We start from the raw sequence: 115,343 nt of genomic DNA on the forward strand, positions 1-115,343 counted from the left end.
AACACAGACGGCACCATCCGCCACGAGAACACCGGACCAGCCATGCGACACACCCATCAGGAGCAGGATGTTGCACTCACCGATGTGACCCACCTAGTGAAACCGGCACATCGCTGCCTAGAGCCCAGCCACCCGCACGCCGGACCGCACCTTGTACTTCTTGTTGATCGAGATGAGTACGGCGGTGAGGGGCTCGAGCTGGCGAGCGAGGCGCAGCGCGCCGGCGTCGACGCCGGGGCGGCCGACGACGGCCTCGGCGAGCGTGATGGCCACGGCCTTCGCGTCCGCGGAGTCGCCGCAGACCAGCACGTCCTCATGGTCCAGGTACTCGGCGTCCGACCACAGCGACACCGCGGAGACATGGTGGAAGGCACCCACCACGGCCGCCTCGGGAGCCAGCGCGGCCGCCGACTCCGCCGCCGAGGTCTCGCCGAGCACCAGCCCATAGGGACCGCCCTTGTCGAAGCCGAGCGGGTTCACACAGGAGATGACGGTCTTCCCAGCCAAAGACAGCGTTGCCACGAGCGAGTCGTGACCGTCCCACGGCACCACCAGCGCGACCACGTCCGCAGCAGCCGCGGCGTCGGCGTTCGCCAGACCGCTGACTGCGCCGGCCCCACCCTCGGCGGCCACTCGCTCGGCTACCTCCGAGGCCACTCCGGCAGCCTTCTCCGCGGCCCGCGACCCGATCACGACGGTGTGGCCGTGCTTGGCCCACCGGTAGGCCAGGCCCTTGCCCTGTGGGCCTGTGCCGCCGATCACAGCGATGGTGTACGTCGTCATGACAGCGATACTGTCAGAGTCGTCGACGTCCTGAACGAGAGGTCCACCCATGAAGCTGTCCATGCCGCTGATGTACGCCGGCAACCCGCGCGACGCGGCCGACCAGGTGGCCGCACTCGAGAAGGCCGGTCTCGACACGGTCTGGATCGCGGAGGTCTACAGCTTCGACGCCCCCACGCTGATGGGCTACCTCGCGGCCAAGACCGAGACCATCGAGATCGGTTCGGCGATCCTCAACGTCTACTCTCGCACCCCCGGCCTGCTCGCCCAGACCGCGGCCGGCCTCGACAACGTCAGCGGTGGCCGCGCGATCCTCGGCCTTGGCGCCTCCGGACCGCAGGTCATCGAGGGCTGGCACGGCATGCCCTACGACAAGCCGATCGCGCGCACCAGCGAGATCATCGACATCGTCCGGATGGCGCTGCGCCGTGAGCCGCTGCAGGCCGACGGCATCTTCAAGCTGCCGCTCCCGAAGGACCAGGGCACCGGCCTCGGCAAGCCGCTGAAGCTGCTTAACCACCCCGAGCGCTCCGCCGTACCCATCTATCTGGCCGCCTTCGGTGCCAAGAACGTCGAGCTCACCGCCGAGAAGGCGGACGGCTGGCTGCCGATCTTCTTCTACCCCGAGAAGGCCGCGGACACCTGGGGCGCGGCGCTGGACGCCGGCCATGCGAAGCGCTCCGCCGACCTGGCCCCGCTGGAGGTGTCGGCCGGCGGCATGTGCGCCATCGGTGAAGGCGCCGAGACCAAGGCGCTGCTGGACTTCGCCCGGCCGTTCGCGGCGCTCTACATCGGCGGCATGGGCGCCCGCGGCAAGAACTTCTACAACCGGCTGGTCACCGAGTACGGCTTCGGCGACGCCGCCCGCGAGATCCAGGACCTCTACCTCGACGGCAAGAAGGAGGAGGCGGCGGCCAAGGTCCCGACCGAGCTGCTCGAGATGACCAACCTGGTCGGTCCCGAGTCGTACGTGAAGGAGCGGATCGAGGCCTTCCGCGAGGCCGGCGTCACCAACCTGCAGATCCAGCCGGCCGCCGCGGACCCGGCCGCGCTGGTCAGCCGGATGAAGGAGCTGATCGGCTAACTTGCCCGTGTGGGCACCCGGCTGACCGAGGCGTTCGACCTCCAGGCGCATCGCGGCGGCGCCGGGCTGTACGTCGAGAACACGCTCGCCGCCTTCGGCCACGCGCTCGACCTCGGCGTGACCACGCTGGAGTGCGACGTACACGTGACCGCCGACGGCGTCGCGGCCGTCACCCACGACCGGAAGCTCGACCCAGCCAAGCTGCGCGGCGCGTACGTCGGCCAGTACCTCACCCGGCTGACCTGGGCCCAGGTCTCGACCCTCGACGCCGGCTCGCTGACCCAGGATGCCTTCCCCGGGCAGCGGTCGGTGCCGGGCGCCCGGATGCCGCGGCTGGAGGAGGTCTTCGCGCTGCTCGCCGCGCGCGGTGCGGACGGCGTGCAGGTCAACGTGGAGACCAAGTACGAGGTGCTCGCGCCCACCGAGACCGCGCCGCGGGAGCGCTTCGTTGACGTGGTGACCGGGCTGGTGCGCGACGCCGGGCTGGTCGACCGGGTGTCGGTGCAGAGCTTCGACTGGGGCCTGCTGGCGATGGTGCGCGAGGCCGAGCCCGGGCTCCGGCTCAACGCACTCACCAGCGGCCACTATCTGGAGGCCGGCATGCCCGGCGCCTCGCCCTGGCTCGGCGGCCTCGATATCGACGAGTACGACGGAAATCTGGTCGCCGCGGCCGCGTCGTACGAATTCGATGCGGTGTCCCCGATTCACGGTTCACCGTTCGCGACCGGCGTCGAGGATCCGGCATACCGGCCTTTTGTGACACCGGCGATGGTGGATCAAGCACACGAAGCGGGCATGCGGGTCATTCCCTACACCGTCGACGACCCGCCGACCATGAAATCCCTGATCAACCTGGGTGTCGACGGTTTGATAACTAACTATCCCGATCGACTCAGAGACGCCATGATGAGCACCGGACTCCCCCTGCCAGCGGCATACCCGTCGGCATGAAGGCGCCATGAAGGCGTCGTGAAACCGACGCCACCCAGGCTGCGACCGATGAAATTGTCGGTGGTCTCTGGTCAACTCGGGGAGGCCGGAATCGGCAACAGCGCGCGGACCCAACGGAGTGTTAGAAAATGCATCGTCAAATAGCCGGCAGACTGACCGGCCCCACCACCAAGTGGATCGTGCTGGTTGCCACGATCCTGCTCGCCTTCGGCTTCGCCATCCTCGGCGGCAAGCTGGCCGAGGTCAAAGACAACGAGGCGTCGTCGTGGGTTCCCTCGACCGCCGAGTCGACCAAGGTCTCCAACGAGATCTCCGATGACGTCAACCCCAACGACATCCCCACGCTGGTGGTCTACCACCGCGACTCCGGCCTGACCGAGGCCGACTTCGCGGCCATGGACGAGCAGGCCGAGGAAATCGGCAACGTCGAGGGCATCACCGATGCCGGCGTACTCACGCCGAACGCCGCCCGCGCGCTCCAGGCGCAGGGCGAGAACGTCCCGGACCTGGTGTCCGAGGACGGCGAGGTCGCCTACGTCTACTTCGTGCTGAACTTCGGCAAGGACGGGTGGAACAAGATCGGCCCGCCCGTCGACGAGATCAAGGAGGTCGCCAAGCTCGAGGGCGCCGACGTGTACGTCGGTGGCTTCGGTGGCCAGGCGTCCGACTTCATCGAGTCGTTCGAGAACTCCCACTTCTGGCTGCTGGCGCTGACCTTCCTCGCGGTGATCGTGATCCTTGTCTTCACCTACCGCAGCCCGATCCTGTGGATCCTGCCGATCCTCAGTGCCGGTATCGCCAACGTGATGGCCGGCGGCGTGGTCTATCTGATGGCGAGGTACGCCGACCTCACCGTCAACGACCAGAGCCAATACATCTTGAGCATCCTGGTGATCGGCGCCGGCACCGACTACGCGCTCCTGCTCGTGGCCCGCTACCGAGAAGAGCTCCGCCGCCACGAGGACCGGCACGAGGCGATGGCCTTCGCGCTGCACCGCGCCGCTCCGGCGATCATCGCCAGCGCCGCGACCGTCGTGATTGGCCTGATGTGCCTGGCCTTCGCCGACCTCAACTCGACCGCCAGCCTGGGTCCGGTGCTTGCGGTCGGCGTCGCGGTGACCCTGCTGGTCATGGTCGTCTTCCTGCCGGCGCTGCTGGTGATCCTCGGCCGCTGGATCTTCTGGCCGAAGCTCCCCACCTTCGGGTCCGACGAACCGACCCAGACCGGCCTGTGGGCCAAGATGGGCCAGCGGATCAGCGTTCGCCCGCGCGCGATCTGGATCGTCACCGCCGTGATCCTGGCCATCGCCAGCCTCGGCCTGTTCCGGCTCGATGCCACCGGCCTGTCCACCGAGGACTCCTTCACCGAGGAGCTCAACTCGATCAAGGCGCAGAAGCTGCTCGCCGGACACGGCCTGGCCGACAACTCCAACACGCTGCAGGTGGTCGCCGAGGAGTCGGCCGCCGCCGACGTACAGCAGGCGGTCGGCGACGTCGAGGGAGTCGGCAAGCCGTCCGACCTCCGGCCGCTGTCCGACGGCCGGGTGTGGTTCGAGGCACCCCTCACCGAGGACATGGCCTCACACGCGGCGTGGGATGTGGTTGAGAACGCGCGCGACACCGCCCATGGGGTCGACGGCGCGGAGGCGCTGGTCGGCGGGGCGGCAGCGTTCTACCTCGACACCAAGACCTCGGCCGACCGGGACACCAAGGTGATCATCCCGATCGTGCTCGTGGTCGTGCTGCTGATCCTGATGGTGCTGCTCCGCGCGCTGCTGGCGCCGGTGCTGCTGCTCGGCACAGTGGTCCTGTCCTTCGGCGCCGCGCTCGGCCTGTCCGCGCTGCTGTTCCACTACGTGTTCGGCTTCGAGGGCGCCGATGCCGGCTTCCCGCTGTTCTCGTTCGTGTTCCTGGTGGCGCTGGGCGTCGACTACAACATCTTCCTGATGACCCGGGTCCGCGAGGAGACGCTGCATCGAGGGACTCGCGAGGGCTCCCTGGTGGCGCTGTCGTCGACCGGCGGTGTGATCACCTCGGCCGGTCTGGTGCTGGCCGCGACCTTCCTGGTCCTGGCCACGCTTCCGTTCGTGTTCCTGGTGGAGCTCGGCGTTGCGGTCGCGCTCGGCGTCCTGCTCGACACCATGATCGTCCGGTCGGTGCTGGTCACCGCGCTCAACCTCGACCTCGGCTCGAAGATCTGGTGGCCGAGCAAGCTCGACCGTGGCGAGCCGATCGACCCGGACGCGATCAACGAGTGGGAGCCCGCCTCGGCGAAGCACTGACCCACCCAACGACCCCACACGCTCACACCCAACGGAGTCTCAGAAATGCATCGTCAAATAGCCGGGAAGCTCACCAGCCCGGTCACCAAGTGGATCGTCCTGGCCGCGTGGCTCGTGATCCTCTTCGGATCGTTCGGGTTCGCCGCGAAGCTCGCCGACGTCCAGAACAACGAAACGTCCTCATGGCTCCCCGCCACGGCGGAGTCGACTCGGGCGCTGGAGAAGCTCGAGCCGTTCCAGGACCCGAATGCCATCCCGACCGTGATCGTGTACGAGCGCGAGGGTGGCCTCACGGCTGAGGACGAGGCCACCGCCCTCGCCCAGGTCAAGGAGCTCCAGGAGATCGACGGCGTCGAGGGGGAGGTGATCCCGCCCCAGAAGTCCGACGACGGCGAGGCCATGCAGACCCTGGTCACGTTCAACTTCGGCGAGAACGGCTGGAACGAGATGCCGGACGCCGTCGATGCCATCCGTGACATCGCCAAGGAGGGCGACGGGCTCTCGGTCCACGTCGCCGGGGCCGGCGGCCAGGCCGCGGACGCCGCCGAGGCATTCGAGGGCATCGACACCACGCTGCTGTTCTCCTCGGCCGCCGTGGTGATCGTGATCCTGCTGTTCACCTACCGCAGCCCGATCCTGTGGATCCTGCCGATCTTCTCGGTCGGCGTTGCCCTGTTCACCGCCCAAGCCCTTATCTACTTCCTGGCCAAGAACTTCGACCTCACCGTCAACGGCCAGAGTCAGAGCATCCTCACGGTGTTGGTGTTCGGCGCTGGGACCGACTACGCGTTGCTGTTGGTGGCGCGCTATCGAGAAGAGCTCCGCCGCCACGAGGACCGCCACGAGGCGATGGCGTTCGCGCTGCACCGGGCCACGCCGGCGATCATCGCCAGCGGCGCCACCGTCGTCCTCGGCATGCTCTGCCTGATGTTCGCCGAGATGAACTCGACCGCTGGTCTCGGCCCGGTGACCGCCATCGGCGTCGCGGTCGCGCTGCTCATCATGATCACCCTGCTGCCCGCGCTGCTGGTGATCTTCGGCCGTTGGATGTTCTGGCCGCTGGTCCCGCACTTCGACTCCGCTGAGCCGACCGAGACCGGCATGTGGGCCAAGGTCGGCAACTGGATCAAGCCCAAGCCGCGCCAGGTCTGGGTGGTCACCTCGGTCATCCTGGCGATCGCCACGCTCGGCTTCACCCAGCTCGACACCGACGGCCTGAGCACCGAGGAGTCCTACACCAAGGACTTCGACTCGATCATCGGCCAGCGCGTGCTCACCGAGCACAAGCTTGCCGATACCTCCAACCCGGTCATGGTGGTCGCCAACGCGGACCAGGGCGAGGCCGTCGCGGCCGCGATCGCCAAGGACCCGAGCGTGCAGCGGGTGGATCCGCCCGTGACCAAGGGCGGGATCACCTACATCGCTGCTCCGCTGAAGGAGGACGCGACGGCCGAGGGTGCGTACGACGCGGTCGAGCGCATCCGAGTCCTGGCGCACGGTGTCGACGGCGCCGACGCGTTGGTCGGCGGCTGGTCGGCGATCCTGCTCGACACCCGGGTCGCCTCCGATCGCGACAACAAGGTGATCATCCCGATCGTGCTGTTCGTGGTGCTGCTGATCTTGATGGTGCTGCTCCGCGCGCTGCTCTCGCCGATCCTGCTGATCCTCACCGTGATCTTGTCCTTCGGTGCGGCGCTCGGCATCTCGTCGCTGATCTTCACCTACATCTTCGGCTTCGAGGGCGCCGATGCGTCGTTCCCGCTGTTCGTCTTCGTGTTCCTGGTCGCGCTCGGGATCGACTACAACATCTTCCTGATGACCCGGGTGCGCGAGGAGACGATGACACGCGGGACCCGCGAGGGCTCGTTGGTGGCGCTCTCGGCGACCGGTGGCGTGATCACGTCCGCGGGACTGGTGCTGGCAGCCACGTTCCTGGTGCTGGGCTCACTGCCACTGGTGTTCCTGGCCGAGCTCGGAGTCGCGGTCGCCCTGGGCGTCATCCTGGACACGATGATCGTCCGGTCGGTGCTGGTCACCGCGCTCAACCTCGACCTCGGCGGCAAGATCTGGTGGCCGAGCAAGCTCGACCGCGGCGCGCCCCTGGTCGACCCGGACGAACTGGAGGAGTGGACCCCAACCACCAAGGCCGGCGTCTGACCAGCGCCAACGCCGCCTTGTACGACGACAGCCCCTGCGACCGCAGGGGCTGTCGTCGTTTGGGGGACATGTGGCTGAAGTCTTGGGCGTGGGGACGTGGTCGGGCCGACCTCGGGCGTCCACGGGCGCTTGCGGCGGCGCGTCGCGCGCATGGCCGTCGCTGTTGGTTGCGCGCCGTTGGCGCGCGCCGCGGCCAAGCCGCTTGACGCCGCCCGCAGACGCCCGAGCCCAACCCGCCCACGTCCGATCGCTCCACCCCCTCGGACACGTGGTCTGGCATTGGGTCAGTCGCGTTCGAGCGAGGTGGTGATGAGCTCGTTGGCGGCGCGCTGGAAGCCGGTCACGATCGACTCCAGCACCAGCTGCCGGAGCTTGGCGACGGTCTGCTCGAACCGGGCCGCGTCCTCCTCGGTGGGGCGTGCCTGTCGGTAGGGGTCGATCACATCTTCGCGCATGATCCGGGTCAGCTCGTCGACAAGCTGGTCCATGTGCGAGCCGATCGCCTCGCCGGCGGCGAGGATCGTCGACTCCGGTACGTCGAGGTCGAGCAGCTCGACGCCGATCCGGAACGGCGGCAGCGGCACCAGCCTGCCCGACTCATGGCGCTCCAGCGCGCCGGTGCGCACAAGCCGGTCGATGTCTTCGTCACTCAGCCCGCGGCCCGCGCGGGTGTCGAGCTGGCGCCGGGTGAGCTCCTCCCGCCTGGCAGGCGACCAGGGCGCCAGCATCGCCCGCTGGACGGCGAGCTCCTCGGCGGTCGCGTCCTTCGGCAGCCGCCGAAGGTAGCCCTCGATCGCGGCCAGCGTGAACCCGTGGTCCTGCAGGGCGCGGATCAGCATCAGCCGAGCCCTGTGCTCGGCGGCGTAGTAGGTCACCCGACCACGCTTGATCGGCGAGGGCAGCAGGCCGAGCGACAGGTAGTAGCGCGTCGTACGCGTAGTCACGCCGGTGGCTGCCGCGACCTCGTCAATCGTCAGCAGCTCCGCTTCGGCCTCCACACTCACGCACGTCACACTAATGCACCCTTGCCATTGTGACAGCATTACTGTCACAGTAAGCGTGTCCACGTCTGCCGATGAAGGAGCCAGTCGCGTGAGCACCACCCGTGAGATCTTCGAACCCGAGCACGAGGCCTTCCGCGACAGCGTGCGCGCCTTCGTCGAGCGCGAGATGGTCCCCCACAACGAGCAGTGGGAGAAGGACGGCGTCGTGTCCCGCGAGGTGTGGCAGAAGGCGGGCGCCCAGGGCCTGCTCTGCTTCGACGTACCCGAGGAGTACGGCGGCCCCGGCGTCTCCGACTTCCGCTACAACATGATCGTCTCGGAGGAGCAGACCCACGCCGGCATCGCGGGCCCGGGCTTCTCGGTGCACACCGACATCATCGTTCCGTACCTCATCACTCTCGGCACCGACGAGCAGAAGCAGCGCTGGCTGCCCGGCTGCGTGAGCGGTGACCTCATCACCGCGATCGCGATGACCGAGCCCGGCGCCGGCAGCGACCTGCAGGGCATCCGCACCAACGCCGTCGACAAGGGCGACCACTACGTGCTGAACGGCTCCAAGACCTTCATCAGCAACGGCATCCTGTCCGACCTGGTGATCGTGGTCGCCCGGACCGACCCGGACGCCGGCCACCAGGGCATCAGCCTGCTGGTCGTCGAGCGCGGGATGGAGGGGTTCTCGCGCGGCCGCAACCTGGAGAAGGTCGGCATGCACGCCCAGGACACCGCCGAGCTGGTCTTCGAGGACGTGCAGGTGCCGAAGGAGAACCTGCTCGGACCGGAGGGCAGCGGCTTCATCTCGCTGATGCAGAACCTGCCGCAGGAGCGGCTGATCATCGCCGCCCAGGCCGCGGCCGGCTGCCAGGCGATCCTGGACATGTGCCTGAAGTACGCGAAGGAGCGGGAGGCGTTCGGCCGCCCGATCGGCAAGTTCCAGCACAACCGGTTCCTGCTCGCCGAGATGGCCACCGAGACAAAGATCGCGCAGACCTTCGTCGACGACTGCGTGGTCAAGCACAACAAGGGCGAGCTCGACTCGGTCGGCGCGTCGATGGCCAAGTGGTGGGTCACCGAGCTCCAGGTGAAGATGGCCAGCCAGGCGGTGCAGCTGCACGGTGGCTACGGCTACATGCTGGAATACCCCGCCGCGAAGGCGTTCATCGACAGCCGGATCTCCACCATCTACGGCGGCACCACCGAGATCCAGAAGGAGATCATCGGGCGCTCGCTCGGCATCTGACTGCTCGGATGCGGCTCAGGGCCCGAGCGTTAGGGTGAAGCGGTGCCCGACGTGACACCCCAGCAGGTACGCCGCGCACTGGCCCGCGCCGAGCGCGGCGCGGCTCTCGACGTACCGGAGGCGACGGCGCTGCTGGCCGCCCGCGGCGACGACCTGGGCCGCCTGAGTGCCGCCGCTGCCCGGGTCCGTGACGCCGGCCTGACCGCCGCCGGGCGGCCCGGTGTGGTGACCTACTCGCCCAAGGTGTTTATCCCGGTCACCCGGCTGTGCCGCGATCGCTGCCACTACTGCACGTTCGTGGAGACCCCGTCGCAGGCCAAGCGCGACGGCCGGGCGCCGTACCTGTCGCCGGACGAGATCCTCGCGATCGCTCACGAGGGCGCCGGGCTGGGCTGCCTGGAAGCGCTGTTCACCCTCGGCGACCGGCCCGAGGAGCGGTGGCCGGAGGCACGCGAGTGGCTGGATGCGGAGGGCTACGACTCCACGCTCGCCTACATCCGGGCGATGGCGGTGCGGGTCCTCGAGGAGACCGGGCTGCTCCCCCACCTCAACCCGGGCGTGATGTCGTGGGAGGAGCTGAACCGGCTCAAGCCGGTCTCGCCGTCCATGGGGATGATGCTGGAGACGACCTCGCGGCGGCTCTTCGAGACCCGCGGCGAGGCCCACTACGGCTCGCCGGACAAGGACCCGGCGGTGCGGCTCCGGGTGCTCGAGGATGCCGGCCGGCTGTCGATCCCGTTCACCTCGGGTCTGCTGGTCGGCATCGGCGAGACCCTGGCCGAGCGGGCCGAGACGATCTTCGCGCTGCGGTCGGTGGCCCGGCAGTACGGCGGGCTGCAGGAGGTGATCGTCCAGAACTTCCGGGCCAAGCCGGACACCGCGATGCGGCATGCCGACGACCTCCCGCTCGACGAGTACCTCGCCACGATCGCGGTCACCCGGTTGGTGCTCGGCCCGAAGGCGCGTGTCCAGGCGCCGCCGAACCTGGTCTCGCTCGAGGAGTGCGCGGCGCTGCTCGGCGCCGGCATCGACGACTGGGGCGGCGTCTCCCCGCTCACGCCCGACCACGTCAACCCGGAACGACCGTGGCCATCGCTGGACCGGCTGCGCTCGGTGACGTCGGCGGCGGGCTTCGAGCTCGCGCCGCGGCTGACCGTGCACCCCGAGTACGTCGTCGGGTCGCTGCAGCGGGGCGAGCCGTGGCTCGACCCGCGGGTGTCCGCGCACGTCGCCGCCCTGGCCGGACCCGACGGCCTCGCGCGCCCCGGCGTACGGCCGACCGGGCTGCCCTGGCAGGAGCCCGACGGCGGCTTCGCCGCGGCCGGCGACGGCACCGGCCGCACCGACCTGCACACCGCCGTCGACTCCGAGGGCCGCACCGCCGACCGCCGTACCGACTTCGACTCCGTGTACGGCGACTGGTCCGAGCTCCAGGCCGGGATAGTCCAGAACGTTCGACATCACTCTGCGCCGAAAAGTGATGTCAAACGTTCTGGACTATCCGCCTTGCGGGCCGCGGAGAGGGACCCGGGCGGGCTGTCCGACGAGGACGCGCTGACGCTGATGACGGCCGAGGGGGAGCTGCTGGAGCAGGTGTGCCGGCTGGCGGACGACCTGCGCAGGGACGTGGTCGGCGACGAGGTGACCTACGTGGTCAACCGGAACATCAACTTCACCAACGTCTGCTATGTCGGCTGCCGGTTCTGTGCGTTCGCGCAGCGGCGTACCGACGCCGACGCCTACTCGCTCTCCCTCGACCAGGTCGCGGACCGGGCCGAGGAGGCGTGGGGTGACGGCGCGACCGAGGTGTGCATGCAGGGCGGCATCGACCCGGAGCTGCCCGGTACGGCGTACTTCGACCTCGCGGCGGCGGTCAAGCAGCGGGTGCCGGGTATGCACGTGCACGCCTTCTCCCCGATGGAGATCGTCAACGGCGCCAGCAGGACCGGGCTGAGCTTCGAGGACTTCCTGATCAAGGCCCGCGAGTCCGGCCTCGACACGATCCCCGGCACCGCCGCCGAGATCCTCGACGACGACGTGCGCTGGATCCTGACCAAGGGCAAGCTGCCGACCCGCACCTGGGTCGAGGTCGTCAGCACCGCCCATCGCGTCGGCCTCAGATCGAGCTCGACGATGATGTACGGCCACGTCGACAACCCGCGGCACTGGGTCCAGCACCTGCGCGTGCTCAGCCGGATGCAAGAAAAGAACCAAGAGGACGGCTTCGCTGGCTTTACGGAGTTCGTGCCACTGCCGTTCGTCCACCACAGCGCGCCGATCTACCTCGCCGGCGTGGCCCGGCCGGGCCCGACGATGCGCGACAACCTGGCCGTGCACGCGATGGCCCGGATCCTGCTGCATGGCCGGATCGACAACATCCAGACCTCCTGGGTCAAGCTCGGCGTCGAGGGCACGCAGGCGATGCTGCGCGCCGGCGCCAACGACCTCGGCGGCACGCTGATGGAGGAGACCATCTCCCGGATGGCCGGCTCCGAGCACGGCTCCGCCAAGACCGTCGCCGACCTGCACGCGACCGCCGACGGCATCGGCCGCCCGTCCCGCGAGCGGACTACGACGTACGGCACTCCGCCGGCGCGTGGAGCGTGACCGGCAGCGTGTCTACGCCGTACACGATCGACATCTGGCGGAATGGCAGGTCGTCGGTGGCCAGGCTCAGGTCGGGGAAGCGGCGCGCCAGCGCGGGGTAGGCGATGCGCAGCTCCATCCTGGCCAGCTCGGCGCCGATGCAGCGGTGCATGCCGTGGCCGAAGGCGAGGTGCTGGCGGGGCGGCCGGTCCGGGTCGAACGCGTCCGGCGCGGCGCCGAAGACCGGATCGCGGTCGGCACCGGGCAGCGAGACCAGGACGACGTCGCCCTCGGCCACCTGGTGTCCGCCGACCTCGACCGGCGCCTTCGCGAACCGCGGGAAGGCGACCTGCACCACCGACAGGTAGCGCAGCAGCTCCTCCACCACCGGCTCGGCGACGCTCTCGCCCTCGTCGTCGGCCAGCCGGGCCCAGACGTCCGGCCGTTCGAGGAGTACGGCGGTGCCGAGGGCGAGCATGCCGGCGCTGGTCTCCATGCCGCCGGTGAAGACCCCGTCGGCCAGGCCGCCGAGGTCGAAGTCGCTGATCTCGTCGCCGTGCTCGCGGATGATCTGGCCGATCAGGCCGGGGCCGGGATTGACCCGCTGCCGCTTGGTGGCCTCCATCAGGAACTCGCGCGACCCGGAGATCGCGCCGAACGCGCCGTACCCACCCTCGGAGATGTCGAAGCGGGCACTGCTCAGCTCGCGAAACCTCGCCCGGTCCTCGTCCGGCAGCCCGAGCAGCTCGCAGATCACCAGGAACGGCACCGCGAACGCGAACGTCGGCACCAGGTCGACCGGGCCGCCGTCGAGGCCGGCCGCCTCCACCTCGTCCAGCTGCTGCTCGATGATCTCGCGGACTATCGGCCGCAGCCGCTCCAGCCGGCGCATCGTGAACTCCGGCGTCAGCAGCTTGCGGAGCCGGGTGTGGTCGGGCGGGTCGGTGAAGCCGAGACCGCCGATGTCGCCGTCGGCGGCGCCGCTCTTCCCGACGTACGGCCGGATGTCGCTGCTGTACGACGTGGTGTCGGCGAGGACGGCACGGCCGGCCTCCAGCCCGGTCACCAGCCAGACCCCGATCCCCATGAAGGACGTGAGCTTGTGGACCGGGTCCTCGGCCCGCACCTCGGCGAGCCGGGTCGGCGGGTCGAACCGGTCGCGTCGTAGCGGCCACGCGAGTGACTCCGGTACGGCGTCAAGCCGGGAAAGGTCTATCCCCTTGCGGGTGGCCAGGCGCATCACGCGCCGTCGCAGCCAGGCTCCGAGTCGCTTGGTCGGCATTGTCGAGATCCCCGTTCTCGTTCGGTATGAGAACAAGTCTGCCGAATTGGTGGCTGGCCGTTCATCCGGGATACCCCTGGGCAACCCCGGGCCCTACCCCGTTCAAAGATGAGCGTCGGGGACCCCATGCCCTCCCAGGCCATGTGATCCCCGACTGAGGATTGAGAATACGTCAGATTCGCTCAAAGGAGCCCGTGTCGTTGGCAAGACTTCTGGATCTCGTCCGGGCAGATCTCGTCGACGGTGTACAGACCGTCCCGGACCACGGTGTCGGTCAGGTTGTCCACGGTGACCGTGACCGGCTTGAACACGAACGACGGAACGCCGTTGACCTCCTTCGCACCGGTGACCTTCAGGTCGAAGGTCAGGGCCACCGCGATCTCGGCGGCCTTCGCGGCCTCGTCGTGGATGGACTTGTAGACCGTCATCGTCTGGGTGCCGCTCACGATCCGCCGCAGCGCGGTGAGCTCACCGTCCTGGCCGGTGAGGATCGGCATGTCGGCGGCCTCCACTCCGGCGGCGCGGTACGCCTCGACGACGCCCTCGGCCTGCGCGTCGCTGGCGGCGTACACGGCCTCGATCGCGTCGGCGCCGCGGTCCTCGAGCTGCTCGGCGGTCCAGGTCTTCGCGTTCTCCTGGCCCCAGTCCGACGGGTCCAGCTCGTCGACGACCTCGATCTTCGTCGCGTCGATGACCTTGTGCGCGGCCTTCTTCAGCGCCCCCGCGTTCGGGTCCATCACACCGCCGTTGACCATCAGGATCGGGCCGTCGCCGCGCAGCGCCTTGACCAGCGCCTCGGCCTGCAGCCGGCCGACCTCCGGATTGTCGTACGACACGTAGTAGTCGGCGCCGGCGATGAACCTGTCGTAGGCGACCACCGGTACCTTCGCGGTGCGCACCAGGTCGGTGCCCATGTACTCGGCGACGGCGTCGAGCACGATGACGTCCGCACCCCTGGCGAGCGCGTCCTTCCACTGCTCGCGCTGCTCGAACTCGTCACCGTCGGCGTTGTAGGTCAGCACCACGCAGTTCTCACACAGCCGCTCGACCGCCTCGATAAACAGCGGCTTGTCGGACTCATCGAACCGCTTCGCGTCCATGTCCGGCAGCAACAGCGCGATCACCGGGCGGTCCGGCCGGCGATCGGAGCATGCGGTCAGCCCGCCTGCGACTACAGCCAGCACGATCGCAAGGAGTACGGCGCGGAGCATGGCGGACAACCTAATACGAATCAGGCCGGCGACGAATGGCCAGATCTGGCTCAATCTGATCAACCGCATGACCCGCCCAGCTGGCGAGCGCGGTGCGGCCGGCCAATTCGCGGTTGGTGATCCAGGTGTGTCACTACCGGTCGCCTTAGTGACACACCCGGATCACCAACGCCGGAGGGGTGCTGACGCCACCAGCCGCCTGGTCGGCAGACCTTCAGCGGCGGCGTACGTCCACCCAGACCAGCCGGTGGTCCGAGGACGGGAACGGGAAGTTGCCGGTGAGCCGGAACAGCGGGTCGGTCGTGGTCGGCCAGAACACCCGGGAGTCGACGATCCTGAAGCCCGTCGAGGGCAGCACGTAGTCAGCGCGCAGGTTGCCGGGCGCGGTGTCGGCGAAGTCGGCGGTGTCGTGGGCCGGGTCGGACAGGTGGTCCGCATTGATCCCGCCCTGCAGCTCCGCCGCCTCGACGCCACCCTCGGAGGTCGGGGCGTGCCGGGTGTTGACCTGGTCCAGGTCGAGCAGGTTCTGGATGGCGCCGGGCACCGAGTCGCCGTCGAGCGGGTCGGAGTTCTGGTCGCCGGCCACCACGAACCGGGCGCCCTTCTTCAGACCGCCCTTGTGGCCGCGGTCGTCGTAGATGTAGCGCGCCTTCTTGCCGCCCTTGATGTAGTCGGCCCAGAACCGGATCTCGTCGAAGTTGCGGGTGCCGTTGCGGTCCTCGGGACCGTCGAACACCGGCGGCGTCGGGTGCGAAACCAGGAAGTGGACCTTCTCGCCATCGATCGTGATCGGGATGTCCCAGTGCGACTTGCTGGAGAGGCGGAACGCCTTCTGCTCCTCCGGGGAGTACCAGTCGTTCTCCTCCGGCGTCGCGGGGTCGTCCGGCAGCATCGCACCCGGCATGTCGGCCCACTTGAAGTGCTGGAAGGTGCGCACCTCGCGCCGGGTGATCGGGTACTTCGAGTAGACGACCATGCCGAACTGGCCCGGGTAGAGGCCGAAGCCGAATGCGTCGTTGCCGCCGCCGATGGTGCCGTTGTTGTCGAGGTCGAAGCCGCTCGGGATACCGGTGTTGGACGGCGCGACGTAGGCGTACGGGTAGTGGATCGCGGCCGCGCCGTTCTGGGGGACCTCGAGGTAGTTCTTCCGGAACAGGTTGACTGCCGGGGGGTCGTAGTCGAACTCGTTGACCAGCAGCACGTCCGGGCGGGCGCGCTGGATGATCTCGGCGACGGTCTTGGCCTGCGCGTTGTCCGGCGTCGACAGGTGCTCGACCAGCTCGCCGGCTCTGGTGCGGTTGAGCGAGGCGTTGAACGTCGCGAAGCGGATCCGCTCGTGGGCGCGCGACTGGCCGTCACGCTGCCCGTCACGCTGGGCATCGCCGCTGAACGGTTCGGCAAGTACAGGGCTGGCAAGCGCCGGCGTGACCGCAAGAGCGGCGACCAGCGCGACGATCGACGTACGACGCATCGGGACTCCTCGACAAGTGGCAGGGAATACCGACCCACGTTATGCCGCGTCCGCCCCCGACGCCGAGGGGTCACGGTGAAGTTCCCGTGAACGGCGCCGGGGAAACGGACGCGTGACCTGAACCTGCCTGGGCATGTCTCTCAAGTCGGCGCCGTCGCGAGCGGTGTTTCGGGCCGATCTGGCAAGGCGGCGGCGCGAAGGCGGGCCGGTGGCCCGTCGAGCGACGCCAACGCGGCCAGATCGAGTCCGAAACACCGCGCAGCAGGCGCGGACTTGAGAGCCATGCCCTAGCCGCGGCCGCTGGAGGAGCGGGCCCGGCGGGAGATCGAGTCGATGGCCACCGCGAGCAGCAGCACGCCGCCGGTCACCATGAACCGCACCGAGCTGTCCACGTTGGTCATGTTCAGGCCGGTCTGGATGGCCTGCAGGACAACGATCCCGAGCATCGCCGAGTACGCCGAGCCGCGGCCGCCGAACAGCGACGTGCCGCCGATCACCGCGGCCGCGATCGCAGTCAGGTTGGTATCGGTGGTGCCGCTGGACTGCGAGACCGTGGTCAGCACGCCCGCTGACATCAGCCCGCCGAGGGCAGCGAGCGCCGAGCACAGCACGAAGACCGACAGATATGTCCTGTCGACCTTGATGCCGGCCCGGCGCGCCGCCTCCTCATTGCCCCCCACGGCAAACAGGTGACGCCCCCACTTGGTCTTGCGGAGCAGCAGGTCCATAACCACGACCAGGGCGGCGAACAGCAGCCAGACCTTCGACCAGCCACGGTCGATGTAGAGGTACCAGGTCAGCCAGGCAAGGCCGGCGAACAGCGCGACCGCCTTCAGCACGAGCCACACCCACCAGCTGTTGGACAGGCCGGCCTTCTCGCGGCGGTAGCGGCCCCACACCTGGGAGCCGACGTACACCGCGGTGATCGCGAAGACCAGGAAATAGGCCAGCCCCTCGGAGATGAAGCCGAACTTCGCGAACTGCACCAGCGAGGAGTCGCTGGGCAGGTTGATCGTGCCGTCCTTGCCCAGCACGTAGAGCAGGCCACCCTGGAACGCGAGCAGCCCGGCCAGTGAGAACACGAAGCTGGGCACGCCCAGCTGGGTGTGGAGTACGGCGTACAGGACACCGATGGCGACGCCGATCAGGATGCCGGCCGCCAGGCCGACGAACATCGAGGTGCCTTCGTTGACGACCAACACCGCCATACAGGCGGCCGTGAAGCCGGACACGGACCCGACCGACAGGTCGATCTCCCCCAGCAGCAGCACCAGCACGATCCCGAGCGCGATGATCCCGACCGGCGCCGCGAACACGGTCATGCTGACCAGCGTGAACGACGACAGGAAGCGCGGCTCGATGAGGTAGAAGACCGTGCAGATGATCAGCAGGCCCAGCACGACCGGCAGGCTGCCGAGGTCGCCGCCGCGCAGCCGGTTCCAGAACTGGTGCAGCGCCGGCACCAGGCCGACCTGATTGATCAGCCGCTCGTCCTGCAGATCCGCGGGGACCGGAGGCAGTGCCTCCTGCGCCTCTTTCACCTCAGCCATGCTCGCCTCCCTTGCGCTGCTGACGGGCCGCCACGACGTTGTCCGACGCGCCGGTGATCGCGGCCACCAGCTCCTCGGTCGTCGCGTCCTCGACCCGGAACTCGGCGGTGTTGCGGCCAAGTCTGAGTACGACGATCCGGTCGGCCACCGCCTGGACGTCGGCCATGTTGTGGCTGACCAGGATCACCGCGAGCCCGTTGTCGCGGAGCCGTTCGATCAGGTTCAGCACCTCCGCGGTCTGGGCGACGCCGAGGGCCGCGGTGGGCTCGTCGAGCATCACCACCTTGGGGCTGCCGACCAGGGCCCGGGCGATCGCGACGGTCTGCCGCTGCCCGCCCGAGAGGCTGGCGATCGGGATCCGGACCGACGGGATCTTGGCCGAGAGGCTGCGGAGCAGCTTCCAGGCCGCGGTCTCCATCTCGACCTCGTTGATCACCGGCCCGACCAACCGCTCCTGGCCGAGGAACAGGTTTGCGACCACGTCGAGGTTGTCGCACAGCGCGAGGTCCTGGAAGACCGTCGCGATGCCGAGCACCTGCGCCTGCCGCGGCCCACCCACGTGGATGTGGCGGCCGGCAAGCTCGATGTCGCCGGCGTCGGGCTGGTAGACACCCGAGATCACTTTGACCAGCGTGGACTTTCCGGCGCCATTGTCGCCGACCAGGGCGACCACCTCACCGGCAGCTACCTCGAGGTGTACGTCGGTCAGCGCCTGAACGGCTCCGAACCGCTTGGAAACGCCGGCCAGGGACAGGACCACATCCCTGACCGGCGCGTCTTTGGTGAGCGAAGACAAGTTGTTACTCGATTCCGGCCTCGGTGCAGGCTGCGGCGAACTCGCCCTGGCAGATGTCGGCCGCCGGGATGAAGTCGTCCGCGACCACGGTGTCGGCGACGTTGTCCTTGGTGACCACGACCGGATCGAAGATGAACGACGGGACGCCCTCGAAGTCGGTGGTGTCGGTGACCTCGTCGCCGTTGGCGAGCGCGACGGCCACCTCAGCCGCCTTCTCGGCCTCGATCGGGATCGGCTTGTAGATCGTCATCGCCTGCTGGCCGGCAACGATTCGCTGGATCGCGGCGAGCTCGGCGTCCTGACCGGTCACCGGCGGCAGCGCGTCGGCGGCCACTCCGGCACCGGTGAGCGCGGAGATCACGCCGCCCGCCTGGCCGTCGTTCGCGGCGTACACACCTTGAATGCTGGACGCCGGGTGCTTGCCGAGCTGGTCGGTGGTCCACTGCTGGGCGTTGTCCGGGCTCCAGTCGGGGTTGTCGTACTCGGCGAGGATCTTCACGCCGGACGCGTCGAGCACGCTGTGCGCGCCCTCCTTGAACTGGGCCGCGTTCGGGTCGCTCGGAGCGCCGTTGAGCATCAGGACGTTGCCCTTGTCGCCCATCGCGTCGACCAGCGCCTGCGCCTGCATCTCGCCGACGGTCTTGTTGTCGAAGGACATGTAGTAGTCGGCGCCCTCGATGAACCGGTCGTAGGCGATCACCTTCGCGCCGGAGTCCTGCGCGGACTGCACCATGCTGCCGGCGCCAGGGCCGTTGACCGGGTCGAGAACGACCACGTCAGCGCCCTTCGAGATCGCGGTGTCGACCTGCTGTGCCTGCTTCGCCTCGTCCTGGTCGGCGTTGTAGTAGTCGACCTTGCAGTCGGGACACAGGTCCCTGACCTTCGACTCGAACAGCGGCCGGTCGTGGGCCTCGTAGCGGGTGGTCTTGGACTCGGGCAGAAGCAGCGCGATGGTCTTGCTGCCGCCCTCGTCATCGCCCTCCTGGGCGTCGTTGGCGCCGCAGGCCGTCAACGCGGCTCCGCTGAAAACTGCCGCGATGCCGAAGACGGCGAGGCGGCGTACAGGTCCGACCATGGGTTGCTTCCTCCTTGGGTTTCGGGCCGATCACGGCCGGCCCGGCGTGCCTACGACGAGTGTCATGAGTCACAGGCTTATCGTCAAGAGTTGAACACTAATTTGTTATCTACGGCTGATTTTTTGGTTTTGTGTCCATTATTGACGACTACAGGTGGTCTAGCCCTACAGTTCACTCATGGCAGTCAGTCCCGGATCGACCGCAGCGCTGCGCACGGCCAACCAGCGCCGGGTGCTCGACGTGCTTCGGAGCGACGCTATCGACGGCCATGCCGACGGCGTACACACGCAGGCCGACCTGGCCCGGATCACGGGGCTGGCCCCGGCGACGATCTCCAACATCGTTCGAGACCTGGTCGCGTCCGGGCTGATCGAGACCGAGCCGGGCAGCGGCCGACGCGGTACGACGGTCCGGATGGCCCGCTCGGCGGGCCTGGTCACCGGCGTCGACTTCGGCCACAGCCACGTCGCGGTGGCCCTCGCTGACGTCTCCGGCAACATCATCGACGAGCAGCGCCGGCCGCTGGCCGCGACCGCGCCGTACCACGAGGGCCTGGCGCTGGCCGACAAGCTGCTGACCGCGCTGCTCGCCGAGGCCGGCACCGACCAGGTCCGCACAGTCGGCCTGGGGCTACCGGCCCCGATCACCGACGAGGTGGTCCGGTCGGCGACGATCCTGCCCGGCTGGGTGGGCGTGAACGCCCAGGAAGCAGCCGAGTCGGTGTTCGCCGCGCCGGTCTACATCGACAACGACGCGAACCTCGGCGCCCTCGCCGAGCGCCGCCGCGGCGTCAGCCGTGAGCACGACACCTCGATCTTCGTGAAGGTCTCCTCCGGCGTCGGCTCCGGGCTGATCATCGACGGCCGGATGTTCCACGGCTCCTCCGGGACCGCCGGCGAGATCGGCCATCTGACCCTCGACGACCAGGGTCCGGTCTGCCGCTGCGGCAGCCGCGGCTGCCTGGAGGCCTATGCCTCGACGGTCGCGGTCCAGGAGTTGATGGCCGGCCAGATGCCGGAGGCCAGCTTCGACGAGATCGTGGCCGCCGCCCGCGCGGGCAACTTGTCCGCCGTACGAACCTTCGAAGACGCCGGCCTGCACCTCGGCTGGGGGCTGGCCAGCATCGTCAACCTGCTCAACCCCGGCGTCATCGTGGTCGGCGGCGACATGGCCGCCGCCGGCGACCTGCTCCTGGAACACGCCCGGATCGGCCTGCGCCGGCACGCCCTCGACGCCGTCGCCGCCACACCGATCGTGGTCAGCGATCTAGGCGAGCGCGCCTCCCTCGTCGGCGCCGTACTCCTCGCCGCGGATCGTGCCGAACTGCTCGTCGAAGGCTGACGGCTGCTTGGTCCGGTCATGCGCATGGCACCACGGCCTGCACCTCGACTCGGCCCGGTCAACATCGTCGACGGACGTACGACGGTTTCGTACGTACAAATTCGTACGGACAGACCGCCGCGACGGGCCATTTGGTGCCGGTACCCGACCGACTTGGTCGGCTACCGTTGCGCCGTGCCCATGCTCGTTCACCTCACCAACGAAGACGAGACCGGATCGATCCGCCGCAGCGGAATCCGCATCGGCAAGTTTCGCGATGGCGTCTACGCGATGCCCGTGTTGGAGAACTTCGTGGTCAGCAACCAGTGGTTGCGCGAGCTCAAACGCGGGGCAACCGGCTCACGCACGCTCTCGGCGGTCCACTTCCGCATCCCGGACACCGAGATCGTGCTCATGGGCCACTACAGCCAGGAGCACGTCGAGGTGACGGCCGCCGAGGCGGCCGGGGCGATCATGCATGCGGAGGACCCGTTGGGGATGGAGATCATCATCCCGCGTCCGATATCGCCGAAGGAGATCCACAAGATCCGTGGCGTGCCCCAGGTCGTCGGCTGGCGCTACTTTCCCGGCGCGAACGGACGCAAGGTGTGTGGCTGCCCTGCCTGCCTGCCGCCGGGCACGTACAAGTCCCGCGTTCTTCGCCAGCGATACGACAATGGAGCCTGAGAACGCCCCGCTACTCCCACTCGATGGTGCCGGGCGGCTTGCTGGTGATGTCGACGGTGACCCGGTTGACCTCGCGGACCTCGTTGGTGATCCGGGTCGAGATCCTCTCGAGTACGTCGTACGGCAGGCGGGCCCAGTCGGCGGTCATCGCGTCCTCGGAGGTGACCGGGCGCAGCACGATCGGGTGGCCGTAGGTGCGGCCGTCGCCCTGGACGCCGACCGAGCGGACGTCGGCGAGCAGCACGACCGGGAACTGCCAGATGTCGCGGTCCAGGCCGGCGCGGGTCAGCTCCTCGCGGGCGATCGCGTCGGCGTCGCGGAGCAGGTCGAGCCGGTCGCGGGTGACCTCGCCGATGATCCGGATCGCCAGGCCGGGGCCGGGGAACGGGTGCCGCCAGACGATCTCGGCGGGCAGGCCGAGCTGCTCGCCGACCAGCCGCACCTCGTCCTTGAACAGCGTGCGCAGCGGCTCTACGAGCTCGAACTCCAGGTCGTCGGGCAGGCCGCCGACGTTGTGGTGGGACTTGATGTTGGCCGCACCCTCGCCGCCGCCGGACTCGACGACGTCGGGGTAGAGCGTGCCCTGGACGAGGAACGCCACCTTCGCGCCGGCGTCGGCGGCCGAGCCGAGCACCTCGGCCTCGGCGGCCTCGAAGACCCGGATGAACTCGCGGCCGATGATCTTGCGCTTCTCCTCGGGGTCGCTGACCCCGGCCAGCGCGTCGAGGAAGCGCTTCTCGGCGTCGACGACGTGCAGCTTGACGCCGGTCGCGGCGACGAAGTCGCGCTCGACCTGCTCGGCCTCATTCTTGCGCAGCAGCCCGTGGTCGACGAACACGCAGTCCAGCCGGTCGCCGATCGCCCGCTGCACCATCGCCGCGGCCACGGCCGAGTCGACGCCACCGGAAAGCCCACAGATCGCCCGGCCCTCGGTCCCGATCTGAGCCCGGATCCGCTCGATCTGCTCCTCGACGATGTTGACCATGGTCCAGGTGGCGCGGCAGCCCGCGATGCTGTGCAAGAAGTGCTCGAGGATGCGCTGCCCGTGCTCGGTGTGCAGCACCTCGGGATGCCACTGGACGCCTGCGAGCCGCTTGTCGAGGTTCTCGAAGGCGGCCACCGGCGTCACGCTGGTCGAGGCCAGCACCGTGAAGCCCTCGGGGGCGGCGGCCACGGAGTCGCCGTGCGACATCCAGACGTTGTGCTCAGTAGGCAGGTCGGCGAGCAGCGTGCCGCCCTGACTGACCTGCACCGGCGTCCGCCCGTACTCACGAGCGCCGGTGTGCGCGACGTCGCCGCCGAGCGCCCGCGCCATCGCCTGGAAGCCGTAGCAGATGCCGAAGACCGGCACGTCGGCCTCGAACAGACCGGTGTCCACGCCGGGCGCGCCCTCGGCGTACACCGACGAGGGGCCACCGGACAGGATGATCGCCTTCGGCTGCTTCGCCAGCATGTCGGCGACCGGCATGGTGTGCGGGACGATCTCGGAGTAGACCCGAGCCTCGCGCACGCGGCGCGCGATCAGCTGGGCGTACTGGGCGCCGAAGTCGACGACCAGAACCAGGTCGTGTCCGGCGTGCGCGCTGGTCATGAGCACCTTTCGGGTACGGCGGAGGGTGAGCCCGAAGTCTATCTGCGTGGCACGGGCAACCGCCGATCGCCGACGCGCGTCTATCCACTGTGGCGAAGAACCGAACCTGGCGATGGTGGCTGCTGGCCACCGTCCTCACCCTGGCGATCCCGCCACTCGGCATCCTGGCCTTCGACGAGCTCTCCCGCTATCGGGAGGCCGGGCGCCCAGTGGCCGCCGACTTCGAGGCCGCGGTGGTGCAGCCGGGCGGCCTGCTTCTCGTCAACCCGAGCAGCGGTCACCGTAAGGAGGTTCGTGGTTACAGGTCCTGCGGGAAAGGGAGCTACACGGCCGAGACCTCCCGCGACGGTGACGTCCTGACGTTCCGCTTCGTCTACCACCCCACGGGCGTCCGTCGGACCTCTCAGTGTCAGTACGACCCCTCTGGCGAGACCCTCGGCCCGGAGACATATGACCTCGACCTCGACGGGCCGCCTCCGGTGCAGGTCAAGGTCGTCAACGGCCGGACCCATCGGGTCGTGGACCCGACCCGCGGACCCCGTCTGCCTCGCTCCGACTGGGAAGCAGGCACCTCCGAAGGTGGCGATCACGGCCGGGCGTCCTGGCAGAGCTGCTGGCACCGCCCCACCGGCGAAGATGTCTGCGTCCGCCACCCGACGGCCTTCGCGGACGACGAGCCGCACGCCTGGCTCCGGTCCGGCGACCTCGGAGACGACACCTACTTCGACATGCCGACGCCGATCACGACCTACCCACTGCGGCTCGCGAGCCTGACCTTGAGCGTCACTGCTGCAGCTCCCGCGCCCGACTCGCAGCACCTCGAGGTGACAGCGCCCGACGGCCGCGTGGTCATGCGGCTGATCGTCGGCGACATGACCGCTGCCCAGGTCCGGGCTCTCGTCCGCGAAATCAGCGTGTCCTAGGCACAGACCCTTGGTTTCGAGACGGTCGCAGAGCGACCTCCTCAACCAGCGGGCGGCGACTCGCGTGGGTCTCGACACGGCCTCCCCGCCATCTCCGGCTTCGCAAGCTCAGCCGTGGCCGTTGAAAATAGCATCAGGGCCCGGCCGGGGAGGGAGGGTGGCCGGGCCCTGATCGTCCACGCAACTGATGGACAGCGCCTGGACACGCGATCCGACCTGGGAGGGAGCATGACTGTCGGATCCGATTACTCAAACGAGTGCTACTAACGGGGGTTACGCGAATCTCTAGAAATTCGTACGACCGTCCCGGACGTCCCATTCGTCCCGTCCTGGAGGCTCAGCCGGCTCACTGATGTCCGCTGTCAAGGCCTTGTCCTAGGATCGTTCGCCATGGCCGCCCAGCTGTTCACGCTCCTCGGCGTCGTCGCTGGAGCCTTGGCTTCGTACCTGGCGACCTCGGCCGCCGAACGAGCTAGGTACAAGCGGCAAATGGCGACCAGATGGGATGAGCGTCGCCTTCAGACCTACATCGAGTTCTCGACCTGCGTGAAGGACATCTCGGCGAACGCCTCACGCGCCAGGGAAGCTGACGACGAGGCCTCCCGAGACGCCTTTGTCGAGGCCATGGAACTCGCGGAGCTCCAACGAACGGCACACTTCGAGAAGCTCATGTTGTTGGCCTCGACACCTGCCATCGATGTTACTCACACGGTGAACCAGCTCATCTGGCGCGAAGAGATCGCAACTCGGAAGGGCGAGGTCCTGGACGATCCAGGCTTGGTAGAAGCACTCAATGCCTTCTACGCGGCAGCGCGACGTGACCTCGGTTTGGACGCATCCACACCGGTACTCAGCTGACGCCAACGATCGGCAGCCGCAGCGCCGCCGGAGCGTCCGCGGGCACCACCGGGCTGGCGGGCGCGACGGCGTCGATCCGCTGGTACGCCGCACCGAGCGGCGGCCGGGAGTCGGCCTCGCCCTTGTTCGGCCAGAACGACATCGCCCGCTCCGCCTGCGCGGTGATCGTGAGTGACGGGTTCACGCCGAGGTTGGCGGAGATCGCGGAGCCGTCGGCGATGTGCAGGCCCGGATAGTTGTAGACCCGCTGATAGGGGTCGACCACGCCACTGTTGGCCGAGTCGCCGATCGTGCAGCCGCCGATGAAGTGCGCGGTGAGCGGGCGCTCGAACGGCTCGCCGATGTTGCCTCCCGGCGTACCGCCCATGATCTGCGCCATCCGCCGCGCGGCGTCGTACGCGACCGGGATATAGGTCGGGTTGGGCTCGCCGTGGCCCTGCTGGCTGGTCATCCGCCACCCGAACGGCGTCTTCTTGCCGATCGTGGTGATCGAGTTGTCCAAGGTCTGCATGACCAGCGCGATCACGGTGCGCTCCGACCAGTGCTTCATGTCGTAGAGGTCGAGCACCTCGCGCTTCTTCGCCCAGAGCTCCTTGAGCCAGGTCCGCACCCGGTTCTCGCCGGGGATCTCGTCGGCGAGGACGGTCTGCATCATCGACATCGCGTTCGAGCCCTTGCCATAGCGGACCGGCTCGATGTGGGTGTGCTCGTCGGGGTGGAACGAGGACGTGATCGCGACGCCCTGCGTGTAGTCCACCGCGAGATCCGGCGCCAGCGCGCCGAGCAGCGCCTCGGAGTTGGTCCGGGTGAGTACGCCGAGCCGGTCGCTGAGCTCGGGCAGGTCGCCTTCGCCCTTCAGCTGGTGCAGCAGCTTCTGGGTGCCGAGGGCGGCCGCCGCGAAGACGACCTGCTCGGCGGTGAACGTCTTGACCGCCGACCCGTCACTCCTTAGGCGGGACAGCTTGGCCTTGGTCCAGCGGGTGTCCACCTGGAAGCCGCCGCCTTCGAGCGGGCGGACCCGGGTGACCGTGGTCAGCGGGTGCACCTTCGCGCCGTTCTGCTCGGCGAGGTAGAGGTAGTTCTTGACCAGCGTGTTCTTGGCGTTGTGCCGGCAGCCGGTCATGCACTCGCCGCACTGCAGGCAGGCGTTGCGCTGCGGGCCGACGCCGCCGAAGAACGGGTCGGCGGCCTGCTCCCCCGGCTTCTGACCGGTGCCACCGAAGAAGACCCCGACGGGCGTCGGGTGGTAGGTGTCGCCGACGCCCATCTCCTCGGCGACCTTCTGCATCACCTCGTCGGCCGGGGTCGTGGTCGGGTTCTCGACCACGCCGAGCATCCGCTTGGCCTGGTCGTAGTACGGCGCCAGCTCGGCCTTCCAGTCGGTGATGTGCGCCCAGGACGGGTCCCGGTAGAACGCGTCGAGCGGCTCGTAGAGCGTGTTGGCGTAGACCAGCGAGCCGCCGCCGACGCCCGCGCCGGCCAGGATCATGCAGTCCTTGACCATGTCGATGCGCTGGATGCCGTAGCAGCCGGCGGCCGGTGCGAACAGGAACTTCTTGACGTCGAACGAGGTCGCGGGAAAGTCGCCGTCGGCGAACCGCGCGCCTGCCTCGAGTACGCCGACCTTGTAGCCCTTCTCGGTCAGCCGGAGCGCGGTGACCGAGCCACCGAACCCGGAGCCGATGACCAGGACGTCGTAGTCGAAGCTCATGCGCGACCCAGCTTTTTGAGGAGGCGGAAGTTGGCGGTTTGCACCTTGGCGTACGTCTCCTCGGACAGGCCGAACTGCGGTGAGAACCGGAGCAGCCGCTGGGTGGCGACGGCCTGGGTCTCCGTGAAGCGGTGGATGCCCTCACCGCCCTGCCGGCGCCCCATCCCGGACTCGCGCATCCCGCCCATCGGGGTGTCGACGCTGCCGAACGTGGCGCCGTACGCCTCGTTGATGTTGACCGAACCGGCCTTGATCTGCCGAGCGATCCAGCGGGCGCGGTCGCCGTCCTGGCTGAAGATCGACGCGTTGAGCCCGTACCGGCCGGCGTTGGCGCGGTCGATCGCGTCCGCCTCGTCGTGGAAGCGGTACAGCGAGATCACCGGGCCGAACGTCTCCTCCGCGAAGCAGGTCATGTCCGGCGTGACGCCCTCGAGGATGGTCGGCTCGTAGTAATAGGGACCGAGGTCGGGTCGGGCCTTGCCGCCGGTGAGCACCCGGGCGCCCTTGGCCAGCGCGTCCGCGACGTGGGCAGTGACGGTCTCGACCTGGTCGGGCGAGATCAGCGTGCCCATGTCGACGTCCCAGTCAAGGCTGGCGCCCAGGCTCAGCGCCTCGGTGCGCGCGACCAGCCGCTCCACGAACCGGTCGTAGATCTGGTCGGCGACGAAGATCCGCTCGGTCGACATGCAGAGCTGGCCGGCGCTCGCGAATGACGCCCGGATCGCGCCCTCGGCGGCCCTCTCGACCGAGGCGTCGCGCAGCACCAGCAGCGGGTTCTTGCCGCCGAGCTCCAGCGAGCAGCCGATCAGCCGCTCGGCGCACTGCTGGGCGATCACCTTGCCGGTGGCGGTGGAGCCGGTGAAGCAGACGTAGTCCGAGCTCTTGATCAGCGGCGTACCGAGCTCGCGGCCCGGGCCTGCGACGACCTGCCAGAGGTCCTTGGGGAAACCAGCCTCCTCGAGCAGCTGCGCGCCGAGCAGCGCGGTCAGCATCGTCTGCGCGTCCGGCTTGGTGACCACGGCGTTGCCGGCCAGCAGCGCCGGGAGGCCGTCGCAGAGCGCGAGCGAGAACGGGTAGTTCCAGGGGGCGATGATCCCGACGACGCCCTTCGGCACCCGGTTGACCTCGGCGCGAGTGAGCAGCGGGAGGATGCCGAGCCGGCGCTCGCTGTCGAGATGCCGGTGGGCGGTGCGGCCGTAGTAGCGCGCGGTGAGCGCAATGTGGACCGGCTCCTCGAACGCGTGCTTGCGGGCCTTGCCGGTCTCCCAGCAGATCAGGTCGACGATCTCGTCCTGCCGGTCCAGCACCAGGTCGTGCAGGCGCAGCAGCATCTGCGCCCGGTCGTCCAGGCTGGTGCGCGCCCACGCGGCCTGCGCCCGGCGAGCCCGCCGGAACGCCTCGGCGACGTCGTCGACGCTCGACTGGGGGATGTTCGCGAGCGGCTGGCCGTGGATCGGGCTGTACGTCGGGCTGGTCGCACCGGTCGTGCTGACGATCCGGGCGGTCAGCGCCTCGACGTACTCAGGCTCCAAGGCGTACGACGCCTTCGGGTCGTGCTCGGGGTCGTGCGGGCCCGTCACCATGGGCTCGGGCGTGGGACTCTGGGCGCTCATGGATCGAGCGTAGGTGAGCCGGAGCCCGTTCACTACCCTCCAGTAACGACCATCCACAAGTTGACACTTCATCGAGATCTGTCAACGACCGTTTTGCGGCGTAAATGGTGCCTGTGGATAACCTGACGAACTGTCCCTTCGCTCTTGTAAAGTCCTTCGGGACTGGCGGCCTCCGGGGGCTGCGGCTCGCAGGGGAGGGACCGCCCAGCGAGCGACGTGGGTCCCGAGGGCCGCAAATCATCGACGCGAATGGGACATCGCATGAAAAAGCCACTGACCAAGGTGGCGATCGCGCTCGCGGTTGCCGCACTCCCCCTTACGACCCTCTCCCCACCCACCGCCCAGGCCGCCGGCACGTCCGGTGAGCCGTGGATGGGTTACTCGATCCCGCAGAACCGCACCGCCGCCAGCGGCTGGCTGGGCGGCCGCAAGGTCTTCCCGAACGTCGTCTACCGGATCGACCCGACCAAGGCCAACCACACCCTCGGCTTCCGCAAGGCCTACCTCACCGACAAGCTCACCGGCTCCGGGACGATGAAGGTCTCCGAGCGGGCCAACAACAAGGCCGCCTGGATCGCCACCACCTGGGGCGCGTTCCGCAACAAGGACCGCTCCGCCGCGGTCGACATCGCGCTGTACCACCTGCTGCACGGCGGGGCGTACTCGCTCAACGGCAGCAAGACCACCGCTCGCCTCCGGCCCACCAGGAAGGCCGCCACGATCCGCGACCTCGCCCGCGACATGCTCGCCGACGCCAACAGGTACGCCGGCCCGTACAAGATCACGGTCTCGGCCAACAACTCGATCGTCGGCAAGACCGTGACCGTCAAGGCCTCGGTGGTCACCACCACCGGCCGGGCGATCGCCGGGCTGCCGGTGGTCGTGAGCTACCCGGGCGCCGCCTCGGTCACCCGCTACACCGGGTCGACCGGAGGCATGTCCGCTCAGTTCACCCCGGACTCCGGCGGTGACAAGAAGGTCCGCGTCCAGATCAAGAAGCTGCCCGACTACCGGCTGAAGGTACGGATGCCGCAGAACCTCAAGGCGTCCCGCGTCGTTGTCGCCCGCCACTACCTCGACCCGGTGATCACCAAGCGGATCGTGGTCCGGGCCCGGCCCAAGGTCGCGACCAGGGCCGCCTCGACCCGGATCAAGCTCGGCCAGCAGTTCGCCGGCACCTTCCAGGTCAAGGACGGCGTGGAGACCCCGCGCTCGGCGGTGGCCACGCTCTACGGCCCGTTCACCCACGCGGCCAACGCCACCTGCGCGGCCGCCCGTGAGGTCGACAGCACCGGGATCCCGGTCAAGCTCAACAGCACCTACCAGCTGCCGAAGCTCGCGTCGAAGAAGGCCGGCTTCTACGTCTGGGGCGTCTATCTCCGGGAGAACCGGCTCAACCTCGCCGCCCGCACCTGCGGGGCACGCACCCAGGTACTCGCCGTACCCAAGGTGGGCATCAGGGCCGAGACCACCCCGGTCCGGCCCGGCACCCGGGTCCGGGCCAAGCTGACGGTCAGCGGCCTCCCCGCCGGCTACAACAAGGAAGCCCGGATCCGCCTGGTCGGGCCGTTCCGGACCGTCCCCGCCGGCAACTGCACCCGCTCCAGCAAGATCCACGCCCGGTTCATCGTGCCGGTCACCAAGAGCGGTTCCTACTGGACGACCAGGGCCAAGATCGGCGGTCCCGGCGTCTACTTCTGGCAGGCCATCCTCCCGTCCAACGCGGTCAGCGCCACCATCAAAACCAAGTGCAAGGCCCCCGGGACCATCGTCCGGGTGAACTAACAACACCGATCCGGACCGCCCGCACACCCACGTGCGCGGGCGGTTCGGCATCGGGCGCCTGCGGGCGGCGTCAAGCGGCTTGGGGATGGGTGGCAGATGGGCGAGCGGCCCGGCGCCAGCCGCACTGGCGGGCGCTGCGGCGGCGCGTCGCGCGCTCAGCCGCCGCCGTTGGTTGCGCGCCGTTGGCGCGCGCCGCGGCCAAGCCGCTTGACGCCGCCCGCCAGTGCGGCCGACACCGGACCACCCGCGCGTCGGGTTAGACGATGTCAGGAACGCTCACGCGGGCTTCGTCGGCTTCCTGGTCTGTCATCTTCAACTGACTCTGGCGTTCGGCCTCGACGCGGCGGCGGTAGTGGTCGACTTCCTCATCGAGCCGCGCAGCGTCCCAGCCGAGCTCTCGCGCCAATAGTTCCGCGGCGGGGCGGGCGGCGGCGACGCCGCGGTCGAAGGTCTCGATGGAGATCCGGGTACGGCGGGTCAGCACGTCGTCGAGGTGGCGGGCGGCTTCGTGGGTCACGGCGTACACGATCTCGGCGGCCAGGTAGTCCTCCGCGCCGGCGAGCGGATGGCGCAGGTCGGGGCGCTCGGCGATCAAGGCCAGCAGGTCGTCGACAAGTCCGCCGTAGCGGCCGAGCAGGTGGTCGATCCGGGCGACGTGCAGGCCGGCCCGGCGGGCCAGCATCACCCTCTGGTTGGAGCGGGCCTCGAACCCGTCCGCGCCGACCAGCGCGACCCGGTCGGAGATGCAGTCCCGGACGGTCACATTGACGGTGGTCTTCAGGGAGTGGGCCGCGGCGTCGATGGCGTCCTTGGCCATCACCCGGTACGTCGTGAGCTTGCCGCCAGCGATCATCACCAGCCCGGGGACCGGCGTGACTACGGTGTGCTCGCGGCTGATCTTCGAGGTCGGCTCGGACTCGCCGGTGAGCAGCGGACGGAGCCCGGCGTACACGCCCTCGACGTCCTCGTGGTCCAGCGGCTCGCGCAGGATCGTGTTGACGCGGGTGAGGACGTACTCGATGTCCGCGCGGCTGGCGGCGGGGTGCGCCTTGTCGAGGTCCCAGGGGGTGTCGGTGGTGCCGATGATCCAGTGCCGGCCCCACGGGATCACGAAGAGCACCGACTTCTCGGTGCGGGTGATGAAGCCGGCTTCGGAGCGGATCCGGTCGCGCGGCACGACCAGGTGGATGCCCTTGCTGGCCTGCACGTGCAGCGCGCCGCGGCCGCCGACCATCTCCTGGATCTCGTCGGTCCAGACGCCGGCAGCGTTGACCACGACCCGGGCCCGGACCTCGAAGTCGCGGTCGTTCTCCAGGTCACGAGCGCGGACGCCGACCACGCGCTCGCCCTCCCGGAGGAAGCCGACAACCTTGGCCCGGGTGGCGACGTGGGCACCGTGCTCGGCGGCGGTGCGCGCGATGGTCAGCACCAGCCGGGCGTCGTCGACCTGGCAGTCGTAGTACTTGATCGCGCCGGCCAGCGCATCAGCCTTGAAGTCGGGCGCGATCCGGGCGACCTGGCGCCGGAACAGGTGCTTGTGCCGCGGCACCCCCATGTCGTACTTGCCGAGCATCGCGAACCCGTCGTACAGCGCAAGCCCGGCGCCGACGTACGGGCGCTCCCAGATCTTGTGGGTGAGCGGGTAGAGGAACGGCACCGGCCGAACCAGATGCGGCGCGAGCCGGGTGAGCAGCAGGCCGCGCTCCTGCAGCGCCTCCTTGACCAGCGCGAAGTCCAGCATCTCGAGGTACCGCAAGCCGCCGTGGACCAGCTTGCTGCTGCGGCTGCTGGTGCCGCTGGCGAGGTCGCGCTGCTCGATCAGCCCGGTGGTGAGCCCGCGCGTGACCGCGTCAAGCGCGGTGCCGGCGCCGACGATGCCACCGCCCACGACGAGTACGTCGAGCTCACCGTGGTCCTGGCTGGTCTCCTCCATCGCCGCGATCGCGGCATCACGAGCTTGCGGGCTGAGTGCACTGGAGGACCTCATGCGTCTCATCCTCGCAGGGACAGCGGCGCTGACGTGGGATCACGCCTCGTCGAACGGACTCACGATCTGGATCCCACATCGTTGGAAGTCACGTACGTTGCGCGTCGCCAAGACGGCGTTCGTCCAGCAGGATCAAAACTCGATTCCTCGCGGCGGCTGACGGTTTCGGTCGAACTCTGGAACCTCGACCCGAGGCAATCCCCTGAGCGCATCTTCGATCAGCGCACCGAAGCCCCGTGCCCCCTCGGGCTGCTCCACAGCAGCGGTGAGGATGTCGCGGACCTCCGCCTCCATCGACTGGCCGTGCCGGACGGCGCGTTCTTGGATCCTCTTCATGACGTTCGGGTCCAGGTTTCGCACTGTCAGCGTGCTCATGGCGGCCACCTCCGAGGTAGAGGCTACGGCGAACGGCCGCATCCAGTGCACTTTCAGGGCCATGCGTGACGTGGTCTCTCAGGCGGCGTGGTCGTCTGCCTGCGGGCGGTTCGGTGCCGGGCGCCTTCGGGCGGCGTCAAGCGGCTTGGCCGCGGCGCGCGCCAAGGGCGCGCAACCAACAGCGATGGCCGTGCGCGCGACGCGCCGCCGCAGCGCCCGGAGGCGTTCGACGCCGGACCGACCGCCCCCAGCAAACCAACGTGGTCTCGACGACGGCCCCAGCACCGCGGCCGCGTGGCCGCGCCCGCGATGCTGCGGTTGCTTGCGCTCGCTGCTCGACCACCCAAACTCCACGGACATGCCGCCGCCGGCCTCGATGACCGAGGCCGGCGGCGGGTTTGGATCGTCAGTCAGGTCAGCGGAAGAAAGCCGACCATGCGGTGACGTTGAGCGTGTTCTCTACTCCGGTGAAGCCCTCGGTGAGGGAGTAGGTGTCGGTCACGAAGTCGACGTCGGCGTCATCGGCGGTGCCGCCGATGCCGTCCGGGCCGACCCCGAAGAGCCGCGGGAAGCCGGTGCCGCCGGCGTCCATGAGGTTCGCGGTCTCGTTGGAGTTGTGCGAGTGGTAGTTGCCGACGAGGTGGCCGTACTCGTGCGCCACCACGTTGCCGATGCCCTGCGAGACCCAGGCAAGCCGGTCGCTCTCAGCCTTGATGTAGGTGTTGAGCGAGGCGGCGCCACTCGGGTTGCTGAGTACGTCGAGCAGCACCACGGCCTGGTCTTCCAGGGCGTAGTTGCCGGGGTCGATGTACTGGGCGATGCCGATCGTGTTCAGACCCGACTCGGCGATGGTGCCGCCGACGATCACCCGGGACACGTTGTCCTGACCCCAGACGTCAGGGCTGTTGCGCGAGTTCACGACCTTGATGTCGTAGAAGTCGTTGAGCCCCTTGGCGATCATGTCCTGCTTGACGCTCTCGGCGACCTCTGCGGTGATCCGGTTGATCAGCTGGTTCTCCTGCGACCGGGTCAGCCCCCACCTGGTGAGGAAGGAAGCCAGCGGCGAAAGGGTCCGCACTCCCGGGCCGCCCCAGACGCCGGTGTTGACCCGCTCCCCGTCGAAGTCGAGGAACAGGGTCTGCTTCACCCGCGGCCGGTCGGTCTGCGCGCCCGGTCGGTAGCCCTCGATGAGTACGTCGTACGCACTGATCGGGCCCTCGACGTGGACGCCGTACCAGCCGGCCTCCTCCGCGACGTACGCGAGGGTGGTGTTGCCACCGCCCGGAAGCGGCGAGTTGGCCGGGTAGAGCGAGGACGCGTCCAAGCCCTCGGAGCCGACCCGCTGGGTGCCGTCCGGGTGGTAGATGGTCAGGCCGGTCGCACCGCTGTTGGCCACCGCGCCGATAACGTCACCGGGGCGAAGCTTGACGCTGAAGTAGTCCTGGTCGACGAACTGCGAGGACAGCTTGAGGGCGTAGTTGCCCGTGTCGCCGCCACCCGCGCCGCTGGCCGGGTCGAACGGGTCGGCCGGCAGCGAGCCGTTGAACGTGAACCCAGCCACCGCGAGGTAGTAGGTACCCGCGGTGTCGACCCGGTGCGTCAGCAGCGAGAACACGCTCGGACCGCTGTCATCGTCCTGAGCCAGCAGCGTCCCGGCCGCGTCGTACAACGCGACCAGGGTGTCCGTGCCGGACGCACTGCCGCTGGTGTCGGCGACCACCGATGCTCCGGCGGGGACGGTCAGCTTGTAGAAGTCGAAGTCGTTGGTGCCCGTTCCGGCGGTGCCGTGCGGGCCGTCTCCGAGTACGCCGGTCGTGGTGACGCCGCGGGTCCCGTTGATCCCGGAGTCGGTGGCCAGCGGGATGGCACCGTTGTCCTCCGCACCAGGTGCAAGTGTCCCGATCGTGATCGGGATGGCGGTGAGGTCACCGAGAATCCGCACCGCAGGGCTCTTGGTGGCCGCGGTACCGAACGCGGGGACCGGCTCGGCGTTCTCGAGCGAGTCGTTGGCGCCGACGCCGGTCGGCTCCTGCTCGTCGTGAACCACGGCCGGGGGCGGGTCGGCCTGGATGCCAAGCGCGGCACTCTTGTTCGCGTCGAGCCTCGAGGACGCGGCCCGGGCGCGCGCGTCCTGCTTCATCTTGTCTTTCCAGTAGCTGTAGTCCGCCGTGGTGGCGTCCTGGATGTTGGCCAGGTACGGGTTCAGCGTCGTGGCCGCCGCCGCCTTGGCGGCTGCCGACCCCTTGGGTGCGACCTGGATGCCCGCGTCGAGCGCGCGCTCCTGATCTGGGGTGAGTTCACCGGAACTGGGTGCGGCTCCGGCGTAGCTGCCGACTCCCGCTGCAACAGCGAGCGCGGCAAACACAGCGATGGTTTTTCGCATGCGAATCTGCTCCTCCCGAGGTGGGAAGGAACGACGCCCGCGGACCAGAGAATGGAGCGTCGCTCCTCCGGGTTGGTTAGAGCAATCTAGGGGTCGCGGCCCTTACAAGTAAGTCTTGATCTCGCAAGTAAAGGAGTGTTAAGTATGCCTTCGCAAATCACTCACAAGCGGAGGCGTCCACCCAGATCGGACAGCCGGTCGGCGCCGGTCGTGATCGTCGCCCGAGTCGTTGCGACCAGCTCCGGATCGAGCTCGGCCACGGCCACCCCTTCCTCGTCGCCGAGCCGCGCGAGTGGGCGTCCTTCCGGGTCGTAGACCGCCGAGCCGCCGTTGAACTCAAACTTGCCGCAGCGGCCAGCCAGCCCGGAGAACACGACGTATATTCCGTTCTCGAGTGCGCGTGCGGCGTAGTTGAGGTCGCGCCGGTGCTCGCTGCCGGCGAACCACCCGGCCGAGTTCAGGTAGGCGTGCGCGCCAGCCTCGGCCGCGGCACGCGCGTGCTCCGGGAAGCTGCCGTCGTAGCAGACCGACACCCCCAGCTCGATGCCGTCGACGACGACCGAGGTGCCGTCCGTGCCGCCGGTGAAATAGCGACGCTCCTCGTCGTGCACGTGCTGCTTGTCGTACGCCGCGACCGCGTCGCCGTCGGGCCGGATCAGCAGGGTGGTGAGAGTACGCCGGTCGCCGCGGTCGAGCCCTGTGTTGACCAGCACGTACGCGTTGGCCGCGCGCGCGGCGTCACGCAGCGGGTCCAGCCAGCCGCCGTCGAGATCGTCCGCGCTCGGCAGCGGGCCGGCGAACGCGGCCAGGTCGTAGCCGGTGAGGAACGCCTCCGGGAGCAGCACCAGCCGCGCACCCTGGTCGGCCGCCTGTCCGAGCAGACGGGCAGCGGTCGCGACGTTGGTGGCCAGCTCGCCGGAGACGGACTCGCCTTGCGCGGCGGCGACGATCACTCGACCACGACCTCGACCCGCTGGAACTCCTTCAGGTCGGTGTAGCCGGTGGTGGCCATCGAGCGCTTGAGGGCGCCGATCAGGTTCATGGTGCCGTCGGCGACGCGGGAGGGACCGAACAGGATCTCCTCGAGCGTGCCGACGGTGCCGAACTCGACCCGCTCACCTCGCGGCAGCGCGGCGTGGTGCGCCTCCGCACCCCAGTGGAAGCCGTGGCCGGGCGCGTCGCTGGCGCGCGCGAACGGCGACCCGATCATCACCGCGTCCGCCCCGCACGCGATGGCCTTGGCGACGTCGCCGGAGCGGCCGATCGAGCCGTCGGCGATCACGTGCACGTAGCGGCCGCCGGACTCGTCGAGGTAGTCACGCCGGGCCGCAGCGACATCGGCGACCGCCGAGGCCATGGGTACGGCAACGCCGAGCACCGTGCGCGTGGTGTGGGCCGCTCCCCCGCCGAAGCCGACGAGCACGCCGGCCGCGCCGGTGCGCATCAGGTGCAGCGCCGCCTGGTGGGTAGCGCAACCACCGACGATCACCGGCACGTCGAGCTCGTAGATGAACTCCTTGAGGTTCAGCGGCTCGGCCTGGCTGGAGACGTGCTCAGCCGAGACCGTGGTCCCGCGGATCACGAACATGTCGACGCCGGCGTCGACCACGGCCTTCGCGAACTCCTTGGTGCGCTGCGGCGACAGCGAGCCGGCCACGGTGACGCCGGCCTCGCGGATCTCCTTGAGCCGGGTGGTGATCAGCTCGGGCTTGATCGGCTCGGCGTAGATCTCCTGCATCCGCCGGGTCGCCTCCAGCCCGCGCAGCGAGGCGACCTCCTCCAGCAGGCCGGACGGGTCGTCGTACCGGGTCCACAGTCCTTCGAGGTTGAGTACGCCGAGCCCGCCGACGTTGCCGAGCGCGATCGCGGTCGCGGGCGACATCACCGAGTCCATCGGCGCCGCCAGCACCGGAAGCTCGAACCGGTAGGCGTCGATCTGCCAGGCGACGCTGACCTCCTCCGGGTCGCGGGTACGCCGCGACGGCACGATCGCGATGTCGTCGAAGGAGTACGCCCGCCGGCCCCGCTTGGCCCGGCCGATCTCGATCTCGCTCATAGAACGAAACCCTAGTCGCTGGCAGGCTCGGGCCAGGACAGCAGACGCCGGGGTGAGCACGCCCTACGCTGACCCGCATGGCCCGTCCCTCCCCGAGCCAAGTTGCCGCCCTTGCTCTGGCCCTCCCGCTCGCCGCTTGCTCGACCGTCGACTCCGCAGACCTGCGCACCAGCGGCATCTACGCCCACATCCGGGTCGAGGCACGCTCGGCGGACTCCGAGGTGGCGGTAAGCCTCAGCGCGGGTGGCCTGACCAGCATCGAGCTGTCCGAGGGTGACGAGCTGGCGGTCGCCGGTGGCGGCGCGAAGGAGACCTTCGACCATCACAGTCTGCTCGGCAGCCACGGCTACACCGCCGTCCTCGACGGCCTCACCGAGCCGGACGAGGAGGTCGTGGTCACCCTGAAGCGCGACGACGATCCGTCGACCACGTCGCGGGTCCGGCTGCCGGAGCCGATCGAGGCCGGCGGGCCGCGGCGCGCGTCCCGGCGTGAGGACCTGCTGATCCGGGTCAACGACGGGCCCGGGACGATCCGGGTCTCGTGGGAGGGCGGCTGCGTGGCGCCGGGCGGCGACGAGGAGTACGCCGAGGGCGAGCCGGTCGTCGTACCCTCTGGCGCCCTGCGTCCCTACCAGGCCGAGACCGGCCAGCTGAAGCCGCCGAAGCGGTGCCTGGTCACCTTCACGGTGAGCCGGGTCCGCTCCGGATCGCTCGACGACGAGTTCAAGGGCGGCTCGATCGAGGCGGTACGCAGCACCTCGTTCGCGGTCCGCTCGGTGCCGTGACGTCGGTTGTGACGGCGGTTGTGACAACCGAACGGGCGGCCCGTTCCGTTCGTAGGCTATGAAGACACCGGAGCAACCGTGAGCAGCCGGGACGAGGCCTTCGCCGAGTTCTACAGCGCCGCCCACGCCCAGCTGTGCCGCACGGCGTACCTCCTCTGCGGCGACCCGCACCGGGCCGCCGACCTCGCCCAGGACGGCCTGATCAAGGTGTACGTCGCGTGGCCGCGGCTGACCCGCCAGGGAGGCGAGTTCGCCTACGCCCGCAAGGCGGTGGTGAGCGCCTTCCTCGACTCCCATCGCAAACGCTCCAACCACGAGCGGCCCGGCGACACCTCCGGCAGCGCCGAGGCCGAGGCGGACCACGCCGACGCGGTGGCCGACCGCGCCACGGTGCTGGGCGCGCTCATCGAGCTGCCCCAACAGCAGCGCGCCTGTGTCGTGCTGCGCTACTACGACGACCTGTCCGTCCGCGACACCGCGGCGGCGCTCGGCTGCACCGAGGGCACGGTGAAGAGCCACACCTCGCGAGCGCTGGAGCACCTGCGCAACACCCTCGGCGAGCACGCCGACAACCTGACCGCCCTGATCGAGAGGAGCCACCGATGACCCGCCTGCAGGACCTCCTGAGCAGGGAGGCCGCCGACTTCTCTCCCCGGGGCGACCTCGACGGCGCCCTCCGCGCCGGCCGCCGCCGGCTGCTGGTCCGCCGTACCGTCGGCGCAGGGGGAACGGCGGCACTCGCCGCCCTCCTGGTCGGCACCATCGTGCTGACGGCCACCAACGCGCCCGACCGTGCCGAGCCCGCCGGGCCGAAGCTGGGCGTCAAACTCTCGCTCGACGACGCGGCGCCGGCTCAGGAGGGCACCCACTACACCACCGTCCGCCCTGCGACCTCGGGTGCGATCGACGGATACAACACCGAACACGCCGCAATGCTGACCGACGACGGGCAGGTGATCGGGCGCGGCGACATGGTCACTCACCACCCGAAGGGCGGCATCAAGGAGCAACGGTCCCAGCTCATCCTCACCGACCCCACGACCGGGAGCAAGCGTCCCCTCCCGGAGTACTCCCCCCTCGTCGGCAGGCCGCTGCGGCTGGGGGTCGACAAGCTCTACTTCACGCAGTACGAGGGCACGCGGGTCGCCGTCTTCGACCGCTCGACGTGGACCTGGTCAACCGTGGAATGGAACCTCGCCAACGGATTCGAGTGGGAACTGGTGACCCTCGGTGCCGACAACCGGATCTGGCTGTGGGGCCGCGACGGGCCGGCCAGCCAGCTCGTCTCCGCTTCGCTCGAGGACCCCACGGACGTCCGGCAGGAGGCGTCGGGCACGTCCGGCGGCTACCCTGTCCCAGCGGGCACTTGGATCGTCATCACCCCAGCTGACTCCGAGTCAGGTACCCCGGCTGTTGCGATTAATACCGCCGACGGCACTCAGCGGACCCTCCCGCAGCTCAAGGGTGACTTGTGGACTCTTCTTCGCGGCAGGACCACCTTCCCGCTCCTCTTCCCCATTCCGCGCGACGATGGCTCGGATCTCGCCTTCCAGATCGACACTCTCGACGGCGCAGACGTGCTGACCCTGAGCACCGACGACTACCTGCAGCCGAACACGGGGAGTGAGCGATTCGTGGCCATCCGGCCAAACGACGCGATGGAGCCGGCGTACCTCTACGATCTCGAGGCCGGAAAGCTGTTCACCATGCCGGGCCGGGTGGCTGCGATCCAGGGCGACCGAGTCCTGATCGAGTACGTCCACGGGCCGGCCGGGGACCAGACCAAGGAGATCGAGGTCATCGACATGAACTAGCCGCCGGCCAAACAGAGACACGTGGGCGTGAGCCGAGAGGCTCACGCCCCGTTGCCCGTCGCTGTGGCCTGCGAGTCAGCGACCGGTGTAGTTGGGCGCCTCGACGGTCATCTGGACGTCGTGCGGGTGGCTCTCGTTGAGGGAGGCGGAGGTGATCCGCACGAAGCGGCCCTTCTCCTGCAGCTCGGGGATGGTGCTGGCGCCGATGTAGAACATCGACTGGTTGAGGCCGCCGATCAGCTGGTGGGCAACCGCGGAGAGCGGGCCTCGGTAGGCGACCTGGCCCTCGATGCCCTCGGGGATGATCTTGTCGTCGCTGGTGACCTCGGCCTGGAAGTAGCGGTCCTTGGAGTAGGACTTCTTGCCGCGGCTCGACATCGCGCCCATCGAGCCCATCCCGCGGTAGGCCTTGAACTGCTTGCCGTTGACCAGGATCAGCTCGCCCGGAGTCTCCTCGCAGCCGGCGAAGATCGAGCCCATCATCACCGTGTCGGCACCCGCGACGATCGCCTTGGCGATGTCACCGGAGTGCTTGAGGCCGCCGTCGGCGATCACGGGTACGCCGGCCGGCTTGCAGGCCAGCGCGGCTTCGTAGACCGCGGTGATCTGGGGTACGCCGCAGCCCGTCACGATCCGCGTCGTACAGATCGCACCCGGGCCGAAGCCGACCTTGACCGCGTCCGCGCCTGCGTCGACGAACGCCTGCGCGCCCGCACGGGTCGCGACGTTGCCGCCGATCACCTGGACGTGCTTGGTCGCGGGATCGGTCTTGAGCCGGCGCACCATGTCCAGCAGCATCCGGACATGGCCGTGGGCGGTGTCGGCGACCAGGACGTCGACGCCCGCCTCGATCAGTCGGCCGGCCCGCTCCCAGGCGTCGCCGAAGTAGCCGATCGCCGCGCCCACCATCAGCCGGCCGTCGGCGTCCTGGGAGGTATGCGGGAACTGCTCGTTCTTGACGAAGTCCTTGACCGTGATCAGCCCGCCGAGGCGACCGTCGGCGTCGACCAGCGGCAGCCGCTCGCGCTTGTACTTACGCAGCAGCAGCGTGGCCTCCTCCCGCGAGATCCCGACCGGGCCGGTGAACAGCGGCCCGGTGGTCATCACCTCGTCGACCTTGGTGGTCGCCCACTCGGCGACCGGGGTGAACCGCAGGTCGCGGTTGGTGATGATGCCGATCAGCTTGTTGTCGCTGTCGACGACCGGCAGCCCGGAGACGCGGTACTCGCCGCAGATCCGGTCCAGCTCCTCCAGCGTCGCGTCCGGGCCGATCGTGATCGGGTTGGAGATGATGCCGGTCTGCGTGCGCTTGACCAGGTCGACCTGGAGCGACTGGTCCTCGATCGAGAGGTTCCGGTGGAGTACGCCGATCCCGCCCTGCCGCGCCATCGCGATCGCCATCCGCGACTCGGTGACGGTGTCCATCGCCGCCGACACCAGCGGCACCCGGATCGACAGCTCGCGGGTGAGCCGGGAGGTGGTGTCGATCTGGTCCGGCGCGAGGTCCGAATGACCCGGAAGCAGCAGGACGTCGTCGTAGGTCAGGCCGAGCGAGGCGAACTTGTCGGGGACTCCAGCGGAGGTGTCGGTCATGGGGGCCTTCCACGCGGGGCGACGGGGTGCCAATCCTACCTATTCACCCATGTGGCAGCCCTAATTCACACGCGGGGCAGCGGCTTCAGGTCCCGGACCGGAATCCGCACGATCAGCTCGTGCCCGGCCATCCGGATCCGGCCGCGGAGTCCGGCTGACAGGACCACCGGCAGCACGGCTTGGTTGTCGGCGGCGGTGGTGAGCAGCAGCTCCTCGACACCGGTGCCGGCGGCCTGCCGGGCGACGTCGATCAGCAGCCTGGTCCCGATGCCGCGGCGCTGCCAGGCGGGGTCGACCCGCAGTGTGACCGGATGGACGCCGGGCTCCGGGCCGTCCTCGGCGACCACGGCCATCCCGACGATGGTGCCGTTGACCACCGCCAGGACCCGGCGGCCCTCGACGACGTACTCCGGATCGGCACCGAAGCCGACGCGTCGGCTCGGCGCCGGGGCGAGCGCATCATCGTCGGCGCGCGACCGGCCGAGGACGTCGCTGACCAGGTCGGCCATCGCGGCGCCGCGGGCATGCTCGGTGGCAGTGAACGGCGCGGTCCGGCGTACCTGCACCAGCACGTCGCCGACGGTCATGTCCATCACGTCGCGGACCGCCGCGAGCGGGTCCTCGTCGGGTCCGGTGACGGGGTCCGGCTCGGCGTCGAACAGCCGAGCCACGACCTCGGGGAAGCTCGCCGGCTGGGCCAGGATCGCCCGGGCGGCCTGCACATAGCGGGCCGGCTGGTCGACCAGGGCGTGCTCGGTGCACGGCGCACCGCTGACCGAGCGGCCACCGGCGGACTCGATCAGCTCCGCGAGGTCGGCCAGCCCCCAGCCCTCCGGCGTACGCAGGACCAGCTCGTCGGTCACCGCTTCGACGCCGGGGAAGATCTGCAGACCCAGGATGTTGACGCCCTCGTCGCCGCAGCGCTGCGCCAGCACAGCAAGCGAGCCGGGGCGGTCGGGCAGCGTCGTACGCACTCTCCACAGCATGAGCACTCCTTCGTCCGTGGTGGAGTGTCCAGCCTGGACGATGCTCGTTGCCGGGTCACTGCGTGGATGTTTCGGCTAGATGACCGCTGCAGTCAGCTAGAGGTCTCGTGAACCAGCCGGCAGCAGGCCGCGGACGGCGTCGAGCCAGCGAGACGTGGTCGAGCGCCGGTGCGTCGGCCGTGAGCGGCGTACCACCGGGCGCGTGCGGGTCTCGGTCGCGGTTGCGATGTGGTTCATCGATATCTCCTCGTTAATCGGGCCGGCATCAGGACGGTGATCCCGTCCTGATGCCGGCCTGGCCCTGCTCCCAACTCCCCAGGTTGATCCGTGGTGGGTGCCCGACCCTCTCCTCCGGGCACTCAGTAACTAGACAGTCGCGCTCGCCAGCCATGACGCGGTTCTTGAAGAAAGTTTTCGGAGCCTCCGGGCTGAACAAACAGCGACCTTCTAGGCTCCTTCATGTGAATGCTCGGGGGGCCGTCTGGATCGCGGCGGCTGCAGCCGCCCTGCTGCGCTATCCCGGCGCCTTCTGGCCGACGCGCGCCGACGAGGCGGGTTACCTCCTGGTGGCGCGGAGCTGGGATCCGCAGCCGGACAGCATGTACGGCGCGTACTGGGTGGACCGGCCGCCGCTGCTGATCGTGGTGAGCAAGGCCTCCGACGCGCTCGGCGGGCCGACCTTCCTGCGGGTCGTGGCGGCGGTGGGCGTGGCCCTGCTCGTCCTGGCCGCCGCCGGGTGCGCGCGGGTGGTCACCCGTGACGACAAGGTCGCGGCCTGGACCGCGGTGATCACGGCAGCGACCGTCAGCAGCGCGATGATCGACACCGTCGCCGCCAAGGGCGAGATCCTCGCGATCCCACTGATCGTGACCAGCATCTGGCTGGCGCTGCTCGCGCTCGACAGGGAGGGCGGCCGGGCGGTCTGGCTGGCGTTCGCCGCCGGGCTCAGCGCCACCTTGGCACTCGGCATGAAGCAGAACATGGCCTCCGGCCTGCTGTTCGGCGGCGTGCTCCTGGTCGCGGGCCGGATCGCCGGCCGGATCGACAACCGCGAGCTCGCCGCGCGCGGCGCCGCCGCGCTCGCGGGGGCAGCGGTCCCCGTGGTCGGCCTGGTCGCGTGGGCGCGCGCGACCGGCGTACACCTCGACACCGTCTGGTACGCCCTCTACGGCTTCCGCTCCGACGCACTCGAGGTGATCTCGACCCAGGACGCGTCGGCGCCGATGGAGCGCGGGCTGTTCCTCGCGCTGATCCTGATCGGGACCGGGCTGGTCTTCGTGAGCGGGCTGTTCGTGCTACGGCTCCGCGAGGTCTGGCACCTCGATCCGGTGGTGACCACCGCCGCGGTGTCGCTGCTGCTGTTCGACGGGCTGTCGCTGGCGCTCGGCGGCAGCTTCTGGCGGCCCTACCTGTTCGCGCTGATCCCGGGGACGATCGTGTTCGCGCTGCTGCTCCTCGGCGTCGAGGGGCGCACGGGGTGGCTGACGCGGCGGATCGCCGTCTTCGCGGCCGCCTCGTGCCTGGTCGCGTCGCTCGGCTGGGTGGTCAAGACCTTCGGCGGCCTCGACAACCCCGACCAGGCCGAGACCGGCGCCGCGATCGCCGAGGTGGCCCGGCCCGGCGACACGATCGTGTCGTTCGGCGGCCGGGCGGACCTGGTGCTGACCAGCGGCATGGAGTCGCCGTACCCGCACCTGTGGAGCCTGCCGATGCGCACCATGGACCCCGAGTACGACGACCTGATCTCGCTGCTCAGCGGCCCCGACCGGCCCACCTGGGTGGTCGAGCAGGCGCCGTTCGACGTCTGGAAGAAGGACGCCGGAGCCCGGCTGGCCACGCTCGTCGGCCGGCTCTATGACCAGCACGGCGTGGGCGTCGACTGCGAGAAGCGGGTCTTCCTGCGCCGGGGCATCGACCGCCCGCCCCTCGACAACGACTGCTCCGACGGAGACTGAGAAAGTCCGGCGGCGCATGCAACCGATCGGCCGGCTCACCTCGTTAGTGCCCTTATGAAGCGCGACGACGAGAGCTTCACGGAGTTCGCGGCGGTAGCCAGGCGCGGCCTGCGCAACACCGCGTACCTGCTGTGCGGTGACTGGGACCGCGCCTCCGACTTCGTCCAGGAGGGCCTGATCCGGGTGTACGTCGCGTGGCCGCGGCTCACCCGGAACGGCGGCGAGCACGCCTACGCCCGCCGGGCCGTGGTCAGCGCGTTCCTGGACGCAGCCCGGAAGCGCAGCAGCCGCGAGCTGCCCGCCGAGCCCGACCCGCACCTGAACACCGGCGTGGACCTGGCCGCGATCGTCGCCGAGACCGCAACCCTCAAGGAGGCCCTCCGCGAGCTGCCCGCACGGCAGCGCGCCTGCGTCGTACTCCGCTACTTCGAGGACCTCGACGTACGCGCCACGGCACAGGTGCTCGGCTGCAGCGAGGGCACCGTCAAGAGCCAGACCTCCCGCGCGCTGGCCACCCTCCGATCGATGTTCGACGACGCCTCGCTCGAGGAGCTCGTCGTGAGCGAAAGGCACGCGTGATGGTGAACGACCTCAGGCGGCTCCTGCGCGACAGCGTGACCGCACCGCCACCGGACCGGATGCGGATGACCGACGTGCTCGGCACCGGCAAGCGGAAGGTACGGCGCCGGCGCACGGCCGCGCTTGCCGGCGTGGCCGCCGCGGTGATCGGCATCGTCGGGCTCGCCGGCCTCGTCGGCGGCGGGATGTCCCCACGGCCGGACGACTCCTCGGTCGCCGACCGCAGCAACGACCCGGTCGGCCGGGTGCTGCGGCTGGACGACGCGGAGGCCGCCAAGGAGGGCCGCGACTACGACGTGCTCACCACGCAGACCAACGCCCACCTCGACCAGGAGAACGGCCAGTACTTCGACGGGTTCACCGACGACGGGCTGGTGTTCGTCCAGGACGGCCCCCGCGGCAAGGACTCCCGGGTCCGGTACGGGCTGCTCGACCCCGAGACCGGCATCAGGTCCTGGCTGCCCACCCCGCCGGTGCACCTGGAGCAACCGATCCACCTCGGCCGCTACCGCCTGCTGCTGCGCGCCGCCGCCGCGCCCGCCGGCGAGAACGGACCCGGCGTGTGGTCCTACGACCGGCGTACCCGGCAGTGGCGACACCTGGAGTGGCCGGACCTGCCCGCCGGAGCCGAGTACTCCGGCACCGTGCTCGGACCCGACAACCGCCTGTACGTCGGTCTGGCCAGCGGCTCGGACGGCGAGACCTTCGACCTGTGGTCGGTCGCGATCGACGACCCGGCCGACGTCCGCGACGAGAAGACCGAGGTGGGCGACTTCGACATCGCCGGGACCCGGCTGGTCTGGACCGACGTCTCCAGCAGACCGATCAGCAAGGTGACGGTCCGCGACCTCGAGACCGACGAGGAGGACAGCTTCGATCCGCAGTCCGGCGACCGCTGCAACCAGCTCGAGCTCCAGGCCACCGCGACCCGGATCGTGCTCACCGAGCACTGCGGGACCAAGGACCGGGTGCGCGACGACCGGATCCAGGTCGTGGACTACGACGGCGAGCCGGTGCTGACGGTGCGCGGCGACGGCTCGGACATCGCACAGGCGGGCGACGACCGGCTGCTGGTCGACTCCTACGGACCGAAGCCGGGCAGCTACCTGTACCGCTTCGACACCGGGGACTGGCTGCGGGTGACCGAGGAGACCTCGCGCTACGGCCTGATCAACGACGCCTGGGCGGACCTGCAGACCTGGCACACCCCCGCCAACGGCTGGAGGGGCGCCAAGCAGTGGGTCGTGAGGCTCAAGTGAACGACCTCCACCTCAACCAGCCGCGGCGCGCGACGCTCGCGCCCACGCTGACCACGCTTCCGGGCGCGGTCTGGACCGCCGCCGTACTCGCCGGGCTGCTGCGACTGCCCGGCCTGCTGTGGCCGATCCGTCCCGACGAGGCCGGGTTCACGCTGGTCGCCCGGGCGTGGGACCCCCGGTCCGACAGCATGTTCGGCGACTACTGGGTCGACCGGCCGCCGCTGGTGATCGCGCTGGTGAAGGCGGCCGACGCCGTGGGCGGGGCCTACTTCCTGCGGGCGGTCACCGCGCTCGCGTGCGTCTGGCTGGTGGTCGCGGCCGGCCAGACCGCGCGGCTGATCGCCGGCGACCGCGCTGGTGACCGTGCTGGTGATCGGGCGGCCATCTGGTCCGCCGTCGCCACGGCCGCGCTGACCAGCAGCGCCCTGATCGACCCGGTCGTCGCGAAGGGCGAGATCCTCGGCATCCCGCTGGTCGTCACCAGCTTCGGGCTGGCCCTGCTCGCGCTCCGCCAGGAGTCGCCGGCGCTCGCGGCGGCCGCCGGCCTGGTCGCGACCACCGCTCTCGGGCTGAAGCAGAACATGGTCGGCGGCCTGGTCTTCGGCGGCGTACTCCTGCTCGCGGCGTGGCTGACCGGCCAGATCCCGCGGACGACGTTCCGGCGGCTGGCACGGGCGGCCGCGGCCGGCGCCGCCGTCCCGGTGCTGGCCACGGTGGCGTGGGCGGTCGGCTCCGGGGTCCGCCTCGATGCGCTGTGGTACGCCGTGTTCGGCTTCCGCGGAGACGCCTTCGCGGTGATCGCGTCCGGACCGGCCGGAGCCCCGCACGCCCGGGCCTGGCAGATGGTCGGCATCGTGCTGCTCAGCGGGCTCGCCTGGATCCTCGCCGGTTTCCTGACCCGGCTCGGTGCCGCCTGGCGGCTCGACCGCACCGTCACGGCGGCGACGCTGGCGGTGATCCTGGTCGACACAGCGGGCCTGGTGCTGGGCGGCAGCTACTGGCGGCCGTACCTGTTCCTGCTGCTGCCGGGCGCCGCCCTGTGCGTCGCGCTCTTCGCCGGGCTCGACACGCGCGAGGGCGCGGCGATGCGGACCGGTGTCGTCGGCGCTGTGTTCTCGTGCGGGGTTTCGTGGGTGATCTTGGCGCTGGCGGCCACCGGCGGCGCCGTCAAGCCGAGCGAGTACTACACCGGCGAGGCGGTGCGCGGCGCGGCCGTCCCGGGCGACACCCTGGTCGTCTTCGGCGGCCGGGCCGACATCCAGTACGCCTCCGGCCTCTCCTCGCCGTACCCGTACCTGTGGAGCCTGCCGATGCGGACCCGCGACCCCGACCTCGCCGAGCTCCGCACGGTGCTCGCGGGCGACGATGCTCCGACCTGGATCGTGGAGTGGGTCGACTTCCACGCCTGGGAGACGCCGGGCGCCGACGCGCTCGAGCGGATGGTGCACGCGCGGTACGACGTACACGGCCTGGGCTGCGACGACCGGCCCATCTATCTGCGCCGAGGCGTGATCCGCCCGCCGCTCGTCCTCGACTGCGACCAGCCGTGGAGCTGGCGAGGCCGCGCCGCTCAGGTCGTGTCCGTGGGCTGAGCCGCCTTCTTCTGCCGGAGATGCCCACTGGTCACCCGCCGGTCGCGCTGCAGACAGGCTGCGCACCGCTCGTGGCCCCTCGCTGCCGCGAGCATGCGGCTGTCAGCAGAGGAAAGGAAAGCTCGTGTACCGAAACAAGCGCACCATCGCCACCACCGGCGCCCTGGCCTGTCTCCTCGCGGTCGGCACCGTTGCCGCGACCGCCGTCATCCCGGCTCCGGCTCCGGTCGAGCCGGGCTTCACCAACGACCGCTCCGCCACCCTCGCCAAGCAGATCAAGTCGGCCAAGCCGCGCAACGTCATCCTGATCATCGGCGATGGCATGGACGACTCGATCATCACCGCCGCCCGCAACTACGAGCTCGGCGCCGACGGCCGCTTCAAGGGCCTGGACGCGCTGCCGTTCACCGGCGCGATGACCACCCACGGCCTCAAGGTCGGCCCAGGTCCGGACTACCAGATCGCCTACGTCTCCGACTCCGCCCCGACCGCCAGCGGCTGGTCGACCGGGAAGAAGACCGTCGACGGTCGCCTGTCGCAGGGCCCGAGCACGGCGGCGGAGGTCCCGGGGACCGACTACGAGACGGTGCTGGAGAAGTACAAGAAGGCCGGCAAGCGGGTCGGCAACATCACCACCTCCGAGATCACCGACGCCACCCCGGCCGCTGCCGGCGCGCACATCAACGCGCGCGGCTGCCATGGCCCGACCGACATGGCGGCCTGCGCCTCCGCGCGGAAGTCGGCCGGCGGCAAGGGCTCCATCGCCGAGCAGCTGGTCGACAACAAGATCGACGTACTCATGGGTGGCGGCAAGAACCGCTACAACCAGGCCACCGACGCCGGCCCGACCGCGCTGGCCTACGCCCAGGCCCAGCACAAGTACCGCCTGGTCGAGGACAAGGCTGCTCTCGACGGCATCACCTCGCTCGAGGACGGTCCGGTGCTCGGCCTGTTCGCCGGCGGCAACATGACCCCGCGCTACCAGCCGCTGGTCGCCACCGCCCCGCCCGGCGCGGGCAGCGACACCACAAAGTGCCAGGACGCCGACCGCGGCAACCAGCCCGACCTGTCCGCGATGACCGACAAGGCGATCAAGCTGCTCGACAACCCGAAGGGCTTCTTCCTCCAGGCCGAGTCCGCAATGATCGACAAGCAGGAGCACGCCTCGGACATCTGCGGCGCGATCGGTGACCTCCGCGAGCTCGACGAGGTCGTCCAGGTGGCTCTGAAGTTCCAGGAGAAGAACCCCGACACCCTGATCGTGGTCACCGGCGACCACGCGCACTCCACGCAGATCGTCGGCGGTAACACCGACGGCAAGCAGACCGCGACGATCCAGACCGCCGACGGCGACCCGATGACGGTGGCCTACTCCACCAGCGACGTCGGCTCCGACCACACCGGCACCCAGATCCGGGTCGCCGCGTCCGGTCCGCAGGCCGCCAACGTCACCGGCGTGATCGACCAGACCGACCTGTTCCGGACCCTGCTCGGACGGAGCCCGAGCAGCCTGCCCGGCCCGCCGGCGGCGAAGCCGTCGATCAGCGTGGTCGCGGCCGGCCAGATCAGCAAGAGCAAGCTGGCCCGCCCGGGCCTGCCGATCGCCGTCGCCGCCTCGGCGGGTAGGACGGTGCTGGTCAAGCTGGTCCAGAACCTCCGGACCCTGGCCAGCAAGCGGATCGGCAAGAACGGCGGCATCCTGACCCTCCGCTCCGGCGTGGCCAAGGTGGGCAAGGTGACCGTCGTCGCCAAGGTCACCGGCGCCGGTGGCACCGCCACCGCCACCCGAACCATCAAGGTCACCCGCTAACCCACCCGGCCCGTCTCGACGCACCAGAACGCCGACCCGGCCCGTCTCGACGCACCAGGACGCCGACCCGGCCCGTCTCGACGCACCAGGACGCCGACCCGGCCCGTGTTGACGCACCAGGACGCTGACCCGGCCCGTGTTGACGCGCTTGATGTCAACACGGGCCGGGTGGGCTGACGAGCGCGAAGCGGTTTTCAGCCCACCCGGGGCTCCGCTGGCGGCGGTCTCTCAGGTCAAGACGGGCCGGGTGGGCTGACGAGCGCGAAGCGGTTTTCAGCCCACCCGGGGCTCCGCTGGCGGCGGTCTCTCAGGTCAAGACGGGCCGGGTCAGCGTTCTCATGCGTCGATACGGGCCGGGTCGTGTGGCTTCTAGGTCAGCCCGGGGTGAGGACGCAGAACTCGTTTCCCTCCGGGTCGGCGAGGACGTTCCACGCCGCATCGCCTTGGCCGACGTCGGCGTCGGTGGCGCCCAGGGCGTGCAGCCGGGCCACCTCTGCCGATTGATCGTCGCCGGGATACGGCCTCAAGTCGAGATGGACACGGGTCCAGACACTCCCCGCGTCGGGCGTGCGCACGAACTCCAGATACGGCCCGACACCCTGGGCCGAACGCAGCCTCGCGTGATCGTCGGTCACCTCGTGCACGGCCCAGTCCGTCGCCTCGCCCCAGAACTCGGCCATGGCCCGCGGATCCGCGCAGTGGACCACCGCAGCGGCGATCGGGCCGGTGTCCTGGTAGATCGGTCGAGGCTCCAGGACGCAAAACACGTTGCCCTCCGGATCGGCCAGAACCTCCCACGGCACGTCGCCCTGGCCCACGTCGGCGGATGTCGCACCGAGCTCCCTCAGGCGTGCGACCAGCTCCGCCTGATGGTCCACCGAGGTGGTGGCGAGATCGAGGTGTGCGCGGTACTTCACCGTTTCCGGATCCGGGACGGTGACGACATCGACGAACAGGACCCTGGGGTCGGGGTAGTCGAGGCCCGCGGGCTCGACGTTGGTCACGCTGGGTCCCTCGCTGGAGACGCCCCAGCCGAGTGCCGCCGCCCAGAACCCGCCGAGTGCCGCGTCGTCCCGGGCCTTGAAGTTCACCTGGACAAGTCTCAGAGCCATGACAACCGACCCTATGTCCACGCACCTCCGGAACAGGTCGCCGCCCAGGTCAGCAAGTCCCGCTGACGACCAGCATCTCGCAGGGGCTGTCGAAACCGTCCGGTCCTTCGAACTGGGTGAGCTGCTCGGTGATCTCCGCCCACGCGCGCTCCTGGCCGGCCTGGTCGACCTTCGAGAGCATCTGCCCGAGCGCGCCGAACGACTCACGCTCGAACCGCACGCACTCGGCGGCGCTGGCCAGCCGGAACGGGGAAGGTACGGCGGTCACCGTGACGTCGGTGAGCCCGGCGTCGAGGAAGGCCTGCTCCGCGACACCCGGCGCCCCGAGGCTGAACGGCCCGGGCTGGCCCGGCAGCGGCGGCGGGAGCTCGGCGATCCGGCGGATGATCCCGACCGGGATCGAGAAGAACGGGTTGCGGTCGGCCGTGGAGTAGACCACCGCCGAGACCCGGCCACCCGGGCGAAGCGCGCGGCACATCTCGGCGAGGGCCGCCTGCTGGTCGGGGAAGTAGATCAGCCCGACCCGGGAGATCGCGGCGTCGAAGCTGCCTGCCTCCACCGCCGACAGGTCCTCGCCGTCGGCCTCGAGCGTGTCGACGTTCGCCAGTTCGGCCTCGGTCGCGGCGGCCGCGGCGTACTCAAGGATCGTCGGTGAGATATCGGTCGCCAGCACCCGGCCGCTCGGACCGACGGCCCGTGCCGCGACGAGGGTCTGGCCGCCGGCGCCGGCCGCGACGTCGAGCACGCGGCTACCGGTCGTGACCCCGGCGTCGCGGAGCATCGTGTCGGTGGCCAGTCCGAGCCAGCTCTCGATCGTGGGGCCCCAGCGATCCCAGGCGTCGGCGGCGGCCTCCCACTGGGCGCGCGTCGTCTGCTTGAAGCCGACGGGATCGAAGGTGACAGTCATGGTGGTTCCTCTCCTTGGACGTTTCCTCAAGCGTCGTCCGCGAAGGAACCTGCTCCCAGTGCTGGATCTGGACCCAACTGGTACAACTTCTGAACCGCCGGATGCACAATGAACGGATGCGTGACTACGGCCAGTACTGCCCGGTGGCGCTGGCGAGCGCGGTGCTCGCCGACCGCTGGACGCCGTTGATCGTGCGCGAGCTGATCCTGGGCAGCCGCCGCTTCAACGACATCGACCGCGGACTACCCGGCATCTCCCGGAGCCTGCTTATGCAGCGGCTGCGGCACCTCGAACGCAAGGGCGTGCTCGAGCGGGTGCCGATCACCGGCGGCCGCGGCCACGAGTACCAGCTCACGCCGGCCGGCCGGGACCTCGAGGTCGTGATCATGTCGATCGGCGAATGGGCGGTGCGCTGGATGTTCGCCGAGCCGGAGCCTCAGGACGTCGACCCGGTCACCCTGATCTGGTGGCTGTCGCGCCGTCTGGACCACGATCGACTGCCCGGGCAGCGAGTCGTGATCGAGTTCGACTTCCAGGCCGACACCGGCACCGACCCGACCACTCTCTGGCTGATCCTCGAACGCCACGATGCCTCGGTCTGCACCCAGCATCCCGGCTTCGACTCCGAGGTGATCGTGCGGAGTACGCCGGTCAACCTGATGCGGGTCTTCTCCGGGATCACCACCCTGCCCAAGGCCACCGCTGCGGGCACGGTCACGGTTGCCGGCCCACCGCGACTGACCCGCGACCTGCAGACGTGGTTCCTCTGGAGCCCGTTCGCACCCGCGGTACGGGCGCGCGCGGCCATTCAGAAATGACAGCCGCCACCTGGGCGGGATCCTCGCGGCGACCCCCATGGCGGCCTGACTGACTGACTGACGCCGGCGGAAAGCGAGCGAAGAGCGACTGGAGAGCACCTCCAGGAACCATCGCACCATGAAGAGAACTGTGCTGGCGGAGATGGAGCTGGTCAGATGAGCGAGTCGAACAAGATCACGCTGTGGGTCCTGGCGTGGCTCGGTCTTGGCGGGATCATCGGCTCAGCGGTGACGCAGCTGGGCGTGCCCTCGTTCGTTGCGATGCCGGCCGGGTGGTTCCTCGGAAGCCTCCTGTTCTACGCGGTCCAGCGGAACATTTTCGTGCTGGTCGTCAGCCTGGTGCTGACGGCGATCCTGGCGGTCTGCCTGGTCATGATCGAGCTCGAGGCGCCCTCGGCCGTGACCGGCGGGGTGCTGATCGGATCGATCATCGGACTGCCCACGTTGTTCCTGATCTGGGCGATGGTCTCGACCGGCCGCTCCGACCGGCGCACCGAGGCCGCCGAGGCCGCCGAGGCCGACCTGGGCTAACCCTCACCCCGCGGCGTCGGCCTCCGATCGGGTGTCCGGAGGCCGACCGTTCGGCGCACGGAACCCTCGACCATGCATGATGACGCCCGTGGAGTCGGTGCGATTCGAGGTGCTGGGTACGCCGCGCGTCACCGTGGCCGGCACGGAGCTCGCCATCGGTGGCCGGCGGCAGCGGGTCGTCCTCGCCCTGCTGCTCGCGCAGCCCAACCGCTCGGTCAGCGTGGACGCTCTGATCGACGCGACCTGGTCGGGTGAGCCACCTGGCACCGCGAGGGAGCAGATCCAGACCGCGGTGTGGAAGCTGCGGCGAGTCCTGGGTGCAGAGCGGGTGGTCAGCGCGGGCGCCGGGTACCGGCTGCGGGTCGAGACCGGCGAGCTCGACGCGGAGGAGTTCGCCGCACTGGTCGAGAGCGCGACGACGAAGACAGACGCGAGCGAACGCGCGGCCATGCTCGACGTGGCACTCGGAATGTGGCGCAGCGAGACGGCGTACGACGGCCTCGTCGACGTCGAGCCGCTCTTCGCCGGGTCCCGTCGGCTCGACGAGCGGCGGCTTCACGCCTTCCAGGAACGAATCCGCGCCGACCTCGACTGCGGACGGGCCGAGCAAGTCGTCGACGAGATCGAAGCGGTCGCGAACGAGCACCCGCTCCGCGAGCAGCTGATCGAGCTCTGGATGCGGGCGCTGTACCAGGCCGGGCGGCGGGCGGACGCGCTGACGGCGTACGCCGTGGCGCGGGACCGGCTCGCTGACGCCACCGGGCTCGATCCGGGGCCGGCACTGCAAGAATTGCAGGCCGCGATCCTCGCCGACGACCCACGGCTGGCGGAGACTCGGCCGGGACCTATGGTCATCGTACCCGCCCAGCTTCCGCCGGCGACCGCGGACTTCGTCGGTCGGACCGAGACGATGGCTGCGCTCGACCGGCTGCTGCTCGATGCGCGCCGAGTAGCTGCACCGGTCGCTGTGGTCAGTGGCCCACCCGGTGTCGGCAAAACCACCCTCGCGGTGCAATGGGGTCACCTCCACCGGGACCGCTTTCCGGACGGCCAGCTCGTGGTCAACCTCCGCGGCTTCGACCGAGCGCTTCCCGCCGAGCCGCTGGAGGCGCTGGCCTCCTTCCTGCGCGCACTGGGTACCCCGGAAGAGCAGATCCCGCCCGACACGGAGGATGCGGCCGCCCGCTACCGCTCGCTGCTCGCCGACCGCGCGCTCCTCGTCGTACTCGACAACGCGGCAAGTGCCGATCAGGTGCGGCCACTGCTGCCCGGCTCCGCGAACTGCGCCACGCTGATCACGAGCCGCGAGACACTGACCGGACTGGTCGCCCACCACGGCGCCCGGGTGGTCGGGGTGGACATGCTCGACGCAGACGAGTCCGAGGAACTGCTCGAGCGGATGCTCGGAGCCAACCGCGTAGCCGCCGAGCCCGAGGGGGCCGAGATGCTCGCCGTTGAGTGCGACCACCTCCCACTGGCCCTGCGCATCGCCGCCGCCAACCTCGCCGTCAACCCGCACGACCTGATCGCCGACCATGCGGCCCGGCTCGGGGAGGAGGGGCTGGATGCCTTGAGCGTCGATGCCGACAATCCGGGCGCGGTGGCGGCCGCGTTCAGCCAGTCGTACGCCGCGCTGGACGCGCCGGCTCAGCGGATGTTCCGGATCCTCGGTCTGTTCCCTGGGCCTGACTTCACGTCGTACGCCGTCGGCGCCCTCGCCGACCTGGCACCAAAGGCCGCCCGCCGCCTTCTTGACCGCCTCGCCGCCGCTCACATGATCCGCCCCGTCACGTCCGACCGCTTCGCCTTCCACGACCTGCTCCACCGCTACGCCGGCAGGCTCGCCGACTCGGAGGAATCCGCTGGCGAGCGCGAGGCCGCTCGACGACGCCTCCTCGACTGGTACGGACACAGCATGCGGGCCGTGGCCGAGCATCTCAGTCCGTCCGCCGTCTTGCTGCCGCTGCCTACCCAGGGTGACCTGCCCGTGCCCTTCAACGACGCAGCTCGAGCCGATCGCTGGGTGCAGGACGAGGTCGCGAATGTGACAGCCACCGCGCGGCTGGCCGCCGACATGGGCGATGCGCGCACGGCCGTAGCCCTGCCGACGACGCTGGCCACCAGGTACTGGTTGGCCCGCCACGCACCCGAGTGGCTCACCATGGTGGAGATCGCCGATCGTGCCAGCGAACACAGCGAGGACCGCTGGGCTCGCGCAGCCCTCCTGCGCGTCCAAGGGATCTACCAGCTCCTGGACGGAGACCAACGGTTGGCTCCGGAGTTGTTCGCCAAGTCGCTGGACCTGGTTCGCCTGAGCGGCTGGACCGACCTGGAGCCGATCGCGCTCTCCAGCCTGGGCGGCGCGCAGGCAAAGGTGGGCGACTACTCCGCCGCGATGGAGACGTTCCGGATGGCCGTGCAACGCGGACGAACCACTGAGAACGGCCACGGGCTGTTTCTCGCGCTGCACAACCTCAGCCTTGTGGAGGGCTGGCTGGGAGAGCTTGGCAATGCCGTCGAGCATGCGCGAGAGGCCGTGCCGCTCGCGCGCACTAGCAATCGACCCAACAGCAAGCCAACCGGCGAGGAGCTCCTCGCCGAGCTCCTGGTCATGCGCGGCGAGTACGCCGAGGCAGCACAGCTTGTCGATGACGCGATCGCGGGCTTTCGGGAAGCGGGCGACATCTTCGGCGAGGTCATGACCCTCAACACCCGGGCCCGCCTGCTCCTGGGCCGCGGTTGCCACAACGAGGCTCGGAACCTCTCGGCGTCCAACCTGGCGCTAGCCCGCACGGGTGAATTCGCAGACCTTCAGACGACCATTCTGGCGACCTTGGGCCGGGCTCACCTCGAAGTAGGTGACCTCCCCGAGGCCCGCACATCTTTCGAGCTGGCCGCCACGATGGCCTCCGAGTCGGGCGGGCTACTCCACGAACTCGAAGCCGCGCTCGGGCTCGCCTCGGTGGCCGTCCTCGCCGGGCAGCCGACCGCGGCGCGCGACCGGGCGCTCAACGTGTTGCAGCGGGCGCGAAGGCACGGGCTTCGCCGGCACGAGACCAATGCCCTGGTCGTGATCTCGCAATCCCTTCTGGCCGACGGTGACCGCGCAGACGTGCTCCGATCCGCTCGGTCGGCGTACCACCTGATGCAGCAGACCGGTGACCGCACCCACCTCGCCGCCGTACACGCGGTCCTCGCGGAGCTCGGCTACATCGTCCCCGCATAGCCCGACTCCCCGGCCAAGGCTGGTCACGCCAGGCGGCGAAGAGCGAACGAAGAGCGGCCCTGGACAGGCTTTCGGCAACTGAAAAGGCAGATCGGCCGGAAGGGGCAAGCAATGAACGAGGATCTGGACTATCTGGCCGGGCTTCGCGAGGACATAGATCGCGACGCACAGGTCTACGAGCGAGCGCTGGCGGCCATGCCGTCGGTGTCCACGAAGGATGAGACCGAGAGCGTCGAGGTCACCGTCGATAGGGACGGCCAGATCCAGCGGATCTGGGTCAGCAACGCCTGGGAGCGGGCGATCGGCGCCGACACGCTGGGATCGACCATCCTCGCTGCGTACGCCGCAGCCCGCCAGCAGCAGTTCCAGCATCTCGAGGAAGCGCTGGACACCGAGGAGGACGCTCCGACCCGGGCCAGGCCAATGCCGGTCATCGACGACTCGATCATGACGCGGATGGTGGAGTCTGCGCGGGCCAATCCGGAGTCGATCGACGTAGAGGCCACGATCTCCGGACTGCTTGGGTTGACCGAGGAGTTCGAGCAGGCCCTGGACTCGGCTTTCCTCGAGGTGGAGGCGGTGGCCGGGCAGGCGACGACCGGCGAGAGTCGATCCGGCCGTGCGTCGGCAACGATGAGCCTGTCGGGCGAGGTGACCGACCTGCGGTTCGACGAGAAGTGGCTGCCTCGCGCCCATCCAGCCAATATCGCCCGCGAGACGTTGGAAGCCATCGCGAGCGCCGCCCGCGCACGGCCTCACGCTTCAGCAGCGGAACTTGTCGCCGGCACGCGGTTCGACGCCCTGGCGCGTATCGCCCAGGACCCTCAGCAAATGTCTGACTATCTACGCCTGAACGGTTGAGAGGAATCACCTATGTCATTCGAAGTGGCGATGGATGCACTGACCAGCGACGCCAAGAGATGGGACACGATTGCAGGTCGGCTCGAGACCTCGGCCAACGATTTGGCCGGACTCACTCTGAACCCGAAGGCTTGGACCTTTGCCGGCGGGGAAGCAGCCGAGGCCTATGAACGGTTCCGCGGAATCGTCGAGAGCTACGTGCGCGGGGGTGCAACGGAGACAGCGAGCGCTGCAGTGCGACTCCGAGAAATCCGGAGAATCTACGAAAGCGCCGACGAGGAAGCCAAGAATGACCTCGCGAGGATCTGGAAGTGGAAGTGAACACGAAGTCGAAGAGGAGGGAGCAGGAATGGACGAGTTGATGGAGAAGCTTCGCGAGTTCATTGAGAAGATCAATCAGCGGGTCGAGCAGGCGAGGCAACGGATCAACGAGCTCATCCGTGACGTGCCCGTCTTCCTAGCAAGGAGGGTGATCGACGTCTGGAACCGGATGCTTCAACACCTCCAGAAGCTCTGGGACTGGCTCGCCGAGAAGACGCCATCACCCGGGAATCCGATCGTTCTCATGAGCATCCGGCACGACTGGGAGAAGCTCGTCAGCAACCCAGCAACCAAGTCGGGCCACGAGATCAATGACGATCACGAGCTCTTGGCGGATACGAAGGTCGGCGCCAATCAAGTGCAGAGCTGGTCCGGCGATGCGGCCATTGCCTATACCAAGAAGGCCGAGGATCAACTCGGCGCCATCGCCGTGATCGTTGGCACGTACTACAACTCGATAGCGAACATCCTCGCCTGCCATGCCATGTACATACTCGCGTTCTGGGCCGCGGTCGTTGCCATGTTCACCGGCGTGGCGCTAGGCGCCCTCGCGATGGTCGGCGGCGTGATGGCGATCGGCACCGGACCCGGCGCCCCCGTCGGCGTCGTTCTCGCAGTCGTCGGATTCATCATCGCCCTCGGGTCAGCGGCGGCAGGCGGCGGAATCGCTGTCGGAGGACTGCTCGCAGGATGTGAGTGGTCAGAGGACCAGCTCGATGGAACTCATAGCAATGGCCTCACCGACGTGAAATGGCCCACGTTCGCGCTCGACTGACGCCGCCAACGCCGAGTCGGCGCCAGCTCAGAGAACTGGCGCCGACTCGCGTGTTGCGTGGGTGGGGCTCAGTGGCCGTGACCGTGGCCGTGACCGGCCGCGGCGGGCTCCTCGTCCTCCGGCTTGTCGACGATCAGGGTCTCGGTCGTGAGCAGCATGCCCGCGATCGAGGTGGCGTTGACCAGCGCGGAGCGGGTGACCTTGACTGGGTCCAGGACGCCCTGGGCGACCAGGTCGCCGTACTCGCCGGTGGCGGCGTTGTAGCCGTTGCCGACGCCGAGCTCGCGCACCTTGGTGGTCACGACGTAGCCGTTCTCACCGCCGTTCTCGGCGATCCAGCGCAGCGGCTCGTCGGCCGCCTTGCGGACGACACGGACGCCGATCGCCTCGTCGCCGGTGAGCTTGAGGTCGTCGTCGAGCACCGCGACCGCGTGGATGAGCGCGGAGCCACCACCGGGGACGATGCCCTCCTCGATCGCGGCGCGGGTCGCGGAGACAGCGTCCTCGATCCGGTGCTTCTTCTCCTTGAGCTCCACCTCGGTGGCTGCGCCGACCTTGATCACGCACACGCCGCCGGCCAGCTTCGCGAGGCGCTCCTGGAGCTTCTCGCGGTCCCAGTCGGAGTCGGTGTTCTCGATCTCGGCCTTGATCTCCTTGACCCGGCCCTCGACCGCGGCGTGGTCGCCCGCGCCGTCGACGACGGTGGTGTTGTCCTTGGTGATCACCACGCGCCGGGCCTGACCGAGCACCTCGAGACCGACCTGGTCGAGCTTGAGGCCGACCTCGGGCGCCACGACCTGACCGCCGGTCAGGGTCGCGATGTCCTGCATCATCGCCTTGCGGCGGTCACCGAACGCCGGGCTCTTCACCGCGACCGCGTTGAAGGTGCCACGGATCTTGTTGACCACCAGGGTCGAGAGCGCCTCGCCATCGACGTCCTCGGCGAGGATGAACAGCGGCTTGCCGGCGGCGATGACCTTCTCCAGCAGCGGCAGCAGCTCGGAGATCGCGGAGATCTTGCCCTGGTGAAGCAGGATGTACGGGTCGTCGAGGACCGCCTCCATCCGCTCCGGGTCGGTGACGAAGTACTGGGAGATGTAGCCCTTGTCGAACTGCATGCCCTCGGTGAACTCCAGCTCGGTGCCCATGGTGTTGGACTCCTCGACGGTGATCACGCCGTCCTTGCCGACCTTGTCGAAGGCCTCGGCGAGCAGGTCGCCGATCACGCTGTCGCGGCTCGAGATGGTCGCAACGGAGGCCATGTCCTCCTTGGACTCCACCTCACGGGCAGCCTCGAGCAGCGCGTTGCTGACGGCCTCGGCCGCGGCGTCCATGCCGCGCTTGAGGCCCATCGGGTTGACGCCGGCCGCGACGGCGCGCAGGCCCTCGTGCACCATCGACTGGGCGAGCACGGTCGCGGTCGTCGTACCGTCACCGGCGATGTCGTTGGTCTTGGTCGCGACTTCCTTGGTCAGCTGCGCACCCAGGTTCTCGAACGGGTCGTCCAGCTCGATCTCACGCGCGACGGTGACACCGTCGTTGGTGATGGTCGGGGCGCCCCACTTCTTGTCGAGGACGACGTAGCGACCCTTGGGGCCGAGCGTCACCTTGACGGTGTTCGCGAGCGCGTCCACGCCGCGCTCGAGCGCGCGCCGGGCGTTCTCGTCGAACTCCAGAATCTTCGGCATTAGCTATTGCCTTTCAATGAAGGGGCCAGGAGTGATCTGGCGCCCGGCTGGCAAGCCGGGGGCGCGAAGGCGACCTGGAAGGCGAAGCGGTCGTCGAGCGCCCCCGGCGCAGCCAGGCGGGATGCCAGGTCAGTCCTGGACTACGGCCAGAACGTCGCGGGCCGAAAGGATGAGGACCTCGTCGCCGCCGAACTTGACCTCGGTGCCGCCGTACTTGCTGTAGATGACCTTGTCGCCCACCGCGATGTCGAGCGGCACGCGGGCGTCGCCACCCTCGTTGAAGCGGCCGGGACCCACGGCGATGACCTCACCCTCCTGGGGCTTCTCCTTGGCCGTGTCCGGGATGACCAGGCCAGAGGCCGTGGTCTGCTCGGCGTCGAGCGGCTTGACCACGATGCGGTCTTCGAGGGGCTTGATGTTGACCGACACTTCTGATCAACCTCCACTTTCTCCACTAGTCAATGCGATCAGGGCGGGGACCCAGCCGGAGCTGGGACTCCCGAAGTTTGTGCCTGCGCCTCATGGGCACGCCGTCGCGGGGGTCGTGACCGTTGGTCGCAAGCGCTGGCACCCTCATGGCGAGAGTGCCAGATCAGACGTTAGCACTCACCTCCACAGAGTGCCAGGACAGGTCAACGTACCGGGAGTATGGTGCGGTCATGCCCAAGTGGACCGCGTCCGACATTCCCGACCAGACCGGCCGGACCTTCGTGGTCACCGGCGCCAACAGCGGACTCGGCGCGGCCGCCGCCGAAGCGCTCGGCGTGGCCGGAGCCCGCGTCGTACTCGCCTGCCGCAGCACCGCCAAGGCCGAGCCGGTCGCCGCCAGGATTGGCGACAACGCCGAGGTCCGCGCGCTGGACCTGGCCGACCTGTCGTCGGTCCGGGCCTTTGCCGAGGGCATCGACAAGGTCGACGTGCTGATCAACAACGCCGGCATCATGGCCGTGCCGGAGGGCCGCACCGCCGACGGCTTCGAGATGCAGATCGGCACCAACCACCTCGGCCACTTCGCCCTCACCGGGCTGCTCCTGGACCGGATCGGCGACCGCATCGTCACACTGTCCAGCGACGCGCACAACGTCGGCACCATCCACGTCGACGACCTCAACTGGGAGCGCCGGCGCTACGACCGGTGGCGGGCGTACGGCCAGTCCAAGCTGGCCAACCTGCTGTTCACCTACGAGCTCGACCGCAAGCTCCATGCGGCCGGGTCCTCGGTACTCGCGACCGCCGCGCACCCCGGGTACGCCGCGACCGGGCTGCAGGCCCACACCGGCACCTTCCAGGACAAGGTGATGGCCGTCGGCAACCGGATCCTCGCGCAGAGCGCCGAGATGGGAGCGCTGCCCAGCCTGTACGCCGCCACCTCGCCCGACGCGGTCGGCGGCGGCTACTACGGTCCCGACGGCTTCCGGCAGTTGCGCGGCTACCCCAAGAAGGTCGGATCCAACGCGAAGTCCCGCGACGAGGCGATGGCCGGCAAGCTCTGGGAGCTGTCGGAGAAGCTGACCGGGGTCACCTTCAAGCCCTGACTCGCGTCTCAGAAGGTCGGGTCGGTGAGCCTGACCGACTCTTCCACGTCGAGGGTCAGCCGGCGGGGATGCTGGCCACCGGTCCCTTGCGCCTTGGTCGGCGTCGCGACGAACTCGCCGGCGAACCGCATCCGATGCGCGTCGGCGACCGGCACATCGAAGACCAGCCAGTCCTCGCTCGAGCTCATCTGCTCGGCGTCGAGGGTCGCCACCGGTGTGATGTCGTCAAGCGTGGTCCGCAGTCGCAGCTGCTTCGCGGCGTATGACGCGTAGCGGTTGTCGTCGATGATCCAGTGGATGCTGCCCGGTGAGGTGTGGGTCCAGGCCACGATGAAGGTCCGGCCGTCGCCCACCCAGCCGTGGCCGGGGACGTAGGGCACGGCGACCGCGCGCGCCACCTGGCAGGAGAGATACCAGCGCAGCCTGCCCCGGTCACGGTCGACGCTCGGGCACGAGACCGCCGTCTCGTCCGGCTCTGCGCCGGCGGCCAGCTCAGCCCGGTAGAGCGGAGCAGCGGCCCCCTTGTCGACCGCGCCGGTGCGCAGGTCGACGGCCTGGACCAGTCCGTCGTACTCCACCTCCAGGGTCACCTTGCTCGCGGCCCGCGGGATGCCGACGTGGAAGAACGACGAGCCGTCGAGGCCGTCCATGGTCCCCACGTCGGGAAACCTGTAGGTCTTGCCGTCGGCGGCGAGGCTCAGCCCGACCGGCTCGGACTTGTCGGCCTGGACACCGCCGGCCATCGCCTCCCCCGCGTCGCGCACGTAGACGAACCGCTCCCGCTCCCACGAGACGCCGACCAGGTCGACGCCGCGGTCCGGCTCGACCTCCTCGGTCAGCCGGGTGTCGGTGATGTCGAGCTTGCGGATCGGGTCGGTGACCGTGAATGTGACCTTGCCGGAAGGGAGCATCACCACCGGCCGGTCACCGAGCTCGGACGGTACGCCGGAGCCCTCGATCATCTCTCCGGCGGCAACCCGATGCGGCTCGTCCGCCGCCTCCTGCTCACATCCGGTGATCGCAGCGACGGCGACCAGCGCCAGCCCGACGAGCGGTACGCGTCCCATAGTGCCTCTCTTCCCCGTACGGCGAGGGCCATGCCCCAGCCATGCCCGGACATGCGTCGGGCCGGAGCTCCCCTCGTAGCCCCGGCCCATCTGCATCCCCTGTATTGGCCCCCCGGCCCGCGGTGGTTGGATTGTGTGCAACGCCCGCAACCCTGACTTCCCCACCTTTTGCGAACGTGAAACATCGGCCGTTGGGATTCCTTTGGACATCGAGACCTTCCACTGGCTGCTGACCAGTGAAGGGCAGCAGCTGTTGGTGATCGCCACCGAGGCGTACGTCGACGCGGCCGGGGACCCGGTCCGGGCGGCGGCGTCGGTGCGGCGTACCGAACCCAACGCGGAGAAGGCGGCCGCGGCGATGACGCAGATCGACCTGCGCCGGCGCTCGGTGGCGAAGTTCGGCGAGTTGGGGCTGCACATGTACTTCACGCCCGACGCGCTCGAGCAGTCGACCCGGCTGCGGGTGGCCGAGCACCGCGCAGGGCGGGTGGCGGCGGCGTCACCGTCGTCGGTGGTCGACCTCGGCTGCGGCATCGGCGGCGACCTGATCGCCTTCTCGCGACACGGGCTGATCACGGCCGGCGTCGACCTGGACCCGCTGCGGGTCGAGATGGCGAAGGCCAACCTCGAGGCGCTCGGGCTGGCCGGTGCGGTGATGGAGGCCGACGCGACCACGCTGGCCCTGGACGGCTTCGGCGTGGTGTACGCCGACCCGGCGCGGCGCACCGGGCGGGGCCGCGTGTTCGACGTCGACGGCTGGACGCCGCCCTGGTCGTTCGTGGAGTCGCTGCTGACCCGCGCGGCGGTGGTGAAGGTGGCTCCCGGGATCCCGCACGAGCTGGTCCCGGACGGGGTCGAGGCGGAGTGGGTCTCCGACGGTGGCGAGGTCAAGGAGGCGGCGCTGTGGGCGTCGTACCTCGCCAGCGCGAAGCGGCGGGCGACCGTGATCGCCGAGTCCGGGCTGGCGACGCTGACCGAGGAGGACGACCCGTACGACGGCAAGGCGCGGCCGGTCCGCGACCTCGGCCGGTGTCTCTACGAGCCCGACGGTGCGGTGATCCGAGCCGGCCTGGTGACCGCCGTCGCCGCGGGCGTCGGCGGCGGCCTGGTCGACGAGCACATCGCCTACGTCACTGCCGACGACGCCTTCCACTCGCCGTTCGCCCGCGGCTACGAGATCCTCGAGGTGCTCCCCTATCGGGAGAAGATGCTGAAGCTGGCGCTGAGGCAGCGCAACATCGGCCCGCTGACGATCAAGAAGCGCGGCGTCGACGTGGTCCCCGAACAGCTCCGCAAGCGCCTCGCCCTCACCGGCGACGAACCCGCCACCCTTGTCCTCACCCGGGTCGCCGGCCACGGCACCGCCCTGCTGGTCCGGCCGTTCTGAGGGGCGAGCCTCACCCAGCCAGCGCGACCTCGCGCACCATTCGCTGGGTGGCGGTCTTGGGGTGGCCGCCGCCGGTGCCGCGGGTGGTGTCCACCTTGAGGGCGTAGCTGACCACGAAGCGGACCAGGTGGCCGCCCACGGCGGCGCCCTTGAAGACCAGCTGCTTGCGGGTGCTGGCGCCCTTCTCGTAGGTCCCGAGGGTGGCGGTCGGCCCGGCGCCGTCGACGACCACCTGCCAGCGGGTCGGTCTCGCCGTGTACGTCGCGAAGCGGCGCGGGCCGGCGGTCCACTGGGCCCGGGTCAGGTTGGTGCGCGCGGTCAGGATCAGCCACGACTCGCCCTCGCCCGCCCAGCCCCGGCCGGCGGCGTACGGGAGCGACCAGATGCTCTCGACGCCGCAGGTGAACAACATCGCCCAGCGCCCGGAGGTGGTCCGCTGCTGGCCGCAGGAGGTGCGGCCGTTGCCGGTCTTGGTGGCGGCCCGCAGCGACTCGTCGTACAGACCCATGGCCTGGCCACTGCTGACCTTGCCGGTGCGCGGATCGAGCGACTGCGTGACGCCGTCGTACTCCACCTCGATCGAGAGCTTGGCGTCGGCGGGCACGCCGACGTACACGAAGTTGCGCTCGCCCGGCCCGCCGAGGCTGCCGACGTCCTCGATCTCGTGGCGATAGTCGTCGGCGGTCACCCACAGTCGGATCGGGTCCTTCGGCGGGTGGGCGGCGGTCATCGCGTCGGCCACGTCGGCGTTGAACACGCCCTTGCGCTTCCAGGTCACCGCGACGATCTCGGCGCCGTCGACCGGGACCCGCGCCTCGGTGCCGATCCACTCGTCCCAGCCGACCCGGTCCAGCGGCTCGGTGACGCCGAAGGTCACCTCGCCGCTCGGGATCAGCAGCTTCGACGTGTCGACCGCACGCGTCAGCTTGTCGGAGCCGTCGAAGACGTCGCCGATCCGGACCGGGGCCGGCTTCTCGTCGGTGACGCCGAACACCGAGCAGCCGGTGATGAGAAAAACGAGTACGGCGAGCACGACCGGCCGCAGGAACACTGGTCTCCTCGAAGGCTCAGGGATTCAGATCCGAAGGTCAGCCGCGTCGACCACCACGGTGTGGTAGCTCTCGACGCACGCCATGATGGCAGCGCGTGGCCCGGCGCGCCACGCCTCGCTGCCGTAGAAGTCCTGCTCCTGCCGCTCGCGCCGCTCGACCGAGTCGAACGCCCGGACAAGGTAGGCCTCCTCGTGGCCGTCATCGGCCGCCAGGGACCTGCCGCAGGCCACGACCTTGATGCCCGCGTCGGCGAGCAGCGGGAGCGATTCCGCCTGCATCACCCGCACGAACTCGTCGGCCGTGCCCGGGCGCAGTCGGTAGGTCCTGATCTCGATGATCATGAGGGCGTGTCCCCTTCGGTCATGGCCTCAGCAACCTGGCCGCGCGACGCCGCCGACCCGCACCGGCAGCCGACCGAACGCGGGTGACTTTCCGAGCAGGACGTCGGTGAGTGCCCACATGGCGCCACGGGTCGCGCCGTACAAGGCGACCCGGACCCGGCCGCGGCTGCGGCCGAGCACGTACGGCGTGTCCGTCGCGACCACGATGTCGGCGGTGGTCGCGGGGTCGCCGTACCCGCGGAACGAGATCGTCGGGCCGGCGGCGGTGCCGATGCCGGCCTGCTCGGCGACCGCCTTGAACGCCGCGACCGCGTCGGCGTCGCCCACCGGCAGCACAGACGGGCCGATCAGCCGGCCCCGACAGGGCCCGGCGACCACGGTGACCGCGGCCTGCGACAGGTTGAACGACGCCCGGCCGCTGGTGCCGGGGGGCCGGCCGGGCCCGTACTCCTCGTTGTGGTCGAGCAGCGCGATCTGGCGGGCCGCGGCCTGCTCGACCCGGGTCCGGCTGAGCTGGCCGCCGCGCACCGCCGCCACGATCCCGTCCCGAGCGGCGCGCGGGTCCGGCGGCATCAGCACGATGTCGGCGCCGGCGCGCAGGGTGCGCACCGCGGACTGGGCGCTGGTGTAGCGGTCGGTGATCGCGGCCATGTCGAGTGCGTCGGTGACAACCAGGCCGCGGAAGCCGAGCTCGCCGCGGAGGGTGCCGGTGACCACCTTCCGCGACAGCGACGACGGCACGCCCGGGTCGATCGCCCGGACGTCGATGTGGCCGGTCATCACGGTGGAGGCGTGCTGGGCGACCGCATTGCGGAACGGCACGAAGTCGTTGCGCCGGAGCTGGGCGAGTGTACGGCGTTGCACCGGCAGCTCTTCGTGGCTGTCGGCCGGCACCGAGCCGTGGCCGGGGAAGTGCTTAAGGACCGGCGCGACCCCGGACTTGCGGAAGCCGGCCGACGCGGCGACGACCTGGCGGGAGACCAGGCCCGGGTAGGAGCCGGCCGAGCGGGCACCGATGGTGGGGTCCTGCCGGCCGCTGGTCACGTCGGCGACCGGCGCGAAGTCCATGGTGAAGCCGAGGTGGCGCAGCTCGCCGCCCTGAGCGCGTGCGGCCGCCTCGGTCACCTTCGCGTTGTCACCGGCACCAGCAGTCATGAACGTCGGGAACCTGGTCGCGTCGCCCTGGATCCGCTGGACGATGCCACCCTCCTGGTCGACCGCGATCTGCACCGGCCACCGCCGGCCGACACCACGCTGGAGCGCTCGGTTGGCGGCCTTGATCTGGTCGGTGGAGACGAAGTTGTCGGCGAACACGACCACCCCGCCGAGGTGCAGGTCGCGCACCAGCTTGGACGGCGGCGCGGTGCCGTCGTACCGGGCGAGGATCACCTGGCCGGCCAGCTCCCGCAGCGACAGCGAGCGCGCCCGGCGGGCCGCTCGGTCGAGCTCGGCCTGAGTCGGTCCCCAACCGCCGGCGAGGCCGAGCTCGGCGGCCGGCCGGGCGCCGGGCACGGCGCTGGCCTCCAGGGATGACGAGGACGACGGCTCGCCGCCGCCCACCGGGCCGGAGTCCGCGGGGGCGCTTGGCGAGGCCAGGTCGCTGGTCGTGGTCGTGGCTGACGGAGTCGCGGACGACGGGCTGGAGGCGGCCTCGCCGTCGGGTTCCGGCGCGTCGGCGGTACCGCACCCGGTCACGACCAGGAGCGCGGTGCAGACAGCGCTGAGGACGGGGGCGACGCCACGCATATAGACCATCCAACCAGCCCGGCAAGACCAGGGCCAAAGTCGGGACGGTCAGGCAGCGGGCAGATCGATGGTCTTCCGGCCGGCTGCGAGGATCCGGCGCTCGGCCGCCGAGACCATCCGGAACAGGTCGTCGTTGGGCCCGATTCGCAGCCGATCCGGTACGACGTGCTGCGAGGCGCGGACGGCGGCGGACAGCCGGCCGTGGGCCGCGGTGTGGGCGGGCGACCAGCGCAGCCCGAATGCGCGCCGTACCCGTGGCGGCAGCATTCCGATCGCCAGGAAGTGGGTCACCTTGACCCCGGGCTTGAGCGGTGCCGGGACCGGCGATCCGTGAGCGATGGCGCGGCCGACGATCCGGGCCTCGTCGGTGACGTGGAAGTCGGGCCCGTCGACGTGCCGGGCCAGCCAGGCGTCGAAATCGCCGGCGGTCGCGGGCGCCACCGAGCGCGGCATCCCGAACAGCTCGCCGAACCGCACCCAGTCCTGCCACAGCTGCTCGCGCTCACCATCGGCCAGCGGGCGGACCAGGGTCTCGAAGCAGACCCGCGAGGAGTCCGCCAGCACGCCCATCGTCCACAGCATCAGCTCCGGGTCGAACGCGTCGTACGGCGTGCCGGCGGGGAACACGCCTTCGTCCTGCGGGAGCACGCCCTTGACCTCTTCGTGCATAGTGCGGACCCGGCCAGCAGCTTGTCCGCTTCGGCACGGGTGCCGAAGAAGATCGTCTCGAACGCCGCGGCCGTCCGGGACAGCCGCTGGAAGGGCCGGTCACGGTAGCCCGAGGCGGAGGCGGTGCCGACGTAGGGCACCGGGTGGGTGGCGCCCAGGATCAGCGCCCGCAGCCCGAAGGTATGGCCGACGGCCCGATGCTCCTGGACGTGCCGGAGCATCGAGCCGGGCGGAAAGTAGCCCTGGTCCACGAGGTTCACGATAGGCGTTCCGAGCTGTCCGGAGGCGGTCACAGACCGCGGACGAGCTGCCAGATCAGACCGGTCGCGGCGACCGCGGAGGCGATGGTGCGGACGGTGTTCCAGCGGGTCCAGTCGACCAGGTAGTCGCGCCACATCTCCTGCGCGGAGGCCGCCTGCGGGTCGAGCGGCACGAGCTCGTTGTTGAGCGGCACGTTGCCGACGATGGTCACGCCGATCACCTGCGGCACGGCACACCCATCGTGGTCTCGATGTGATCGGACAAGCGACGCCTTCAGCAGCGTCCTTGCGTGGGCGGTTCGGCCTCGGGCGCCTGCGGGCGGCGTCAAGCGGCTTGGCCGCGGCGCGCGCCTACGGCGCGCAACCAACAGCGGCGGCCGTGCGTGCGACGCGCCGCCGCAGCGCCCGCCGGCGTTTGAGGTCGGGCCGCCCGCGCCCGCGACGGCCTTGGTGGTCTCGACGACGGTTGCTGCGCAACCTGCTCGACCACCCCAGCGAAGATCTTCCATGGCCTTTCGTTGCAGAAACATGCGCAACCGTCTAACTTTGATCGCATGGATGCGATCACCGGCTTGCTGGCCGGGCCCCGGGCCCACGAGGCGTTCCTGCTGCGTGCCGAGCTGACCAACCCGTGGTCGATGAGAGTCCTCGACGAGTCGCCGCTGACGCTGCTGTCGGTGCTGCGGGGCGAGGCCTGGGTCTCGGTCGTGGGCGGTACGCCGCGGCAGCTGCTGCCGGGCGACGTGGCGCTGTGCCGCGGGCCGGAGCACTACGACGTCGGCGGCGCCCCGGACGCCGAGACCACCTACGTGATCCATCCGGGTCAGCGCTGTGCGCTGCCGGACGGGACCCCGCTGCACGACCTGTTCATGCGCGGCCCGCGGACCTGGGGACCGGTCGACGAGGGTGAGACGACCCTGCTGATCGGCACCTACGAGCAGGCCGGCGAGGTGGGCCGGCGTACTCTCTCGGCGCTGCCGCCGCTGCTGGTGCTGAAGTCAGAGGAGTGGTCCGGCCCGCTGCTCGGCTACCTCGCCGAGGAGATCCGGCGCGACGAGCCCGGGCAGACCGCCGTACTGGACCGGCTGCTCGACCTGATCGTGATCGACGCGCTGCGGACCTGGTTCGCGCGGCCGGAGGCGCACCCGCCGGGCTGGTACCTCGCCCACAGCGACAGCGTCGTCGGCGCCGCGCTCCGGCTGATGCACGACGACCTCGCCGAGCCGTGGAGCGTGGCCTCACTCGCGAAGGAGGTCGGGGTGTCGCGCGCGACGCTGGCCCGGAAGTTCGCCGAGCTGGTCGGCCAGCCGCCGATGGCCTACCTGACCGAGTGGCGGCTGACAATGGCCGCCGACCTGCTGCTCGACCCGGACCTGACGCTGTCCCAGGTGGCCCGCCAGGTCGGCTACAGCACGCCGTTCGCACTCTCCGCGGCGTTCAAGCGGCACCGCGGGATCTCGCCGCGGGAGCACCGCGCCACCGCCTGAGCTGCCTGAGGCTGTCTGACCTGGTGTAACGCCCGACACGCCATCCAGCGACATGCAACCCGGCTGCTGCTTTCCGCGTCTGGGGTGCGGAAGGATGGTGAGAGTCGGATGCAGGTCGTCGTGGACTCAGGAGTGGACGTGGGTGAGCGGGCAGCCGCACGCGACGCCGACTTCACGGCGTACATGACGGCGCGTCAGCCGGCCCTGCTACGTACGGCGTACCTCCTCACCGGCGATCGGCACTCCGCCGAGGACCTGGTGCAGGTGGCGCTGGCGAAGCTGTACCTGTCATGGGACAAGGTGCAGAAGCGGGACCAGCTCGACGCATACGTCCGGCGGATCATGGTCAACGAGAACAACTCCCTGTGGCGGCGGCCGTGGAAGCGGCGCGAGGTCACCAGCGACCTCGTGCCCGACTTCGCCTCGACCAGCGACGTGTACGACGAAGGCCAGAGCGCCGCGCTCTGGGAGTTCGTGCAGACGCTGCCGCCGAAGCAGAAGACCGTGGTCGTGCTTCGCTACTACGAGGAGCTGAGCGAGGCCGAGGTCGCCTCGACGCTCGGCATCTCCGTTGGCACCGTGAAGTCGCAGGCCAGCAGGGCCCTCGCCACGCTGCGCGAGCGCGCGCCCGAAGTCCTCGGCCGGACCGGAAGGGAGGAGGAGCGATGAGCCAGAACAACGATGACCTCGGCGACCTGATCGGCCGCGAGCTGCACAACCGTGTCGACGACTGGAGCGACGCTCCCCTGACCTTCCAGGACGTGCGGGGCCGGGCCAAGCGGATCCGCCGCGGCCGCCGGATCGCCGCCGGCGTCGGCGTGGCCGCCGCTGCCGCGATCCTGGTCCCGACCGCCCTGATCGCCGGCTCCGGCCTGGACCGCTCCGAGCCCGACCCGGCACCGACCGGCCCGACCCAGTCCGCGACCGGCGGCACGCCTAGCGCGAACACCTCCGCCGACCCGACCGGTCCGACTCAGAACCAGACCGCCACCGAGGGGGTGCCCGGCGAGAAGGCCGAGGTTCCGCTCGACGTCAGCAACCTGGACGCCGGAGACCTGCCGGCGGTCACCTGGCTCGAAGGCACCGCCGCCCACCTCGCCTCGGGCGAGACCCTGGAGCTGCCGGAGGCGTACGCGTCGATCGCCGAGGTTGGCGACCGACTAGTAGTGACCAGCAGCGACGACCAAGGCAACCTCCAGGTGACGGTGCTATCTGCGGCAGGGGACATCGTCAGCAGCTACCCGGTCGACGATGGCCGCGTGGTGGCCAATCGCAACCGCACGGCCGCAGCCTGGATCGGGCCGGACGGCGTACCGATGGTTCTGCAGGACGGTCGTCCCGAGCCCGTGCAGCTGGCGCAGGTCGAAGGCACCGACTTCGGAATCAGTGGCCTGGTCGGCGACGACTGCTCCAGCGCCTCCGAATCAGAAGGGCCGTCCGCGGCCGGCTGCCAGGTGTATGTCGACACTCAGGTCGGCGAGGAGCGCACCTCGTGGGTCGTCTCCTCGGACGGCTCCGTCGACCGCGCTAGCGAGCGCGTCCTCGGGATCAACGCGGTCAACGCCGACGGCAGCCGACTCGTCGCACTGACCAGCCTCACCGACACCGAAGGGTGCTGGGAGGCCATGGACAGCAGCTACCGCCCCGAGTGGGAATCGTGCCGCGACAATGCGAAGTCTTTCTCCCCCGATGGGCAGTACGTGCTCGCCATCCTCGGCTTGGATGACGGCTTCGGCCCGCTCGACTTGAGCGTGCTTCGCGCGGACAGCGGCGAGTCAGTGGTGCACTTCCAGCGGGCCGACCCGAGCGGAACACCGTTTGACATGGTCTGGGAGGACCCCGAGCACCTGCTCGCTGCCGTCTTCCAGGGCAACGAGTGGTCAATCGTGCGGTTCGGCCTCGACGGCAGCATGGAGTACGCCGTTCCGCCACGCACCGGACCGGACCTTCCTCGGCTGTTCGTGCTCGCAACCCAGTGACTGCCGGCAGAACTCAGACTCAGCTGCTCAGGTGAAGAACCTGGCCTTGCGAAGGTCCCCGGACGGCCATACCCGAATCCTGAGGACGTAGTGCTCGTTCTCGGGCACAGGCACGCGACGCCAACAGCGGTAGCCGTCGCCGGTTGTGACGTCTTTGACCCTGAAGGTGGGACCGGTCCCGTCGACAGGCCAGATCTTGGCCACCGCGGTCCGACTCGTGCCTTCTCCAAGGCCCGCGCACAGGACGTTCTTGGAGTCGACCCACTTACCCCAGGAATTGTGCACAGAGACGGTGACATCGCTGGCCGCAGCCGGGCTCACCATGGAGCCCGTCCATACGGTGACGAACACCAGCCCGGCGGCAATCCGCTGAACGTTACGCACTGTCGAACCCCCGAGAGTTGCCGAATGATCCGGATCTAGTTGGCCACCCAACCCAAGGCTCGACATCGCTGTCAACTGGCTACGAATCAGGCCACGACGGTCGTGATCGGCTGGGAGGAGTCGGCGGGCAGGTCTAGGGCTGACGGCGTACGGCCGCGGGCGACCAGCTCGGCGCCGAGGGCGGCGACCATGGCGCCGTTGTCGGTGCACAGGCCGGGGCGCGGGACGCGGACCCGGATGCCCAGCGCGTCGGCGCGTTCGGTGGCCATCGCGCGGAGCCGGCTGTTGGCGGCGACGCCGCCGCCGATCAGGATGTCGTCGATGCCCTCGGTCTGAGCGGCGTCGAGGGCCTTGCGGACCAGGACGTCGCAGACCGCCTCCTGGAAAGACGCCGCCACGTCGGCCACTGGCACCGGCTCGCCCGATGCCTCGCGCGCCTCGACCCAGCGCGCGACGGCGGTCTTCAGGCCGGAGAAGGAGAAGTCGAAGCGGTGCCGCTCCAGGTCGCGGCGCGAGGTGAGCCCGCGCGGGAAGTCGATCGCCACCGACGACCCCGAGGCGGCCTGGCGGTCGATGTGCGGCCCGCCGGGGAACGGCAGGCCGAGCAGCCGGGCCACCTTGTCGAAGGCCTCCCCCGCCGCGTCGTCGATGGTCGCGCCCATCGGGTCGACGCCGAGCGTGACATCGGCGACCTTGAGCAGCGAGGAGTGGCCGCCGCTGACCAGCATCGCCAGACACGGCTCGGGCAGCGGGCCATGCTCGAGCTGGTCGACGGCGACGTGGGCGGCCAGGTGGTTGACGCCGTAGATCGGCTTGCCGAGCCCGATCGCGAGCGCCTTCGCTGCGGCGACGCCGACCAGCAGCGCGCCGGCCAGTCCCGGGCCGCTGGTGACCGCGACCGCGTCCACGTCGTACAGCTTGATGCCGGCGGTCTCGCAGGCCCGCTCGATGGTCGGGACCATCGCCTCCAGGTGGGCGCGGGACGCGACCTCGGGTACGACGCCACCGAAGCGGGCGTGCTCGTCCACGCTGGACGCGACCGCGTCGGCGAGCAGGGTCTGGCCGCGGACGATGCCGACGCCGGTCTCGTCGCAGGAGGTCTCGATGCCAAGCACCAGGGGTCCGTCGCTCATCAGGTCACTCTCCCAGCTGCATGACGATCGCATCCGAACCGTCGCGGTAGTAGCGCGGCCGCCGATGGATCTCGGTGAAGCCCTGGTCGTCGTAGAACGCCAGCGCGCCGGTGTTGTCGGCGCTCACCTCGATCAGGATCCGGTCGGCCCCGGCCGCGGCCGCGGCGGCGATCACCTCCCGCATCAGCCCGGTCGCGACCGCCTGCCGCTGAGCAGCGGGCGCCACCCCGATCCGGAGCAGCTCGACCACGTCGCCGGACGGCCCGGTCACCGCGTAACCGCTGACCGAAGTGTCGTCGTCGGCCTCCACCCACGCCTGGCGGCCGGCGCCCGCGAGGACTTCGGTCAGCCCGTCGGCGGTCCATGCGTCCGCGCCGAACAGCTCGGCCTCGAGCGCGGCGAGTGCGGGCAGGTCGGCCGGGGTCGCGGTGCGGATCACGACACCCGCTTCGGCTGGCCGGGCAGCGCTGCGTCGGGGCGGCGCAGGTAGAGCGGCTCCGGGTCGAGCAGCTCCGCCCGCTCTCCGTGTACGACGCGCGCCAGCCAGCCGGCCGACGGCCGGTGTGGTGACGCGCTCACGAGGAAGTCGTCCGGGTAGAGCGTCGAGCCCTCGCCCACGACCGGGCGCTCGGTGACCACGTCGGCAGGGCGGGCGACGTGCGGCCCGTCGAGGCGCTCGCCGTCCGCGGAGTACGCCGCCCAGTAGACCTCCTTGCGGCGAGCGTCGGTCGCGACCAGGAACGGCCCGGAGACGGTGCCGGTGTCGACGGCCTCGATGGCGAGCACGTCGAGCGTGCACACGCCGTACACCGGGATCTCGAGGACGAAGCCGAGCGTGCGTGCGGTCACCAGCCCGACCCGCAGCCCGGTGAACGGCCCAGGGCCGACGCCGACCGCGATCGCGGTGAGGTCCTGGCGGACCAGCCCCGCATCGTCGAGGACGGCGGCGATCAGCGGCGCCAGCTGCTCGCCGTGCTTCATCGGCCGCTCCGAGATCGCCTCGGCGACGACCGTGCCGTCGTCGTCGCACAGAGCGACTGTCACCAGCGGGGTCGCCGTATCGAACGCAAGCAGCACGGCCCCGAGCCTAGATCAGGGTGACCCCGCGCCAGCGCGGACCCACGGGGAGTACGACGACCTGGCGCGGGTCCTCGTCGACCGCGTCGCTGCCGGTCGCGCGCACGATCCGGACCTCCAGCCGGTCCTCGGACAGGCCCTCGGCGACACCCTCGCCCCACTCGACGACGGTGACCGCCTCGTCCAGAGAGGTGTCCAGGTCGAGATCGTCGAGCTCGTCGATGCCGCCGAGCCGATAGGCGTCGACGTGCACCAGCGCCGGGCCGTCGGCCAGGGACGGGTGCACGCGGGCGATCACGAAGGTCGGCGAGGTGACGTCGCCACGGACCCCGAGCCCGGCGCCCAGGCCCTGGGTGAACGTCGTCTTCCCGGCGCCGAGCTGACCGGTGAGGGTCACCAGGTCGCCGGCGCGCAGTATCCCGGCCAGCTGTGAGCCCAGGCCCCGCATCGTGTCGGCGTCCGGCGCCGGGTAGGCCCGCGGCAGCCACCGCGCCAGCTCGACGTACGGCGCGTGCCGGCGGATCTCGGCGAAGCCGTGCCGCCGCCAGAACGCGATCGTGTCCGGCAGCTCCTCCCGGGCCAGCACCACCACTCCGGAGAAGCCGCCCTTGGCCGCCTCCTCCAGGGCGGCGCCGACCAGCGCGCCGGCCACGCCCGCGCCCTGCGCTTCGGGCGCGACGCCGAAGCGGCGCAGAAACACCACGCCGTCCGACGGTGCGAACAGCAGCGCACCGGCGGGCTTGCCGGCGACGGTGGCGAGCAGCCCGCCGTGCCGCGAGAGCGCCCGCGCAATCGACTCGGGGGTCTCCGACAGCGCATCCGCGGGCGGGTCGAGGACCGGGCGGGCGGCGAAGGCAGCGGACACCACCGCGTGCACCTCGGCCGCGGCCTCGGCACCCACACGACTCACGGGAGTGACCACTTGATCGAGCCTCACAGTCCGCCGGTCACCCCGGGCTGCGCCGGCGAGGCGGATGCGATCAGCTGGTCGAGGGTGGCGTTGACCCGCTCGTGCCGCTCCATGATCACCATGTGACCGGCGCCCTCGACCTCCTCGAAGTGCGCGTGCGGCAGCTCGTCGGCGAGCGTGCGGCTGTGGCTGATCGGGGTGACCTTGTCGCGGGTGCCGCAGAGGACGATAGTCGGGAGCCCGTCGAAGGCGCGGAGTACGGCGAACTTGTCGAGCTCGCCGAAGCTCGGGAAGAACTCGGCCACCACCTCGAACGGCGTCGTACCGAGGAGCTGGTCGGTGAAGTCCACATAGGTCGCCGGGACCTTGCTGCCGAAGGCGTAGCGGTCGGTGAGCACCGTCGACAGCGGCTTGCCGACGCGGCGTACGCCGTCAACGGTGCGGCTGACCCGCGACAGCAGGCTGATCCCACGAACCGCCAGCTCACTGCCGACCACGTCGGGGATGAACGGCACCACCATCTTGTGCGGCTGCAGCGCCCCGGCGGTGGTCGCGATCAGTGCCACGCCGGTGATCCGGTCGCCGAACAGCTCCGGGTGCTCGTCGGCCAGCGCCAGGATCGTCATCCCGCCCATCGAGTGGCCGACCAGCACCACCGGCCCGTCCGGCACCACCTGGTCCAGCACCTGGAGCAGGTCCCGGCCGAGCTGGTCGATGGTGGCGTTCTCGCGCTCGGAGCGACCGGAGCGACCGTGGGAACGCTGGTCGTAGTAGACGGTACGCAGCAGCCCGCGGAAGCCTGCCCGCTGGAAGTGCCAGCAGTCGAGGGTGAGCGCGAAGCCGTGCACGAACACCAGCGTCGGCTGCTGGTTACGGCCCTTGCCGCGCTTGCCGCCTGTTCCGCCGGCGCGCTCGACCTCGTCGACCTCGACGTGCAGGGGTACGCCGTCGTCGGCGACGACGGTGATCGGTGCGGAGCGCAGCGAGCCGAGCGGGGTCGCGTCACCGGCGCCGCGGCGGGCGATCACCCGCTGCTGGCGGGCGATGCCGACCGCCGTACCGGCAGCCGCCAGCCCGGCCGCACCGGCCGCCAGACCTGCGATCCTGCGCCGCATCCTCATGCCCTGTGCTCCTCAGCCTCACTGTCGACGTGGATCCGGCGCATGCGGCCGCCGACCCTGGTCACGATCTCGTAGCTGATGGTGCCGCATGCCTCCGCCCAGTCCTGCGCGGTCGGCTCCCCATCGGCACCAGCCCCGAACAGTACGACGCGACTCCCGGCCGCGGGAAGGTCGCTGTCCAGATCGACCACGAACTGGTCCATGCAAACCCGCCCCCGGATCGGCCGCCGCCGGCCGTCCACCCAGACCTCGGCCCGGCCACTGGCATGGCGCAGGATCCCGTCGCCGTACCCGGCGGGCACGAGTCCGAGAGTGGTCGGCCGGTCGGCGGTCCAGGTGTGGCCGTACGAGACCGAGCCCCCTGCCGGCAGCCGCTTGACCATCGCCAGCGCCGCCCGGACCGTCATCGCCGGGATCAGTCCCAGTCCTGGCAGCACGGCCGGGGTGTGGCCCGGCGCAGGATCGAGTCCGTAGCTCGCGATCCCGCACCGCACCAGGTCGAACCGCGCGCTCGGGCGGAGCAGCGCCGCGGCCGAGTTCGAAAGGTGCCGGACGCTCGGGCGCAGGCCGGCGGTGTGCGCGATCTCGAGCGCGCTGCGGAAGGCGGCCTCCTGGGCGTCGTTGGCGGGGTGGGCGGGCTCGTCGCTGCACGCGAAGTGCGACCAGATCCCGGTCACCGCGACGTCGCCATCCTGCTCGGCGGCACGCGCGGCCCTGACCAGCTCGGTCCAGTCGGCTTGCATCGCACCCCCGCGGGACAGGCCGGTGTCGACCTTCAACTGGAGCCGCGCCTGGCGGCCGGCGGCGCGAGCGCCCTTGGTGACCTCGGCCAGCTCGTCCAGCGAGTACGCCGTGACGTCGATGTCGCGCTCGATCGCGGCGGCGTACTCCTCACCGGGAACGCCGAGCCAGCACAGCACGGGGCCGGCGTCACCGGTGGCACGCAGCGCCAGCGCCTCGTCGATGGTCGCAACCCCGAGCCAGTCCGCGCCGCCGGCACGCGCCGCCCGCGCAACCGGGCCGAGTCCGTGGCCGTAGCCATCCGACTTCACCACGGTCATCATCCGCGCGCCGCCGACAGCCGCGCGCAGGCGGCGGACGTTGTGTCGGATCGCCGCCACGTCGACGACGATCTCTGCCCTGTTCACGGACGAAATCATTGGCGCAAGTCTCGCACCGCTTCCGGGATTGCGGCGGCAACGGCACCCGCGGTGATCGGTCCGCCGCGGGAGGCGAGGGTGGCGGCCGCGCCGTGCAGCCACGCGCCGGCCGAGGCGGCGTCGTACGGGCTCAGGCCGCCCGCCAGCAGCGAGCCGACCAGGCCCGCGAGCACGTCGCCCGCGCCGGCGGTCGCCAGCCACGGCACGCCCGTGGCCGAGATGCGGACCCGTCCATCCGGATGGGCCGCCAAGGTACGCCTGCCCTTCAAGAGCACGACCGAGTCGAAGCGCCGGGCCGCCTCCCGCGCATGGGCCAGCTGCTCGGCCTCGACCTTGGCCCTGTCCACGCCCATGATCCGGGCTAGCTCACCGGCATGCGGGGTGAGGATCGCGGACGGGCCGAGGCGCTTGTTGACGTGGCTGAGTGCGTCGGCGTCGACCACGACCGGGAGCCCTTCGGCGAGGGCCTCGGCCAGCGCCAGGTCGGCGGCCGCGCCGCCGCCCGAGCCGACCACCCACGCCTGCACCTGACCGGTGCCGACCACGACCTCGGGGTGGACCGCGAGCACCTCGCGGGCCGCGCGGCCGACGTACCGCACCATTCCGGCCAGCCCGCTCACCGCGCCCGCCACGCACAGCACCGCCGCACCCGGATAGGCGGCCGAGCCGGCCCGGACGCCGACGACGCCGCGGGTGTACTTGTGGGCGTTCGCGGCCGGCTGCGGCACCAGCGCCGCGACGTCGGCCGCCTGCAGCGACTCGACGTCGGCGTCCGGAAGCTCGAGGCCGATGTCGACGAGATGTACGGCGCCGCACGCCTCCGCCGCTGGGTCGACGAGGTGGGCGACCTTGTGGGTGCCGAAGGTGACGGTCACATCCGCCCGCACGTGCGGTCCGTCGAGCCGCCCGGTGTCGACGTCCATGCCGCTCGGCACGTCGACCGCCACGATCGGCACTCCCGCGACCGCCTGGAGGGCCGCCACTGCGTTGTCCCGCAGCCCCGGCCGCCCGCCGATGCCGACGATCCCGTCCACCACCACGTCAAGGCCCTTCGCCGGTTCCGTCGCTTCAACGGTCCGGCCGCCGGCTGCCCGGAGTGCGGCGAGGCCGGCCTCGTGGACCCGGTCGGACAGCAGCACCGCCTCCACCGCGCAGCCGCGCCGCGCCAGCAGCGCCCCGGCGTACAGCGCGTCGCCGCCGTTGTCACCCGAGCCGACCAGCAGCCGCACCCGCCGCCCGTACGCCGAACCCAGGAGGTCGAGTACGGCGTACGCCAGCCCCGCCGCCGCCCGCTGCATCAACGCCCCGTCCGGCAGCCGGCTCATCAGCTCCGCCTCGGCCGCCCGCACCTGCTCCACCGTGTGTGCCCGTCTCACGCCCCCATTCTGCATACACCGCCGACTCGGCGTAGACATGCACGCATACATCGCCGAGTCGGCGCAGACGCGCACGTATACACCGCTGACTCGGCGCTCAAACGGCGTGCGTTTGCGCCGACTCGAGGATCACGACGGCGGAGGCGATGCCGGCGTCGTGGGAGAGGGAGAGGTGGACCGAATCGACGCCGAGCTCGTGCGCTCGGGCGAGGACGGTGCCGCGGATCTCCAGGATCGGGCGGCCGGAGGACTCCGAGACCACCTCGGCGTCGTGCCAGGCCAGGCCGCCGGGGGCGTGCAGCGCCTTGGCCACCGCCTCCTTCGCAGCGAACCGCGCCGCCAGCGACGCCAGCGGCCGCGATGCCTCGGCGGGCGTGAACAGCTTGTCCCGCAGGCCGGGGGTACGGGTCAGCGACTCACCGAACCGCTCAATGTCGACCACGTCAATGCCCACGCCCACGATCGCCATCGCCCGGTCACTCCACCGTGACGGACTTGGCCAAGTTGCGCGGCTGGTCGACGTCGTGCCCGAGTGCGGTCGCCAGCTCGCACGCGAACAGCTGCAGCGGCACCACCGCGACCAGCGGCTGCAGCAGCACCGGCACCTTCGGCAGCGGGATCAGCTCGTCGGCGTACCGCAGGATCGCGGTGTCGCCCTCCTCGGCGATGCACAGCGTCCGCGCGCCGCGCGCCCGCACCTCCTGGATGCCGCTGACCATCTTGTCGTGCAGCTGGTCGCGTCCGCGCGGAGGTACGACGCACAGCACCGGCAGTCCTTCCTCGACCAGCGCGATCGGGCCGTGCTTGAGCTCGCCGGCCGCGAACCCCTCGGCGTGCAGGTACGCCAGCTCCTTGAGCTTCAGCGCGCCTTCGAGCGCCACCGGGTAGCCGGCGTGCCGGCCGAGGAACAGCACCGACCGGGTGTCCACATGGGAGCGCGCCAGCTCATAAACAGCCGAGTCGTTGTCCAGCACCGTCTGGATATGGGCCGGCATCGCCTCGAGCTGGTCCATGATCTCGGTGATCTCGTCGCCGTACCGGGTGCCCTTGACCTGCGCGAGATAGAGCGCGAGCAGGTAGCACGCGACCAGCTGGGTCAGGAAGCCCTTGGTCGACGCCACCCCGATCTCCGGCCCGGCGTGGGTGTAGATGACCGCGTCCGACTCGCGCGGGATCGTGGAGCCGTTGGTGTTGCAGATCGCCAGCACCTTCGACCGCTGGGTGCGGGCGTGCCGGATCGCCTGCAGGGTGTCGGCGGTCTCCCCCGACTGCGAGATCGCGACGATCAGCGTGGAGTGGTTGAGGATCGGGTCGCGGTAGCGGAACTCCGAGGCCAGCTCCACCTCCACCGGCGTCCGGGTCCAGTGCTCGATGGCGTACTTCGCGACCATGCCCGCGTAGAACGACGTACCGCAGGCCACGATGATGATCTTGTCGACCTCGCGCAGCTCCTCGTCGGAGATCCGCACCTCGTCCAGGTGCAGCGCCCCTGTGGGAGTACGCCGCCCCAGCAGCGAGTCCGCGACCGCACGCGGCTGCTCGTAGATCTCCTTGCGCATGAACCAGTCGTGGCCGTCCTTCTCGGCGGCCGACAGGTCCCAGTCGACGTGGTAGCGCCGCCCCTCGGCCGGCGTACCGTCGAAGCCGGTGACCGAGACCCCGTCACGGGTGATCGTGACGACCTGGTCCTGGCCGAGCTCCAGCGCCTCCCGAGTGTGCTCGATGAACGCCGCCACGTCGGAGCCGAGAAAGTTCTCGCCCTCGCCGATCCCGACCACGAGCGGGGAGTTGCGGCGGGCAGCGACCACCCGTGACGGGTCCGCCGCGTCGACCGCGACCAGCGTGAACGCGCCCTCCAGCTCCCGGCAGACCCGCTGCATCGCCGTCGTGAGGTCGACGCCGGCGCTCACCTCACGCTCCAGCAGGTGGGCGGCCACCTCGGTGTCGGTCTCCGAGATCAGCTCGTGGCCCTCGTCCTCCAGGACCTCGCGCAGCTCGGCGAAGTTCTCGATGATCCCGTTGTGTACGACGGCCACCCGGCCCTCGCGGCCCGGGTGCGGGTGCGCGTTGCGGTCGGTCGGCGGGCCGTGGGTCGCCCACCGGGTGTGCCCGATGCCGACGCTGGCGGGCGGCAGCTCGTCGTCCGCGATCGCCTTCTCAAGGTTCGCCAGCTTGCCGGCCCGCTTGTCGACCGCAAGCCGGCCGTCGTGCACGAGTGCGATCCCGGCGGAGTCGTAACCGCGGTACTCCAGCCGCCGCAGCCCTTCGACCACGACGCCCTGCGCCCGCTTCTCGCCGACGTATCCCACGATTCCGCACATGGCGCCCGAGTCTAGGCGGCCCGGCGACGCGCGGTCAGGCGGCCGCCAAGGAGCGTGCCTGCGCGACCATCTGGTTGGCCCAGCCGCCCGACTGCGGAGGCAGCTGGACGGTGTGGAAGAGGCCGTGTCCGGTCACCGTCACGGTCACGGACCCGGACACCTTCTTCTCCTTCATCAGCAGGAACAACAGGCTCAGCACGCACACGAGGAAGAAGCCGACGATCGCGAGCACCATGCCCACCGTCGAGATCCCCTCGGTGACCTGAGTGTTGTCCTGGATCGTCCAGCTGGTGCCCCTGATCGGGAACTGTCCCTGCGGGACCGTGACGTAGTTCTGGCTGACCGCGATGTCGCCGATGTTGAACAGCATGGGCTCGGCGGGCTGGAACTTCTGGGTCTCGTCCGAGCCGTCATTCGGGATCAGCGTCATGGCCGAGACTCTAGCCAGGCCCGGCCGGCGAAGTGGAGCACCCCAGGTGCGGCCGTCGGTACCCCGGGGCAGCCTGCAAGAATGCCCCGCATGTCCTCGAACGGCCGCGTCGGGACCGACGTCGCCCCCGGCGAGCGCCCGAGTGAGCGCCCGAGTGAGTCGACTCCCTACGTCGAGCTCGACCGCGCCGCATGGGCCGACCTCGCCGAGACCCGGAAGTCGCCGCTGACCGCTGAGGAGATCAGCAAGCTGCGCGGCCTCGGCGACGAGCTCGACATGGACGAGATCGAACAGGTCTACCTCCCGCTGTCCCGCCTGCTCAGCCTGTACGTCGAGGCGGCCGGCCGCCTGCACCGCAACCAGGAGGACTTCCTCCGCAAGCCGCAGCCGCGCACGCCGTTCGTGATCGGCCTGGCCGGCTCGGTCGCGGTCGGCAAGTCGACCACCGCCCGCGTGCTCCAGCAGCTGCTCGCCCACTGGCCCGAGCACCCGAGCGTCGCGCTGGTCACCACCGACGGCTTCCTGCTCCCCAACGCGACGCTCGCCGAGCGCGGCATCCTCACCCGCAAGGGCTTCCCGGAGTCCTACGACCGCAAGGCGCTGCTGCGGTTCGTGGTCGACATCAAGTCCGGTCGCGACGACGTCGAGGCGCCGACGTACTCGCACCTGACCTACGACGTGCTCCCCGACGAGAAGGTCGTGATCCGCACCCCCGACATCGTCATCGTCGAGGGCCTCAACGTGCTTCAGCCCGCCCAGGTGCGCGCCGACGGCCGGACCGGCCTGGCGGTCAGCGACTTCTTCGACTTCACGGTGTACGTCGACGCGGCGACCACCGACATCCGGCGCTGGTACGTCGAGCGGTTCCTGCGCCTGCGGGAGACCGCGTTCCAGGACCCCGCGTCGTACTTCGCCCGCTACGCCGCACTCACCGCCGACGAGGCCGTGGCCGAGGCGGAGCGGATCTGGGACACCATCAACGGCCTCAACCTGACCCAGAACGTGCTGCCCACCCGCTCCCGCGCCACGCTCGTGCTGCGCAAGGACAAGGACCACTCGGTCCGGTACGTGCGGCTGCGCAAACTGTAAAGTCACTGCTCAGAAGAGGTCGAAAACACACATACGGGGGACGTCATGCGTAATCGTTCTGCTTCTCTGATGGCCGCATCAGCGCTGATGGGCGCAACGCTGCCGCTCGTGGCATCGCTGCCAACAGCCGTTGCCCACAAGCAAAGCCCGCTCGAGTGCGAGATATACGCCAAGGAGTTCACCGTCGAACTGCCGAGGATTCCTGTGTATCGGCTACCGAGCGCCGGCTCAGCCGTTGTCGCCCGTAAGTACCGGAGCAATGTCGTCCGCAGCAAGTGGAAGTGCGAGACGGATCGCGGAACGTGGCTATGCCTCCAGTCTTGCGCGGGCATTCCGGAGGAGTTTGTCGGCCGCTGGGTGCGCCGCGGCCACGTGTCGAGCTGAGACCGACGGCAGAGCCGCTCACGCCGCCTTGCGCACGGTGGCCAGAACGTCGTCGACCGCCTCGTCCGACATCGCCTCGCTGGTTCCCTTGTCGCGCGCCAGCACCACAGTCGCGACATGGTCGCCGGCGTCCAGGCTGAGTACGTCGATCTCCAGCTCGGGCGACGAGCACTTCTCCTGGTCCGCCTCGGCGATGGTGATCACCGACCTGCTCAGGTAGGCGGACTCACCATCTCCGAGCTCGATCTCGTCGGTGGTGACGTCGGTGTACTCGTGATGGGTCTTGTCGTCGTCGCGGTAGGACGTGATGTTCACCCAGTGATCAGCGATCTCCTTGCTGACCGCCTCGGGGTCGTCGGACTTCTCGGCTCGCTCGAAGCCCACGAAGCCGGCATGCTGCTCGACGCCCTCTTCGTCGGTGCACCAGCCGGTCCTGTAGAAGGCCACCTGCCCGCGGACACTGGCTCGATCAGTCTCCGGACCGCCTTCGAAGCCGACCTCGTAGTCGGGTGAGCTGAGGGTCCAGCCGGTGTCGACCGCGGGCACCTCGAACTGCACGTTCTGCAGCCGGTCGCCGTAGATCGGCTGACCACCCTCGAACTCGGCCTTCGGCACGCTGGGCTTCGGCGGTCGCTCGCTGCCGTCGGTGGCGGCCGCGTCGTCGCCGAGCGCCAGGACCGCGGCCGTCGCCACGGCAGCTAGCAGCGCCAAGGTGGACAACGCGCCGAGCACGAGGGCGATGGTGCCGGTGCGTGCGCGCCGATCGTCGCTTGCGGGACCGTTCATGGCCGCGAACCTACCCCGCGCCGTACGGGATCATTCCTGTTGGGCGGCGGGCGGGTGCCCTACTTCAACACATGTACGGCGCGGAGGAGCTCGACGGCCTGGTCGTGGGACAGGGAGCCGTCGAGGCCGAGGTCGCGAGACAGCACCACCGAGACCAGGTGCTCGCCCGCATCGAGGGTGAGCACGCTGACCTCATGTTGCGGCGCGTCGCACTTCTTGCGGTCCGCCGACGCCACCGTGATCACCGACCGGCTGACAAACGCCTCCGTGCCGTCGTCCAGCTCGAACGACTCCGTGGCGATGTCGGAGTGCTTGTTGGTGTGGACGCCGTCGTCCTGGTACGCCGCCTCGTCGGCCCACACCTTGGCCACAGTCTCGTTGGCGGTCCGGAGGTCCTCGTCCTCGTTGTCCGTCATCGACTCAATGCCGATCGAGGCGAGGTATGGCTGCTCGAACTCCTCCTCGGGTTCGCACCAGTTGAGCTGATAGATCGCGGCCTGCCCGTCGGTCACCGCCGTGTCGCCGTCGCCGACCCCGTCGCCGTCGTTGTCCTTCCCGGCGAAGTAGGTGCCCTGCCCAGGCGCGAGCAGGGTCCAGCCCACGTCCACTGCCGGCACCTCGATCGCGATGTTCTGCATACGGTCGCCGTAGATGGTCTGCCCGCCCGGGAACCCGGGGTCGGGGACCTTCGGTGACGGCGGCCGCTCGCTGCCATCGGTGGCCACGGCGTCGTCCTCACCGAGCGCCAGGACTGCGGCCGTCGCCACCGCCGCCAGCAGCGCCAGCGCGGACATTGCGCCGAGCACGAGGGCGATGGTGCCGGTGCGGGCACGCCGATCGTCGCTTGCGGGACCATTCATGGTCGCGAACCTACCCAGCGCCGTACGGGTTAATTCCTTGCGGGTTCCGGTTCGCGACCAGGGCGCCCTGGATCACGTCGAGCTGGGCCGGGTTGGGGCCGAGGTCGGGTACGAACGTCCAGTCGACGCCGCCGTACCCGTCGACCAGGTCGCCGCCCGGAGCCGACGGGATCCGCAGGAACATCTGGTGCAGCAGCTCCAGCAGGGGTACGCCGAGTGCCTCGGAGTGGGAGCCGGTGACCACGACCTGGACGCCGGTGGGCGGACCGTCGGTCACGATCCTGTGCAGCGAGCGCACCGCCGACTCGTCGAGGCCGGTCGGGTGGTCGGCGATCAGCACCAGCCGGTCGTGCCGGTACCGCTCCTCCAGCGCGTCGTGGTTGCCGGCCTGGACCGCCATCGACACCAGGTCGATGTGCTCGACCACCTCGGCGAGCGCCTGGGTGGCGCCGGGGGTGTCGGTGACCGGCGGATGCGCGAGCAGCTCGCTGGGCAGCCCGAGCGTGCCGCGCCGGCCGCCGATGTCGACCACCGTCACCAGAGGCCTGGCCGGCGCCATCGCGGCCAGGATCCGGACGGCGATCGTGTGCATGATCTGGGTCGCGGCCTGGTCACCGCCGTCGGCGGTCTCCACCCACACCGGGCGGCGCATCGGGAGGTACTGCATCAGCGGTAGCCGGAAGTTGGGTGCGTCGGGCAGCGACAGGTCGCCGAGCCGGAACGCGAGCACCATCTCCCCCGGCGACCAGCCCCGCCACTGCCCGGAGCCCCAGCCGGTCAGCGGCGCCGGCAGCTTGCGCTCGTAGTCCTTGAGCTCGGTGCTGAGCTGGTTCAGGTCGGCGGCGTGCCGGTCCCTGGCCTGCTGCACCATCTCGTCGTGCTTGGCCTGGGCGCCGGCCCGAGCCTGGTCCCCGGCCGGGCCGACCCGCATCGACGGGTCACCGACGATCTGCTCGAGATCGCCTTCGAGCTGACGCTGAGCGAAGTCGATCGTGGACTGCAGGGAGGCGGTGGTCCGGGACGCGTCGTCGAGGATCATCGCCCCGATCTCCAGCAGCCGGCCGAGGTCCTCCGGTGGTCCGGCGGACGGCGGTGTCGCGTCGCCCGCGGCCGGCTGGGTCGCATGGCTGGCGACCGGCTGCGAGACGGCGGCCGCCGGCTGCTCGACCTCGATGCCGTGTTCGGTCACGGCCTGGTTGAGGCCGCCGACGAAGCCCTGCCCGACCGCGCGCACCTTCCAGTCCTCGCCGCGGCGGTAGATCTCGCACGCCACCACCGCGGTCTCGTCACCGTTGGGCGACGGCACGAACGATGCGACCGGCTGCCCGTCGGCGCCGGCCAGCAGCACTCGCGGCGGCTCGCCGGCGAAGGTGCCGGAGTCCAGGCTGGCCACGCACAACACCCGCTCGACCGAAGCCGGGACCTGCGCCAGGTCCACCACGATCGCCTGCGGCGGCCCGGCGAACCAGCCGACCCCGTCGTACGACGGAGCGTTGTAGAACACCAGGTCCTCGTTGCTGCGGACCCGGTACGACGGGCCGAGCAGCATCGCGGAGATGTCCGCGCGCGGGTGCTCGACGTACGCCGTCACCCGGGCGCCGGACCAGGCGAGGTTCTGCCCCGCGACGAGCTGAGTGGTCACAAGTACTTGGCCAGCGCCGGGATCGCCTCCGACGGCACCTTGGCGTGGATGCCGTCACCGATCGCCTGCATCTTCCACATGCCGCCCTCACGGAAGACCTTGGCCATCACCATCCCGGTGAACGGCATGCCGCCGGCGAGCGCGTAGCGTGCCAGCTCGCCGTCGGTGTGGTCGACCAGCCGGCAGAAGGCGTTCTGGATCTGCTCGAAGGTGTGGCCCTTGTAGCTGGTGACGACGAAGAACACGGCGTCGACATGGACCGGCACCCGGCTCAGGTCGACCTGGATCACCTCGTCGTCACCCTCGCCAGCGCCAGTGAGGTTGTCACCCATGTGCTGGATCGAGCCGTCACGGGTCCGCAGGTTGTTGTAGAACGCGATGTCGACCGGCTGGCCGCTCGCGAACAGCACCGCGGACGCGTCGAGGTCGACATCGACCTCGCGGGAGCCGAACATCCCGCCCTTCTTCACCGGGTCCCAGCCCAGGCCCATCTGCACCATCGTGAGCGCCTGGCCACCGTCCTTGGTGAGCTGGACCTTCTGGCCCTTGCTCAGCGAGACCGGGCGGCCCTTGGTGAGGCTGACCTCGCCACCACCCTGCGGCGACGGAGGCGGCGCTGCGGGCTGGCCGAAGTTCGGCGCGGCCGGCGGCTGCTGCGCGGCAGCGGGCGGCTGCTGGTACGACGGCGGCGGGGGCGGGGCGGCCGGGGGTGCGGCCGGCGGGGGCGGCGGGGGCGCCTGGTAAGCCGGAGGAGCGGGCGGCTGAGCCGGCGGCGGAGGCGGAGCGGGCGGCGTGACGTGGGCGGGCATCGCCGGCGGCGGGGGCGGCGGCGGCGCTGCGGCGGCCGGCGGGGCCGAGGCGGCCGCGTCGTCGTCGACCGAGACGCCGTGGTCGGTGATCAGGTCGGCCAGGCCGCCGTCGTACCCGCGCCCGATGGCGCGGACCTTCCAGTCGGCGTTGCGCCGGTAGAACTCCAGCGCAACCACGATCTTCTCCTGGTTGAGCCCGGTCATCGCGAACTCGGCGACCGGCTGCCCGCCGGCGTCCGCAACCTTGGCGACCGGCTGCCCGACCGAGCCGAAGACCGCGTTGCCGTCGTCCAGCGAGGTCACGAAGCGAACCGCGTGCACGTCGGCCGGCACCTGGGTCAGGTCGACCTTGATCTGCCACGGCTGACCACCGGCCGGCGGCACACAGGTCACGCCCGGGCCGTTCGGCTGGTTGTAGAAGATGAAGTCGGCGTCGGTGCGGACCTTGCCAGCCTCGGTGACCAGCAGCGCCGACAGGTCCGCCGCCGCGGCGACGTCGACGGTGACGATCAGGTTGGTCGTGGTGAGCGGCGCGTTGCCGCCCTTGGTCAGCTGGTTCACCGGGTTCCCCCTAGATGATCGGGCAGAGTCAATGCGGGTCAAGTCAATGCGGGTCAATGTTCCCGGCCCCGAACCTATCTGGCGCAACCTAGTAGGCAACACCGGGTCGCGAGGTTTTGTCCAGGACCTGGGGCGACCGCTCGGGGGATACGGTCATGAGATGGAGACCTACCTGGCAGAGACACCGGACGACTTCGCCCGCGCCGCCGCTCTGCTGGTGGACTTCAACACCGAGTACGGCGACCCGGCGCCACCGCCGGAATGGCTAGCCGGGCACTGGGCGAGCCTCGTCGAGCAGGGCACCGCGATCGTGCCGCTGATCGGCCGGCCGGCGATCGGCTTCGGCGTACTCCGGCTGCGCACCAGCACCTGGTCGGCCGGCCTCGAGGGCTACCTCGCCGAGCTCTACATCCGGCGCGCCGACCGAGCCCAGGGCCTTGGCACCCTGCTCCTGCAGTTCGTGATCGACCAGGCGAAGGCGCGCGGCGCCACCTACCTGGACCTGACCACGACCACCGCCGACGAGTCCGCGATCGCGCTCTACGAGAAGTTCGGCTTCGACTGCCACGAGGGCAAGGGCAAAGGCCCGCTGTCGCTGTACTACGAGCTCGACCTCTAGATCCGTTTCTGGAACTCGCCGAACCGCTCGGTGGGCCGGAACCCGAGGCGCTCGTTGACGCCGATCATGTGCCCGTTGACCTCGGCGTTCCAGGTGATCACGCGGCGTACGTCGTCGCGCTCGCTCTGCAGCAGCTTGAGGTTCGCGACCTTCACCGCGAGCCCGAGCCGGTGGCCCCGGTGGTCGCGCCGGACCAGGGTTCCCCACTGGAAGGCGTTGCCGGTGTCGTGCGACGAGACCGCGATGTCGGTGTAGGCGACGACCTCGCCGTCCGCGTCCTGCGCAACGGTGTTGTACTTCGTGCGTCCCTGCTGGAGCGCGATCTCCTCGAGCTCGCGGGCGAGATCGACGTCGGGGATCTCCTCGTCCCGCTCCATCTCGCCGAGCGGCGCCTCGGTCATCAGCGATGCCGACAGCTCGGTCCAGCCCTGCGCGAGCTCGTCCGGTATCTGCCCGACCCACGACGTCAGCGTGTACGCCGCGTGGTGCGACGCTGCGTCCGCCGCGAGCTCGTCGAGCAGCGCGTCGGCGACCGGCAGCGGCAGCATCCGCTGCACGTCGCCCAGGCCGAACTTGTAGCCGCGCGCGGCGAGGAACTCCCCGCCCGACGTGCCCACGCCGTCGACCGGCGCGTCGTACGGCCAGGCCGAGTTGGCCCCGAACAGCGTGCGCCCGCGGTCGGCGGCGACCGCTTCGAGATGGCCGAGCATCGCGCTGCCATGGCCTTGCCGACGGTGCTCCGGGTGGGTGTAGACCTGGAGCTCTGCCTGGTCGAGATTGTCGAGCAGCGGTGTCTCGACCTCGCCGGACACCACCACCACGCCATCCTTGATACCGGCGTACCGGCCGTGCCACCGGCCGCGGTTCGGCGTCCGGGCGGCCACCCGCGCCTCCTCCAGGTGCCACGGCGTCGCGGTCTCCTCCCGCCCGAACACGTCCGCGGCGCGCTGGGTCGCGTACCACGCCTCGAAGGCCTCGTCGTCGAACGGGTCGACCTCGACGATCTCCATCACAGCTCCTTCTGCAGTTCGTAGGCGTCCTCGACGACGCGGTAGCCCAGTCGTTCGTTGACGGCGTTCATGTGGGTGTTGACGGCGGCGTTGCCGGTCACCACGCACTCGCAGTCCGGGTACGCCGTACGCAGCTTGCGGTGGGTGGCGAGCTTCAGGGCCAGGCCGAGGCCGTGACCGCGGTGCGCCTTGGCGACCACGGTGACGCCGATGACGGCCTTGGCCTCGCCGACCGGAATGGTGAGGTCGGTCATGCCGGCGACGGCGCCGTCGGGCGCCACCGCGACGGCGGTCAGGTCCAGCGAGCCCTGGTCGCGGGCGGACTGCTCGGCGGCCCGCAGCCGCTCGGGCGTCCACAGACTGTCCTCCAGCACCAGGTCACCGAGCGGAATCTCGCCGAAGAACCCGCTGAGCAGCTCGCACACGCCGTCGATCAGGTGCTCAGGCGCGGCCTCACCGTAGGTCTCGATCCGGTAGCCGTCCAGGTCGCCCTGCTCGGCCGCCAGCGCGTCCAGGTGTGGGCCGCACTCTCGCAGGTCGAGCACCTTCACCTGGTCCACGTTGGCCTTCGCGAAGCCTCGCGTCGCGGCGAACACCGCGCCCGCGCTCTCCTCGCCCGGCGGACAGTGCGCGGCGCTGAGGACATGGGTCCGGCCGTCGTCCCGCGCGCGGCGCTCGACCTCGGTGAGCAGCGCGGACCCTATGCCACGACGGCGGTGCTGTGGCGGCACCTGCACGTCGGCGTTGACCAGGTGCGGGTTCTCGTTGCGGTGCAGGATGACGCGGCCGGCACCGAGCATCGCCTCCTCGCCGTCGGCGTAGGCACCGAGGAGGACGGCGTCGGACTCGGGCGTCGGCGCCTGGTAGCGCCGCCGGGTCGCCTCCCACCCGGGCAGCAGGTGCGTCAGCCGGTCGGCATTGGCCTCGCGGCGGACGCCCCACCACTGCTTCAGGTGCGCCTCGTCGGCCGGGTCCACGACGCGGATCTCGAAGTCGGTCACAAGTGTCGAGCCTAGGGACGGGCCCCCACCGTGCGCGACTGAATTGATCGGCTGACTCCATCATCCATCTGCAAGGACCGCGGCCAGTCTCGTTCTCCCTCTCGTTAGCCCGAAGTCTGGTAGAAGTGGCGACGGGCCACATGGTTCGCGTCGGAGGGAGGTGACTGCACGTTGGACATCATCAAGCTCGTCAGGATTGAGAACTTTCGGTCGATCCGATCTGTCACCCTGGACGGCCTCGACAGTTATGTGCCGATCATCGGCCTCAACAGCGCGGGAAAGTCCAACGTCCTCCGCGCCCTAAACCTCTTCTTCAACAACCATATCGACGAGGATCGAGCCGCGTTGGACCTGGGCGCGGACCACACCAGCTACGCTCCTGCGAAGCAGAAGAAGAACGTGTCCGTTACGGTTGGGTTGTCGCTTGGACCGCACATTCGTGTTCGAGGGCAGGACGACTTTCAGAAGAACTACGACCTCAGTGACGTCGTGTACATCAAGAGGACCTGGAGCGTCGGGGTCGACAAAAGCTCACTAGTCGAGGCATTCTCGTTCGGGAACGACGTCGAGAATCTCCAGCCGGCCGGGGCGGAGGAAGTTGCATCCCTTGCCACGTACATTCGCGCTGTGCGGTTTGTGTACATCCCGAACCATGCTCGCCCCGCCGATCTGATCAGGAACGAACTGCAACCACTCCGAGCGGACCTCGTACGTCGACTGCGTTCGACGACTGCATACAAGGAATCCAACGTGCCTGACCTAATGGCCGAGCTCGGACGAATGGGGGGACGCATGTTCGGCGAAGCCGCCAAAGCCGTTGAGCGCGGTCTTCCATCGACAAGCATCGCGGCCAGCCTTCCCGCTGACTTCGCAGAACTCGTGTTCACGGTTGGAATCAACGCCATCTCCGATTCCGGCATCGCCAGGACGCCGGACTATGAAGGTTCAGGCGCACAGTCATTCATGCTCCTGCATATCCTGGACCTCGCCGACCGCTCGCGCAGGTCCAGTGGCTTCGGTTGGGTGCAGGCGAGCATCTGGGCAATGGAGGAGCCCGAGAGCTTCCTTCATGCCGGTCTACGCGCGCGCTTCTCCACAGACCTAGCCTCGTACGCCGGCGACTCACGACGGCAGGTGATTGTCACAACACATCAGGACGAATTCGCTCGGGTCGCAGAGCATGTCTGGACCGCAAGCAAAGACAGGGCCACCGGAACTCAACTCTTTCGATCGATCGCGCGAGATGCGATAGCCGAAGCGACCCGTCGAGAAATCACCACCTTCCGTCACCCACTTTTCGCCTTTGCTGATCAGCCCCTGGTAATCGTCGAAGGAATCTTCGATTCGCTATACATGAGCGAAGCCCTCCGTGAACTTCAGCGACGGATCCGGTGGCGACTGATTGCTCCATCAGACGTATTCGAAGCAGATGCGGGCGGAGACGGCGTTCTTCAGTACTTGAAGTACAACAAGCAGGCGATTGCCTCCCGCCCCGACTCAGCTCCTGTGATTGTCGTGCGCGACTGGGAGGACAAGTCAAAGGCAAAGTATGACAACGTCCTAGCGGTCCATCCGCACTCCACATGCGTGATCGCCGATGAGACCTTGACGAATCCTCAGCTAGACGAGACGTTCGTCGGCATTGAGCGATATCTGCCTACCGATCTAATCAAGGAGCAAGTTCCGACGCAGCAACTTGCCCTGGAGCATTCCGGCTCGGACGCACGATTTAGCATTAAGCGACCACACCTAGAGGCGGCAAAACCAAGGCTTGCAGATGCCGTCAGAAGCGGGGCTAGTCCAGGGGAACATATGCGTGACCTTGCCTCGTGGCTCGACGAGCAGGTAATCAAGATCCTGGAGTCTGTGCCGCCTGAGAAGTTCCTCTGAAAATTCAAGTCAGTCCGAGGTGCAGCGCGAGGGCATCGTCCAGCTCACTCATCAGCTCGTCGGGCAGCTCGCCCAGCCGCCGGACGAATCGGCTGAAGTCGCAGGAGCGCAACTGCTCGGCTTGAGCCTTTGAGTCCTCACGGAGACCGCCCGCGCCTGCTGGCAGCTCGACCTGGAAGTTGAGGATGCGCCGGACGTTCGACGTCGTCGGTACAACAGTCACGACACCGCGCCTGAGCTCTGAAGCACGACGTGCGCCCCGATCGTTCATCACGATGATGACCGGCCGGATCTTGTTGGCCTCGGAGCCGCGGGCAGGCTCCAGGTCGGCCAACCAGACCTCACCCCGCCGCACGCTCGTCGTCCGGCTTGGCGAGGAGGTCGGCGTACACCGCCGCATAGTCGGTGCCGTCATCCTCGATGCCGTCACCGACGACGGCATCCCAGACCTCGGCCTGGCCGGATTCGTACCACTCGTCCCACGCCTCTTCGTACTGGTCCGCGAGGTCGTCGTCTCTCAGCAGCCGCACGGCACGCGACACAACCGCCGACCGGCTTCCGCCATGGGTGGCGACGTACCGGTCGAGGAACTCGACGTCCTTGTCCGGGATACTCACACTCAGCTTCATACGATCGATACTACCTCGGGTCGCACCGCCACACCTACCCTCAGAGCACCTTCTGGTACTCGTGGAAGTCCTCCACGATCCGGTAGCCCATCCGCTCGTTGATCGCGTTCATGTGCTGGTTGACGCCGGCGTTGCCGGTCTCCACCCGCTGGCACTCGGGGTACGCCGCGCGCAGCTCGCGGTGCGTGGCCAGCTTCATCGCCAGCCCGAGGCCGTGGCCGCGGTGCTCCCGGCCGACCATGGTCAGCCCGATCTCGGCCTTCGTGGTCTCCGGTGGCGTGGTGCCGACGTCGCTCAGGCCAGCGACCGCACCGTCGGGCGCGATCGCGGCGGCGGAGAAGATCACCTTGCCCCGCTCCTCCCGGCGCCGCTCGGCCGCGCGCAGCCGCTCCGGGGTCCAGGTGCTGCTCTCGAAGGCCAGCTCGCCGAGCGGAACGTCGTCCATGAAGTCGCTGAGCAGCCCACAGACCCCGTCCACCAGCTCGTCGGGCGCCCACACACCGAACGTCACGATCCGGTAGCCGTCCAGGTCGCCCTGCTCGGCCGCCAGCGCGTCCAGCCCGTCGCCGTACTGGGTCAGGTCGAGGTTCTTGAGCTCCTCGAAGTGGGCGTTGGCGAAGCCGCGGGCGGCGGCGAAGTGAGTGCCGTCGCTGTCGGCGCCCGGCAGCGAGGGCGCGGCGGTGACCAGGTGGGTCCGGCCGGCTTCCTTGATCCGCCGCTCGACGTCGTTGAGCAGTGCGGTGCCGGCCCCACGACGGCGGTGCCGCGGCGGCACCAGCAGCTCGAGCTCGGCGAGGTGCAGGTTGTCCTTCAGTCCGAACCACAGCTCGGCCGTGCCGACCACCTCGTCGCCGTCGTACGCCGCGAGCAGGGTGATGTCGTGCTCGGGGTCGTCCGCGGTGAGCCGCGCCCGGGTCACCTCCCAGCCGGGGTACGCGTCGTACGGGCGGTCGGTGTTGGTCTCGTGGGCGGCCACCCACCACGGCTTCAGCCGGCTCTCGTCGGCGGGGTCGACCACACGGATCTCGAAGGTGCTCACGACAGCCGAGCGTGGCACGCCCCGATGACGGCGAGCGACCGAATTTCCGCGAGCTGGGTCAGAGAGCGAGCTGCTGCTTGACCACGGCGGCCAGGCGGTCGGCGATCCCCTGCGCCTGCTCGGCGTCGCCGGCCTCGACCATCACCCGCACCAGCGGCTCGGTGCCGGACGGCCGCAGCAGCACCCGGCCGCTGTCACCCAGCTCGGCCTCCGCCTCGGCCACGGCCGCGGCGAGTACGGCGTCCTCATCGGCGCGCGACTTGTCCACGCCGGGGACGTTGACCAGCACCTGCGGCAGCCGGGTCATCACCGAGGCGAGCTCCTTCAGCGACGAGCCGGTCGTGGCCATCCGCTCCAGGACGTGCAGCGCGGTCAGGATGCCGTCGCCGGTGGTCGCGTAGTCGCTCATGATCACGTGCCCGGACTGCTCGCCGCCCAGCGAGTAGCTGGAGGCCTTCATCGCCTCCAGCACGTAGCGGTCGCCGACCTTGGTCTGGCGGACGCCGATCCCCGCGCGCTTCATCGCCTGCACGAACCCGAGGTTGCTCATCACCGTGGCGACCACGGTGTCGGACTTGAGCCGGCCGTTGTCTCGCATCGCGATGCCGAGGATCGCCAGGATCTGGTCGCCGTCGACGACGTTGCCCTCGTGGTCGACGGCCAGGCAGCGGTCGGCGTCGCCGTCGAGCGCGAAGCCGACGTCCGCGCGGTCCTTGAGTACGGCGACCTGAAGGTTCTCCAGATGCGTCGAGCCGCAGCCGTCGTTGATGTTGAGGCCGTCGGGCTGGGCGTGGATCGCGGTCACGTCGGCACCGGCGTCCTGCAGCGCCTTCGGGCCGGCGTCGGACGCCGCACCCTCGGCACAGTCGAGGACCACCCGGATGCCCGTGAGCGGCTTGGTGGTGGTGCGGACCAGGTGGGCGGCGTAGTCGGCGACCGCGGCGTCGTACGTCGACACCCGGCCGACCTCGGCGCCGGTGGGCCGCTGCCACTCCTCGCGGAGCCGCTTCTCGATCGCGATCTCGATCGCGTCGTCGAGCTTGACCCCGCCCCGGGCCAGGAACTTGATGCCGTTGTCCGGCATCGGGTTGTGGGACGCGCTCAGCATCACGCCGAGGTCGGCACCCAGCGACCCGGTGAGGTAGGCGACGCCGGGCGTGGGCAGCACGCCCAGCAGGAGCACGTCGACCCCTGCGGACGCCAGCCCGGCCACCACCGCGGCCTCCAGGAACTGGCCGGAGATCCGCGGGTCGCGGCCCACGACCGCGAGCGGCCGCCCGGAGCCGGACGAGCCGGCGAACTCGCCACGCTCGGTCAGGATGTGGGCCGCGGCAACGGAAAGGTCCAGGGCCAGCTCAGCGGTCAGTTGACCGTTGGCCAGGCCCCGGACCCCGTCCGTGCCAAACAGGCGTGCCATGCGTTGGCCGCCTGCGATTAACGCTTCGAGAACTGAGGCGCCTTGCGGGCCTTCTTGAGACCGGCCTTCTTGCGCTCGATGACACGGGCGTCGCGCGTGAGCAGCCCGGCCTTCTTAAGCGACGGGCGGTTGGCCTCGGTGTCGACCGCGTTCAGGCAGCGAGCCACGCCCAGGCGCAGCGCGCCGGCCTGGCCGGTGATGCCGCCGCCGGAGATGCGGGCGATGACGTCGAAGCGGCCCTCCAGCTGGAGCGCCGCGAACGGCTCGTTGACGACCTGCTGGTGCAGCTTGTTGGGGAAGTAGGAGTCCAGCGGGCGACCGTTGACGGTCCACTCGCCGGTGCCGGGGATCAGGCGAACCCGGGCCACGGCCTCCTTGCGGCGGCCGGTAGCGGCGGCCGGTGCGATGGTCGCGGGGCGCTGCGGCGCGTCGGCGGACGGCGCGCTCTCGGAGCTGTAGGCGACGCCCGACTCGTCGACCTGGAAGGTCTCCTCGGCCGCGTCGGTCTCGGTCACAGTCTCGGTGGTGTCAGCCACGATGCTTCTCTCTCAGACTCTCGGTTACTGGGAGATCTGGGTGATCTCGAACGGAACGGCCTTCTGAGCCGCGTGCGGGTGGTCAGGGCCGGAGTAGACCTTGAGCTTCTTGATGATCTGGCGGCCGAGCTTGTTCTTCGGCAGCATTCCCCAGACCGCCTTCTCGACGGCCTTGCGGGCATCCTTCTCAAGGATCTCGCCGATCGGCGTGGCGCTGAGGCCACCCGGGTAACCCGAGTGCCGGTAAGCCATCTTGGTGGTCTTCTTGGTGCCCGACAGCGCAACCTTCTCGGCGTTCACGATGATCACGAAGTCGCCCATGTCCATGTGGGGGGCGAACGTCGGCTTGTGCTTGCCACGCAGCAGGTTGGCCGTCTGGACGGCGAGGCGGCCCAGGACCACGTCGGTGGCGTCGATGACGTGCCACTCGCGCTGAATATCACCGGGCTTGGGGCTGTACGTACGCACGGCTGATCTACCTTCTCGTTCGTAGGACTCCGCCGGTGGTCCCGGCCGAGTGGTGGTGCGGCGGCTTCTGACGAACACTGCCCGGCTCAATCTCGTCCGGGTCTGCACCGCACGACATGCGTGTACGGCGCGGCAGGAGTCGCGACGGTCAAGATTACGCGGGGTGCGTCGTACCGGTCAAAACGGTGGTACGACGCCGCTCAGAACCGCCCGAGGCGCCGCGACCAGGTCCGCACCTTGGTGACGATGACGCGCGCCTTGGGCAGGTCCTCGTCAATGTCGGCTGCCTCGATGAGGCTGCCAGCGTCATAGTCGGCCTGGTTGCGCTTACGACGCATCCGATCGACCGGCTCAACGATCCGCGACGCCGTCGTACCCAACTGCGCCCTCACCGCCTCGTACAGGTGCTTGTGACCACCCTCGCCACCCTTGACGCGCAGTCCTTGTTTGAGCAACGCGGCGTTGAGCGCCTTGCGGGCGCCGGAGTACATCACCGAGTAGGCCGCGCGCGGGTCGGAGTCCCGAAGCGCCGATGCACTGTCGAGGTGAGTCTCGGCGTCGTCGAGCATGGCCTCGATGTCGGCGGGGTTGGCAAAGACACCGCGGTCCAGAATCCCGTCGGCGATCATCTCCTCGATGACGTCGGCGCCTTGGGGCCAACGACCGGGCTTGGTGATGTCTCCGTCGTCACTAGGCACTGGCGCCCTCTCCGATCAAGGTGACCTTGGGTCTGTTGCGGACGGTCTGGAGGAACCCTGAATCGGTGTCGGTGCGCCAGCGCTCCGGCCGCACCCGCTGAATGTTTACCTCGCGCCCAACTCGCTTGGCCGCACGCGACGCCGCCCGGTCGAGGTCGTCCTCGTCGGCGCCGCCGATGACGAGTACGTCGATGTCACCGGGTGTTCTTCCTGGCGTGCCGTCGTACCGCTCAGCCCACGATCCGTAGATATAGGCGAGGTCGATGCCATCGATCGCGGCGAGCTCCTGTCGGAGCACTGGGATCGGGCCGAACGTCACGGCCAGGAGCTCGGTCAGCGGCCTCGTGGCCGGGTTGCGGTCGTTCGGGCGCACCAGCCGCGACCGACCTTGACGACTCTCGGTGACCAGGTCCGCCTCGGCCAGCCGATCCACCTCACGCAGTGCAGTGATCTCCGAAACGCCGACCCGCCTGGCGATCTCGGCGATGCTGTGCTCGGCGTCGGGGTGCAGGAAGATCCAGGCCAGCACGTCTCCCTGCGCCCTCGACCGCATGAGAGGGAGGAGAATTGGAGCCGGGACCTTCATAAAACGAAGGATAACATGCACTTTAGACAGGATGTCTGCGCGGATGGCGGCGGCGACTTGATCGCCAACGACTTCCTCGGCCCGTGCGAGGTAGTCAATCTCGTAGCCCAGCTCCGATCGTTCCGAGGGGTCCGGACACGGGCGACACTCAAGTCCGGGCGAGGTCGAGAGCTTCTACATCCTCGACGACGAAGCCGATGAACGAATGGCTCCGCTAACTAGCTTCGGTCCCGATCTTGAGTGCATCTGGTACGCGCTGCGTCTTTACCGACGGACCGTTTATGGGCCGGGTTCCGTTCTGCTGGGACGCCCGACTAGTTTGGGGTGGAACCCACTGACTGAACGAGGAGCCGACGTGACCGACGTAGCGGCCACCGATGCCACAACCGCAGACGCCGGCGCAGCCCACGAGGCCGCGTCCCTGACCGTCCGCGACAACCGCACCGGCCAGGAGTACGACGTGCCCATCGTCGACGGCACCATCAGGGCGGCCGACCTGGGCAAGATCAAGGCCGGAGAGGACGAACCGGGCCTTGCTGTTTACGATCCGGGATTCGTCAACACCGCCTCGTGTCGCAGCGCGGTGACCTTCATCGACGGCGAGAAGGGGATCCTGGAGTACCGGGGCTACCCGATCGAGCAGCTCGCCGAGAAGTCGAGCTTCCTCGAGGTCGCCTACCTGCTGATCCATGGCGCACTGCCGACCAAGCAGGAGTACGACGCCTGGGTGCACGAGATCACGTACCACACCTTCGTCCACGAGAACGTCAAGACGTTCATGCAGGGCTTCCGGTACGACGCGCACCCGATGGGCATGCTGATGGCCTCGGTCGGGGCGCTGTCGACGTTCTACCCCGACGCCCGCAACATCGGCGACGCCGACAACCGCCACATGCAGATCGTGCGGATGATCGCGAAGATGCCGACGCTGGGCGCCTGGTCGTTCCGGCACGCGCAGGGCAAGCCGTACGTCTATCCGGACAACGAGCTCGGCTACACCGCGAACTTCCTGTCGATGCTGTTCAAGATGAGCGAGCAGAAGTTCGAGGCGGACCCGCGGCTGGTCAAGGCGCTCGACGTGCTGTTCATCCTGCACGCCGATCACGAGCAGAACTGCTCGACCAACGCCGTCCGCTCGGTCGGCTCCTCGCAGGTCGACCCGTACTCCGCGGTCTCCGCGGGCGTCGGCGCCCTCTACGGCCCGCTGCACGGCGGCGCGAACGAGGCGGTGCTGCGGATGCTGCGCCGGATCGGCACGATGGAGAACATCCCCGCGTTCATCGAAGGCGTGAAGGCCGGCAACGAGCGGCTGATGGGCTTCGGCCACCGCGTCTACAAGAACTACGACCCGCGCGCCACGATCATCAAGAAGGCGTGCGACGACGTGTTCGAGGTGACCGGCGTCAACCCGCTGCTGAAGATCGCCCAGGAGCTGGAGAAGATCGCGCTGGAGGACGACTACTTCGTCAGCCGCAAGCTCTACCCCAACGTCGACTTCTACTCCGGCCTGATCTACGAGGCGTTCCAGTTCCCGCCGGAGATGTTCACCGTGCTCTTCGCGATCGGCCGCACCCCCGGCTGGCTGGCCCAGTGGCTGGAGCTGGTCCAGGACAAGGAGCAGAAGATCGCCCGGCCCAAGCAGATCTACACCGGCGACCGCCAACTCGACTTCACCCCGGCCTCCCAGCGCTGGGCTTAGCCGGTCTTGTAACGCGGAGTTACGCACACTTCCAGCGCGTAATTACGCCATACCACTGCGCGTAACTCCGCGTTACAAGGCGGCGTCAGCGGGTGAACACCGCTGTCGTCCGCGCCGGCACCGTGACGCGGCCGTCGCCCACGGTGGAGCCCTTGACCACCTCGTCCGAGCCGCCGGCCTGGACGGGATGCAGCGCCCAGCCATCGCCGGCGCCACTCACCGTCGTCGCGTCGGGGCTGGCGTTGAAGACGACGAGTACGCCGTCCCGGTCGGCGTCCGCGTCCGGCCCCGCGGTGTCGTCGATCAGCATCGCGATCACCCCGGGTCCGGCGTCCAGGAACGACACCTTGGCCTGGATCGCCGCCAGTGAGCCGAGCCGGAACAGCGGCATGGACTGCCGGATCCGCAGCAGGTCCTGGGCCCCGGCGTGGGCGGCGTCCATGTCGGCTGGTCCGGGCTTGAGCGAAGGGTCGCCGAGCAGCGGCCGCATGAAGTCCCACTTGGCGCTGTTGTCGGCGGCGAGCGGCAGGCCGGAGCCGAAGGTGTGCTGCTGCCGGGACCAGTCCACCCGGTTGAACCAGTCGCCGGAGTCGTAGGAGTTGCGGTCCAGCGACTTCGAGCGCAGCAGGTCGCTGCCGGCGTGCCAGAACACCACGCCCTGCGACAGCGCGACCGTGGACAGCGACAGCGTGTTCATCCGGACCCGGTCGGCCATCGACGTCGACTGCGGGAGCTTGTAGGCGAGCGCGTCGAAGAGCGTCTCGTTGTCGTGCGCGTCGACGTAGGTGACGGTCTCGCTCGGGTCGTCGGCGTACCCGGCCGGCTGGCCGTTGTAGTCGACCTCGCTGCCGACGACCGTCGCCCCCGTCGAGTCGCGGAAGCGGAAGTCGGCCAGGTTGCCGGCGAGGCCGAGCTTGACCAGGTCGGTCGCGTGCCGGAGCCGGGCCGCCTGCTCGTCCGGCGTGCCGTTGACCGGGTCGCCGTTCGGGTCGGTGGCGAGGCCCGAGCCGAAGCCCTGGATGCGCGGGTTCTCGTCGAACGGCCCGCCGCCGCGGACGGCGTCGCGCTGCCGGTCGGTGAACGAGCCGATGCCGGTGCCGCCGAGGTTGAGCTGGGTGGCCTGCTCGAACCGGGCGTCATCGGCCACCTCGCCGAAGTTCCAGCCCTCGCCGTACAGGTAGATCGCCTTGCCGTCGACGCCGTCGCGCTGCAGCGTGAGCCGGTCCAGCGCCGCGCGCAGGTTGAGCATGTTCTGCTTCGAGTGGTGGCCCATCAGGTCGAACCGGAAGCCGTTGACCTTGTACTCACGCGCCCAGGTGAGCACCGAGTCGATCATCAGCTTCTCCATCATCGCGTGCTCGGACGCGGTGTTCGCGCAGCACGTCGACGTCTCCTGGGCGCCGGTCGCCGAGAGCCGGTGGTAGTAGCCGGGGACGATCCTGTCGAGGACCGACTTGGCGTCCTGGCCCGACGCAGCGGTGTGGTTGTAGACCACGTCCATGACCACCTGCAGCCCGGCGCCGTTCAGGCCCTGCACCATCCGCCGGAACTCGACCGTACGGCGGGTCCCCTCCGGATCGGTCGCGTAGGAGCCCTCCGGCGCCGTGTAGTGGAGCGGGTCGTAGCCCCAGTTGAAGCCGTCCTGGCCGCGGACCGCGTCCACGCAGGCCTGCTGCTCGGTCGAGTCGGCCGGGTACGACGCCAGGTCACAGGCGGGTGTCGCCTGCGCCGACCGCCGCTCCTCGACCGTCGCGATGTCGAACGCCGGCAGCAGGTGCACGGTGTTCAGGCCGGCGTCAGCGAGCCGGCGCAGGTGCCGCATGCCCGCGCTGTCGCGGTGCGTGAACGCCTGATAGCCGCCGCGATCCGCCGCGGGCACCGTCTGGTCACCGATCGAGAAGTCGCGGACATGAAGCTCATAGACGCTTCGGTCCTCGGGATTGGCCACCCGCGGCGGTCGCAGCGACGACCACCCCGCCGGTGCCAGCGTCCTGTCGGCCAGGTCGGCGATCACCGACCGCTGGGAGTTGGTGGTCAGCGCGACCGAGTAGGGATCGGTGACCCGGTTCCGGACCACCTCGCCCGCGGCTGGCGCCCAGACCAGCACGTCGAAGGCGTACGTCGCGCCCCGCCACGACCGCTCGCCGGTCACCGTCCAGCTGCCGTCGGCCTGCCGCCGCATCGGCACCTTGGTCGGCGTCGCACCCCGCCAGAGCACCAGGTCGACGTCCTGCGCCGTGGGCGCCCACAGCGCGAGCGACGGCTTGCCGTCGCGCCAGGTGACCCCGAAGTCGCGGTCGGCCGCATCGGCGTACACGTCGTCGAGCACGCCGGGGATCTGCACCCCGGTCGCGTCGAACAGCGCGCCCGACCGGGCGAACGACGCCACCGCCAGCTGGCCCTTCAGCAGCTCGGGCACCCGCCCGAGGTCGCTGCTGCGGAGCCGGAACGCCTCGTAGTCGGCCAAGTGCGGGAACTTGGCAAGCACCGCCGCCGGCAACCCGGCCGGGTCGTGGGTCAACGGGACCGAAGTACCGCCCACGATCGCCTCGGCGTCGACCTCGAGCCCGCCGTCGGGCGCCGAGTAGAGCCGGTAGCGCCGGGTGTCGGCGTCCGGGACGTCCCAGGCCAGCAGCCCGCGGCCGAGCCACTGCGCCTTCGCCTTGGTCAGGTCCGGCGCGGCACCGGCCGCGCGGGTGCTGATGGTCAGCACGTGGCTGGCCAGGTCATAGCTGAAGACGACCTCGGCGCCGGCCTGTACGTCGAACGGAATGTCCGCGCCATCGGGAGCCCCGCCCGCGCCGTAGTTCTCCTCCCAGCTCAGGCCGTGGGTGACCTTGGCGGCGTAGGAGCCGCCCGGGATCGCCGAGGTCACCAGCCGGTAGACGCCGTCGCCGTCCGGGTCCTGCAGCCACGAGCGCATACAGTCCGGCGCCCAGTCGGCCGAGCAGCCCAGCTCGCTCTGGAAGCTCCCGGGCGCGGTCACGATCGGCCCCTCGGCGTCGGTGGTCGCCCAATGGGTGCCGTGGTCGTAGTAGAAGCTCACACTCTGCTCTGCGGGCAGGTTCAGCGGGATGTTCGGGCCGTTCTGGACGCCGCCGGCGCCGTAGTTCTCGTCCCAGCTGCGCTCGATGGCGGCCTTGTACTCGTACTGGCCCGCGGGCAGGGTGGCCGTCTTCTTCCAGACCAGGTCGTTGGGGTCCAGCGTCAGCTGGGCCTGGTCACAGTCGGGCTGCCAGTCGCCCGGGCAGCCGAGCTCGGAGTTGGTCGACCCCGGCACCGACACCTCGGCCGGCTGGGTGACCGGGCCACCCGGGCCGCCAGGCTCGCTGGGCTTCGGGTCGCCGACGACGGCGTACGTCGAGCTCACCGAGTGGTTGCCGCTGTGGTCGCGGAGGACCGCTCGGTACTCCAGCATGGTCCCCTTGGCCAGCCCCCGGACGTCGTGGAAGACCCGGTACGGCGCGTTGTCGTCGGTGCCGAGCCGGGTCCAGTCGGTGGCCCCGACCGGGCGCCAGGCCAGGGTGACCTGGTTGAAGCCGCCGTCCGGCACCCCGACGCCGACCTCGGCCCGGCCGCCGACGGTCCCGCCGGCGCTTGGGGTCTCGAAGATCACCGCCGGGGCGTGCTGGCGGCGGTCGAGCGGGGTCTCGGCGCGATAGACCGCCGCGGACAGCGGCGGCACGGTCAGCGTCATCCGGCCCTCGGCGTCGGTCCGCACCGTCGACCGGGTGCCGGGCCAGATCTGCCGGAACGACTCGCGGTCGGTCAGCGTCTCGATGGTCACCGTCTTCGCCGTCGCGGCGTTGTTGAGCGCCACGACGTACTCGCGGTTGTCGCCGGCCCGGATCCGGCTGACGGCGTACACGCCGGCGCTGTTGCTCGCGTACCGATGCAGCTGGGCACCGTCGGCCAGGGCCGGGTGCGCCTCGCGCAGCCCGGCGAGCGCGGCGATCTCGCGGTAGAGCGGGTGGTCCTGGTCGTAGTTGGGCTGAGCCGTCGTGGAGTCGGTGCCGATCAGGTCGTCGTCGTTGTACGACGGCACCCGGCTCGCGAACATGTCCTGCCGCGCATCCTTGTCGCCGCCGTCGCCGGTGAAGCCCTGCTCGTCGCCGTAGTAGACGACCGGCTGGCCGCGGGTGAGGTACATCAGCGCGTGCGCGAGCCGGTCGCGGCCCAGCAGATCGTCGCCGTCGGCGTCCTGGTCGAGGAAGTTGCCGATCCGGCCCATGTCGTGGTTGCCGAGGAAGGTCGGCAGCGCGTAGGCGTTGGAGTCGGCGTCGGTGTAGTAGTCGTCGGCCGCAAAGAAGTCACGGATCTTGGTCGTGCCCGTGCCCTTGGCGAAGGCGGTGCCGGCGTTCTGGAACCCGAAGTCGAGAGTCGCGTCGAGCCGGCCCTCGGTGCTGAACGCCGACATCGCGGCCGGGCTGGAGTCGAAGACCTCGCCGAACGCGAAGAAGTCGTCGTTGCCGGCCTGGCCGGCGTGGTCGCGGATCGCGGGCGCGAACTTCTGCCAGAACTCCATGTTCACGTGCTTGACCGTGTCGATCCGGAAGCCGTCGATGCCGAAGTCGACCCACTGCTTGTAGATCTCGGTCATCCCGTCCACGACGTCGGGCTGCTCGGTGAACAGGTCGTCGAGGCCGACGAAGTCGCCGTACGTCGAGGACTCGCCGGCGAAGGTCGAGTCGCCGCGGTTGTGGTAGTTGGTCGGGTCGTTGAGCCAGGCCGGCACCTTCACGGTCTCGTCGGCCGGGCTCTTGAACACCGGCGTGTAGGGGAACGACTCGTTGTCGAGCTGGGGGAAGTCGTCGGTGCCGGCGTACTCCCGGTCGTCGAACGGCGTGCCGTCGGCGTCGACGTACGGCGAGGTCGCCTTGTCGACGTAGGAGTACCGCCCCTCCTGATAGTCGATCACGTCGGCGGTGTGGTTGGTGATGATGTCGAAGAAGACCTTGATGCCGCGGTCGTGGGCCCGGTCGACGAGGGTCTTGAGCTCGGCGTTGGTGCCGAGGTGCGGGTCGATCGTGGTGAAATCGGTGACCCAGTAGCCGTGGTAGCCGGCCGACGCGTCCGCCCCGGAACCCTGGACCGGGCGGTTCTTGAAGCTCGGGGTCAGCCAGATCGCGGTGGTGCCGAGGTCCTCGATGTAGTCGAGCTTCTCGGTGATCCCGGCGATGTCGCCACCGTGGTAGAAGCCCTTGTCGGTCGGGTCGAGGCCGGTCGCCAGCCGGTCACCGGTGAGGCCGCCCTCGTCGTTCGCCGGGTTGCCGTTGGCGAACCGGTCGGCCATCACGAAGTAGAACCGCTCCTTGGTGAGCGGCTCGCGCAGGCTGGTCGTCGCCAGCGCCTCGTCGGCGGGTGTGACCTCGCCCGGCGGCAGCTCCGCGGGCGCGATCGAGACCCGATGGCTGGCGTGGTCGTAACCGAAGGTCAGCTCGGCGGCTGCCTTCAGCACGAGCGGGATGTTGGCGCTGCCGCCGTCCGCGCCGTACGACTCGTCCCAAGTGCCGTTGAGCGCCACCTTGAGCTCGTGGCTGCCAGCCGGTACGGCGAACGTGCCGGCCCAGGTGCCGTCCGGCTGCTGGGTGAGCCGGGTCTCCGCACACGGTGGCGCCCAGTCCTCAGCGCAGCCGAGCTCGGTCTGCAGGCTGCCGACCAGGGTGACCGAGGTTGGCTCCGGTGTGTGGTCGGCGCCGGCCGGGCCGGCGAGGCCGGCGACGGTCAGCAGGCCGGCGAGGAGGGCGGTGATGGTGGCCAGTGAGGTGCGGCGAGATATCGACACGGTTCATCCCGGGGGTGATGGAGAGTGTGATCGCGGTCACCCTAGGGTCGTTGCAAGACGGGTGCAAGACTTGCAAGATCTTTCAACGACGGCCCCGCTCACACGGCCCGGGATCTTGCACGGCGTATCACCAGCAGCCCGCGCAACTCCTCGGTCTTGTCGATGCAACCCTGCCTGCGGTTTTCGCGTCGACAGCATGTAACCGGGCCAACAGCCCCAGCAGACCTAGCGGAGGAAGCACCATGTTCAAGCGGATCCTGACCACCACCGGCGTCACCCTCGGAGCCGTCGCACTCGTCACCACCTCGGCGTACGCCGACACCATCAACGGCACTCCCGGCGCCGACAACCTGAACGGCACTCCCCTGGCCGACACGATCAACGGCTTCGCCGGCAACGACTTCATCGCAGCCCGGGGCGGTAAGGACGTGGTCCGCGGCGGGAACGGCAATGACCTCCTGCTCGGCGAGAACGGCGGTGACCAGGTGTTCGGCGGTCCCGGCAACGACGAGCTCCAGGACTGGGAGCAGGAGTTCGGCGGCCCTGAGGACACCGACCACCTCGAGGGCGGGCCCGGCAACGACCACCTGGGCGTCGGCAACGGCAAGGACAAGGCCTACGGCGGCAAAGGGAACGACACCTTCACCACCGAGCGCGACGGCAACGCCGACATCATCAACTGCGGCCCGGGTCGGGACGTCGTGACCTACAAGGGAAGCCGCGACCGCCGCGACACCGTCAAGAACTGCGAAGTCATCGTCATCGAGCGCTGACCGCTCGCAGCGACACCGAATGGGCGCCGGTTCCGCGGAACCGGCGCCCACTCGACATTTCATGCCATCGCAGCGTGCGGCTACCGCGTCCTAATCGGTATACAGCCGGGCCGACTGACCGACCAGCCGTCCCCAGAGACCGACCACCGGATGAGAGAGTGGCTACGACGACGTGCACGCACCTTTACCCAGCCGGCGGCACCGGCCGCTAGGGTTGGCCGGCATGCGGGTGGGGGTCTACATCGACGGTTTCAACCTCTACTACGGCGCCCGGCACATCTGCGGGCGAAGCACGGCCGGATGGCGATGGCTCGACCTTCGCGCGCTCAGCGCCAACGTCATCGGAGCGCACTCGCCCTGGAGTCCTGCTTCGATCCGCGTGGTCTATTGCACCGCCCGGATCAAGGCAGACGCCAGCAACCCGACTGCAGCCGGACCGCGCGAACAGGACGTGTACCTACGGGCGCTGAAGGCCTCGGGAACTGCGGACGAGATCTCGCTGGGCACCTACGTCAGCCGTGTCGCCACAGCCCCACTTGCCGTCGCAAACAAGAGGGCTAAGCCGATCCTCACCCGACCGGCGTGGCCAGTGGTGATCCAGGACGGGATCGGTGCGGACGTTCCTGACGCGACCTTCATGGTGTCGGTGGCACGCCGTGAGGAGAAGGGCAGCGACGTCAACGTCGCCGCCCACCTGCTCCTAGACGTACTCCAGAACAACGTCGACGCTGCGGTCGTGATCAGCAACGACAGCGACCTGGCCTTCCCCGTAGAGCAGGCTCGATTGCGGGTACCTGTCGGGACCGTCAACCCCACCAAGCGGTACCCGGCCGGTGGACTGGCCGGCGACCCGGCCGACGGAGTCGGCGGGCACTGGTGGGCTCAACTGGTCGACACTGACTACTATGCAGCCCAACTTCCGACGACCATCGGAAACCTGCAGAAGCCGGCGCCGTGGTAGTTCCAGCACGGGTCGCAGCAGCGGTCACAGGTTCTATCGCCGTTCTATCGCCATAGGTATGGCGGCTTTCTGATGTTTTCTAAACTTGCCTGTGGCAAGTTGCGGTGACACACTTGAAACACACCGCCCGTCTCCTTCGTGGGACGGGTTTAACCTTTCCAAGACTTCTTACGTCGGTTCCGGACCGAACGCCCACCCTCTCCACTACGTGTGTGCCACTCCAGTTGTGTGGCGATCACTTCCAGAAACGGGCGCAGACTGGCCCAACCATCGTTCGGTGGACTTACCGGCCAACTTCGTAGAGTTGGTTGCCCCTGCCCGTCGGCGGCGGCTTGCAGGCCCGCGGCCGCCGCGGCGCACTCAAGAACTGCGAAGTCGTGATCATCGAGCGCTGACCTAGGCGCGTTCGAGGCGGCGTACGTCGGGGAGCAGGGCGGCGACGACCACGCTGGCCACGATCACGGCGGTGACGACGAGCAGCCAGGTGCGCAGGCCGGTCAGCTGGGCGAGCGGGCCGGTCAGCGCCAGTCCCAGCGGGCGGGCGACGAAGGAGCCGACCTGGTCGAAGGCGTAGACCCGGGCCAGCTTGTCCTCCGGGATCTGCTGCTGGATCGACAGGTCCCAGCCGACGCTGAAGATCTCCAGGCCGAAGCCGTGCAGGAAGGCGCCGAGCAGCACCACCCAGAGCTGGTCGCTCACCGCGATCGCGAACGGGAAGGCGGCGGTCAGCGCGAGCAGCCAGGTGCCGATCGCGAGCGGGTGACGCGGGCGCCAGCGCAGGGTCAGCAGCCCGCCAACCACGAAGCCGGCCATCAGCATCGCCATCGCCCAGCCCCACGCCGCGCGGCCGAGGGTGTCCTCGACCACGATCGGGCCCAGCACGCCCTGCGCGCCGCCGTAGAACAGGTGGTAGACCAGCGCCTGCGCGATCAGCGCCCACAGCCAGGTCCGGCTCAGCACCTCGCGGAGCCCGGCGCGCAGGTCGGAGAGCATCGACTCGGTCCGCTCGACGGGCACCTCGGGCACCTTCATCTGCGCGAAGCAGATGGAGGCGGCCGCGAACGACAGCCCGTCGATCGCGATCGCCCAGCCCGGTCCGACCGCAGCGACCAGCAGCCCGGCCGCGGCGAAGCCGACGATCAGCGCCGCGTTCTGAGCGGTACGCCGCAGCGCGACGGCCGACGCCAGGCAGTGCGGCGGAATGGTCAGCCGGGTCATCGCCTGCGAGCTTGGGTTGCCGAGCGCGCCGAGGCACCCGTTGACCACACCGAAGGCGGCCAGCAGCGGGATCGACGCCCAGCCGGCGATCATCGCCACCGCGACCAGGATCTGCGACAGCGCCGCGAGCCGCGCCGTACCAACCATCATCAGCCGCCGCGAGAGCCGGTCGCCGAGCACCCCGCCGTACAGCACGGTCACCACGTCGGCCAGCGCGTACAGCGCGATCACCCCGCCGAGCTCGGTCGCCGAGCCGCCGAGGTCCAGGACGGCGAAGGCCAGGGCGACCGGCGCGATGGCGTTGCCGAGGTTGGTGATGGTGCCGCCGGCGAGCAGCCAGCGGTACGCCGGGTGCTCGAGCGCCTCGCGGGCACTACCGGACCGAGCGGGAGCGGCAGGTGTGGTGGTCATGGCTCGGACGTTACTTCGCTAGCGAACTATTCGTCAACGAATTAACTGCTAGCCTGGGGCCATGGCCAAGGCAAGCGACCGGGACGGCGAGGACGACGCCGACCGGCACGTCGCCCGCTGGCGGGATCACTGGATCGACGTGGACTTCGACGACGAGGTCGAGGGCGCGGTGGTCCGGATGCAGCATCTGGTGCGCCACTTCCGGGAGGCGAAGCAGCGCGCCGTCGCCCAGGTGGGCCTGCAGGCGTTCGAGTACGACACCCTGCACACGTTGATGATCCGGGACACCCCCGGGCACGCCTCACCGACCGACCTGGCCACCGATCTCGGCGTCTCCCCCGCGGGCATGACTGGGCGCCTCGATACCCTCGAGAAGGCCGGCTACGTCGGTCGCACCGTCGGCAAGACCGACCGGCGTCGGGTCGAGGTCGAGATCACCGATGCCGGCGCCGACATCTGGCGGCAGGCGATGGCGATCCGCGGTGACGCCGAGGACCAGGTCGTCAACGTGCTGTCGAAGAAGGAGCAGATCGCCCTCAACCAGCTGCTCAAGCGGATGACGCTCAGCGTCGAGGCCGAGGGCGAGCAGGATCACTAGTGGCTGGTGACGATGATCCGCTCGCAGCCGATGAAGGCCTCGCCGGCGTCGTGGCCGAATCGGATCCGGACCGTGTCGTGGCCCGCGCCGCAGTTGATCTCGTCGGCCTTGCCGTCGCGGGTGATCCGGATGACGTCGTTGCCACTGCTGCCGAACACGGAGTCGGCGCCCCTGCCAGGCAGCAGCAGATCGGCCCCGCGGTTGCCGTTCAAGGCGTCGGAGCCGTCCGCGCCGACCAGCCGATCCGCGCCCGCATGACCGAAGAGGCTGTCACCGCCTGCACCGCCGTTGATGAGGTCGTTGCCCCCGCGGCCGGACAGGTGGTCGCCGCCACCCTTGCCGTAGATCTTGTCCGCCTGGGACGTGCCGGTGAGAATGTCGCCGCTCGCGGTGCCGTCAATGGTCTCGGCGTACGCCGCGCTGGTCACGGCGGTTGCGGCAATGGCAAGGATGCTGACGGTGGCAGTTCGGATCATGGCAGCCAGTCAAGCGGCAGGGTTCAAGTCAGCCGCGGTACGGCGTGAGCCTCGGCCACCAGCCCGGCACCTCGCGCCGGTAGCGCTCGTAGGCCGCGCCGTACTCGCGGCTCAGCGTGGGCTGCTCGTAGCCGTGCACGAACGCCGCGAACGCGAGGGCGACCACGCCGAGCCACGCCGTACAGCCCCAGCTCTGGAAGGCCAGCGCCTGGCCCGCGATGACGGCGCCCACGCCGACGTACATCGGGTTGCGGACGTAGCGGTAGATGCCGGAGACGACCAGCGACTCGGTCGGCGCGGCCGGCATCGGCGTGCCCCTGCCCTGTACGGCGAACTGCACGAAGCAGACCGTGACGACCAGCGCGCCCGCGACCACCAGCACTCCGCCGACCACGTCGCGCACGACCACGCCGGGCGCCGAGCCGTCCCACCGCGTGATCCACCACGGCACCACGCCGGCCACCATCACCGGCGCCAGCACGAACCACACCAGCGAGCCGACCGCTGCCTTCACCATCACGCCTCCTGAGTGGTCTGGGCTTCGTGGGCGAGCTCGGCGATCGCCTCGGCGGCGAGCGTGGGGCCGTCGACGGCGTCGTACAGCTGTTTGATGTCGCGGGCCGCGCCGCGGTAGCGGTCGTCGGTCAGCATCGCGTCGGCGAGCCGGGTCAGCCGGCGGCCGACGCGGCTGGGTGGCACCGCGCGGGCCGCGCCGAGCCGGGACAGCAGGGCGAGGTTGAGCTGCTGCTCGAGCTGGAGGGGTACGCCGAGCACCGGCGTCCCCGCCGCCATCGCGGTCTGCACGCTGCCCTGGCCGCCGGTCACCACGGCCAGGTCGACCTGCGGCATCACCTCGTGGCTGGGCAGCACCCCCGCCACCAGCACCCGGTCGGACTCCAGGTCGGCGACGTCGTGAACGGTGCCCGCCACCAGCACCCGGGCACCGGTCGCCGCCGCGGCCGCGACCGTCTCGCGAACCAGCGCGGCGCGGGTCGAGGTGAGGGCGACGTACACGACCGGGCCGGGGCCGGCGAGGAACTCGGCGGCCCGGTCCGGCACCGGCACCTCCAGATGGGCGAAGAGCGGTCCGCTGTAGCGCAGCCGGGTGCCGGCGCGGTAGCCGCGGCCGCGCGGCCTCCAAGCCTCCAGGTCAGCCCGCGAGATGCCGAGCACCTCGGGCACCTCCGGCACCAGCGTCAGATCCCCCAGCAGCAGCGCCGGCAGACTGGGCACCGGCTCGACGCCGAGCTCCGCGGCCACCCGGTTGAAGCCGGAGCAGTAGTGCCGCAGCCGGGGCAGCAGCGCGCCGGCCACCCGGCCACGCAGCCCACCCGGAAGCAGGCCACGCTCGAACACCGGCGGCACGAAGCTGCCGGCGTACTCGGTCACCAGCGGGATGCCGGCCAGCCGGGTCGACAGCAGCGCGGTGAGCGTGAAGCCGGTGACCGCGACACGCACGTCGTGCTCGCGGAAGTACGCCGCCTCCGCCCGCACGTAGGCCAGCAACTCGTCGTCGGCGTACATGCTCTGGCCGACCGGGCCGGCGCCGATCGCCTCCCGCACCAGCCGGGCGCTCCGCTCGGCGTCCATCGGCGGCCCGATCACGTCGTACTCCACACCGGCCGCGGCCAGCAGCGGCTCGTGGGTGCCGCCGTGGGTGGCGACCCGGACCGGTACGCCGAGCCTGCTCAAGGCGCTGTGGATCTCCAGCATTCGCGAGGTCTCGGACAGGTACGCACAGCTCGGCAACAGGCAGATCACGGGCCACACCTCCACTCGGTCTCGATATTAGGTAATATATTGCGCATGTCAGGTGAGGACAAGCAGATCTTCGATCTCGGGCCCGGCTCGTCGCTGGTGCCGGCGGTGCGGGCGTTCCGGGCGGCGGTGCTGCTCGGCGAGCGGCTGCACTACCTGATGGACGAGCGGCTGCGGGCCGACGGCCTCACCACCAAGCAGGCCGCGCTGCTCACCGTGGTGATCGCGCTCGACCGGCCGACGGTGACCGAGGCGGCGGCCGCGCTGCGCACCAGCCACCAGAACGTCGCCCAGCTTGTCGCCCCGCTCGAGCGCAAGGGCTTCCTCCGGGTCGAGGCCGACCCCGGCGACCGCCGCCGCAAGCGGCTCGCGGTGACCGAGGCCAGCAACGCCTACTGGCTGGGCCGCGACGACGCCGACGAGGCCGCCGTGGCCGAGTGGTTCTCCGCCCTCACCCCCACCGAGCTCGCCACGTTCCTCGACTTCTGCGAGCGGATTCTCGGTGGTCTCGACGGGTCCGGTGGTTGAGGAGGTCGCTCTGCGACCGTCTCGAAACCACCACCCCTGCTGCCCTTGGTTTCGAGACGGTTGCTGCGCAACCTCCTCAACCGGCGGGAGGCGCCTCCATCTGCGTGCCAGACTGAACAGCATGGGGCACCGGACGACGGCGGAGATCGAGGGATATCTGGACGAGCTGCGGGCGGCGCCGAAGGACGTGGGCACCCTCCACCTCGTCGTACGCCGTCCGGCGGAGGGCGAGCGGGACATCCTCGATGAGGGCACGCTCGACGAGGCGGGCGGGATGGTCGGCGACAACTGGCTGGACCGGGCGACTTCCCACGCCATCGCCGAGGGCCGCCACCTCAAGGCGCAGCTCAACGTGATGAGCGCGCGGATGGTCCGGTTCCTGGCGCCGACCGAGACCGAGCAGGCGCTTGCAGGCGACCAGCTGTACCTCGACCTCGACATCTCCCACGACAACCTGCCGAGCGGCAGCCGGCTCGCGCTCGGCGACACGGCGATCATCGAGGTGACCGACAAGCCGCACAACGGGTGCGCGAAGTTCCGTGCCCGGTTCGGCGACGACGCGCTCGGCTTCGTCAACTCGGAGGTCGGCAAGCAGCTGCGGCTGCGCGGCTTCAACGCCCGGGTGGTCACCGGCGGCGTCGTCCGTCCGGGCGACCAGGTCAAGTTGGTCTGAGGCCCGGGACGGATTCCTTGACGCTCATCCGGCACCACATGAAGACTGGGGCGTCCTGGCGCCACGAGGGAGGTCACCTTGGTACCTGAGTTCCCAGGACGCTCGACGCTGATCAACTCCCTGGACAGGGTCGGCGCTCGCAAGCCGTTGCAACGGTTCGGCGTAGTCAGCGAGCCGACCACCGCGCTGTCGGCGGACCCGCCCGAGGTCGCCCAGCTGCTGAGCGACGACGAGTTCGACCACAAGCTGCGCACCCTCGCAGAGGAGATCGGCCGCAGCCCCCACGAGGTGCGAGTCGATGCGGCGGCGTACCTCCGCGAGATGGGTGCGATCCACGGCGGCCGGTCCAGTGACGCATGGTCACGGATGACCAACTGGATGTACCGCGCCCACGACCTCCTCGTCGACGAGGAGAAGATGCGCCGGCTGCGCAAGCTCGACCGCCGGCACTCGCTGCTGTTCCTCTTCTCGCACCGCTCCTACCTCGACGGGATCGCGGTCCCGGTCGCCGTCGAGCAGCACGGCCTCTCGGCGCCGTTCACAATGGGCGGCGCCAACCTCAACTTCTTCCCGGTCAACCAGCTCGCGCGGCGAGCGGGGATCGTCTACATCCGACGCAACATCCGCGACCTCCCGGTCTACCGGCTCACGCTGCGCTCCTACATCGGCCAGATGGTCCGCAACCAGCAGAACCTCTGCTGGTCTATCGAGGGCGGCCGCACCCGCACCGGCAAGCTCCGGCCGCCGACGTACGGCATCCTGCGCTACGTCATCGACGGCCTGGAGGCGACCAACGACAGCGAGGCCGTGATCATCCCGGTCTCGATCGTCTACGAGCAGCTGCACGAGGTCAGCCTGATGACGTCCGAGGCGCGCGGCGGCAACAAGCGGCCCGAGGACCTCCGCTGGCTGGTCAACTTCGCCCGCTCCCAGCAGGAGCGGCTCGGCCGCGCCTACCTCGACTTCGGCGAGCCGATCAACCTGCGCGAGCGGCTCGCGGAGCTGCGTGCCGAGGAGCCGGAGGGGCAGCACGCCGTCGAGCGGATCGCGCTGGACGCCTCGCACCGGATCAACGAGGCGACGCCGGTGACCGCCACCGCGCTGGTGTGCGTGGCGATGCTCGCCGCCGACCGGTCGCTGACCCTCGGCGAGGTGATGGCCACGGTGGCGCCACTGGCCCGGTACGTCGAGCAGCGCAACTGGGCGGTGGCCGGCGCGGCCAACCTGACCGACCGCGCCACGGTACGCCGTACGCTCCAGGACCTGGGCAGCTCCGGCGTCCTCACCAGCTTCGACGGCGGCACCGAGACCGTCTGGGGCATCGGCCCCCAGAAGCATCTGGTCGCCGCGTTCTACCGCAACACCGCCGTCCATATGCTGCTCAACCGGGCCATCGGCGAGCTGGCCCTGGTGAAGGTGCTCGAAGGCGGCGACAACCCGCTCGAGATCGCGACCGCGGAGGCACTGGCACTCCGCGAGCTGCTGAAGTTCGACTTCTTCTTCGCGCCGCGCGGGCAGTTCGCCCTCGACCTGGCCGGCGAGCTCGCGATCATCGACCCGGAGCGCGTCAGCGACATGATCACCCCGTTCTCCGCCAAGGACGCCGCCCGCTGGCTCGAGATCGGCCGCCCGCATCTGGCCCACCTGGTGCTCCGGCCGTACCTCGACGCCTACCACCTGGTCGCCGACCGGCTGGCGGCCTGGGACGAGGACGAGGAGTTCGACGACACCCGGTTCCTCGACGAGTGCCTGCGAGTCGGCCGGCAGTGGGCGCTGCAGCGGCGGCTGGCGAGCGAGGAGTCGCTGTCGCTGGAGCTGTTCAAGCCGGCGCTGGCGCTGGCCCGGCACCGCGGCCTGGTCGAGTCCGATGAGCCCGAGCTCGGCAAGCGGCGCGAGGACTACCTCGACGAGGTCCGCGCGGTGGTACGCCGGCTCGACCGGCTGGCCGAGATGGCCCGGGCCCAGGACCGGCAGGCATGACCTCCCCAGGCTCGACCCCGGTCGCCGAGGTCCTGGCCGCGATCGAGAACAGCCCGAGCGGCCCCGAGTACGGCGCATTTTTTGACCTCGACGGCACGCTGGTGCAGGGCTACACCGCCGGCACCTTCGCCTCCGACCGGCTGCGCCGCGGTGAGGTCGGCCCCGGCGAGTTCGCCCGGGTGCTGCTGGCCGCGGTCGACGGCACCGTGCTCGGCGGCAACCCGCAGTCAGTTGGCGAGGTCGGCTTCGCCAGCCTGCGCGGCCACTCCGAGGACGAGCTGAACGAGATCGCCGAGCGGCTGTTCCACCAGAAGATTGCGTCCACGATCCGGCCCGAGGCCCGGGCCATCGTCCGCGCCCACCTCCGCAAGGGGCACACCGTCGCGGTGGCCTCGGCCGCAACCCGGCCGCAGATCGAGCCGGTCGCCCGCGACCTCGGCATCAGCCACCTGCTGTGTACCGAGCTCGAGGTCGAGGACGGCATCCTCACCGGCCGCGCGGTCGAGGGCATGCTGTGGGGCGACCGGAAGGCGAAGGCGGTGCGCGCGTTCGGCAAGGAGCACGGCATCGACCTGCCCGCCAGTACGGCGTACGCCAACGGCCACGAGGACATCGCGTTCCTCAGCAGCGTCGGCCACCCACACGCCCTCAACCCGCACCCGCTCCTGCGCGCGGCCGCCGAGCAGTACGGCTGGCCGGTGGTGATGCTCCGCGAGCCACGGACCGCCGGGCTGCGCTCGGTGGTGCGTACCGGCGCCGCGCTCGCCGGCCTGAACGCCGGGCTGGCCGCGGGCGTCGCGTACGGCGTGATCAAGCAGGACCGGAAGGCCGGCATCAACAAGGGCATCGAGCTGGCCACCAGGACCGCGCTGAGCCTGGGCGGGGTCAAGCTCAACGTGGTCGGCCGCGAGCACATCGACGCGGCCCGGCCGGCGGTGTTCATCGGCAACCACCAGAGCTCGCTGGACCCGGTCGTCGTCGGCGCCCTGCTCGAGCACGACGTCACCGGCGTCGCCAAGAAGGAGGCGAAGTACGACCCGCGGATGCTGATGATGACGCTGTTCATGGACCCGGCGTTCATCGACCGCGGCAACGTCAACAGCGCCAAGGCGACCCTTGATGGCGTCGTCGACAAGCTGCGCGGCGGTACCTCGGTGATGATCTTCCCTGAGGGCACCCGGCTGCCGACGCCGGTGCTCGGCCGGTTCAAGAAGGGCGCGTTCCACATCGCGATGCAGGCCGGCGTACCCGTCGTGCCGATCGTGATCCGCAACGCCGGCGAGCTGATGTGGCGGGGGGCGACGTTCATGAACGAAGGCACCGTCGACATCGCCGTTCTGCCGCCGATCCCGACCGAGGACTGGACCGCCGACGACCTCGAAGCGCGGGTGGCCGAGGTGCGACAGCTGTACGTCGACACGCTGGACGACTGGCCCGGTGACTCATGAAGGGTGAGCGATGAAGCACGAGGAGGCGTCGCCCGAGGAGGCGGCGGTCAACCACGAGGTCTGGTCGCTGGCCGCGCAGTGGGGCTCGGACTCCCGGATGAACGAGCTGGAGACGTTCATGTGGCGCAGCGAGCGCCACCCCTACCGGTCCTCGACCATCTGCTCTCTCGCGATGCTCGCCGAGGAGCCGGACTGGGAGCGGCTG

The 115,343-nt window shown here is 69.8% G+C and carries 100 protein-coding genes and 1 pseudogene (1 of these 101 running past the window's edge); 43 read left to right on the top strand and 58 right to left on the bottom strand.

Translation table 11 applies throughout. The annotated features are described in order from the left end of the window. Window positions 1-117: 117 nt before the first annotated feature. Window positions 118-783 (bottom strand): NADPH-dependent F420 reductase, encoded by a 666-nt coding sequence (npdG, locus tag DDV73_RS14475; RefSeq protein WP_109507968.1) that lies wholly within the window; start codon window positions 781-783, stop codon window positions 118-120. A gap of 49 nt (window positions 784-832) precedes the next feature. Here npdG and DDV73_RS14480 point away from each other — a divergent pair, with 49 nt between their 5' ends. From DDV73_RS14480 to DDV73_RS14495, 4 genes are all read left to right on the top strand, one after another. Beyond that, entirely contained in the window at window positions 833-1,867 is a 1,035-nt protein-coding gene (locus DDV73_RS14480; RefSeq protein ID WP_109507969.1) for an LLM class F420-dependent oxidoreductase, read from the top strand. Window positions 1,868-1,876: 9 nt separating this feature from the next. Continuing rightward, window positions 1,877-2,818, top strand: a complete 942-nt coding sequence (locus DDV73_RS14485) for a glycerophosphodiester phosphodiesterase family protein (RefSeq protein ID WP_109507970.1) — start codon at window positions 1,877-1,879, stop codon at window positions 2,816-2,818. Window positions 2,819-2,946: 128 nt separating this feature from the next. Next, window positions 2,947-5,100, top strand: a complete 2,154-nt coding sequence (locus DDV73_RS14490; RefSeq protein ID WP_109507971.1) for an MMPL family transporter — start codon at window positions 2,947-2,949, stop codon at window positions 5,098-5,100. Between the two features lie 45 nt (window positions 5,101-5,145). Next, window positions 5,146-7,257 (top strand): MMPL family transporter, encoded by a 2,112-nt coding sequence (locus tag DDV73_RS14495; RefSeq protein WP_109507972.1) that lies wholly within the window; start codon window positions 5,146-5,148, stop codon window positions 7,255-7,257. 284 nt (window positions 7,258-7,541) lie between these two features. On the opposite strand, the gene DDV73_RS14500 is transcribed toward DDV73_RS14495, so the two are convergent. Next, window positions 7,542-8,261, bottom strand: a complete 720-nt coding sequence (locus DDV73_RS14500; protein ID WP_161962404.1) for a MerR family transcriptional regulator — start codon at window positions 8,259-8,261, stop codon at window positions 7,542-7,544. Window positions 8,262-8,349: 88 nt separating this feature from the next. On the opposite strand from DDV73_RS14500, the gene DDV73_RS14505 reads away from it, so the two are divergent. Together DDV73_RS14505 and DDV73_RS14510 are read left to right on the top strand one after the other, a co-directional pair. Then, entirely contained in the window at window positions 8,350-9,498 is a 1,149-nt protein-coding gene (locus tag DDV73_RS14505) for an acyl-CoA dehydrogenase family protein (RefSeq protein WP_240617289.1), read from the top strand. A gap of 42 nt (window positions 9,499-9,540) precedes the next feature. Further along, complete coding sequence (locus DDV73_RS14510; protein WP_109507974.1) at window positions 9,541-12,105, top strand: bifunctional FO biosynthesis protein CofGH; 2,565 nt, start codon at window positions 9,541-9,543, stop codon at window positions 12,103-12,105. Here the strand turns inward: DDV73_RS14510 and DDV73_RS14515 are convergent. From DDV73_RS14515 to DDV73_RS14540, 6 genes are all read right to left on the bottom strand, one after another. Further along, entirely contained in the window at window positions 12,068-13,366 is a 1,299-nt protein-coding gene (locus DDV73_RS14515; protein WP_206050884.1) for a cytochrome P450, read from the bottom strand. The two genes, DDV73_RS14510 and DDV73_RS14515, sit on opposite strands and share 38 nt — an antisense overlap. A gap of 182 nt (window positions 13,367-13,548) precedes the next feature. Then, on the bottom strand, window positions 13,549-14,577 hold the full coding sequence (locus tag DDV73_RS14520; protein ID WP_161962405.1) for a substrate-binding domain-containing protein: 1,029 nt from the start codon (window positions 14,575-14,577) through the stop codon (window positions 13,549-13,551). A gap of 214 nt (window positions 14,578-14,791) precedes the next feature. Beyond that, window positions 14,792-16,048: an endonuclease/exonuclease/phosphatase family protein gene (locus DDV73_RS14525; protein WP_109507976.1), complete on the bottom strand. Its 1,257-nt coding sequence runs from the start codon at window positions 16,046-16,048 to the stop codon at window positions 14,792-14,794. 287 nt (window positions 16,049-16,335) lie between these two features. Beyond that, window positions 16,336-17,598: a sugar ABC transporter permease gene (locus tag DDV73_RS14530; protein ID WP_109507977.1), complete on the bottom strand. Its 1,263-nt coding sequence runs from the start codon at window positions 17,596-17,598 to the stop codon at window positions 16,336-16,338. Then, complete coding sequence (locus DDV73_RS14535; RefSeq protein WP_109507978.1) at window positions 17,591-18,394, bottom strand: ATP-binding cassette domain-containing protein; 804 nt, start codon at window positions 18,392-18,394, stop codon at window positions 17,591-17,593. Before DDV73_RS14535 ends, DDV73_RS14530 begins: the two co-directional genes overlap by 8 nt. 4 nt (window positions 18,395-18,398) lie before the next feature. Beyond that, window positions 18,399-19,469, bottom strand: a complete 1,071-nt coding sequence (locus DDV73_RS14540) for a substrate-binding domain-containing protein (protein ID WP_109507979.1) — start codon at window positions 19,467-19,469, stop codon at window positions 18,399-18,401. Between the two features lie 178 nt (window positions 19,470-19,647). Here DDV73_RS14540 and DDV73_RS14545 point away from each other — a divergent pair, with 178 nt between their 5' ends. Further along, a complete protein-coding gene (locus DDV73_RS14545) occupies window positions 19,648-20,811 on the top strand; it encodes an ROK family transcriptional regulator (RefSeq protein ID WP_109507980.1) in 1,164 nt (387 codons plus the stop codon). A gap of 174 nt (window positions 20,812-20,985) precedes the next feature. Further along, window positions 20,986-21,477 (top strand): hypothetical protein, encoded by a 492-nt coding sequence (locus DDV73_RS14550; protein ID WP_109507981.1) that lies wholly within the window; start codon window positions 20,986-20,988, stop codon window positions 21,475-21,477. A gap of 10 nt (window positions 21,478-21,487) precedes the next feature. On the opposite strand, the gene guaA is transcribed toward DDV73_RS14550, so the two are convergent. Beyond that, window positions 21,488-23,068 carry a glutamine-hydrolyzing GMP synthase gene (gene guaA, locus DDV73_RS14555; RefSeq protein WP_109507982.1) on the bottom strand — a complete coding sequence of 527 codons (1,581 nt, stop codon included), beginning with the start codon at window positions 23,066-23,068 and terminating at the stop codon, window positions 21,488-21,490. Between the two features lie 89 nt (window positions 23,069-23,157). Here guaA and DDV73_RS14560 point away from each other — a divergent pair, with 89 nt between their 5' ends. Together DDV73_RS14560 and DDV73_RS14565 are read left to right on the top strand one after the other, a co-directional pair. After that, window positions 23,158-23,991: a hypothetical protein gene (locus DDV73_RS14560; RefSeq protein ID WP_109507983.1), complete on the top strand. Its 834-nt coding sequence runs from the start codon at window positions 23,158-23,160 to the stop codon at window positions 23,989-23,991. Between the two features lie 390 nt (window positions 23,992-24,381). After that, window positions 24,382-24,849, top strand: coding sequence for a hypothetical protein (locus DDV73_RS14565; protein ID WP_109507984.1), 468 nt, complete (start codon window positions 24,382-24,384; stop codon window positions 24,847-24,849). Here DDV73_RS14565 and DDV73_RS14570 read toward each other — a convergent pair. Next, on the bottom strand, window positions 24,842-26,560 hold the full coding sequence (locus tag DDV73_RS14570) for a GMC family oxidoreductase N-terminal domain-containing protein (RefSeq protein ID WP_109507985.1): 1,719 nt from the start codon (window positions 26,558-26,560) through the stop codon (window positions 24,842-24,844). The two genes, DDV73_RS14565 and DDV73_RS14570, sit on opposite strands and share 8 nt — an antisense overlap. Continuing rightward, entirely contained in the window at window positions 26,557-28,173 is a 1,617-nt protein-coding gene (locus DDV73_RS14575; RefSeq protein WP_109508150.1) for a succinic semialdehyde dehydrogenase, read from the bottom strand. The genes DDV73_RS14570 and DDV73_RS14575 overlap by 4 nt, the downstream gene beginning before the upstream one ends. A 261-nt stretch (window positions 28,174-28,434) precedes the next feature. On the opposite strand from DDV73_RS14575, the gene DDV73_RS14580 reads away from it, so the two are divergent. Further along, window positions 28,435-29,958, top strand: a complete 1,524-nt coding sequence (locus DDV73_RS14580) for a hypothetical protein (RefSeq protein WP_109507986.1) — start codon at window positions 28,435-28,437, stop codon at window positions 29,956-29,958. Window positions 29,959-30,214: 256 nt separating this feature from the next. Here the strand turns inward: DDV73_RS14580 and DDV73_RS14585 are convergent, their stop codons facing one another. The 5 genes from DDV73_RS14585 to DDV73_RS14605 all read right to left on the bottom strand — a co-directional run bounded on the left by DDV73_RS14585 (window position 30,215) and on the right by DDV73_RS14605 (window position 36,759). Then, window positions 30,215-31,945: a glycerol-3-phosphate dehydrogenase/oxidase gene (locus tag DDV73_RS14585; RefSeq protein ID WP_109507987.1), complete on the bottom strand. Its 1,731-nt coding sequence runs from the start codon at window positions 31,943-31,945 to the stop codon at window positions 30,215-30,217. Window positions 31,946-32,077: 132 nt separating this feature from the next. Next, complete coding sequence (locus DDV73_RS14590) at window positions 32,078-32,383, bottom strand: FitA-like ribbon-helix-helix domain-containing protein (protein ID WP_109507988.1); 306 nt, start codon at window positions 32,381-32,383, stop codon at window positions 32,078-32,080. Window positions 32,384-32,735: 352 nt separating this feature from the next. Then, window positions 32,736-34,703: a pre-peptidase C-terminal domain-containing protein gene (locus DDV73_RS14595; protein ID WP_109507989.1), complete on the bottom strand. Its 1,968-nt coding sequence runs from the start codon at window positions 34,701-34,703 to the stop codon at window positions 32,736-32,738. Between the two features lie 161 nt (window positions 34,704-34,864). Then, complete coding sequence (locus DDV73_RS14600; protein WP_109507990.1) at window positions 34,865-35,656, bottom strand: carbon-nitrogen hydrolase family protein; 792 nt, start codon at window positions 35,654-35,656, stop codon at window positions 34,865-34,867. Beyond that, window positions 35,653-36,759, bottom strand: coding sequence for a GuaB3 family IMP dehydrogenase-related protein (locus DDV73_RS14605; RefSeq protein WP_109507991.1), 1,107 nt, complete (start codon window positions 36,757-36,759; stop codon window positions 35,653-35,655). The genes DDV73_RS14600 and DDV73_RS14605 overlap by 4 nt, the downstream gene beginning before the upstream one ends. 77 nt (window positions 36,760-36,836) lie before the next feature. On the opposite strand from DDV73_RS14605, the gene DDV73_RS14610 reads away from it, so the two are divergent. The 3 genes from DDV73_RS14610 (at window position 36,837) to DDV73_RS14620 (ending at window position 39,358) form a co-directional block, all read left to right on the top strand. Then, entirely contained in the window at window positions 36,837-37,544 is a 708-nt protein-coding gene (locus DDV73_RS14610; protein WP_109507992.1) for a hypothetical protein, read from the top strand. A 78-nt stretch (window positions 37,545-37,622) separates the two neighbouring features. Further along, complete coding sequence (locus DDV73_RS14615) at window positions 37,623-38,150, top strand: SigE family RNA polymerase sigma factor (protein WP_109507993.1); 528 nt, start codon at window positions 37,623-37,625, stop codon at window positions 38,148-38,150. Next, window positions 38,147-39,358, top strand: a complete 1,212-nt coding sequence (locus tag DDV73_RS14620; protein ID WP_109507994.1) for a hypothetical protein — start codon at window positions 38,147-38,149, stop codon at window positions 39,356-39,358. The genes DDV73_RS14615 and DDV73_RS14620 overlap by 4 nt, the downstream gene beginning before the upstream one ends. Before the next feature lie 75 nt (window positions 39,359-39,433). Here the strand turns inward: DDV73_RS14620 and guaB are convergent, their stop codons facing one another. From guaB to DDV73_RS27980, 3 genes are all read right to left on the bottom strand, one after another. Continuing rightward, window positions 39,434-40,951 carry an IMP dehydrogenase gene (gene guaB, locus DDV73_RS14625; protein WP_109507995.1) on the bottom strand — a complete coding sequence of 506 codons (1,518 nt, stop codon included), beginning with the start codon at window positions 40,949-40,951 and terminating at the stop codon, window positions 39,434-39,436. Window positions 40,952-41,016: 65 nt separating this feature from the next. Then, complete coding sequence (locus DDV73_RS14630; RefSeq protein WP_240617290.1) at window positions 41,017-41,937, bottom strand: GNAT family N-acetyltransferase; 921 nt, start codon at window positions 41,935-41,937, stop codon at window positions 41,017-41,019. 96 nt (window positions 41,938-42,033) lie between these two features. After that, a complete protein-coding gene (locus DDV73_RS27980; protein ID WP_154402769.1) occupies window positions 42,034-42,174 on the bottom strand; it encodes a hypothetical protein in 141 nt (46 codons plus the stop codon). Window positions 42,175-42,398: 224 nt separating this feature from the next. On the opposite strand from DDV73_RS27980, the gene DDV73_RS14635 reads away from it, so the two are divergent. From DDV73_RS14635 to DDV73_RS14655, 5 genes are all read left to right on the top strand, one after another. Further along, window positions 42,399-43,892 carry a hypothetical protein gene (locus tag DDV73_RS14635; RefSeq protein ID WP_109507997.1) on the top strand — a complete coding sequence of 498 codons (1,494 nt, stop codon included), beginning with the start codon at window positions 42,399-42,401 and terminating at the stop codon, window positions 43,890-43,892. 54 nt (window positions 43,893-43,946) lie between these two features. Then, complete coding sequence (locus DDV73_RS14640; RefSeq protein WP_109507998.1) at window positions 43,947-44,471, top strand: SigE family RNA polymerase sigma factor; 525 nt, start codon at window positions 43,947-43,949, stop codon at window positions 44,469-44,471. Further along, complete coding sequence (locus DDV73_RS14645; protein WP_109507999.1) at window positions 44,471-45,730, top strand: hypothetical protein; 1,260 nt, start codon at window positions 44,471-44,473, stop codon at window positions 45,728-45,730. Before DDV73_RS14640 ends, DDV73_RS14645 begins: the two co-directional genes overlap by 1 nt. After that, window positions 45,727-47,322 (top strand): hypothetical protein, encoded by a 1,596-nt coding sequence (locus tag DDV73_RS14650; RefSeq protein ID WP_109508000.1) that lies wholly within the window; start codon window positions 45,727-45,729, stop codon window positions 47,320-47,322. Before DDV73_RS14645 ends, DDV73_RS14650 begins: the two co-directional genes overlap by 4 nt. A 124-nt stretch (window positions 47,323-47,446) precedes the next feature. After that, window positions 47,447-49,132, top strand: coding sequence for an alkaline phosphatase (locus DDV73_RS14655; protein ID WP_109508001.1), 1,686 nt, complete (start codon window positions 47,447-47,449; stop codon window positions 49,130-49,132). A gap of 374 nt (window positions 49,133-49,506) precedes the next feature. Here DDV73_RS14655 and DDV73_RS29190 read toward each other — a convergent pair whose 3' ends face one another. Both DDV73_RS29190 and DDV73_RS14665 read right to left on the bottom strand, forming a co-directional pair. Next, the gene (locus tag DDV73_RS29190) at window positions 49,507-50,223 is read right to left on the bottom strand and encodes a VOC family protein (protein ID WP_240617291.1); all 717 of its coding nucleotides are present in this window, start codon (window positions 50,221-50,223) and stop codon (window positions 49,507-49,509) included. 70 nt (window positions 50,224-50,293) lie between these two features. Further along, window positions 50,294-51,151 carry a class I SAM-dependent methyltransferase gene (locus tag DDV73_RS14665; protein WP_109508003.1) on the bottom strand — a complete coding sequence of 286 codons (858 nt, stop codon included), beginning with the start codon at window positions 51,149-51,151 and terminating at the stop codon, window positions 50,294-50,296. A 116-nt stretch (window positions 51,152-51,267) separates the two neighbouring features. Here DDV73_RS14665 and DDV73_RS14670 point away from each other — a divergent pair, with 116 nt between their 5' ends. From DDV73_RS14670 to DDV73_RS14695, 6 genes are all read left to right on the top strand, one after another. Beyond that, window positions 51,268-51,969, top strand: a complete 702-nt coding sequence (locus DDV73_RS14670; protein WP_109508004.1) for a winged helix-turn-helix transcriptional regulator — start codon at window positions 51,268-51,270, stop codon at window positions 51,967-51,969. Between the two features lie 156 nt (window positions 51,970-52,125). After that, window positions 52,126-52,500 (top strand): hypothetical protein, encoded by a 375-nt coding sequence (locus DDV73_RS14675; RefSeq protein WP_109508005.1) that lies wholly within the window; start codon window positions 52,126-52,128, stop codon window positions 52,498-52,500. Between the two features lie 88 nt (window positions 52,501-52,588). Then, window positions 52,589-55,726, top strand: coding sequence for an AfsR/SARP family transcriptional regulator (locus tag DDV73_RS14680; RefSeq protein WP_161962406.1), 3,138 nt, complete (start codon window positions 52,589-52,591; stop codon window positions 55,724-55,726). A gap of 111 nt (window positions 55,727-55,837) precedes the next feature. After that, window positions 55,838-56,587, top strand: a complete 750-nt coding sequence (locus tag DDV73_RS14685; RefSeq protein WP_109508007.1) for a hypothetical protein — start codon at window positions 55,838-55,840, stop codon at window positions 56,585-56,587. 12 nt (window positions 56,588-56,599) lie between these two features. Next, entirely contained in the window at window positions 56,600-56,908 is a 309-nt protein-coding gene (locus DDV73_RS14690) for a hypothetical protein (RefSeq protein ID WP_109508008.1), read from the top strand. A gap of 28 nt (window positions 56,909-56,936) precedes the next feature. Beyond that, window positions 56,937-57,683, top strand: a complete 747-nt coding sequence (locus DDV73_RS14695) for a hypothetical protein (RefSeq protein WP_109508009.1) — start codon at window positions 56,937-56,939, stop codon at window positions 57,681-57,683. A 68-nt stretch (window positions 57,684-57,751) separates the two neighbouring features. On the opposite strand, the gene groL is transcribed toward DDV73_RS14695, so the two are convergent. After that, window positions 57,752-59,371 carry a chaperonin GroEL gene (groL, locus tag DDV73_RS14700; protein ID WP_109508010.1) on the bottom strand — a complete coding sequence of 540 codons (1,620 nt, stop codon included), beginning with the start codon at window positions 59,369-59,371 and terminating at the stop codon, window positions 57,752-57,754. A 129-nt stretch (window positions 59,372-59,500) separates the two neighbouring features. Then, window positions 59,501-59,800, bottom strand: coding sequence for a co-chaperone GroES (gene groES / locus DDV73_RS14705; protein ID WP_109508011.1), 300 nt, complete (start codon window positions 59,798-59,800; stop codon window positions 59,501-59,503). A 230-nt stretch (window positions 59,801-60,030) separates the two neighbouring features. On the opposite strand from groES, the gene DDV73_RS14710 reads away from it, so the two are divergent. Then, a complete protein-coding gene (locus DDV73_RS14710) occupies window positions 60,031-60,906 on the top strand; it encodes an oxidoreductase (protein ID WP_109508012.1) in 876 nt (291 codons plus the stop codon). Between the two features lie 8 nt (window positions 60,907-60,914). Here the strand turns inward: DDV73_RS14710 and DDV73_RS14715 are convergent, their stop codons facing one another. Beyond that, window positions 60,915-61,973, bottom strand: coding sequence for a hypothetical protein (locus DDV73_RS14715; protein ID WP_109508013.1), 1,059 nt, complete (start codon window positions 61,971-61,973; stop codon window positions 60,915-60,917). A 202-nt stretch (window positions 61,974-62,175) separates the two neighbouring features. Between DDV73_RS14715 and DDV73_RS14720 the strand changes: the two genes are divergently transcribed. Further along, window positions 62,176-63,360, top strand: coding sequence for a THUMP-like domain-containing protein (locus tag DDV73_RS14720; RefSeq protein ID WP_109508014.1), 1,185 nt, complete (start codon window positions 62,176-62,178; stop codon window positions 63,358-63,360). Window positions 63,361-63,370: 10 nt separating this feature from the next. On the opposite strand, the gene DDV73_RS14725 is transcribed toward DDV73_RS14720, so the two are convergent. The 5 genes and pseudogenes from DDV73_RS14725 to DDV73_RS28760 all read right to left on the bottom strand — a co-directional run bounded on the left by DDV73_RS14725 (window position 63,371) and on the right by DDV73_RS28760 (window position 67,658). Continuing rightward, window positions 63,371-64,411, bottom strand: a complete 1,041-nt coding sequence (locus DDV73_RS14725) for a hypothetical protein (RefSeq protein ID WP_109508015.1) — start codon at window positions 64,409-64,411, stop codon at window positions 63,371-63,373. Window positions 64,412-64,435: 24 nt separating this feature from the next. Then, complete coding sequence (locus DDV73_RS14730) at window positions 64,436-64,753, bottom strand: NIPSNAP family protein (protein WP_109508016.1); 318 nt, start codon at window positions 64,751-64,753, stop codon at window positions 64,436-64,438. Window positions 64,754-64,780: 27 nt separating this feature from the next. Further along, window positions 64,781-66,499 (bottom strand): glycoside hydrolase family 3 protein, encoded by a 1,719-nt coding sequence (locus DDV73_RS14735; RefSeq protein ID WP_109508017.1) that lies wholly within the window; start codon window positions 66,497-66,499, stop codon window positions 64,781-64,783. Between the two features lie 48 nt (window positions 66,500-66,547). After that, window positions 66,548-67,389: pseudogene (locus DDV73_RS14740) on the bottom strand (oxygenase MpaB family protein). A gap of 68 nt (window positions 67,390-67,457) precedes the next feature. Continuing rightward, a complete protein-coding gene (locus DDV73_RS28760; protein WP_206050885.1) occupies window positions 67,458-67,658 on the bottom strand; it encodes an anthrone oxygenase family protein in 201 nt (66 codons plus the stop codon). Between the two features lie 324 nt (window positions 67,659-67,982). On the opposite strand from DDV73_RS28760, the gene DDV73_RS14755 reads away from it, so the two are divergent. From DDV73_RS14755 to DDV73_RS14765, 3 genes are all read left to right on the top strand, one after another. Continuing rightward, entirely contained in the window at window positions 67,983-68,915 is a 933-nt protein-coding gene (locus tag DDV73_RS14755) for an AraC family transcriptional regulator (RefSeq protein ID WP_109508021.1), read from the top strand. A 138-nt stretch (window positions 68,916-69,053) separates the two neighbouring features. Then, window positions 69,054-69,584 (top strand): SigE family RNA polymerase sigma factor, encoded by a 531-nt coding sequence (locus DDV73_RS14760; protein WP_240617292.1) that lies wholly within the window; start codon window positions 69,054-69,056, stop codon window positions 69,582-69,584. Beyond that, entirely contained in the window at window positions 69,581-70,894 is a 1,314-nt protein-coding gene (locus DDV73_RS14765) for a hypothetical protein (RefSeq protein WP_109508023.1), read from the top strand. The genes DDV73_RS14760 and DDV73_RS14765 overlap by 4 nt, the downstream gene beginning before the upstream one ends. A 470-nt stretch (window positions 70,895-71,364) precedes the next feature. On the opposite strand, the gene tsaD is transcribed toward DDV73_RS14765, so the two are convergent. From tsaD to DDV73_RS14820, 10 genes are all read right to left on the bottom strand, one after another. Further along, window positions 71,365-72,411, bottom strand: coding sequence for a tRNA (adenosine(37)-N6)-threonylcarbamoyltransferase complex transferase subunit TsaD (gene tsaD, locus DDV73_RS14775; RefSeq protein ID WP_109508025.1), 1,047 nt, complete (start codon window positions 72,409-72,411; stop codon window positions 71,365-71,367). Between the two features lie 4 nt (window positions 72,412-72,415). Then, a complete protein-coding gene (locus DDV73_RS14780) occupies window positions 72,416-72,850 on the bottom strand; it encodes a GNAT family N-acetyltransferase (RefSeq protein WP_109508026.1) in 435 nt (144 codons plus the stop codon). After that, entirely contained in the window at window positions 72,847-73,488 is a 642-nt protein-coding gene (gene tsaB / locus DDV73_RS14785) for a tRNA (adenosine(37)-N6)-threonylcarbamoyltransferase complex dimerization subunit type 1 TsaB (protein WP_109508027.1), read from the bottom strand. Before tsaB ends, DDV73_RS14780 begins: the two co-directional genes overlap by 4 nt. A gap of 10 nt (window positions 73,489-73,498) precedes the next feature. Continuing rightward, window positions 73,499-74,398, bottom strand: coding sequence for a tRNA (adenosine(37)-N6)-threonylcarbamoyltransferase complex ATPase subunit type 1 TsaE (gene tsaE, locus DDV73_RS14790; RefSeq protein WP_240617293.1), 900 nt, complete (start codon window positions 74,396-74,398; stop codon window positions 73,499-73,501). Between the two features lie 23 nt (window positions 74,399-74,421). Continuing rightward, entirely contained in the window at window positions 74,422-75,519 is a 1,098-nt protein-coding gene (locus DDV73_RS14795; protein ID WP_109508029.1) for an alpha/beta fold hydrolase, read from the bottom strand. Continuing rightward, on the bottom strand, window positions 75,516-76,667 hold the full coding sequence (alr, locus tag DDV73_RS14800; protein WP_240617294.1) for an alanine racemase: 1,152 nt from the start codon (window positions 76,665-76,667) through the stop codon (window positions 75,516-75,518). Before alr ends, DDV73_RS14795 begins: the two co-directional genes overlap by 4 nt. A gap of 8 nt (window positions 76,668-76,675) precedes the next feature. Continuing rightward, on the bottom strand, window positions 76,676-78,055 hold the full coding sequence (locus tag DDV73_RS14805; RefSeq protein WP_206050886.1) for an NAD(P)H-hydrate epimerase: 1,380 nt from the start codon (window positions 78,053-78,055) through the stop codon (window positions 76,676-76,678). 97 nt (window positions 78,056-78,152) lie between these two features. Further along, the gene (locus DDV73_RS14810; RefSeq protein ID WP_109508031.1) at window positions 78,153-78,524 is read right to left on the bottom strand and encodes a holo-ACP synthase; all 372 of its coding nucleotides are present in this window, start codon (window positions 78,522-78,524) and stop codon (window positions 78,153-78,155) included. Window positions 78,525-78,531: 7 nt separating this feature from the next. After that, entirely contained in the window at window positions 78,532-80,376 is a 1,845-nt protein-coding gene (glmS, locus tag DDV73_RS14815; protein WP_109508032.1) for a glutamine--fructose-6-phosphate transaminase (isomerizing), read from the bottom strand. 34 nt (window positions 80,377-80,410) lie between these two features. Then, the gene (locus tag DDV73_RS14820) at window positions 80,411-80,806 is read right to left on the bottom strand and encodes a hypothetical protein (RefSeq protein ID WP_109508033.1); all 396 of its coding nucleotides are present in this window, start codon (window positions 80,804-80,806) and stop codon (window positions 80,411-80,413) included. Window positions 80,807-80,896: 90 nt separating this feature from the next. Between DDV73_RS14820 and coaA the strand changes: the two genes are divergently transcribed. Next, window positions 80,897-81,895 carry a type I pantothenate kinase gene (coaA, locus tag DDV73_RS14825; RefSeq protein WP_109508034.1) on the top strand — a complete coding sequence of 333 codons (999 nt, stop codon included), beginning with the start codon at window positions 80,897-80,899 and terminating at the stop codon, window positions 81,893-81,895. A 69-nt stretch (window positions 81,896-81,964) separates the two neighbouring features. Next, window positions 81,965-82,279 (top strand): hypothetical protein, encoded by a 315-nt coding sequence (locus DDV73_RS27985; RefSeq protein ID WP_154402772.1) that lies wholly within the window; start codon window positions 81,965-81,967, stop codon window positions 82,277-82,279. Between the two features lie 18 nt (window positions 82,280-82,297). Here DDV73_RS27985 and DDV73_RS14830 read toward each other — a convergent pair whose 3' ends face one another. Genes DDV73_RS14830 through DDV73_RS14845 form a run of 4 tightly spaced genes read right to left on the bottom strand, consistent with a single transcriptional unit; the run spans window position 82,298 to window position 86,937 of the window. After that, window positions 82,298-83,065: a DUF8017 domain-containing protein gene (locus DDV73_RS14830; RefSeq protein WP_109508035.1), complete on the bottom strand. Its 768-nt coding sequence runs from the start codon at window positions 83,063-83,065 to the stop codon at window positions 82,298-82,300. A gap of 59 nt (window positions 83,066-83,124) precedes the next feature. Then, window positions 83,125-83,925 (bottom strand): DUF8017 domain-containing protein, encoded by an 801-nt coding sequence (locus tag DDV73_RS14835; protein ID WP_109508036.1) that lies wholly within the window; start codon window positions 83,923-83,925, stop codon window positions 83,125-83,127. Between the two features lie 10 nt (window positions 83,926-83,935). Next, on the bottom strand, window positions 83,936-85,567 hold the full coding sequence (locus DDV73_RS14840; protein ID WP_109508037.1) for a TerD family protein: 1,632 nt from the start codon (window positions 85,565-85,567) through the stop codon (window positions 83,936-83,938). Further along, window positions 85,564-86,937, bottom strand: coding sequence for a TerD family protein (locus DDV73_RS14845; RefSeq protein WP_109508038.1), 1,374 nt, complete (start codon window positions 86,935-86,937; stop codon window positions 85,564-85,566). Before DDV73_RS14845 ends, DDV73_RS14840 begins: the two co-directional genes overlap by 4 nt. Before the next feature lie 160 nt (window positions 86,938-87,097). Between DDV73_RS14845 and DDV73_RS14850 the strand changes: the two genes are divergently transcribed. After that, on the top strand, window positions 87,098-87,556 hold the full coding sequence (locus DDV73_RS14850; RefSeq protein ID WP_109508039.1) for a GNAT family N-acetyltransferase: 459 nt from the start codon (window positions 87,098-87,100) through the stop codon (window positions 87,554-87,556). On the opposite strand, the gene DDV73_RS14855 is transcribed toward DDV73_RS14850, so the two are convergent. Together DDV73_RS14855 and DDV73_RS14860 are read right to left on the bottom strand one after the other, a co-directional pair. Further along, the gene (locus DDV73_RS14855) at window positions 87,553-88,566 is read right to left on the bottom strand and encodes a GNAT family N-acetyltransferase (RefSeq protein WP_109508040.1); all 1,014 of its coding nucleotides are present in this window, start codon (window positions 88,564-88,566) and stop codon (window positions 87,553-87,555) included. The two genes, DDV73_RS14850 and DDV73_RS14855, sit on opposite strands and share 4 nt — an antisense overlap. After that, window positions 88,566-89,567, bottom strand: coding sequence for a GNAT family N-acetyltransferase (locus DDV73_RS14860; protein WP_161962407.1), 1,002 nt, complete (start codon window positions 89,565-89,567; stop codon window positions 88,566-88,568). Before DDV73_RS14860 ends, DDV73_RS14855 begins: the two co-directional genes overlap by 1 nt. A 171-nt stretch (window positions 89,568-89,738) precedes the next feature. On the opposite strand from DDV73_RS14860, the gene DDV73_RS14865 reads away from it, so the two are divergent. Continuing rightward, window positions 89,739-91,457: an ATP-dependent nuclease gene (locus DDV73_RS14865; protein ID WP_109508042.1), complete on the top strand. Its 1,719-nt coding sequence runs from the start codon at window positions 89,739-89,741 to the stop codon at window positions 91,455-91,457. Between the two features lie 4 nt (window positions 91,458-91,461). Here the strand turns inward: DDV73_RS14865 and DDV73_RS14870 are convergent, their stop codons facing one another. From DDV73_RS14870 to DDV73_RS14905, 8 genes are all read right to left on the bottom strand, one after another. Continuing rightward, entirely contained in the window at window positions 91,462-91,791 is a 330-nt protein-coding gene (locus tag DDV73_RS14870; protein WP_240617295.1) for a type II toxin-antitoxin system PemK/MazF family toxin, read from the bottom strand. A gap of 7 nt (window positions 91,792-91,798) precedes the next feature. Continuing rightward, window positions 91,799-92,086: a ribbon-helix-helix domain-containing protein gene (locus DDV73_RS14875; RefSeq protein ID WP_206050887.1), complete on the bottom strand. Its 288-nt coding sequence runs from the start codon at window positions 92,084-92,086 to the stop codon at window positions 91,799-91,801. A 40-nt stretch (window positions 92,087-92,126) separates the two neighbouring features. Then, window positions 92,127-93,125: a GNAT family N-acetyltransferase gene (locus DDV73_RS14880; RefSeq protein WP_161962408.1), complete on the bottom strand. Its 999-nt coding sequence runs from the start codon at window positions 93,123-93,125 to the stop codon at window positions 92,127-92,129. A 58-nt stretch (window positions 93,126-93,183) separates the two neighbouring features. Then, on the bottom strand, window positions 93,184-94,542 hold the full coding sequence (glmM, locus tag DDV73_RS14885; protein ID WP_109508045.1) for a phosphoglucosamine mutase: 1,359 nt from the start codon (window positions 94,540-94,542) through the stop codon (window positions 93,184-93,186). A gap of 17 nt (window positions 94,543-94,559) precedes the next feature. After that, a complete protein-coding gene (gene rpsI / locus DDV73_RS14890) occupies window positions 94,560-95,078 on the bottom strand; it encodes a 30S ribosomal protein S9 (RefSeq protein WP_420818479.1) in 519 nt (172 codons plus the stop codon). Between the two features lie 24 nt (window positions 95,079-95,102). Further along, window positions 95,103-95,546, bottom strand: coding sequence for a 50S ribosomal protein L13 (gene rplM, locus DDV73_RS14895; protein ID WP_109508046.1), 444 nt, complete (start codon window positions 95,544-95,546; stop codon window positions 95,103-95,105). A gap of 200 nt (window positions 95,547-95,746) precedes the next feature. After that, window positions 95,747-96,244 (bottom strand): hypothetical protein, encoded by a 498-nt coding sequence (locus DDV73_RS14900; protein WP_109508047.1) that lies wholly within the window; start codon window positions 96,242-96,244, stop codon window positions 95,747-95,749. Beyond that, the gene (locus DDV73_RS14905) at window positions 96,237-96,797 is read right to left on the bottom strand and encodes an ArsR family transcriptional regulator (protein WP_240617296.1); all 561 of its coding nucleotides are present in this window, start codon (window positions 96,795-96,797) and stop codon (window positions 96,237-96,239) included. Before DDV73_RS14905 ends, DDV73_RS14900 begins: the two co-directional genes overlap by 8 nt. A 454-nt stretch (window positions 96,798-97,251) precedes the next feature. Between DDV73_RS14905 and DDV73_RS14910 the strand changes: the two genes are divergently transcribed. Continuing rightward, window positions 97,252-98,529 (top strand): citrate synthase, encoded by a 1,278-nt coding sequence (locus DDV73_RS14910; RefSeq protein WP_206050896.1) that lies wholly within the window; start codon window positions 97,252-97,254, stop codon window positions 98,527-98,529. An 85-nt stretch (window positions 98,530-98,614) separates the two neighbouring features. Here the strand turns inward: DDV73_RS14910 and pulA are convergent, their stop codons facing one another. Beyond that, window positions 98,615-104,314 (bottom strand): pullulanase-type alpha-1,6-glucosidase, encoded by a 5,700-nt coding sequence (gene pulA / locus DDV73_RS14915; RefSeq protein ID WP_109508050.1) that lies wholly within the window; start codon window positions 104,312-104,314, stop codon window positions 98,615-98,617. Window positions 104,315-104,556: 242 nt separating this feature from the next. Between pulA and DDV73_RS14920 the strand changes: the two genes are divergently transcribed. Both DDV73_RS14920 and DDV73_RS14925 read left to right on the top strand, forming a co-directional pair. Then, entirely contained in the window at window positions 104,557-105,087 is a 531-nt protein-coding gene (locus DDV73_RS14920; protein WP_161962409.1) for a calcium-binding protein, read from the top strand. A 223-nt stretch (window positions 105,088-105,310) separates the two neighbouring features. After that, window positions 105,311-106,048 carry an NYN domain-containing protein gene (locus tag DDV73_RS14925; RefSeq protein ID WP_109508052.1) on the top strand — a complete coding sequence of 246 codons (738 nt, stop codon included), beginning with the start codon at window positions 105,311-105,313 and terminating at the stop codon, window positions 106,046-106,048. Window positions 106,049-106,444: 396 nt separating this feature from the next. Here the strand turns inward: DDV73_RS14925 and DDV73_RS14930 are convergent, their stop codons facing one another. Then, window positions 106,445-107,677: an MFS transporter gene (locus DDV73_RS14930; RefSeq protein WP_109508053.1), complete on the bottom strand. Its 1,233-nt coding sequence runs from the start codon at window positions 107,675-107,677 to the stop codon at window positions 106,445-106,447. 61 nt (window positions 107,678-107,738) lie between these two features. Here DDV73_RS14930 and DDV73_RS14935 point away from each other — a divergent pair, with 61 nt between their 5' ends. After that, window positions 107,739-108,275 carry a MarR family winged helix-turn-helix transcriptional regulator gene (locus tag DDV73_RS14935; protein WP_109508054.1) on the top strand — a complete coding sequence of 179 codons (537 nt, stop codon included), beginning with the start codon at window positions 107,739-107,741 and terminating at the stop codon, window positions 108,273-108,275. Here the strand turns inward: DDV73_RS14935 and DDV73_RS14940 are convergent. The 3 genes from DDV73_RS14940 to DDV73_RS28235 are packed head-to-tail and all read right to left on the bottom strand — an operon-like array spanning window position 108,272 to window position 110,512. Beyond that, the gene (locus DDV73_RS14940) at window positions 108,272-108,751 is read right to left on the bottom strand and encodes a calcium-binding protein (protein WP_109508055.1); all 480 of its coding nucleotides are present in this window, start codon (window positions 108,749-108,751) and stop codon (window positions 108,272-108,274) included. The two genes, DDV73_RS14935 and DDV73_RS14940, sit on opposite strands and share 4 nt — an antisense overlap. Window positions 108,752-108,779: 28 nt before the next feature. Beyond that, window positions 108,780-109,268: a methyltransferase family protein gene (locus DDV73_RS14945; protein WP_109508056.1), complete on the bottom strand. Its 489-nt coding sequence runs from the start codon at window positions 109,266-109,268 to the stop codon at window positions 108,780-108,782. Further along, a complete protein-coding gene (locus DDV73_RS28235; RefSeq protein ID WP_161962411.1) occupies window positions 109,268-110,512 on the bottom strand; it encodes a glycosyltransferase in 1,245 nt (414 codons plus the stop codon). Before DDV73_RS28235 ends, DDV73_RS14945 begins: the two co-directional genes overlap by 1 nt. 45 nt (window positions 110,513-110,557) lie before the next feature. On the opposite strand from DDV73_RS28235, the gene DDV73_RS28240 reads away from it, so the two are divergent. The 5 genes from DDV73_RS28240 to DDV73_RS14975 form a co-directional block, all read left to right on the top strand. Further along, window positions 110,558-111,037 carry a MarR family winged helix-turn-helix transcriptional regulator gene (locus tag DDV73_RS28240; RefSeq protein ID WP_161962412.1) on the top strand — a complete coding sequence of 160 codons (480 nt, stop codon included), beginning with the start codon at window positions 110,558-110,560 and terminating at the stop codon, window positions 111,035-111,037. Window positions 111,038-111,158: 121 nt separating this feature from the next. Further along, entirely contained in the window at window positions 111,159-111,710 is a 552-nt protein-coding gene (locus DDV73_RS14960; protein ID WP_109508059.1) for an MOSC domain-containing protein, read from the top strand. A gap of 78 nt (window positions 111,711-111,788) precedes the next feature. After that, window positions 111,789-113,690, top strand: a complete 1,902-nt coding sequence (locus DDV73_RS14965) for a lysophospholipid acyltransferase (RefSeq protein ID WP_206050888.1) — start codon at window positions 111,789-111,791, stop codon at window positions 113,688-113,690. Beyond that, on the top strand, window positions 113,687-115,138 hold the full coding sequence (locus tag DDV73_RS14970) for an HAD-IB family hydrolase (RefSeq protein ID WP_109508060.1): 1,452 nt from the start codon (window positions 113,687-113,689) through the stop codon (window positions 115,136-115,138). The genes DDV73_RS14965 and DDV73_RS14970 overlap by 4 nt, the downstream gene beginning before the upstream one ends. Window positions 115,139-115,148: 10 nt before the next feature. Further along, window positions 115,149-115,343: the 5' end (the start) of a wax ester/triacylglycerol synthase domain-containing protein gene (locus DDV73_RS14975; RefSeq protein ID WP_109508061.1), read on the top strand. The gene runs 1,257 nt beyond the window's last position; only the first 195 of its 1,452 coding nucleotides appear in the window; its start codon is at window positions 115,149-115,151; its stop codon lies off the right edge, out of view.

It is taken from the genome of Nocardioides speluncae, assembly GCF_003121585.1.
Taxonomy (GTDB): Bacteria; Actinomycetota; Actinomycetes; order Propionibacteriales; family Nocardioidaceae; genus Nocardioides; species Nocardioides speluncae.

Bases quoted from the DNA above. Each gene is read 5' to 3' on its own strand.
- DDV73_RS14930 (WP_109508053.1), bottom strand. From the start codon at position 107,677: ATGACCACCACACCTGCCGCTCCCGCTCGGTCCGGTAGTGCCCGCGAG.
- DDV73_RS14495 (WP_109507972.1), top strand. From the start codon at position 5,146: ATGCATCGTCAAATAGCCGGGAAGCTCACCAGCCCGGTCACCAAGTGG.
- DDV73_RS14850 (WP_109508039.1), top strand. From the start codon at position 87,098: ATGGAGACCTACCTGGCAGAGACACCGGACGACTTCGCCCGCGCCGCC.
- DDV73_RS14835 (WP_109508036.1), bottom strand. From the start codon at position 83,925: ATGAATGGTCCCGCAAGCGACGATCGGCGTGCCCGCACCGGCACCATC.
- DDV73_RS14570 (WP_109507985.1), bottom strand. From the start codon at position 26,560: ATGAGCTTCGACTACGACGTCCTGGTCATCGGCTCCGGGTTCGGTGGC.
- DDV73_RS14875 (WP_206050887.1), bottom strand. From the start codon at position 92,086: ATGAAGCTGAGTGTGAGTATCCCGGACAAGGACGTCGAGTTCCTCGAC.
- guaA (WP_109507982.1), bottom strand. From the start codon at position 23,068: ATGACCAGCGCGCACGCCGGACACGACCTGGTTCTGGTCGTCGACTTC.
- DDV73_RS14830 (WP_109508035.1), bottom strand. From the start codon at position 83,065: ATGAACGGTCCCGCAAGCGACGATCGGCGCGCACGCACCGGCACCATC.
- DDV73_RS14735 (WP_109508017.1), bottom strand. From the start codon at position 66,499: ATGCGTGGCGTCGCCCCCGTCCTCAGCGCTGTCTGCACCGCGCTCCTG.
- DDV73_RS14480 (WP_109507969.1), top strand. From the start codon at position 833: ATGAAGCTGTCCATGCCGCTGATGTACGCCGGCAACCCGCGCGACGCG.
- DDV73_RS14795 (WP_109508029.1), bottom strand. From the start codon at position 75,519: ATGAGGATGCGGCGCAGGATCGCAGGTCTGGCGGCCGGTGCGGCCGGG.
- DDV73_RS14710 (WP_109508012.1), top strand. From the start codon at position 60,031: ATGCCCAAGTGGACCGCGTCCGACATTCCCGACCAGACCGGCCGGACC.
- DDV73_RS14920 (WP_161962409.1), top strand. From the start codon at position 104,557: ATGTTCAAGCGGATCCTGACCACCACCGGCGTCACCCTCGGAGCCGTC.
- DDV73_RS14590 (WP_109507988.1), bottom strand. From the start codon at position 32,383: ATGGCCCTGAAAGTGCACTGGATGCGGCCGTTCGCCGTAGCCTCTACC.
- groL (WP_109508010.1), bottom strand. From the start codon at position 59,371: ATGCCGAAGATTCTGGAGTTCGACGAGAACGCCCGGCGCGCGCTCGAG.
- DDV73_RS14630 (WP_240617290.1), bottom strand. From the start codon at position 41,937: ATGCTGTGGAGAGTGCGTACGACGCTGCCCGACCGCCCCGGCTCGCTT.
- glmS (WP_109508032.1), bottom strand. From the start codon at position 80,376: ATGTGCGGAATCGTGGGATACGTCGGCGAGAAGCGGGCGCAGGGCGTC.
- DDV73_RS14540 (WP_109507979.1), bottom strand. From the start codon at position 19,469: ATGGTCGGACCTGTACGCCGCCTCGCCGTCTTCGGCATCGCGGCAGTT.
- DDV73_RS14855 (WP_109508040.1), bottom strand. From the start codon at position 88,566: ATGGAGATCGTCGAGGTCGACCCGTTCGACGACGAGGCCTTCGAGGCG.
- npdG (WP_109507968.1), bottom strand. From the start codon at position 783: ATGACGACGTACACCATCGCTGTGATCGGCGGCACAGGCCCACAGGGC.
- DDV73_RS14520 (WP_161962405.1), bottom strand. From the start codon at position 14,577: ATGCTCCGCGCCGTACTCCTTGCGATCGTGCTGGCTGTAGTCGCAGGC.
- DDV73_RS14605 (WP_109507991.1), bottom strand. From the start codon at position 36,759: ATGAGCGAGATCGAGATCGGCCGGGCCAAGCGGGGCCGGCGGGCGTAC.
- DDV73_RS14730 (WP_109508016.1), bottom strand. From the start codon at position 64,753: ATGATCATCGAGATCAGGACCTACCGACTGCGCCCGGGCACGGCCGAC.
- DDV73_RS14715 (WP_109508013.1), bottom strand. From the start codon at position 61,973: ATGGGACGCGTACCGCTCGTCGGGCTGGCGCTGGTCGCCGTCGCTGCG.
- DDV73_RS14530 (WP_109507977.1), bottom strand. From the start codon at position 17,598: ATGGCTGAGGTGAAAGAGGCGCAGGAGGCACTGCCTCCGGTCCCCGCG.
- DDV73_RS14695 (WP_109508009.1), top strand. From the start codon at position 56,937: ATGGACGAGTTGATGGAGAAGCTTCGCGAGTTCATTGAGAAGATCAAT.
- DDV73_RS14810 (WP_109508031.1), bottom strand. From the start codon at position 78,524: ATGGCGATCGTGGGCGTGGGCATTGACGTGGTCGACATTGAGCGGTTC.
- DDV73_RS27980 (WP_154402769.1), bottom strand. From the start codon at position 42,174: ATGAACCACATCGCAACCGCGACCGAGACCCGCACGCGCCCGGTGGTA.
- DDV73_RS14610 (WP_109507992.1), top strand. From the start codon at position 36,837: ATGGCCCGTCCCTCCCCGAGCCAAGTTGCCGCCCTTGCTCTGGCCCTC.
- DDV73_RS14580 (WP_109507986.1), top strand. From the start codon at position 28,435: ATGAAAAAGCCACTGACCAAGGTGGCGATCGCGCTCGCGGTTGCCGCA.
- DDV73_RS14755 (WP_109508021.1), top strand. From the start codon at position 67,983: ATGGATGCGATCACCGGCTTGCTGGCCGGGCCCCGGGCCCACGAGGCG.
- DDV73_RS14545 (WP_109507980.1), top strand. From the start codon at position 19,648: ATGGCAGTCAGTCCCGGATCGACCGCAGCGCTGCGCACGGCCAACCAG.
- coaA (WP_109508034.1), top strand. From the start codon at position 80,897: ATGTCCTCGAACGGCCGCGTCGGGACCGACGTCGCCCCCGGCGAGCGC.
- glmM (WP_109508045.1), bottom strand. From the start codon at position 94,542: ATGGCACGCCTGTTTGGCACGGACGGGGTCCGGGGCCTGGCCAACGGT.
- DDV73_RS14960 (WP_109508059.1), top strand. From the start codon at position 111,159: ATGGGGCACCGGACGACGGCGGAGATCGAGGGATATCTGGACGAGCTG.
- DDV73_RS14690 (WP_109508008.1), top strand. From the start codon at position 56,600: ATGTCATTCGAAGTGGCGATGGATGCACTGACCAGCGACGCCAAGAGA.
- tsaD (WP_109508025.1), bottom strand. From the start codon at position 72,411: ATGAGCGACGGACCCCTGGTGCTTGGCATCGAGACCTCCTGCGACGAG.
- DDV73_RS14675 (WP_109508005.1), top strand. From the start codon at position 52,126: ATGAGCGAGTCGAACAAGATCACGCTGTGGGTCCTGGCGTGGCTCGGT.
- DDV73_RS14645 (WP_109507999.1), top strand. From the start codon at position 44,471: ATGGTGAACGACCTCAGGCGGCTCCTGCGCGACAGCGTGACCGCACCG.
- DDV73_RS14935 (WP_109508054.1), top strand. From the start codon at position 107,739: ATGGCCAAGGCAAGCGACCGGGACGGCGAGGACGACGCCGACCGGCAC.
- DDV73_RS27985 (WP_154402772.1), top strand. From the start codon at position 81,965: ATGGCCGCATCAGCGCTGATGGGCGCAACGCTGCCGCTCGTGGCATCG.
- DDV73_RS14820 (WP_109508033.1), bottom strand. From the start codon at position 80,806: ATGACGCTGATCCCGAATGACGGCTCGGACGAGACCCAGAAGTTCCAG.
- DDV73_RS14620 (WP_109507994.1), top strand. From the start codon at position 38,147: ATGACCCGCCTGCAGGACCTCCTGAGCAGGGAGGCCGCCGACTTCTCT.
- DDV73_RS14575 (WP_109508150.1), bottom strand. From the start codon at position 28,173: ATGAGCGCCCAGAGTCCCACGCCCGAGCCCATGGTGACGGGCCCGCAC.
- DDV73_RS14970 (WP_109508060.1), top strand. From the start codon at position 113,687: ATGACCTCCCCAGGCTCGACCCCGGTCGCCGAGGTCCTGGCCGCGATC.
- DDV73_RS14595 (WP_109507989.1), bottom strand. From the start codon at position 34,703: ATGCGAAAAACCATCGCTGTGTTTGCCGCGCTCGCTGTTGCAGCGGGA.
- DDV73_RS14515 (WP_206050884.1), bottom strand. From the start codon at position 13,366: ATGCCGACCAAGCGACTCGGAGCCTGGCTGCGACGGCGCGTGATGCGC.
- DDV73_RS14685 (WP_109508007.1), top strand. From the start codon at position 55,838: ATGAACGAGGATCTGGACTATCTGGCCGGGCTTCGCGAGGACATAGAT.
- DDV73_RS14490 (WP_109507971.1), top strand. From the start codon at position 2,947: ATGCATCGTCAAATAGCCGGCAGACTGACCGGCCCCACCACCAAGTGG.
- DDV73_RS14940 (WP_109508055.1), bottom strand. From the start codon at position 108,751: ATGATCCGAACTGCCACCGTCAGCATCCTTGCCATTGCCGCAACCGCC.
- DDV73_RS14525 (WP_109507976.1), bottom strand. From the start codon at position 16,048: ATGCGTCGTACGTCGATCGTCGCGCTGGTCGCCGCTCTTGCGGTCACG.
- DDV73_RS14905 (WP_240617296.1), bottom strand. From the start codon at position 96,797: ATGCGGTCGAGGGCGCAGGGAGACGTGCTGGCCTGGATCTTCCTGCAC.
- DDV73_RS14665 (WP_109508003.1), bottom strand. From the start codon at position 51,151: ATGACTGTCACCTTCGATCCCGTCGGCTTCAAGCAGACGACGCGCGCC.
- guaB (WP_109507995.1), bottom strand. From the start codon at position 40,951: ATGACCGACACCTCCGCTGGAGTCCCCGACAAGTTCGCCTCGCTCGGC.
- DDV73_RS14640 (WP_109507998.1), top strand. From the start codon at position 43,947: ATGAAGCGCGACGACGAGAGCTTCACGGAGTTCGCGGCGGTAGCCAGG.
- DDV73_RS14585 (WP_109507987.1), bottom strand. From the start codon at position 31,945: ATGAGGTCCTCCAGTGCACTCAGCCCGCAAGCTCGTGATGCCGCGATC.
- DDV73_RS14765 (WP_109508023.1), top strand. From the start codon at position 69,581: ATGAGCCAGAACAACGATGACCTCGGCGACCTGATCGGCCGCGAGCTG.
- DDV73_RS14670 (WP_109508004.1), top strand. From the start codon at position 51,268: ATGCGTGACTACGGCCAGTACTGCCCGGTGGCGCTGGCGAGCGCGGTG.
- DDV73_RS14945 (WP_109508056.1), bottom strand. From the start codon at position 109,268: ATGGTGAAGGCAGCGGTCGGCTCGCTGGTGTGGTTCGTGCTGGCGCCG.
- DDV73_RS28240 (WP_161962412.1), top strand. From the start codon at position 110,558: ATGTCAGGTGAGGACAAGCAGATCTTCGATCTCGGGCCCGGCTCGTCG.
- DDV73_RS14925 (WP_109508052.1), top strand. From the start codon at position 105,311: ATGCGGGTGGGGGTCTACATCGACGGTTTCAACCTCTACTACGGCGCC.
- DDV73_RS14565 (WP_109507984.1), top strand. From the start codon at position 24,382: ATGGCCGCCCAGCTGTTCACGCTCCTCGGCGTCGTCGCTGGAGCCTTG.